This is a genomic window from Brachybacterium sp. GU-2 (assembly GCF_030866705.2).
GTDB classification, from domain to species: Bacteria; Actinomycetota; Actinomycetes; order Actinomycetales; family Dermabacteraceae; genus Brachybacterium; species Brachybacterium conglomeratum.
In genome coordinates, this window is the sequence record NZ_CP133037.2 from 1595519 (window position 1) to 1707452 (window position 111934).

The 111934-nt window shown below is 73.1% G+C and carries 105 protein-coding genes and 6 pseudogenes (2 of these 111 cut by a window edge); 39 read left to right on the top strand and 72 right to left on the bottom strand.

What is annotated here, in order from left to right; all coding sequences use genetic code 11:
• The 3 genes and pseudogenes from adh to RBL05_RS07320 all read left to right on the top strand — a co-directional run.
• Nucleotides 1-957 carry the 3' portion of an aldehyde dehydrogenase gene (adh, locus tag RBL05_RS07310; RefSeq protein ID WP_308740070.1) on the top strand. 567 nt of this gene lie to the left of the window's left edge, so 957 of the gene's 1524 nt are visible here — the last part of the coding sequence; its start codon lies beyond the left edge, outside the window; it ends in the stop codon at nt 955-957.
• Nucleotides 958-1066: 109 nt separating this feature from the next.
• Entirely contained in the window at nt 1067-2089 is a 1023-nt protein-coding gene (gene adhP / locus RBL05_RS07315) for an alcohol dehydrogenase AdhP (protein ID WP_308740069.1), read from the top strand.
• 124 nt (nt 2090-2213) lie between these two features.
• Nucleotides 2214-3224 (top strand): annotated as a pseudogene (locus tag RBL05_RS07320) (ornithine cyclodeaminase).
• A gap of 54 nt (nt 3225-3278) precedes the next feature.
• On the opposite strand, the gene RBL05_RS07325 reads toward RBL05_RS07320, so the two are convergent.
• The 9 genes and pseudogenes from RBL05_RS07325 to RBL05_RS07365 all read right to left on the bottom strand — a co-directional run bounded on the left by RBL05_RS07325 (nt 3279) and on the right by RBL05_RS07365 (nt 12655).
• On the bottom strand, nt 3279-5177 hold the full coding sequence (locus tag RBL05_RS07325) for a BCCT family transporter (RefSeq protein ID WP_263309830.1): 1899 nt from the start codon (nt 5175-5177) through the stop codon (nt 3279-3281).
• Between the two features lie 195 nt (nt 5178-5372).
• On the bottom strand, nt 5373-5498 hold the full coding sequence (locus RBL05_RS07330; protein ID WP_308740068.1) for a hypothetical protein: 126 nt from the start codon (nt 5496-5498) through the stop codon (nt 5373-5375).
• Nucleotides 5499-5520: 22 nt separating this feature from the next.
• Nucleotides 5521-6834: pseudogene (locus RBL05_RS07335) on the bottom strand (uracil-xanthine permease family protein).
• Nucleotides 6835-6868: 34 nt separating this feature from the next.
• Nucleotides 6869-8566, bottom strand: a complete 1698-nt coding sequence (locus tag RBL05_RS07340; protein WP_308740067.1) for a hypothetical protein — start codon at nt 8564-8566, stop codon at nt 6869-6871.
• Nucleotides 8567-8679: 113 nt separating this feature from the next.
• A complete protein-coding gene (locus RBL05_RS07345) occupies nt 8680-9345 on the bottom strand; it encodes a DUF6320 domain-containing protein (protein WP_263309832.1) in 666 nt (221 codons plus the stop codon).
• Entirely contained in the window at nt 9342-10802 is a 1461-nt protein-coding gene (locus RBL05_RS07350) for an alcohol acetyltransferase (protein ID WP_308740066.1), read from the bottom strand. The genes RBL05_RS07345 and RBL05_RS07350 overlap by 4 nt, the downstream gene beginning before the upstream one ends.
• Complete coding sequence (locus RBL05_RS07355) at nt 10799-11734, bottom strand: alpha/beta hydrolase (RefSeq protein WP_308740065.1); 936 nt, start codon at nt 11732-11734, stop codon at nt 10799-10801. The genes RBL05_RS07350 and RBL05_RS07355 overlap by 4 nt, the downstream gene beginning before the upstream one ends.
• Nucleotides 11735-11849: 115 nt before the next feature.
• Nucleotides 11850-12233 (bottom strand): annotated as a pseudogene (locus tag RBL05_RS07360) (flavin reductase family protein); the annotation flags it as partial.
• A gap of 2 nt (nt 12234-12235) precedes the next feature.
• Nucleotides 12236-12655, bottom strand: coding sequence for a YccF domain-containing protein (locus RBL05_RS07365; RefSeq protein ID WP_308740064.1), 420 nt, complete (start codon nt 12653-12655; stop codon nt 12236-12238).
• Between the two features lie 81 nt (nt 12656-12736).
• Between RBL05_RS07365 and argS the strand changes: the two genes are divergently transcribed.
• Both argS and RBL05_RS07375 read left to right on the top strand, forming a co-directional pair.
• On the top strand, nt 12737-14494 hold the full coding sequence (argS, locus tag RBL05_RS07370) for an arginine--tRNA ligase (RefSeq protein WP_308740063.1): 1758 nt from the start codon (nt 12737-12739) through the stop codon (nt 14492-14494).
• 133 nt (nt 14495-14627) lie between these two features.
• On the top strand, nt 14628-15335 hold the full coding sequence (locus RBL05_RS07375; protein ID WP_308740062.1) for a lysoplasmalogenase family protein: 708 nt from the start codon (nt 14628-14630) through the stop codon (nt 15333-15335).
• Between the two features lie 9 nt (nt 15336-15344).
• Here the strand turns inward: RBL05_RS07375 and RBL05_RS07380 are convergent, their stop codons facing one another.
• A complete protein-coding gene (locus RBL05_RS07380; protein ID WP_308740061.1) occupies nt 15345-16280 on the bottom strand; it encodes an alpha/beta hydrolase fold domain-containing protein in 936 nt (311 codons plus the stop codon).
• A 124-nt stretch (nt 16281-16404) separates the two neighbouring features.
• Here RBL05_RS07380 and mtnN point away from each other — a divergent pair, with 124 nt between their 5' ends.
• Nucleotides 16405-17127 (top strand): 5'-methylthioadenosine/S-adenosylhomocysteine nucleosidase, encoded by a 723-nt coding sequence (gene mtnN, locus RBL05_RS07385; RefSeq protein WP_263309839.1) that lies wholly within the window; start codon nt 16405-16407, stop codon nt 17125-17127.
• Between the two features lie 17 nt (nt 17128-17144).
• Here mtnN and RBL05_RS07390 read toward each other — a convergent pair whose 3' ends face one another.
• On the bottom strand, nt 17145-18086 hold the full coding sequence (locus RBL05_RS07390; protein ID WP_308740060.1) for an NAD(P)-dependent oxidoreductase: 942 nt from the start codon (nt 18084-18086) through the stop codon (nt 17145-17147).
• A gap of 61 nt (nt 18087-18147) precedes the next feature.
• Here RBL05_RS07390 and RBL05_RS07395 point away from each other — a divergent pair, with 61 nt between their 5' ends.
• Complete coding sequence (locus tag RBL05_RS07395; RefSeq protein ID WP_308740059.1) at nt 18148-19941, top strand: alpha/beta hydrolase; 1794 nt, start codon at nt 18148-18150, stop codon at nt 19939-19941.
• Nucleotides 19942-19953: 12 nt separating this feature from the next.
• Here RBL05_RS07395 and RBL05_RS16915 read toward each other — a convergent pair.
• Nucleotides 19954-20813: pseudogene (locus RBL05_RS16915) on the bottom strand (sulfurtransferase).
• Nucleotides 20810-22024: an endonuclease/exonuclease/phosphatase family protein gene (locus RBL05_RS07410; protein WP_308740057.1), complete on the bottom strand. Its 1215-nt coding sequence runs from the start codon at nt 22022-22024 to the stop codon at nt 20810-20812. Before RBL05_RS07410 ends, RBL05_RS16915 begins: the two are co-directional and overlap by 4 nt.
• A gap of 71 nt (nt 22025-22095) precedes the next feature.
• Between RBL05_RS07410 and RBL05_RS07415 the strand changes: the two genes are divergently transcribed.
• The gene (locus RBL05_RS07415; protein WP_308740056.1) at nt 22096-22977 is read left to right on the top strand and encodes an NAD(P)-dependent oxidoreductase; all 882 of its coding nucleotides are present in this window, start codon (nt 22096-22098) and stop codon (nt 22975-22977) included.
• Between the two features lie 39 nt (nt 22978-23016).
• Here the strand turns inward: RBL05_RS07415 and RBL05_RS07420 are convergent.
• The 4 genes and pseudogenes from RBL05_RS07420 to RBL05_RS07435 form a co-directional block, all read right to left on the bottom strand.
• Nucleotides 23017-23517: pseudogene (locus RBL05_RS07420) on the bottom strand (FAD-binding protein); the annotation flags it as partial.
• Nucleotides 23517-23837, bottom strand: a complete 321-nt coding sequence (locus tag RBL05_RS07425) for a hypothetical protein (RefSeq protein WP_263309845.1) — start codon at nt 23835-23837, stop codon at nt 23517-23519. The pseudogene RBL05_RS07420 and the gene RBL05_RS07425, both read right to left, overlap by 1 nt.
• 42 nt (nt 23838-23879) lie before the next feature.
• Entirely contained in the window at nt 23880-25217 is a 1338-nt protein-coding gene (locus tag RBL05_RS07430; RefSeq protein ID WP_263309846.1) for a TFIIB-type zinc ribbon-containing protein, read from the bottom strand.
• Between the two features lie 31 nt (nt 25218-25248).
• Nucleotides 25249-26469, bottom strand: a complete 1221-nt coding sequence (locus RBL05_RS07435; RefSeq protein WP_263309847.1) for an SPFH domain-containing protein — start codon at nt 26467-26469, stop codon at nt 25249-25251.
• A gap of 91 nt (nt 26470-26560) precedes the next feature.
• Between RBL05_RS07435 and RBL05_RS07440 the strand changes: the two genes are divergently transcribed.
• On the top strand, nt 26561-27487 hold the full coding sequence (locus RBL05_RS07440) for an arsenic resistance protein (protein ID WP_308740055.1): 927 nt from the start codon (nt 26561-26563) through the stop codon (nt 27485-27487).
• Here RBL05_RS07440 and RBL05_RS07445 read toward each other — a convergent pair.
• From RBL05_RS07445 to RBL05_RS07470, 6 genes are all read right to left on the bottom strand, one after another.
• Entirely contained in the window at nt 27477-29291 is a 1815-nt protein-coding gene (locus RBL05_RS07445) for an ABC transporter ATP-binding protein (protein WP_308740054.1), read from the bottom strand. The two genes, RBL05_RS07440 and RBL05_RS07445, sit on opposite strands and share 11 nt — an antisense overlap.
• Before the next feature lie 65 nt (nt 29292-29356).
• On the bottom strand, nt 29357-30325 hold the full coding sequence (locus RBL05_RS07450) for a Na+-dependent transporter (RefSeq protein ID WP_318604237.1): 969 nt from the start codon (nt 30323-30325) through the stop codon (nt 29357-29359).
• Between the two features lie 33 nt (nt 30326-30358).
• Nucleotides 30359-30982, bottom strand: a complete 624-nt coding sequence (locus tag RBL05_RS07455; RefSeq protein ID WP_308740052.1) for a response regulator transcription factor — start codon at nt 30980-30982, stop codon at nt 30359-30361.
• Nucleotides 30979-32139 carry a sensor histidine kinase gene (locus tag RBL05_RS07460; RefSeq protein WP_308740051.1) on the bottom strand — a complete coding sequence of 387 codons (1161 nt, stop codon included), beginning with the start codon at nt 32137-32139 and terminating at the stop codon, nt 30979-30981. Before RBL05_RS07460 ends, RBL05_RS07455 begins: the two co-directional genes overlap by 4 nt.
• A 23-nt stretch (nt 32140-32162) precedes the next feature.
• Nucleotides 32163-32939 (bottom strand): ABC transporter permease, encoded by a 777-nt coding sequence (locus RBL05_RS07465; protein ID WP_308740050.1) that lies wholly within the window; start codon nt 32937-32939, stop codon nt 32163-32165.
• A 47-nt stretch (nt 32940-32986) separates the two neighbouring features.
• The gene (locus RBL05_RS07470) at nt 32987-33910 is read right to left on the bottom strand and encodes an ABC transporter ATP-binding protein (protein ID WP_308740049.1); all 924 of its coding nucleotides are present in this window, start codon (nt 33908-33910) and stop codon (nt 32987-32989) included.
• A gap of 98 nt (nt 33911-34008) precedes the next feature.
• Here RBL05_RS07470 and RBL05_RS07475 point away from each other — a divergent pair, with 98 nt between their 5' ends.
• Nucleotides 34009-35508 carry an amidohydrolase gene (locus tag RBL05_RS07475; RefSeq protein WP_318604239.1) on the top strand — a complete coding sequence of 500 codons (1500 nt, stop codon included), beginning with the start codon at nt 34009-34011 and terminating at the stop codon, nt 35506-35508.
• 28 nt (nt 35509-35536) lie between these two features.
• On the opposite strand, the gene RBL05_RS07480 is transcribed toward RBL05_RS07475, so the two are convergent.
• The 8 genes from RBL05_RS07480 to RBL05_RS07515 all read right to left on the bottom strand — a co-directional run bounded on the left by RBL05_RS07480 (nt 35537) and on the right by RBL05_RS07515 (nt 40889).
• Nucleotides 35537-36130 (bottom strand): carbohydrate ABC transporter permease, encoded by a 594-nt coding sequence (locus tag RBL05_RS07480; protein WP_263309856.1) that lies wholly within the window; start codon nt 36128-36130, stop codon nt 35537-35539.
• 18 nt (nt 36131-36148) lie between these two features.
• The gene (locus RBL05_RS07485; protein WP_263309857.1) at nt 36149-36346 is read right to left on the bottom strand and encodes a hypothetical protein; all 198 of its coding nucleotides are present in this window, start codon (nt 36344-36346) and stop codon (nt 36149-36151) included.
• Nucleotides 36347-36394: 48 nt separating this feature from the next.
• Nucleotides 36395-36766, bottom strand: a complete 372-nt coding sequence (locus RBL05_RS07490; protein ID WP_308740047.1) for a MauE/DoxX family redox-associated membrane protein — start codon at nt 36764-36766, stop codon at nt 36395-36397.
• A complete protein-coding gene (locus RBL05_RS07495; protein ID WP_308740046.1) occupies nt 36763-37494 on the bottom strand; it encodes a VOC family protein in 732 nt (243 codons plus the stop codon). The genes RBL05_RS07490 and RBL05_RS07495 overlap by 4 nt, the downstream gene beginning before the upstream one ends.
• A 42-nt stretch (nt 37495-37536) precedes the next feature.
• Complete coding sequence (locus RBL05_RS07500) at nt 37537-38088, bottom strand: DUF1992 domain-containing protein (protein WP_308740045.1); 552 nt, start codon at nt 38086-38088, stop codon at nt 37537-37539.
• Nucleotides 38085-38537 carry an SRPBCC family protein gene (locus tag RBL05_RS07505; protein ID WP_308740044.1) on the bottom strand — a complete coding sequence of 151 codons (453 nt, stop codon included), beginning with the start codon at nt 38535-38537 and terminating at the stop codon, nt 38085-38087. The genes RBL05_RS07500 and RBL05_RS07505 overlap by 4 nt, the downstream gene beginning before the upstream one ends.
• The gene (locus tag RBL05_RS07510) at nt 38534-39754 is read right to left on the bottom strand and encodes a YncE family protein (protein ID WP_308740043.1); all 1221 of its coding nucleotides are present in this window, start codon (nt 39752-39754) and stop codon (nt 38534-38536) included. The genes RBL05_RS07505 and RBL05_RS07510 overlap by 4 nt, the downstream gene beginning before the upstream one ends.
• Nucleotides 39755-39848: 94 nt before the next feature.
• The gene (locus RBL05_RS07515; protein WP_308740042.1) at nt 39849-40889 is read right to left on the bottom strand and encodes a GNAT family N-acetyltransferase; all 1041 of its coding nucleotides are present in this window, start codon (nt 40887-40889) and stop codon (nt 39849-39851) included.
• Nucleotides 40890-41034: 145 nt separating this feature from the next.
• On the opposite strand from RBL05_RS07515, the gene RBL05_RS07520 reads away from it, so the two are divergent.
• Nucleotides 41035-42102 (top strand): MerR family transcriptional regulator, encoded by a 1068-nt coding sequence (locus RBL05_RS07520; RefSeq protein ID WP_308740041.1) that lies wholly within the window; start codon nt 41035-41037, stop codon nt 42100-42102.
• A 7-nt stretch (nt 42103-42109) separates the two neighbouring features.
• Here the strand turns inward: RBL05_RS07520 and RBL05_RS07525 are convergent, their stop codons facing one another.
• Together RBL05_RS07525 and RBL05_RS07530 are read right to left on the bottom strand one after the other, a co-directional pair.
• Nucleotides 42110-42610 carry a DUF1648 domain-containing protein gene (locus RBL05_RS07525; RefSeq protein WP_308740040.1) on the bottom strand — a complete coding sequence of 167 codons (501 nt, stop codon included), beginning with the start codon at nt 42608-42610 and terminating at the stop codon, nt 42110-42112.
• Nucleotides 42607-43773: an AAA family ATPase gene (locus RBL05_RS07530; protein ID WP_308740039.1), complete on the bottom strand. Its 1167-nt coding sequence runs from the start codon at nt 43771-43773 to the stop codon at nt 42607-42609. The genes RBL05_RS07525 and RBL05_RS07530 overlap by 4 nt, the downstream gene beginning before the upstream one ends.
• Before the next feature lie 525 nt (nt 43774-44298).
• On the opposite strand from RBL05_RS07530, the gene RBL05_RS07535 reads away from it, so the two are divergent.
• Complete coding sequence (locus tag RBL05_RS07535) at nt 44299-45963, top strand: HNH endonuclease signature motif containing protein (protein WP_308740038.1); 1665 nt, start codon at nt 44299-44301, stop codon at nt 45961-45963.
• On the opposite strand, the gene RBL05_RS07540 is transcribed toward RBL05_RS07535, so the two are convergent.
• Nucleotides 45914-46534 carry an isochorismatase family protein gene (locus RBL05_RS07540; protein ID WP_308740037.1) on the bottom strand — a complete coding sequence of 207 codons (621 nt, stop codon included), beginning with the start codon at nt 46532-46534 and terminating at the stop codon, nt 45914-45916. The genes RBL05_RS07535 and RBL05_RS07540 overlap by 50 nt on opposite strands.
• Nucleotides 46535-46605: 71 nt before the next feature.
• Here RBL05_RS07540 and RBL05_RS07545 point away from each other — a divergent pair, with 71 nt between their 5' ends.
• The gene (locus RBL05_RS07545; protein ID WP_308740036.1) at nt 46606-48663 is read left to right on the top strand and encodes an NADPH-dependent 2,4-dienoyl-CoA reductase; all 2058 of its coding nucleotides are present in this window, start codon (nt 46606-46608) and stop codon (nt 48661-48663) included.
• A 32-nt stretch (nt 48664-48695) separates the two neighbouring features.
• Nucleotides 48696-49172: a nucleoside deaminase gene (locus RBL05_RS07550; protein WP_308740035.1), complete on the top strand. Its 477-nt coding sequence runs from the start codon at nt 48696-48698 to the stop codon at nt 49170-49172.
• Here RBL05_RS07550 and RBL05_RS07555 read toward each other — a convergent pair.
• Nucleotides 49166-51040 carry a penicillin-binding transpeptidase domain-containing protein gene (locus RBL05_RS07555; protein WP_308740034.1) on the bottom strand — a complete coding sequence of 625 codons (1875 nt, stop codon included), beginning with the start codon at nt 51038-51040 and terminating at the stop codon, nt 49166-49168. The two genes, RBL05_RS07550 and RBL05_RS07555, sit on opposite strands and share 7 nt — an antisense overlap.
• A gap of 29 nt (nt 51041-51069) precedes the next feature.
• Here RBL05_RS07555 and RBL05_RS07560 point away from each other — a divergent pair, with 29 nt between their 5' ends.
• From RBL05_RS07560 to RBL05_RS07600, 9 genes are read left to right on the top strand one after another with little or no spacing between them, the layout of a single operon-like run.
• The gene (locus RBL05_RS07560; RefSeq protein ID WP_308740033.1) at nt 51070-51981 is read left to right on the top strand and encodes a PfkB family carbohydrate kinase; all 912 of its coding nucleotides are present in this window, start codon (nt 51070-51072) and stop codon (nt 51979-51981) included.
• Nucleotides 51982-52018: 37 nt separating this feature from the next.
• Nucleotides 52019-52507 (top strand): glutathione peroxidase, encoded by a 489-nt coding sequence (locus RBL05_RS07565; RefSeq protein WP_318604243.1) that lies wholly within the window; start codon nt 52019-52021, stop codon nt 52505-52507.
• Nucleotides 52508-52553: 46 nt separating this feature from the next.
• Nucleotides 52554-53699 carry an SPFH domain-containing protein gene (locus tag RBL05_RS07570; protein ID WP_308740031.1) on the top strand — a complete coding sequence of 382 codons (1146 nt, stop codon included), beginning with the start codon at nt 52554-52556 and terminating at the stop codon, nt 53697-53699.
• A gap of 30 nt (nt 53700-53729) precedes the next feature.
• On the top strand, nt 53730-54218 hold the full coding sequence (locus RBL05_RS07575; protein ID WP_308740030.1) for a hypothetical protein: 489 nt from the start codon (nt 53730-53732) through the stop codon (nt 54216-54218).
• 34 nt (nt 54219-54252) lie between these two features.
• Nucleotides 54253-55311, top strand: coding sequence for a hypothetical protein (locus RBL05_RS07580; RefSeq protein ID WP_308740029.1), 1059 nt, complete (start codon nt 54253-54255; stop codon nt 55309-55311).
• Nucleotides 55312-55335: 24 nt separating this feature from the next.
• Nucleotides 55336-56931 carry a hypothetical protein gene (locus tag RBL05_RS07585; protein ID WP_308740028.1) on the top strand — a complete coding sequence of 532 codons (1596 nt, stop codon included), beginning with the start codon at nt 55336-55338 and terminating at the stop codon, nt 56929-56931.
• The gene (locus RBL05_RS07590) at nt 56865-58010 is read left to right on the top strand and encodes a PD-(D/E)XK nuclease family protein (protein ID WP_308740027.1); all 1146 of its coding nucleotides are present in this window, start codon (nt 56865-56867) and stop codon (nt 58008-58010) included. The genes RBL05_RS07585 and RBL05_RS07590 overlap by 67 nt, the downstream gene beginning before the upstream one ends.
• The gene (locus tag RBL05_RS07595; RefSeq protein WP_308740026.1) at nt 58007-61303 is read left to right on the top strand and encodes a UvrD-helicase domain-containing protein; all 3297 of its coding nucleotides are present in this window, start codon (nt 58007-58009) and stop codon (nt 61301-61303) included. The genes RBL05_RS07590 and RBL05_RS07595 overlap by 4 nt, the downstream gene beginning before the upstream one ends.
• Complete coding sequence (locus RBL05_RS07600; RefSeq protein WP_308740025.1) at nt 61293-61943, top strand: nucleoside/nucleotide kinase family protein; 651 nt, start codon at nt 61293-61295, stop codon at nt 61941-61943. Before RBL05_RS07595 ends, RBL05_RS07600 begins: the two co-directional genes overlap by 11 nt.
• Here the strand turns inward: RBL05_RS07600 and RBL05_RS07605 are convergent.
• The 11 genes from RBL05_RS07605 to RBL05_RS07655 all read right to left on the bottom strand — a co-directional run bounded on the left by RBL05_RS07605 (nt 61930) and on the right by RBL05_RS07655 (nt 70571).
• Nucleotides 61930-62430, bottom strand: a complete 501-nt coding sequence (locus RBL05_RS07605; RefSeq protein ID WP_308740024.1) for an FBP domain-containing protein — start codon at nt 62428-62430, stop codon at nt 61930-61932. The genes RBL05_RS07600 and RBL05_RS07605 overlap by 14 nt on opposite strands.
• A 317-nt stretch (nt 62431-62747) precedes the next feature.
• Complete coding sequence (locus RBL05_RS07610; protein WP_308740023.1) at nt 62748-63446, bottom strand: urease accessory protein UreD; 699 nt, start codon at nt 63444-63446, stop codon at nt 62748-62750.
• Nucleotides 63443-64177, bottom strand: a complete 735-nt coding sequence (gene ureG, locus RBL05_RS07615; protein ID WP_270407409.1) for an urease accessory protein UreG — start codon at nt 64175-64177, stop codon at nt 63443-63445. Before ureG ends, RBL05_RS07610 begins: the two co-directional genes overlap by 4 nt.
• Nucleotides 64170-64829 (bottom strand): urease accessory protein UreF, encoded by a 660-nt coding sequence (locus RBL05_RS07620; RefSeq protein ID WP_308740022.1) that lies wholly within the window; start codon nt 64827-64829, stop codon nt 64170-64172. The genes ureG and RBL05_RS07620 overlap by 8 nt, the downstream gene beginning before the upstream one ends.
• A gap of 5 nt (nt 64830-64834) precedes the next feature.
• Nucleotides 64835-66538 (bottom strand): urease subunit alpha, encoded by a 1704-nt coding sequence (locus RBL05_RS07625; RefSeq protein WP_308740021.1) that lies wholly within the window; start codon nt 66536-66538, stop codon nt 64835-64837.
• Complete coding sequence (locus RBL05_RS07630) at nt 66538-66885, bottom strand: urease subunit beta (protein WP_270407412.1); 348 nt, start codon at nt 66883-66885, stop codon at nt 66538-66540. The genes RBL05_RS07625 and RBL05_RS07630 overlap by 1 nt, the downstream gene beginning before the upstream one ends.
• A 10-nt stretch (nt 66886-66895) precedes the next feature.
• Nucleotides 66896-67198, bottom strand: a complete 303-nt coding sequence (locus RBL05_RS07635) for an urease subunit gamma (protein ID WP_308740020.1) — start codon at nt 67196-67198, stop codon at nt 66896-66898.
• Nucleotides 67199-67204: 6 nt separating this feature from the next.
• Nucleotides 67205-68878 (bottom strand): purine-cytosine permease family protein, encoded by a 1674-nt coding sequence (locus RBL05_RS07640; protein ID WP_308740019.1) that lies wholly within the window; start codon nt 68876-68878, stop codon nt 67205-67207.
• Nucleotides 68879-69160: 282 nt separating this feature from the next.
• The gene (locus RBL05_RS07645) at nt 69161-69376 is read right to left on the bottom strand and encodes a DUF2945 domain-containing protein (RefSeq protein ID WP_270407415.1); all 216 of its coding nucleotides are present in this window, start codon (nt 69374-69376) and stop codon (nt 69161-69163) included.
• On the bottom strand, nt 69373-69930 hold the full coding sequence (locus RBL05_RS07650; RefSeq protein WP_318604247.1) for a DUF488 domain-containing protein: 558 nt from the start codon (nt 69928-69930) through the stop codon (nt 69373-69375). The genes RBL05_RS07645 and RBL05_RS07650 overlap by 4 nt, the downstream gene beginning before the upstream one ends.
• A 71-nt stretch (nt 69931-70001) precedes the next feature.
• On the bottom strand, nt 70002-70571 hold the full coding sequence (locus RBL05_RS07655; RefSeq protein WP_126984973.1) for an XRE family transcriptional regulator: 570 nt from the start codon (nt 70569-70571) through the stop codon (nt 70002-70004).
• Nucleotides 70572-70733: 162 nt separating this feature from the next.
• Here RBL05_RS07655 and RBL05_RS07660 point away from each other — a divergent pair, with 162 nt between their 5' ends.
• The gene (locus tag RBL05_RS07660; protein WP_308740018.1) at nt 70734-72005 is read left to right on the top strand and encodes an MFS transporter; all 1272 of its coding nucleotides are present in this window, start codon (nt 70734-70736) and stop codon (nt 72003-72005) included.
• Between the two features lie 16 nt (nt 72006-72021).
• The gene (locus RBL05_RS07665; RefSeq protein WP_308740017.1) at nt 72022-72483 is read left to right on the top strand and encodes a hypothetical protein; all 462 of its coding nucleotides are present in this window, start codon (nt 72022-72024) and stop codon (nt 72481-72483) included.
• A 22-nt stretch (nt 72484-72505) separates the two neighbouring features.
• Here the strand turns inward: RBL05_RS07665 and RBL05_RS07670 are convergent, their stop codons facing one another.
• The 5 genes from RBL05_RS07670 to RBL05_RS07690 all read right to left on the bottom strand — a co-directional run bounded on the left by RBL05_RS07670 (nt 72506) and on the right by RBL05_RS07690 (nt 78842).
• The gene (locus RBL05_RS07670) at nt 72506-74251 is read right to left on the bottom strand and encodes a glycoside hydrolase family 3 protein (RefSeq protein WP_308740016.1); all 1746 of its coding nucleotides are present in this window, start codon (nt 74249-74251) and stop codon (nt 72506-72508) included.
• A 35-nt stretch (nt 74252-74286) separates the two neighbouring features.
• Entirely contained in the window at nt 74287-75624 is a 1338-nt protein-coding gene (locus RBL05_RS07675) for a DUF1343 domain-containing protein (protein WP_308740015.1), read from the bottom strand.
• Between the two features lie 158 nt (nt 75625-75782).
• The gene (locus RBL05_RS07680; RefSeq protein ID WP_308740014.1) at nt 75783-77090 is read right to left on the bottom strand and encodes an alpha/beta fold hydrolase; all 1308 of its coding nucleotides are present in this window, start codon (nt 77088-77090) and stop codon (nt 75783-75785) included.
• Entirely contained in the window at nt 77080-77979 is a 900-nt protein-coding gene (locus RBL05_RS07685) for a substrate-binding domain-containing protein (protein WP_308740013.1), read from the bottom strand. The genes RBL05_RS07680 and RBL05_RS07685 overlap by 11 nt, the downstream gene beginning before the upstream one ends.
• Nucleotides 77980-78092: 113 nt before the next feature.
• On the bottom strand, nt 78093-78842 hold the full coding sequence (locus RBL05_RS07690; protein ID WP_308740012.1) for a GAP family protein: 750 nt from the start codon (nt 78840-78842) through the stop codon (nt 78093-78095).
• 102 nt (nt 78843-78944) lie between these two features.
• Between RBL05_RS07690 and RBL05_RS07695 the strand changes: the two genes are divergently transcribed.
• From RBL05_RS07695 to RBL05_RS07705, 3 genes are all read left to right on the top strand, one after another.
• Nucleotides 78945-80228 carry a sensor histidine kinase gene (locus tag RBL05_RS07695; protein ID WP_308740011.1) on the top strand — a complete coding sequence of 428 codons (1284 nt, stop codon included), beginning with the start codon at nt 78945-78947 and terminating at the stop codon, nt 80226-80228.
• Nucleotides 80225-80938: a response regulator gene (locus RBL05_RS07700; RefSeq protein WP_308740010.1), complete on the top strand. Its 714-nt coding sequence runs from the start codon at nt 80225-80227 to the stop codon at nt 80936-80938. Before RBL05_RS07695 ends, RBL05_RS07700 begins: the two co-directional genes overlap by 4 nt.
• Nucleotides 80939-81099: 161 nt before the next feature.
• Entirely contained in the window at nt 81100-82584 is a 1485-nt protein-coding gene (locus RBL05_RS07705) for a DHA2 family efflux MFS transporter permease subunit (protein WP_308740009.1), read from the top strand.
• Between the two features lie 4 nt (nt 82585-82588).
• Here the strand turns inward: RBL05_RS07705 and RBL05_RS07710 are convergent, their stop codons facing one another.
• The 8 genes and pseudogenes from RBL05_RS07710 to RBL05_RS07745 form a co-directional block, all read right to left on the bottom strand.
• The gene (locus RBL05_RS07710) at nt 82589-83359 is read right to left on the bottom strand and encodes a substrate-binding domain-containing protein (RefSeq protein ID WP_318604250.1); all 771 of its coding nucleotides are present in this window, start codon (nt 83357-83359) and stop codon (nt 82589-82591) included.
• A 137-nt stretch (nt 83360-83496) separates the two neighbouring features.
• A pseudogene (locus tag RBL05_RS07715) lies at nt 83497-83628 on the bottom strand (LacI family DNA-binding transcriptional regulator); the annotation flags it as partial.
• Nucleotides 83629-83683: 55 nt separating this feature from the next.
• Nucleotides 83684-84745 (bottom strand): ArsA family ATPase, encoded by a 1062-nt coding sequence (locus RBL05_RS07720; protein ID WP_308740007.1) that lies wholly within the window; start codon nt 84743-84745, stop codon nt 83684-83686.
• The gene (locus tag RBL05_RS07725) at nt 84736-84999 is read right to left on the bottom strand and encodes a cory-CC-star protein (protein ID WP_308740006.1); all 264 of its coding nucleotides are present in this window, start codon (nt 84997-84999) and stop codon (nt 84736-84738) included. Before RBL05_RS07725 ends, RBL05_RS07720 begins: the two co-directional genes overlap by 10 nt.
• Nucleotides 84996-86699 carry a carbon starvation protein A gene (locus tag RBL05_RS07730; protein ID WP_308740005.1) on the bottom strand — a complete coding sequence of 568 codons (1704 nt, stop codon included), beginning with the start codon at nt 86697-86699 and terminating at the stop codon, nt 84996-84998. The genes RBL05_RS07725 and RBL05_RS07730 overlap by 4 nt, the downstream gene beginning before the upstream one ends.
• 108 nt (nt 86700-86807) lie before the next feature.
• Nucleotides 86808-86948: a hypothetical protein gene (locus tag RBL05_RS07735; protein WP_259812658.1), complete on the bottom strand. Its 141-nt coding sequence runs from the start codon at nt 86946-86948 to the stop codon at nt 86808-86810.
• Nucleotides 86945-87754, bottom strand: coding sequence for a DUF6226 family protein (locus tag RBL05_RS07740; RefSeq protein WP_308740004.1), 810 nt, complete (start codon nt 87752-87754; stop codon nt 86945-86947). Before RBL05_RS07740 ends, RBL05_RS07735 begins: the two co-directional genes overlap by 4 nt.
• A gap of 42 nt (nt 87755-87796) precedes the next feature.
• Nucleotides 87797-88558, bottom strand: a complete 762-nt coding sequence (locus RBL05_RS07745; RefSeq protein WP_308740003.1) for a DUF5701 family protein — start codon at nt 88556-88558, stop codon at nt 87797-87799.
• A gap of 151 nt (nt 88559-88709) precedes the next feature.
• On the opposite strand from RBL05_RS07745, the gene RBL05_RS07750 reads away from it, so the two are divergent.
• Nucleotides 88710-89465, top strand: coding sequence for an SDR family oxidoreductase (locus RBL05_RS07750; RefSeq protein WP_308740002.1), 756 nt, complete (start codon nt 88710-88712; stop codon nt 89463-89465).
• 21 nt (nt 89466-89486) lie between these two features.
• On the opposite strand, the gene RBL05_RS07755 is transcribed toward RBL05_RS07750, so the two are convergent.
• Nucleotides 89487-90584, bottom strand: a complete 1098-nt coding sequence (locus RBL05_RS07755) for a 3-deoxy-7-phosphoheptulonate synthase (protein WP_308740001.1) — start codon at nt 90582-90584, stop codon at nt 89487-89489.
• Nucleotides 90585-90916: 332 nt separating this feature from the next.
• Between RBL05_RS07755 and RBL05_RS07760 the strand changes: the two genes are divergently transcribed.
• Entirely contained in the window at nt 90917-91126 is a 210-nt protein-coding gene (locus tag RBL05_RS07760; protein ID WP_318604252.1) for a CsbD family protein, read from the top strand.
• A 121-nt stretch (nt 91127-91247) separates the two neighbouring features.
• Here the strand turns inward: RBL05_RS07760 and RBL05_RS07765 are convergent, their stop codons facing one another.
• The 3 genes from RBL05_RS07765 to RBL05_RS07775 all read right to left on the bottom strand — a co-directional run bounded on the left by RBL05_RS07765 (nt 91248) and on the right by RBL05_RS07775 (nt 93884).
• Nucleotides 91248-92132: a hypothetical protein gene (locus RBL05_RS07765; RefSeq protein WP_308739999.1), complete on the bottom strand. Its 885-nt coding sequence runs from the start codon at nt 92130-92132 to the stop codon at nt 91248-91250.
• Between the two features lie 55 nt (nt 92133-92187).
• Nucleotides 92188-92718: a Dps family protein gene (locus RBL05_RS07770; protein ID WP_308739998.1), complete on the bottom strand. Its 531-nt coding sequence runs from the start codon at nt 92716-92718 to the stop codon at nt 92188-92190.
• A 515-nt stretch (nt 92719-93233) separates the two neighbouring features.
• Nucleotides 93234-93884: a VOC family protein gene (locus RBL05_RS07775; RefSeq protein WP_308739997.1), complete on the bottom strand. Its 651-nt coding sequence runs from the start codon at nt 93882-93884 to the stop codon at nt 93234-93236.
• A gap of 301 nt (nt 93885-94185) precedes the next feature.
• Between RBL05_RS07775 and RBL05_RS07780 the strand changes: the two genes are divergently transcribed.
• Complete coding sequence (locus tag RBL05_RS07780; protein WP_318604255.1) at nt 94186-94635, top strand: FAD-dependent oxidoreductase; 450 nt, start codon at nt 94186-94188, stop codon at nt 94633-94635.
• Complete coding sequence (locus RBL05_RS07785) at nt 94632-95597, top strand: FAD-binding oxidoreductase (RefSeq protein ID WP_318604257.1); 966 nt, start codon at nt 94632-94634, stop codon at nt 95595-95597. The genes RBL05_RS07780 and RBL05_RS07785 overlap by 4 nt, the downstream gene beginning before the upstream one ends.
• 3 nt (nt 95598-95600) lie before the next feature.
• Here the strand turns inward: RBL05_RS07785 and RBL05_RS07790 are convergent, their stop codons facing one another.
• The 5 genes from RBL05_RS07790 to RBL05_RS07810 form a co-directional block, all read right to left on the bottom strand.
• The gene (locus RBL05_RS07790) at nt 95601-97274 is read right to left on the bottom strand and encodes an ABC-ATPase domain-containing protein (RefSeq protein ID WP_308739995.1); all 1674 of its coding nucleotides are present in this window, start codon (nt 97272-97274) and stop codon (nt 95601-95603) included.
• 59 nt (nt 97275-97333) lie between these two features.
• Nucleotides 97334-97786 carry a hypothetical protein gene (locus RBL05_RS07795; RefSeq protein ID WP_308739994.1) on the bottom strand — a complete coding sequence of 151 codons (453 nt, stop codon included), beginning with the start codon at nt 97784-97786 and terminating at the stop codon, nt 97334-97336.
• Nucleotides 97787-97894: 108 nt separating this feature from the next.
• A complete protein-coding gene (locus RBL05_RS07800) occupies nt 97895-98440 on the bottom strand; it encodes a hypothetical protein (RefSeq protein ID WP_308739993.1) in 546 nt (181 codons plus the stop codon).
• A 6-nt stretch (nt 98441-98446) separates the two neighbouring features.
• Nucleotides 98447-99523, bottom strand: a complete 1077-nt coding sequence (locus RBL05_RS07805) for a helix-turn-helix domain-containing protein (RefSeq protein WP_308739992.1) — start codon at nt 99521-99523, stop codon at nt 98447-98449.
• A 70-nt stretch (nt 99524-99593) separates the two neighbouring features.
• Nucleotides 99594-99971: a PH domain-containing protein gene (locus RBL05_RS07810; protein WP_053918152.1), complete on the bottom strand. Its 378-nt coding sequence runs from the start codon at nt 99969-99971 to the stop codon at nt 99594-99596.
• A gap of 172 nt (nt 99972-100143) precedes the next feature.
• Between RBL05_RS07810 and RBL05_RS07815 the strand changes: the two genes are divergently transcribed.
• The gene (locus RBL05_RS07815; protein WP_308739991.1) at nt 100144-103647 is read left to right on the top strand and encodes an exonuclease domain-containing protein; all 3504 of its coding nucleotides are present in this window, start codon (nt 100144-100146) and stop codon (nt 103645-103647) included.
• A 329-nt stretch (nt 103648-103976) separates the two neighbouring features.
• On the opposite strand, the gene RBL05_RS07820 is transcribed toward RBL05_RS07815, so the two are convergent.
• Nucleotides 103977-104639, bottom strand: a complete 663-nt coding sequence (locus tag RBL05_RS07820; protein WP_308739990.1) for a CPBP family intramembrane glutamic endopeptidase — start codon at nt 104637-104639, stop codon at nt 103977-103979.
• Nucleotides 104640-104759: 120 nt separating this feature from the next.
• On the opposite strand from RBL05_RS07820, the gene RBL05_RS07825 reads away from it, so the two are divergent.
• Complete coding sequence (locus tag RBL05_RS07825) at nt 104760-105785, top strand: NAD(P)H-binding protein (protein WP_308739989.1); 1026 nt, start codon at nt 104760-104762, stop codon at nt 105783-105785.
• Nucleotides 105786-105817: 32 nt separating this feature from the next.
• Here RBL05_RS07825 and RBL05_RS07830 read toward each other — a convergent pair whose 3' ends face one another.
• Both RBL05_RS07830 and RBL05_RS07835 read right to left on the bottom strand, forming a co-directional pair.
• Nucleotides 105818-106129 carry a hypothetical protein gene (locus RBL05_RS07830; RefSeq protein ID WP_308739988.1) on the bottom strand — a complete coding sequence of 104 codons (312 nt, stop codon included), beginning with the start codon at nt 106127-106129 and terminating at the stop codon, nt 105818-105820.
• 28 nt (nt 106130-106157) lie between these two features.
• Complete coding sequence (locus RBL05_RS07835) at nt 106158-107567, bottom strand: MFS transporter (protein ID WP_308739987.1); 1410 nt, start codon at nt 107565-107567, stop codon at nt 106158-106160.
• 158 nt (nt 107568-107725) lie between these two features.
• On the opposite strand from RBL05_RS07835, the gene RBL05_RS07840 reads away from it, so the two are divergent.
• Nucleotides 107726-107965, top strand: coding sequence for a hypothetical protein (locus tag RBL05_RS07840; RefSeq protein ID WP_308739986.1), 240 nt, complete (start codon nt 107726-107728; stop codon nt 107963-107965).
• A gap of 33 nt (nt 107966-107998) precedes the next feature.
• Nucleotides 107999-108580 carry a hypothetical protein gene (locus tag RBL05_RS16920; protein ID WP_412523785.1) on the top strand — a complete coding sequence of 194 codons (582 nt, stop codon included), beginning with the start codon at nt 107999-108001 and terminating at the stop codon, nt 108578-108580.
• On the opposite strand, the gene RBL05_RS07845 is transcribed toward RBL05_RS16920, so the two are convergent.
• On the bottom strand, nt 108567-108824 hold the full coding sequence (locus RBL05_RS07845) for a metal-sensitive transcriptional regulator (RefSeq protein WP_010549885.1): 258 nt from the start codon (nt 108822-108824) through the stop codon (nt 108567-108569). The genes RBL05_RS16920 and RBL05_RS07845 overlap by 14 nt on opposite strands.
• 139 nt (nt 108825-108963) lie before the next feature.
• On the opposite strand from RBL05_RS07845, the gene RBL05_RS07850 reads away from it, so the two are divergent.
• The 3 genes in view from RBL05_RS07850 to RBL05_RS07860 are tightly spaced (at most 54 nt apart) and all read left to right on the top strand, a layout consistent with a single transcriptional unit that may run on beyond the window.
• Nucleotides 108964-109851 carry a sulfite exporter TauE/SafE family protein gene (locus RBL05_RS07850; RefSeq protein WP_308739985.1) on the top strand — a complete coding sequence of 296 codons (888 nt, stop codon included), beginning with the start codon at nt 108964-108966 and terminating at the stop codon, nt 109849-109851.
• A 54-nt stretch (nt 109852-109905) separates the two neighbouring features.
• Entirely contained in the window at nt 109906-111348 is a 1443-nt protein-coding gene (locus tag RBL05_RS07855; protein WP_308739984.1) for an MBL fold metallo-hydrolase, read from the top strand.
• On the top strand, nt 111345-111934 hold the 5' portion of the coding sequence (locus RBL05_RS07860; protein WP_308739983.1) for a rhodanese-like domain-containing protein. It continues 1 nt past the right edge of the window; only the first 590 of its 591 coding nucleotides appear in the window; its start codon is at nt 111345-111347; only part of the stop codon is in view: it crosses the right edge, with 2 bases visible at nt 111933-111934. Before RBL05_RS07855 ends, RBL05_RS07860 begins: the two co-directional genes overlap by 4 nt.

Genomic DNA, 111934 nt, shown 5'->3' on the forward strand with positions numbered 1-111934 from the left:
CCCGCCGAGCAGACGCCGGCATCGATCCTCGTGCTCGTCGAGCTGATCGGCGACCTGCTGCCCGACGGGGTGGTCAACATCGTCAACGGCTTCGGCGCCGAGGCCGGCAAGCCGCTCGCCTCGAACAAGCGCATCGCCAAGATCGCCTTCACCGGCGAGACCACCACGGGCCGGCTCATCATGCAGTACGCGAGCCAGAACCTCATCCCGGTCACCCTGGAGCTCGGCGGAAAGAGCCCGAACATCTTCTTCGAGGACGTCGCCTCGCAGCAGGACTCCTACTACGACAAGGCTCTCGAGGGCTTCGCGATGTTCTCCCTGAACCAGGGCGAGGTGTGCACCTGCCCCTCGCGCGCCCTGGTGCAGGAGGGCATCTTCGACTCCTTCGTCGCCGACGGCATCGCCCGCGTGGAGGCCACGAAGCAGGGCGACCCGCTGGACACCGACACCATGATCGGCGCGCAGGCCAGCAACGACCAGCTCGAGAAGATCCTGTCCTATCTCGACATCGGCAAGCAGGAGGGCGCGAAGCTGCTCACCGGCGGCGAGCGCGCCGACCTCGGCGGGGACCTCTCGGGCGGCTACTACGTCACCCCCACGGTCTTCGAGGGCGACAACTCCATGCGCATCTTCCAGGAGGAGATCTTCGGCCCGGTGCTGGCGCTGACCCGGTTCAGCGACTACGAGCAGGCGATCTCGATCGCGAACGACACCCTCTACGGGCTCGGCGCGGGCGTGTGGAGCCGCCAACAGAACACCATCTACCGCGCGGGTCGCGCGATCCAGGCCGGTCGCGTGTGGGTGAACAACTACCACTCCTACCCGGCGCACTCCGCGTTCGGCGGCTACAAGTCCTCCGGCATCGGCCGCGAGAACCACCTGATGATGCTCGACCACTATCAGCAGACCAAGAACCTCCTGGTCTCCTACTCGGAGAACAAGCTCGGCTTCTTCTGAGCCGACCCTCCCCGCAGCATCCATCCCACCATCGCAGCGGCCCCTCGACGCTCTGTCGACGGCCCGCCCTCACCCCCTGCCCGAGAACGGGCCGACCAAGGAGCACGAGATGACCACCACCATGACCGCCGCCGTCGTCCACGAGTTCGGACGGGACCTGTCCGTCGAGGAGTACACGCTGCCCGAGCCCGGCCCCGGCCAGGCTCTCGTCAAGCTGATCTCCTCAGGCGTGTGCCACACCGACCTGCACGCCGCCGAGGGCGACTGGCCCATCAAGCCGTCCCCGCCCTTCGTGCCCGGGCACGAAGGCGTGGGCACGGTCGAGAAGGTCGGCGAGGGCGTCACCGACGTGAAGGTCGGCGACCTGATCGGAAACGCCTGGCTGTGGAGCACCTGCGGCGACTGCCAGTACTGCCGCACCGGCTGGGAGACCCTCTGCGAGGAGCAGAACAACGGCGGCTACAGCGTCGACGGCTCCTTCGGGCAGTACATGCTGGTGGAGACCAGGTTCGCCGCCCGGATCCCCGAGGGCGCCGATCCCTACGAGATCGCCCCCGTGCTGTGCGCCGGGGTGACGGTGTACAAGGGTCTCAAGCGCACCGAGGTGCGGCCCGGCCAGTGGGTCGTGATCTCCGGGATCGGCGGGCTCGGCCACATCGCGGTGCAGTACGCGGTCGCGATGGGAATGCGCGTGATCGCGGTGGACATCGCCCAGGAGAAGCTCGACCTGGCCACGAAGCACGGCGCAGAGATCGTGGTGGACGCGAGCCGGGTCGACCCGGTCGAGGCGATCCAGGAGCAGGTCGGCGGCAGCCACGGCGTTCTCGTCACCGCCGTGCACCCCAAGGCCTTCGGGCAGGCGATCGGGATGACCCGCCGTGGCGGCACCATCGTGTTCAACGGCCTGCCCCCGGGCGACTTCCCCGCCCCGATCTTCGACATCGTGCTGAAGGGCCTGACGATCCGCGGCTCGATCGTCGGCACCCGCCAGGACCTCGCCGAGGCGATCGAGTTCTACGCGGCCGGGAAGATCCACCCCACCTACTCGCGCCGCTCGCTCGAGGACATCAACCAGATCATCGGCGAGATGAAGGAGGGCAAGATCGACGGCCGCGTCGTCATCGAGTACTGAGCACGCCGCCGACGGGCGGGTCGACCGGTTCCGCGCCGGTCGGCCCGCCCGTCGGCCTACGCTGGGGGTGGAGCACTCCTCGACCCCCGCGCGACGACGCGCCCCCCGACAGGAGATGAGAACGATGCCTCACCTGCTCGACGTCCCCGGCACCGTCCGCTGGATCCGCCGCGACGGCCTCGAGAACATCCTCGCGGGGATGGTGCGATACCTGGAGTCCGACCTGCTGCGCTGGGAGGATTTCTAGAAGGTCCCGCGACTGGCCAGCCACAGCCCGCACGGGGTGATCGAGCTGATGCCGACCAGCGACGGATCGCTGTACTCCTTCAAGTACGTCAACGGCCACCCGCACAACCCCGCCCGCGGGCTGCAGACCGTGACGGCCTTCGGCGTGCTCGCCCACGTCGACAACGGCTACCCGATCCTCCTCTCCGAGATGACGCTGCTGACCGCGCTGCGCACCGCCGCGACATCGGCGCTCGCCGCGCGCGAGCTCGCCCTGCCCGGCGCCCGCGTCCACGCCCTGATCGGGGCGGGCTCGCAGGCCGAGTTCCAGGCGCTCGCGATGCGGACCGTGCTCGGGATCGACCGTCTGCGCGTGCTGGACCTCGACGAGGCGGCGGTGGAGAAGGTGCGGCGCAATCTCGTCCCGCTCGGCTTCGAGATCCACGCCGCGAGCTCGATCGAGGACGTGCTCGAGGGCGCCGACGTGGTCACCACCTGCACGGCGGACAAGGCCCGGGCCGCGGTGCTGCACAGCGAGCAGGTGCGTCCCGGCATGCACCTCAACGCCATCGGCGGCGACTGCCCGGGCAAGACCGAGCTGGACCCGACGATCCTCGAGGAGGCGCGGGTGGTGGTCGAGTACGAGCCGCAGACCCGGATCGAGGGCGAGATCCAGCAGCTGTCCGCCCACGTCGAGGTCACCGAGCTGTGGCGGATCCTCGCCGGGGACGCCTCGGGCCGCACCTCCGACGCCGAGGTGACGGTGCTGGACTCCGTCGGCTTCGCGCTCGGGGACTTCTCGGCGCTGCGCTGCGCGCTGGACGCGACCGAGGGCACGGACCTGCTGGGATGGGTGGACCTCGTCGCCGACCCCGACGACCCGAAGGACCTCTTCTCCCTCGTGACATGACGACGGCCGGCGCCCTCAGCAGGGCGCCGGCCGTCGGCACGGGAGGCGGGAGGGTCAGTCCTCCGCGGGCGGAGCGCTCGGCGCGCTGGGCGCGCTCTTCCTACCCTCGACCCGCGTGCGGTGACCGCCGCGACCGATGCCGCCGCGGGTGCGGGTGAGGCGGTAGTCGATGCGGTCGTCGACCAGCGAGGCGATCTCGTCGGTCGAGGCGTGGGTGCGGCTCACCTCGTCGGTGATGTGCGCGGTGACCCGCTCCAGGCGGGCGAGGCGCTCGTGCTCGGCCAGCACCGCCCGGTCCAGGCTCAGCGCCTTCACCAGCGCCACGCACATCAGCAGCAGGATCACGCTGAACGGCAGCGCGGTCATCAGCGAGCCGGCCTGCAGGGAGGTCAGGCCGCCCGAGAGCAGCAGCGCCGCGGCGAGCAGGCCCTCCAGCAGCGCCCACAGCACGCGGGACCACATCGGCGGGTTCGGATGGCCGCCCGAGGCGAGCATGTCCACCACCAGCGAGCCGGAGTCCGAGGAGGTGATGAAGAAGACCGCGACCACGATGATGCCGAGCACCGACAGCAGCTGGGTGGCGGGGAACTGCTCGAAGATGCGGAACATCGATTCCTCGGCGGTGATGTCGCCGAGGTCGCCGGTGCCGAACCACTGGCGGAACAGGCCGTTGCCGCCCCAGATCGAGAACCAGATCATGCCCACCAGGGTGGGGACCAGCAGCACGCCGGCCACGAACTGGCGCACGGTGCGCCCCTTGGAGATGCGGGCGATGAACACGCCGACGAACGGCGCCCAGGCGATCCACCAGCCCCAGTAGAACAGGGTGTTGCCGGCGAACCAGCTCTGCGCCTCCTCGGAGCGGGTATACGCGCCGACGTCGAGGGTCAGGTGGAAGACCTCGCTGAGGTAGATGCCGAGGGACTCCACGAAGTTCTGGAAGATGAACACGGTGGGGCCGAACAGCAGCGCCGCGACGGCGAGCAGGCCCGCGAGGGTCAGGTTGCCGTTGGAGAGCCACTTGATGCCGACGCCGACGCCGGAGACCACGGAGAGGGTCGCGATGAAGGTGATCACCACGATCAGGATCACCAGGAAGTTCGTGGAGACCTCGTCGACCAGGCCGATGACCTGCATGCCGGCGGCGATCTGCTGGGCACCGAGGCCCAGCGAGGTCGCGATGCCGAAGACGGTGCCGAAGATCGCGAGCACGTCGATGACGTCGCCGATCCAGCCCTTCACCCGGTCGCCGAAGATCGGCTCGAGGGCCCAGCGGATCGAGACGGGACGGCCGCGGCGGTGCATGGCGTACGCGATCGCCAGGCCGATCACGGCGTAGGCGGCCCAGGGGTGCAGGCCCCAGTGCAGGAAGGTCTGCGCCATCGCGAGGCCCGAGGCCTCTGCGCCCTCGACGTCCCAGCCCGGCTTGGGGCTGTTCGTCGTGTAGCCGAGCGGCTCGGCGACGCCGTAGAAGACGAGCCCCACGCCCATGCCGGCGGAGAACAGCATCGCGAACCACGACATCAGCCCGAACTCGGGCTCGTCGTCGTCACGGCCGAGCCGGATCGAGCCCCACCGGGACAGCGCGACGATGATCGCGAAGGCGACGAAGATGCCGATGGCCAGCATGTAGAACCAGCCGAGGTTCGCCACGATCCAGTTCTGGGATTTCTCCATCACCGACCCGGAGGTCTCGGGGAAGACGATCGCCAGCAGCGCGACGCCGAGCACGACGACCATCGCGGGCCAGAACACGGCCGGCGCGATCGTGCCCTTGCTGATGCGCGCGCCCTGTCGGCGCAGCTTCTCGGTGATCTCGTCGTCGGAGTCGTCGGTGGCGATCTGCTGGGACCGGGGAAGATGAACGGTCCTGGGGAGCTCTTCGGGCCATGCGGAGATGTCGGAGCCCTGCGCGGGCGCCTCCGCTCCCTGGCCGTGACCTGAGCTGCTCATAGCGGTCCCTTCTTGTCGATTATCGGATTCCCACCAACTGTGCAGGATGCCCGGGGTATGGAGAGAACAGGCCGATCCGGAGTCCGAAGGTCGGACAACCGGCATCTGCGCAGTTCAGCACGCTTCCCCGCGCTGTTGCGCCGTCCGTCGCGACGGTCGGGGAACTCACATGCCCGACCCGGCGCACGTGGCGCATCACACTCGCGAGCGCCAGAGCAGCCACGCCAGGTACGGCGCCTCGATCAGCGGGACCATGAGCCCGGCGGGTACTCGGGCGAGGGCGACGAGGCCCACGAAGCCGACGACCCCGACCGCGAGCACGCTGGTGCGCTCCAGTCGCGCCTCATCGCCGGCGTCGAGCAGGCTCCCGATCCTGGTCGGCGCGCCCGTCGGCCGGGCCGCGCTCGGTGCCGGTCAGGCGGCCGATCCCGCGCATGCCGTGGAAGACGACCAGCGCCGCCACGGTCCCGAGCGCGATGCCGGTGAAGGCGAAGCCGCCGACCTCCCAGTGCAGGTCCGCGATCGCGATGACGAGGGCGACGCCGGCGGTGAGCTGGTTCTTCGGGCGGGCGAAGTCGACCTTCCCGTCGATCCACATGCGGAAGCCGACGATCGCGATCAGCCCGTAGAGCACGAAGGTCACGCCGCCGAGCACGCCCGGTGGGATGGTGTTGATCAGCGCGCCGACCTTCGGGGAGAGGGACAGGCCGATCGCCACCAGGCCTGCGACCCAGTAGGCGGCGGTGGAGTAGACGCGGGTCGCGCTCATGACGCCGATGTTCTCGCCGTAGGTGGTCGTCGGCGAGCCGCCGAAGGTGGCCGACAGCGCGGTCGCGGCGCCGTCGGCGAAGAGGGTGCGCCCCACCATGTGGTCGAGGTTCTTCCCGGTCATGGTGCCGACGCTGGTCACGTGGCCGACGTTCTCCGCCAGCAGCACCACGATCACGGGCAGGAAGATCGGCATCAGGCCGAGGTTGAACTCCGGGTGGTGGAACTCGGGCAGACCCAGCCAGGCCGCCTCCCGCACCGCGGTGAAGTCGACCTCGCCGCGGGCGAGCGCGATCAGGTAGCCGACGACCACGCCGACCAGCACGCTGATGCGTCCCAGCAGTCCGCGGAACAGGGCGGTGCACAGCAGGATCGCGATCAGGGTGAGGGTCGCGGTGACCGGGGCCTGCGAGAAGTTGTTCTAGTACGTGGTGGGCACCAGGTTCAGGCCGATCAGCGCGACGATCGAGCCCATCACCACCGGCGGCATGAGCCGGCCGATCCAGCCCGTGCCGATCCGCTGCACGAGCAGGCCCAGCAGGGCCAGCAGCACGCCGGTGACGAGCACCCCGCCGAGCGCGGCGCCCATCGAGTCGGCCTGGGTGGAGGCGGTGATCGGGGCGATGAACGCGAAGGAGGAGCCGAGATAGCTGGGCACCCGGTTCTTCGTGATCGTGAGGAACAGCAGGGTGCCGAGGCCGGAGAAGAGCAGCGTGGTCGAGGGCGGGAAGCCGGTGATGACCGGGACCAGGAAGGTCGCGCCGAACATGGCGATGACGTGCTGGGCGCCGATCCCGATCGTCAGCGGCCAGGCGAGCCGCTCCTCGGGCAGGACGATCGCGTCGGAGGCGACGGTGCGGCCGTCTCCGTGCAGGCTCCAGCGGAACATGGTTCTCCAGGGGTGGGGAGGGACGGCGGGCCGGTCAGCGGCCGGGGAAGGTCTTCCGCTCGGCGGTGGCCTCGGTGACGTCCGGGACCAGGTCGAGGAGGGAGACGCGACCGTTGTCGCGGGCGCGGAAGTCGGCGAACATGCGGGTGATGTCCGGGGCGCCGAACTCGTCCCGCACGGGGGCGGGGACCGTGAGCATGAGCGCGGTGGCGATGCCGAGCACGAGGGCGACGCCGCCGGTGGTCAGGCCCGCGCCGCTCGCGGTCGCGATCGAGCTCACGATGACGTCGAGGAAGCCGACGACGACCAGGACGAGCGAGGCGACGACCCCGCTGGCTCGGGCGCTGACCGCGGGACGGGAGAGCAGCGCGGTGCGGCCGAAGACGGAGACCAGCACGAAGCAGGCGCAGACCGCGGCGTCGACCAGGTGCAGGACGGGGCCGCCGGGGCGGGGCACGGAGGTCGCCGCGAGGGCGCCCATCAGGTGCCACAGCACCGCGGCGGAGTGCATCAGGGCGCTGAGCTCGAGGGCGCGCACCGAGTACACCAGCCAGTCGGTGCGGCGGAAGGACAGCGGCATGGAGCGCACGAAGGAGCGGGAGACCATCAGCCCCAGCGCGGCGAAGAGGAATGGCAGGTAGACGAAGCCGCGAGCGACGCTGATCGGGGCGGCGAACTGCAGCCCGAGGGTGTTGTCGGCCAGCGCCCCGACCGCGAGAGCGGCGACGACGGCGGTGGAGAAGACGTACCAGGAGCGCTCCCGGCGCAGCGCGGAGGCCAGCACCACGGCCAGCAGCAACGCGGAGATCAGCGTGTTCGCGAAGGTCATCAGCGAGAACGCCCAGCCGGTGGTGAACAGGCGGCCGACGATCATCACCAGCGCCAGCAGCAGCGCGGCGGCCGCGGCGATCCCGACCCCGAGGAGCAGCCGCCGAGCGGCGCGGCGAGCCCGCTCCTGCGGGAGATAGCCCTCGTGGGCGCGCGGCTCGATGCCGAGGATCGCGCCGAGCAGCAGCAGGGAGACGCCGACGCCGATCCCGACGGGGGGCCCGTCGGGCAGGGGGGCGAAGAGCACCGGGAGGGAGAGCACGAGGTCGGCGCCGAGCACGAGCAGGGCGATGACGAGGGCGGGGGCCATGCCCGCCACGCGCAGCGTGCGGATCGCGCGCAGCGGCGGCGCGGCGGGGATCCAGCGCAGGGCGTGGACGGCGACCAGCGCGGCGAGCGCGACGCCGATCGAGATCCGGCCCAGCAGATCCAGGACCGGGTTGTCCGCGACGGTGAAGGTGGTGGTGAGGGCGGAGGTGAGGCAGATCAGGGCGAGCACGTCGCGCAGCGCGTCGAACAGGCCCAGGTCCTTGAAGCGCTCCGGCAGCTGGAAGCCGGCGATCGGGATCTCGTCGTCCTCGGCGTTCGGGGTGGTGCCCGAGCGGGCATAGGAGACGACGCGGGGGCGGGCGAGCGGGGCGACGGTGTCGTCGTCGGTCCCGTCGGAGCCGTCCTCCTCGCCCTCCACCGCGGGGATCGCGCCGGTGACCGCGTCGGGCTCGGTGCCGGGGCGGTCTCGGTCCGGCAGCGCCGGGCCCTGCCCGCGGCGTGCCAGCAGCGGCTGGGCGTAGCGGTCGAACTCCTCGCGGCCGGGGAGGCGGTCGGTGGGGAGGCTGTGGGGGTCGTCGATGGCGAAGATCCAGTCGGCGTCCTGGTCCTCCTCCGAGCGCGGATCCCTGTCCATCGACCTTCTCTCCTGCTGTTCGTCGCCCGGACGGCCGCCCGGGCGCAAGTCTGCCCCTCGCATCCTAGGGAGCGCGGGGGCGCAGGGACCGTCGGCGCGCCGTGGGATCTTCGCTACAGGTGCAGGCGCGTGGCCAGCTCGTGCCGCACCGCGCCGCCGCGCACCGTCAGCAGCAGCACGATGGAGAGCACGCTCAGACCGCCGCAGATCGCCGAGGGGATCACGGTGCCCACCCAGCCCAGCGCCAGGAACACGATCGGGGTGAGCCCCAGCAGCACCGTCAGCCCGAGATAGACGATGTAGTCGCCCACCTGCATCCGCACCGCCCGCACCGTGATCACCAGTCCGATCAGGGAGGCGGCGCACAGGATCGGCACCACGAAGGTGAGGGACCAGGCGTCCCAGCCGGTCAGGTAGTCCCAGTACACGCAGACGCCGCCGGCGAGCGCGACGAGATAGACGATGAACTTCGCGAGGTTGCGGCGCTTGCCCACCGCGACCAGCACCACCAGCCAGGTCGCGACCACGCCCAGCCACACCGAGCGCAGCGCCCCCAGGCCCTGTTCCTCGGGACGGAACAGCAGCTGGGCGAGGAAGGACAGCGCGATCACCGCCAGCGAGGTCAGCGTGAGCACGCGCAGCACGCGGCGGCGCCGGAAGCGCAGCGGCACCGCCGGATAGGGGCTCGGCGCAGCGGTGCCCTCGAGCGTCGCCGCGCACAGGGGGCAGCGGGTCCACTCCCCCTCGACGCCGACCGCGCAGTCGGGGCATCTCCTCATCGCCCCACCTCCGCGAGCTCCGCCTCGGTGGTCCGGGACGCGGCCACGGACACCTCGATGCCGGCCTCGGTGAGGATCCGCGCGTACTCCCGCACGTGCTCCGTCTCCACGAAGGGCGAGGTGAAGGAGATCGTGAGCAGGCCGGCGTGGGAGATGGCACAGAACTGGGGCCGGGCGGCGGAGACGTGGAAGAGCATCCGGCCGACGTGCGGGGCGGCGGCCTCGGGCAGCGTCACCCGGCCCAGGTTCGAGATCGCGACGGTGAGCGAGCGGTTGTTCGCCCGGTTGGCCAGCCCCAGCAGCACGTCCTTGAGCGGGCGGGGCACGATCCGGGCCAGCGGAGCGCGCTCCACCCGGATCAGGCGGCGCAGCCTCCCCTCGAGCGCCTCCGGCCGCGCCTGGGCGCCGAAGTCCTGCTGGAGCTGCCGGGCGACCTCGCCGAGGGAGTCGCCGCCGGCGCCGTAGGTGTGGGAGACGGTGATCGTGGCGAAGAAGTTGCGTGCCGAGTCGGAGGGGAAGAACTGGCGCAGGTTCACCGGCACCGAGGCGGCGAGGGTGCGGGCGCCGCGGGCGTCCCGCTCCAGCGCGCCGGTGCGGCGGATCGCCTCGAAGAACGCGGCGGTGAGGAACATCGACATCGCCACGCCCTCCCCCTTCGCGAGGGCGAGCACGGGCGCCACGGGCATCGTCAGCTCGAGGACGCGGGTGCGGTGGTCGGGGGTGCGGGTGCCGCGCAGGCGCAGCACCCGTCGCGGCGCGGGCGGGGCCGGGTCGGGGGCGTCGGTCTCCTCTCCCGCAGGCTCCTCCGCGATCTCGGGCTCCTCCTCCCCGGCGCGCAGCATCGCGGAGGCGGCCTCGCGGCTGAACTCCTCCTCGTGCGCGGCCCGCTCCTGCTCCTCCCGCGCCCGGGCGGCGCGCTCGGCCCGTGTGCGCCGACGGAAGTGGTGGGCGAAGGAGTCGGCGGCCAGTTCGTGGACCTCCGGCTCGACCGAGCCCGCCGCGTCGGCCGTGTCCTCGGGGGCGAAGCGGCGACGGCAGTACTCCTCCAGCAGGGCGGTCAGGAACCACAGCGCCCCGGTCCCGTCGGAGAGGGCGTGGAACACCTCGAGGCTCACCCGGCGGCGATGGTGGACGACGCGGAACAGCAGGGTGCGGCGGTCGGCCTGGTAGATCGGGGCGCAGGTGTGCTCGGTCTCCGGTTCGAGGACGGGGCGGAGGTCGCTGTCCTGGAGGTAGTACCAGAACACGCCGCGGCGCAGCACTGCGTGGTAGAGCGGGAAGCGCTCGTAGGTCGCTTCAAGGGCCTCCTGCAGCAGCGCCGGGTCGACCTCGTGGTCCAGCTCGGCGGCCATGCGGAAGACCTTGGTGTCCACGTCGCTGCGGGCGGCGAGGAAGATGTTCGAGGCGTTGTCCAGGCGCACCCAGTGCCGTCGCCGGACCGGCAGGGAGAGCTTCACGGCCCCTGCTCCAGGAACTCGTCGATCACCTCGTACGCCTCCCTCAGGGGGCGCGCGAAGCGGGGCAGGGTGATCACCCCGTGCAGCGCCTCCTCGAGGCGGTGGATGCGCACCCGGTTCCCGGCCGCGGCGAGCGCCCGGCCGTAGGCCTCCCCCTCGTCGCACAGCAGGTCCAGGCCCGCGCTGAGCAGGAGGGTGTCCGGCTGTCCGGAGAGGTCCTCGGCCATCAGCGGGGCGACCAGGCGGCTGCGGCGCAGCGAGGGGTACGGGACGTACAGGTCGAGATAGTCCTGGACCTCCGTGCTGGTGAGCCGGTAGCGGTCGCCGAGCCGGCGCACGGACTCGAAGGGGGAGGTGGCGGGGTCGTGGTCGTAGTGGGTGACCGGGTAGAGCAGGATCTGGCGCGAGGGGACGCGGTGGCCGCTCTCGCGCAGCAGCAGCGAGACGGCGGCAGCGAGGTTCCCTCCCGCCGAGTCTCCGACCAGGACGATCCGGTCCGGGTCCGTCAGACCCGCCCGGCCCGGGTCCTCCAGCAGGCCGCGCGCGACGCCGTAGCAGTCCTCGAGCCCGGCGGGGAAGGGGTGCTCGGGGGCGAGGCGGTAGTCGACGGAGGCGACGTGGCAGCCGGTGAGGTCCGCCATGGTGGCGCAGGCGGGGGTGTAGCTCTCGATGTCGCCGGTGACCCAGCCGCCGCCGTGGAAGAACAGCAGCAGGTCCTCGCGGCGCCGCTCGGTCGGCGCGAACACCCGCACCGGCACGCGGTGCCCGTCGGGGGCGTCGGAGAAGGTGTCCCAGGTGGGGGTTCGGTAGCGGGCCGTCGGCAGTGCGGCCAGACGCCGCTGGAGGGTGCGGATGCGCTGGTAGTCCTCGCGGACGTCGAAGCGGCCGGCCCGGGCGACCGCGCGCAGGGCCAGGCGCAGCAGGGCGCTCACGGCCGCAGCTCCCGCTTCTCCCCGCGAAGCGGATCGCGGGGCCCGCCTCGGCACCGCCACCGCCCTGTCCCATCTCGACGACGGGACCGATCAGGAGGCGGTGAGTGGCAGCGTCGACGCCCTGCTCGATGCGCAGCGCGAAGTGGGCGAGCGCGCCGGGGAGGATCGCGTCCCCGTCGGCGGTGCGCCCCGCCTCGATCCCGGCGAGCATCCCCTGCAGCGGCGCGCCGGGGGTGCCGAAGCGGTCGGCGAGCGCCTGCTGGTCCTCGGCGAGCAGGCTCAGGCAGCAGTGGCCCGCCTCCTCCACCGCCTCCGCGGCGCGGGAGAGTCCGTACAGGGCCAGACCCATCGTCGGCGGGTCGTAGGAGATGTCGAGATAGGAGTCGACGGTGACGAGCAGGTCGTGGGGCCCCTGCCGGGTGCTGACCACGGCCAGGCCCACGGCGAGCAGGTCGCTGAGGCGGCGGTACTCGTCCTGGTCGACGCCGTGATGCGCCATGCTCACCGCGCGGTGGGGAGCATGCGGGCGCGGGCCGAGTCCGCGTCGAGGATCTCCTTGCCGAAGGGGAAGCAGGTCACGGGGATCAGCTTGAGGTTCGCCCACGCGAGCGGGATGCCGATGATGGTGACGGCCTGGGCGAGCGCGGTGACGACGTGGCCGAGCGCGAGCCACCAGCCGGCGATCACGAACCAGACCACGTTGCCGATCGTGCCGGCGGCGCCGCTGCGGCCGGTGTCGACGACCTCGCGGCCGAAGGGCCAGATCACGAAGCCCGCGATGCGGAAGGACGCGAGTCCGAACGGGATCGTGAGGACGAGGAGGCAGGCCAGGATCCCGGCGAGGAGATAGCCGAGGAAGAGCGACCAGCCGGCGGTCAGCAGCCAGATGATGTTCAGGACCAGGCTCAGGAGGGAACGCATGGGGCCAGGGTAGGCACCGCTGCTGTCCGCGGCCAGGGGGCTGTCCCCCGACCGTGCGGGAGGGCCACTACTCTGGGAGCCATGCCAGCTCCCGAGATCGCGCTGACCGAGCGCTTCCAGTCCGCCTTCGCCGCCGCCTTCGGGCCCGAGTTCGCGGACGCCGATCCGATCATCCGCCCCTCGCAGTTCGCGGACTTCCAGTGCAACGCCGCGATGGGACTGGCCAAGCGCCTCGGCCGCAAGCCCCGCGACATCGCCGCGGACATCCTCGCGGCCGTGGACCTCTCGGACATGGCGGAGACCCCGGAGATCGCCGGTCCCGGCTTCCTGAACATCCGCCTGCGCACCGACTGGGTCGCCGCGCAGGCCGCCGAGCTCGCGGCCGACGCCCGGCTCGGCGTGCCCGCTCCCGAGCACCCGGACACCGTGGTGCTCGACTACTCGGCGCCGAACGTGGCCAAGGAGATGCACGTCGGCCACCTGCGCACCACCGTCGTCGGCGACTCGATCGCCCGCACCCTCGAGAAGCTCGGCCACACCGTCGTGCGCCAGAACCACATCGGCGACTGGGGCACCCCCTTCGGGATGCTCATCGAGCACCTCCTCGAGGTGGGCGAGGACAGCGCCGAGGCGGAGCTGCTGAAGACCGACCCGAACGCCTTCTACCAGGCGGCGCGCGCGAAGTTCGACGCCTCCGAGGCCGCCGCCGACGGCGGGTCCGGCTTCGCCGCGCGAGCGCGTCGGCGCGTGGCGACCCTCCAGTCCGGAGACGCCGAGTCGCTGCGCATCTGGAGGCACCTGGTGGGGCTGTCCAAGGAGTACTTCCACCGCATCTACGAGATGCTGGACGTGACGCTGACCGACGAGGACCTCGCCGGCGAGTCGACCTACAACGACCAGCTCGAGACCACCTGCAACGATCTGGAGGCCGCCGGGATCGCCCGGATCTCCGACGGGGCGCTGTGCGTGTTCCCGGAGGGCTTCACGGGGCGCGACGAGCAGCCGCTGCCGCTGATCATCCGCAAGACCGACGGAGGCTACGGCTACGCCACCACCGATCTCACCGCGATCCGCCATCGCGTGCGGGACCTCGGGGCTGACCGCATCGCCTATGTCGTCGGCACCGCGCAGGAGCTGCACTTCCGGATGGTGTTCGCCACCGCGCGGGAGGCGGGCTGGCTGCCGGACGAGGTCGAGGCGACCCATGTGAAGATCGGCTCCGTGCTCGGTGAGGACGGCAAGATCCTGCGCACCCGCTCCGGCGCCTCGCTGCGGCTGATGGCGCTGCTGGAGGAGGCCGTGGCGAAGGCCCGCACCGTCATCGACGAGCTGCGCCCCGACCTCTCCGACCAGGAGCGCGAGCAGATCGCGCACGCGATCGGGATCGGCGGCGTGAAGTACGCAGACCTCTCCACCGCGCACGACTCGGACTACACCTTCGACCTCGACCGGATGCTGGCGCTGACCGGCAACACCGCGCCCTATCTCCAGTACGCGGTGGCCCGGATCCGCTCGATCGGCCGACGGGCCGAGACGGCCGGCGTCACCGCCGCGGACGCGCCGCTCGTCGTCAACGACGCGGAGCGGGCGCTCGCGCTGCAGCTGCTCGAGTTCGGCCCGGTCCTCGCCTCCGTCGGCGCGGAGTACGAGCCGCACCGACTGTGCGCCTATCTCTTCTCCCTCGCGCAGGCGTTCACCGCGTTCTACGACGCCTCCCCGATCCTCAAGGAGGACGACGCGGAGGTGCGCGCGGGTCGTCTCGCCCTCGCGCAGCTCGCCGAGCGGGTGCTCGTCGAGGGCCTCGACGCGCTCGGGGTGGAGGCGCCGCAGCAGATGTGAGGGCACCCCCGGCGCGGCAATTCGGACATCCCTCCCCGGTCGTGACCGAACCGTGTCCGCCGTTACCCAAACGTGCCCCAGTCCGGCGGTCGATCCCTGGTCAGAGCCAGGATCTGCTTCCTACGCTGGGACGGTGTCCACGATCCGTTCGGCCCATCGCGCCCTGTGGGGGGCCTATGCGCTCCTCGCACTGGTCCACCTCGGCGCGCTCCTGGCCGACTCGGATCTGATCGGCCGGATCACCCAGCCGATGTTCGCCCCGCTGCTCATCGCCGTGGTGCTCACCGCGGCCCCGTACCGCTCCCGCACGACGGGGCTCATGCTCGGCGCCCTGGTCTGCGCATGGATCGGAGACAGCGTGGGGCAGGTCCCCGTCGAGAGCAGCGGGATGCTCGCCGTGGTCGGCTTCCTGGGCGCGCTGATCTGCTACTCGGCCGCCCTCGTGCCGCTGTGGACCCGTTCCCGCGACCCGATGCGCATCGCGCTCGCGATCCCCTACGGCGCCGTGGTGATCGGGCTGTTCGTCGCCTGCGCGGACGGGGCCGGCTCCCTGCTGCCGATGGTGGCCGCCTATGCGGTGGCGCTGGCGACGATGGCCTTCCTCTCCGCCGGCGGCAACGGCCTGACCTGGACGGGAGGCACCCTGTTCCTGCTGTCGAGCTCGCTGCTGGGGATGGACTGGTTCCTGGCTGGCGCCGCGATCGCGTTCAGCACGGAGCTGGTGATGCTGACCTACCTGGTGGGCCACGCTCTGCTCGTGGCGGGGCTGGTGAAGGCGATGCCGCGGCACCGCTGGACCGTCGCCGCCCCCGCCTCCTCGCTCGTGATTCTCGAGGGCTGACGGGGCCGCTCAGCCCTGCCGGCCCTCCTGATCCTTCCGGCCCAGGGCGCGGCCGATCAGCTCGGACTGCTCGCGGTGCAGCCGCTCGATGTCCTCGCCCTTGCGGGGGATCAGCTGCAGACCGAGGCGGCCGCCGATCTCCCGATAGGCGACCTCCTCGCCGTTCTCCTCGAGCTGGAGACGCGCGACCCGCGCGTCGGAGGCGAAGAGGTCCTTCTGGCCGACGCTCAGGTGCAGCGGCGGCAGGCCCTCCAGGCCCCGGTTGATCGGGGAGAGGTCCGGATCGTCCAGCGGGGTGCGCCCGGCGTAGCGGCGGGCCGCATCGCGCAGCAGGCGCCGCTCGTGCACCGGATCGGACTGGTCCGTCTCGCTCATCCACGCGGCGGACAGCTCCAGGTCCAGCCAGGGCGACATCAGCACGATCGCGGCCGGGGCGGGCACCGGCGCGAGCGCCTCGGACTCCTGCTCGACCAGTCGCCGCGCGACGACCACGGCGAGCCCGCCGCCGGAGTGCTGGCCGCTGAGGACCCACGGGCCCTCGCCCAGCCGTCCGTCCGCCGCGAGCGCGGCGAGGACCGCCTCGACGTCGTCCCGGGCGACGGGGTGCTGGTGGTCTGGGGCGTTGCGGTAGTCGACCATGAGCCCGGCGCAGTCCTGCGCCTCGACCTGGCGGGAGAGCCAGGCCCAGTCGCTGGTGAAGGGGCCCGAGACGTAGGCGCCGCCGTGCAGGTGGATGATCAGGCCGTTGCCGCGGTGGTGGCGGTCCAGCCACACGGTGCGGGTGCGGCCGATCATCTCCTGCTCGATCGCATGGGACTTCAGCACGTGCGAGGGAGGCTGCGGGCTGCGGGCCTCGCGCAGCGCCTGATGGGTGAGGGCGGAGGGGATCGGGATCCTCGCGGCGGCGCGAGCCCCCGTCACCACGGCGTCTCGGATGCGACCCATCGCTTGCCCTCCTGTCCGCGGCCGCTCGGGCCGCCTCTGTGCCGGTCCGCCCAGACTAACGAACCCGCCTGGACGGTGCGGGAGCGGCACCGGCCGGGCTCCGTTCCGCCGGTACGCTTCGAGCATGCCTGAGACCTCCGCCCCCGCTCCCCTGCTGGTCCTCGTCGCGATGCCCGAGGAGGCCGCACCGCTGACCTCCCGCCTCGAGGACCCCGCCCCGGTCGAGGTCCCCTTCCCCGCCCCGGTCGCGGCCGTCCGCGGTCGTCTCGCCGGCACGGACGCGGTGGTGGTCACCACCGGCATCGGCGTCGCCGCCGCGACCGCGGCCGCGACCTGGGGGATCCTCACCCTCTCCCCCGCCCTCGTGGTCGCCGCCGGCTCCTGCGGCGGTCTCGCCGCCGACGTGGAGGTCGGCACCGTGATCGTGGGCGAGTCCTTCGCCTGGTCGATCGCGGACGCGACCGCCTTCGGCTACGCCCCCGGGCAGCTGCCCGGCGGGCCCGAGCGGATCGTGGCCGAGACGGCCTGGGCGGACCGGGCCGAGCGCGCCGCCCGCGCCGAGGCGGCCGCGGTGCGGCGCGGGCTGATGCTCGCCGGCGACGCCTTCGTCACCGCCCCGCTGGCGGACCCGATGCGGGAGCGGTTCCCCGGCGCGCTCAGCGCCGACATGGAGACCACCGCCACCGCCCGCACCGCCGGGGCGCTCGGCGTGCCCTTCGTGGCGCTGCGCGCCGTCTCGGACCTGTGCGGTCCCGCCGCCGGTCAGCAGTTCCACCTCGAGATCGACGTGGTCGCGGAGACCTCGGCCCGGGCCGTCGAGCGCCTCGCCGCCGATCTCGCCGGCTGAGGCGCCCCGGCGCGGCGTCAGCGCGCGGCCGGGTGCAGCACCTCGCCGCCCTCGACCAGGACGCGGAGGTTCGCGGCGATCCGCTCGTCGGCGCCGACGGGCCGGCCTCCCGCGCCGTGCGGGGTGATCAGCAGGCGCGGCGCCTCCCACAGCGGATCGCCCTCCGGGAGCGGCTCGGGCTCGGTGACGTCGAGAGCGGCCGCGCCGAGGGTCCCCGCCTCGAGCGCCTCGCGCAGCGCGACCTGGTCGACGGTCGCGCCGCGGCCGACGTTGACGAGGATCGCGTGGTCCGGCAGCGCGGCGAGCACCTCGCGACCCACGATCCCGGCGGTGCGCTCGGTGGCGGGCAGGATGTTCACCAGCACGTCGGTGTCCGGCAGAGCAGCGGGCACATCGGCCTCGGAGATCACCTCGACGCCGGCGCGGGTGCCGGCGCTGCGAGCGGCGCCGCGCACCTCGGCGCCGAGGCCCTGCAGCATCGGGGCGAGGGTCTGCCCGATGCTGCCGAAGCCCCAGACCAGCACGCGCGCGCCGAGCAGCGTGGTGAGCCGGCCCTCGGGGTGCAGGGGCTGCAGCCCGCCGAGCTCGCCGCTCCACACGTGCCGCGCCTGCGCCTCGCCCGCCTCGGGCAGTCGCCGCACGAGGGCGAGCAGCAGGGCGAGCGCGTGCTCGCTGACGGTCCTCGAGTGCAGGCCCGCGCCGGTGGCGACGACGACGTCGTCGGCGAAGCCGGCGGCGAGGATCCCCTCTACCCCGGCGGCGAGGGATTGCACGAGCCGCAGCTGCGGCAGGTCCGCGGCGGCGGAGGCGAGATGGCGGCGGGAGGAGCCCCAGACCACGAGCGCGGCGGCGTCGTGGTGGGCGGCGGGGATCTCGGCGCGGGCGTCGACCACGACCGCCTCCCAGCCCTCCGGCAGCGTCGGGTCCAGCGGCATGGTGTCGGGAAGCAGGATCTTCATGGCACCAGGGTACGGAGGGAGCGCATCGCGCCTGACTGGGGTCCTCCGTTAGCCTTCCCCCATGCGCTTCGGCCCCGCCTCGGCACTGTCCTCCCTGACCGGCCTCACCGGCGGCGCCGCGCGAGCGCTGCGCCGCACCACCCGCCGGGCGCGGCTCGGGGCGCGCCGCTCGGCGATCGCCGCCCCGCTGGACACCGGCGGCTTCCTCGGCGCCTCGCTGACCGCATGGATCTCGACCTCCCCGAGCCTGCTGCCCCGCACCTGGTGGATGTGGGCGGCGAACATCGGGCTGTCGGAGGTCTACGGCTACGCCACCGGCGCCCTCGCGGGCCGTGCCGTGCGCCGCGCCGGCGCCGCGATCGGCCTCGAGGTGGACATCGCCCCGGACCATCGCCGCCGCGCCCGCTGGGCGGGGGCGTGCGCCCTCGTCGGCATCACCGCCTACTCGTGGGTGCGCGGGGTGATGCGGCAGCGGGAGATCAGCCTTCTGGTCCACCAGGAGCCCAAGAACCTCGCCACGCACCTGGTCGGCACCGCGGCCGGCGCCGGGTTCTCCCTCGCCGCGCTCCTCGCCGCCCGGTCCACCGTCGCGACCGCGCGCTTCTACCGTTCACTGCTGCGCCCTTACCTGCCGGCGCGTGTGGTCGGCGTCGCCTCGCTACTGCTGACCGCCGCGACGGTCGCGGTGGTGGTGGACCGGCTGATCCGCGGGCGGGTGCTCGAGGGCATGATCGAACGGGCCGACGCCGCGAACCGGCTGATCTCCCCCGACGTGCCCCGCCCCACCTCCGCGCTGCGCTCGGGCGGGCCGGGATCGCTGGAGACCTGGCAGTCCCTCGGCGCGCCCGGCCGCAAGATCGTCTCCGCCGGCGCGGAGGCGGCCACGATCTCCCGCACCGTCGGCCGTGAGGCGGCCGAGCCGATCCGCGTGTACGCCGCGAAGTCCGGCTCCCGCACCCTCGAGGACACGGTCGAGGCGGTGATCGCGGAGCTGGACCGCACCGGCGCCTGGGACCGGGAGGTGCTGGTGCTGTTCACCGGGACCGGCACCGGCTGGCTGCAGGAGTGGTCGCTGTCCGCGATCGAGTTCCTCACCGCGGGGAACTGCGCGACCGCCTCCCTCCAGTACTCGTACTTCCCGAGCCCCCTCACCTATCTCGCCGACCGCCGCTCCCCGCAGCGCGCCGGCGCGCTGCTGGTCCAGGGCGTGCGGCGCCGGATGGCGCAGCTCCCGCCCCAGCGGCGTCCGCGCCTGTACGTGGCCGGCGAGTCGCTGGGCGCCTTCGGCGGCACCGCCGCGTTCCGCGACCTGCCCGAGCTGCTGCGCACGGTCGACGGGGCGGTGTGGACCGGCACCCCGAGCTTCACGCCGCTGTGGGAGCAGCTGACGAAGCGCGCACGGCCCGGCTCCCCCGCGGTCGCGCCGATCATCGACGACGGCCGGCACGTCCGCGTGGTCACCCGACCGCGCGACCTGGACCGCAACTACTGGGGCGGGCTGTACGTGCCGTGGGAGAGCCCGCGCGTGGTCTTCGCCCAGCATCCCTCGGACCCGGTGGTGTGGTTCGACCCCTCGCTGCTGTGGCGGGAGCCTGCGTGGCTCCAGGAGCGGGTGGGGCACGACGTCACCCCGGCGATGCGATGGTTCCCCTGGATCACCTTCTGGCAGGTCGCCTCGGACATGCCGCTGTCGATCGCGGCGCCGGGCGGGCACGGCCACTCGTACCACGAGGAGATGGTCCCGATCTGGGCGGCGGTGCTGGGCCAGGACGTGCCCGAGGAGCAGCATCCCGCGCAGCGACGCCGGCACCGCGAGATCATCGCGGCGATCCGGGAGATCAACCCGGGAGCGTGAGCCGGAAGGGGCTCAGGGGTTCGGGCCGACGACGACGGGCCGTTCGGGGTCCGTGCTCCACTGCGACCAGGAGCCGGGGAAGAGCCGCACCCGCGGGAAGCCCGCGGCCTCGAGCGCGAGCAGGTCGTGGGTGGCGGTGACGCCGGAGCCGCAGTACACGACGGTCTCGCCGTCCGCGGTGACGCCGGCCGCCTCGAAGCGCTCCCGCAGCTCCTCGGGGGAAGGAAGCGCCGCTCCGGATCGAGGTTGCCGGCATAGGGCAGGTTCACCGCGCCGGGCACATGGCCGGCGCGCGGGTCGATCGGTTCGACCTCGCCGCGGTAGCGCTCGGGGGCGCGGGCGTCGATCACGACGGCCTCCCCGGAGGCGGCGAGCTGCGCGACCTCGTCGGCGCTCACGATCCGGTCCGCGGGCCAGTCCCGCACCGGCACGTCCCCGGGCTCCGGGGTGACGGGCCCGCTCTCGAGCGGTCCGTTCCAGGCGTGCAGGCCGCCGCTGAGCACGGAGGCCTCGTGGCCGAGGGCGCGCAGCATCCACACCAGGCGGGCGGCAGGGCCGCCGTCGGTGTCGTCGTAGGCGATGATGCGGGAGTCCTCGGTGACGCCGAGACGGCGCAGGGTCGCGGCGAAGTCCGCGGGGTCGGGCAGCGGGTGCCGGCCCGCCTCGGGGCGCGCCGGGGCCGCGAGCTCGGTGCCGAGGTCGACATAGACCGCGCCGGGGAGATGCCCGGCGAGGTGGTCGTGCTCGCCCTTGCTGCCGTCGAGCGCCCAGCGCACGTCGAGCAGGACCAGGGGGCGACCCTCCTGCCCGATCTCGTCGATCAGCGCGTGCAGCGCGGCGACGTCGAGGAGCGGGGCGGAGATCGGGCTCACGCCTTCACCTGCAGGTCGACCCGCACCAGGCGGTGATCGGAGGTGGGGAAGGGGTGGCTGCCGGTCAGCTCGCTGCCCGGCTCACCCCGGCGCGGCCAGTACACGGCCGAGGAGGCGATCTGCAGCTCGCGGGCGGGCAGCACGTAGTCCACGCGGAGGTTCCCGGGGGTGGGCTCGGCGAAGTCGGCGGTGTCGTACCGCGACTCGCCGGCGTGCTCGGCGTTCGCGTCGCCCTGCAGCTCGGCCGCCTCGACGGCGCCGTCGCTGGCGGGCTTCGGGTCCTGGACGCGGGAATGGCGCAGCAGCTGCTCGATCGCACCGGGCCAGGAGTCGCCGTCGGCCGGATCGGAGTTCAAGTCGCCGAGGATGACGAAGGGGACGCTGGGCTCCAGGCCGCCGCGCGACCCGGCGTCGTCGACGATCCACTGCGAGCGACGGCCGGGCTGGAGGTAGTCCACCCACAGCCGGATCTCGTCGTGGTTGCGTCGCTGGTTGCGCTTCTCGGGGCCGTCGAAGCTCGGCGGGGTGGGGTGGGCGGCGAGGACGTGGAGGACGTCCGTGCCGATCTGCACCGGCACGTCCCAGTGCGACTTCGAGCTCAGCCGCAGCTGCGGGGAGATCTCCGGCCCGTAGAACTCGGTGGGCAGCAGGTTGTGCGGCATGTCCGCCCAGCGCAGGTTCTGGAAGGTGCGCACCTGATCGGTGAGGATCGGGTAGCGGGAGAGGACCACCATCCCGTACTGGCCGGGGAACTGGCCGAACCCCCAGGCGTCGTCCGGGCCGCCGGCGGTGCCGTCGCGGTTCAGGTCCAGGCCGGAGGGGACGCCCGTGTTCACGGGGGCGGTGAAGGCGTAGGGGTAGAAGGCGGGGCTCTGCCCGTTCTGCGGCACCTCGAGGTACTTCTCGCGGAAGAGGTCCGCGCCCCGGCCCTCGTCGTCGTGGTCGAACTCGTTGAGCAGCAGGATGTCGGGGTTGTTGATCTGGATGACCTCGGCGACCGCCCGGATCTGGGCGTCCTCGCCGGTGGCGAGGTCCTCGAGCAGCTGCCCCTCACGGCCGCGGTTCAGGGAGGCGTTGTAGGTCGCGGCGCGCAGCGTCTGGAACGCGCCGCCCCGACGCGCGGGCTCCGCCGCGGTGGCGGCGGCGGGCAGTCCGAGCCCGGCAGCGGCGGCGGCGACGAGCGCCCGGCGGCGGGAGAGGCGAGGAGTCATGATCTCCATTGTGCACGTTCCCGGGACCGGACGACAGGCCGCTGTGGACGGCCCGGTGGCACACTGGCGGCATGAGAATCGCGTTCCTGGGCACCGGCCGCATGGGCACCGAGCTGGCCCTCCATCTGCTTCCCGACCACGAGCTCACCGTCTGGAACCGCACCGCCTCCCGCACGCAGCGCCTCGCCGAGGCGGGCGCCGCGGTCGCCGGCACCGCCGTCGAGGCCGTCGCGGGCGCCGAGCTGGTCGTCACCTCGCTGTTCGGCCCCGACGCGGTGCGCGAGACGGTGATCGTCCCGTCCCTGATCCCTGACGGCGTGACCTGGGTGGACACCACCACCGTCTCCCCCGCCGACGCCGACGAGTTCGCCGCCGCGGTCCCCACCTACGTGGGTGCGCCCGTGGTCGGCACCCTGGGCCCGGCCCGGCAGGGCACGCTCGGCGTCTACGTCGGCACCCCCGACGACGCACGGCGGGAGCAGGTGCTCGAACTCGTCGCCCCCTGGGCGGATCCGGAGCGGCTGCGCGGCGTCGGCTCCGGCCGGGAGGCCGCCGTCGGGAAGCTGCTGGCGAACCTGGCGCTGGCCGTCTCCGCGCAGGGTCTGCGGGAGGCGCTCGCCCTCGGCGAGGCGACCGGCACCTCCGCGGAGGCGACCCTCGACATGCTCGGCTCCACGGGGCTCGCGTTCATCGCGGGGATGAAGGGCCCGTTCGTGCGCAAAGAGCGCAGCACCGAGGGAGGGGACTTCACCGCGGACGCCATCGCGAAGGACGCCCGGCTGATGATCGACACGGTTGACGGCGCTGCGTCCGACGGCATTGCCCGTCCCGGCAGCGACCTGCCCGCGCTGCGCGGCGCCCTGGCCTCGCTCGACGCGAAGATCGCCGCCGGCCACGGCGAGGACGACTTCTCGACGATCCTGCTCCCGGAGGCCGAGCGCACCGGCGAGTGAGGCTTCAGCGCAGGTCGGCCAGGATCCCTGCCCGGCCTGCCGGTCGAGCCGGCGCCGCGCGGGGAGTCGTCGGGCGAAGGGCTCGACGAGGCCCGGCCCCGTCCCCCAGGTGAGGTGGAAGCGCGGCACGGAGTTGCCGTGTCCCTCGGCGCGGCCGTCGCCCCGCTCGGCCCAGCCGACGACGGGGAAGAGCCGGTGCCCCATCGACCGCAGCCACTCGCGCTTCTCCCCCGCCGCGAACTGCAGGTACGCCTCCGCCCAGCGGTGCGGCCAGTGATCATCGGAGCCGTCGGGCTCCTCTAACGCGGCGGAGCCCAGCCAGTCCTGACGGGCGAGCTTGAGGGAGTCGCTGATCCCGAGGCGGCGCTGCTCGGGGCTGTCCACGAGGAACAGCCCGCCGAAGCTCCACCACGCCTGCGCGCCGAGGTCCTGCTCCCCCTCGCGCTCCAGCAGCAGCACGCGCCGCCCGACGTCGGCGATCTCGGTCGCGGCGACCAGGCCCGAGAGCCCGGCTCCGACGACGACCTCCGACCCCGCCATCACTCCACCCTGATCCGCCGGACCCGTTCGAGATGGTCGCGGCTGTTGGCGCCGGACATGGTGCGGCTCTTCTGCCGGTTGTTGCTGCCGACGCGCCGGTCGCCGGTGCGGAGATTGCCGACGGCGACGTCGGTCTTCTTCTCGAACTCGTGCCGCTTGTCCCGGTTGCGGTAATAGCGGTAGATGCCGATGTAGGTCCCCAGGAACACCGCCGGGCCCAGCAGGAAGGGGAAGGCGATCCCGGCGGCGCCGTCCCCGGAGTCGGCCAGCAGCATCGCGGCGGTCGGGTCCGCGGCGATCTCAGCGAGCAGCGGGTGCATGCGGGCCTCCTCGGGGGTGGTCGGTCGTGGTCGGCGTGCTCATCAGAAGAACATGTAGGCGAGGCCGGCGAGCGCGCCGACCACGGCGGCGACGGTGCCCGCGGCGCAGGAGGCGGCGAAGATCTTCGGATGGGAGACGGGCACGGAGCCCATCGTGGTGCCGGTGCGGCCGTTGACGGCGATGTAGTGGGTGAGCGCGCCCTCGCCCTTGGCGGAGTCGGCGTAGCTGTACAGCCACACAGGCACGTAGATCGACACCCAGCGGGTGCCGTGCACGGCCACGCCCTCCTCCTTCCAGCGCACCCCGCGGTCGTAGCGGGAGATGGTGGGGGCGGCCTTCGCCCGAGCGATCGCGAGGAACTTGTCCTCCACCTCGGCGTCGACGTCCTGGATGTTCAGGTCGCGCCGCTCGGAGGTGAAGCCCTTGAGGTAGTTCGAGTTGTAGGTGACCGCGTTCTCGGTGTCGTAGGGCTGGACGGCGTTGAGGATGTTGTTGGTCGCCTGATGGTCCTCGTCCGCGTCGAACCGGCTCGCGGACTCGACGGTGAGGTCGTCGACCAGCAGATCGAAGGCGCGCTGGACGGCGTAGACGTCCGCGTCGTAGTAGGTCTCGGTGACGTAGTCGTCCTTGCCCACGCGACGCCGGACCGTGTACTCGCGGGTGGTCACCTCGCCGGTGCCGCGCAGCACGGCGTGCATGTTCCCGTCGACCACGAGATACGGGATGTACACGCCCATCACGTTCTCGGGCACGAACTCCCGCGTGAAGCGGCCCAGCGCGAAGGTCTTGCGCTTCCCGGCGAAGGCGTCGATCCGCTCGACCGCCTCCTCGCGGGTGAGCAGGAAGGGCAGCACCGCGTCCGGCACCGCGCCGTTGGGGATCTGCGAGTTGATCGAGAGGGTCTGACGGCACCAGTGGCAGCGTGCCTGCATCTGCTGGTCGACGTTGAGGACGATCTCCGCGCCGCAGCCCTGGCACTTCAGGGTCACGGTGGTGAGGTCCTCGCGCACGTCCGCGGTGCCGGAGGCCATGGTGTGGCCGCGCAGCTCCGCGATCGAGGAGTCGAGCCCGAAGCGCTGCTCGGCGATGTCCTCGTTCCAGCTGTGGCGGCAGTACGAGCACACCAGCGCCTTCGCGGTCAGCGAGTACTGGATCTCGGTGCTGCCGCAGCGGGGGCACTTGTTCAGCCCGTCGTCACGGCCGGAGCTCGTGTCGATGATCCGCTCAGAGCTGTGGCCGGCGGCGGCCTCGGCGGCGCGCGCGACGGCCTCGTCCCCGAGCATCGGGGCGCCGGAGCCGCCGTCGTCGGTCACCGACGGCGGCTGCGGCGGGCGCGCCCACGGCGGGCCCTGCGGATCCTGCGGAGGGGGCGAGGTCATCGAGGGAGTGCTCCGGGAGTGCGGGCGCGGCTCAGAGGCCGAGCGCGGCCTTCTTCGCCGCCTCGTAGTCCTCCTCGCTGATCAGCCCCTGCTCCAGCATCTGCTTGTACTGGGCGAGCTTCGCGACGGGGTCCTCCTGCGCGGGAGCGGCCTGCTGCTGCGGGGCCTGCTGCCCCTCGGCGGGGGCCTGCTGCTGCGGGGTGCCCTGCTGGCCGGGCGGCGCCCACGGCTGGACGGGGTTGACCATCCCGCCGGCGGCGCCCATGCCCGCCCCGAACATCGCCAGTCCCGCGCCGCCGCCGTTCTCACCCGCAGCCTGCACGCCGCGCGCGGCGGCCTGGTTCATGAACGACTGCGAGCGGGCGCCGGAGAGCGCGTCGGCCTTCTGCACGTCGGCCAGCAGCTCGCGGGTACGCTGGTCGTACTCGATCGAGACGATCGCGGTCTTCACGATCGCGAGGCCGCGGTCGCTGGACCAGCGGTAGCCCTCCTCGACGGCGGCCGAGAGCGACTGGGCGAAGCCGACCGAGTCGCCCTGGATGCGGGAGATGCGGTTGCCCTTGTCGGGATCGTTCGTGTAGCGGGAGAACGCCTGGGCGAGGGAGCCGACGACCTCCTGGAACATCTGGTTGCCGGCCGCGTTGTCGGGGTCGGAGAAGTCGAACACCGGGGCGTTCGCGGAGATGAACGAGGCGGGCACGAAGTTGTGCACGAACAGCAGCGGGTCGATGATCCGCAGCGTGTAGGAGCCGCGCGTGACCGCGCCGACCTGCGCATTGAGATACGCGTCGTCCCAGTAGATCTCCGACTGGGTGCCGAAGCGGTTGTCAGGGATCTCCTTGAGGCTGACGTAGAAGGCGAGCTGCTGCGAGGAGGGGCGGCCGCCGTACTTGAAGCGCTCCCAGGAGGTGCCCACGGTCGAGGCGAGCAGGTCGTCGCCCGCGAAGACGGAGCGGGCGTCCGGGGAGGAGTCGTTGAACTCGTAGCCGCCGGCCTCGGTGATGAGGCCCGTCGCGCGGCCGTCGACCACGGTGATCAGGCCGTACCCCTGGGGCACGAGGATCTTCGAGCCGTTGGTGATGACGTTCTCGGAGCCGCGGGTGTTCGAGCCGCGGCCGGCGTTGGTGCCCTGCGGGACCGCCGGGAACAGCGCCGCCGTCTGCGGCAGCCCGTTCGGGACGGTGAGGAAGTCCTTCCACTGATCGGCGAGCATGCCGCCGACCGCGCCCTTGAATGCCTGGATGAATCCCATGTGAGCTCCTTCGTCGCCCCCGACGTTGTGATCGCGGCCATGCTACCGCCCGTCCCCGGGCGCCCGCTGGGCGCCCGGCTACAGTTCCCCCATGGACCTGCTGCCGCTGCTCGAGCGCCGACAGGTCCCCCTCTATCTCGCCGCGATCGCGGCCGGGGTCCTGCTCGGTGTCGCGGCGCCGGGCACCGCCCCTGCCCTCGAGCTCGCCGTCGAATCCGCGATCGCCGCGCTGCTGCTGGTGACCTTCCACGGCATCCCCCTCACCCGCCTGGGCGCCGCCCTCGCAGGCCCCCGCTTCCTGCTCGCGCTGCTGGCGGTGAACCTGCTCGCGGTGCCGCTGGTCGTGTGGGCTCTGACCCGCCCGCTCGCCGGCTCGCCCGATCTGCTCCTCGGCGCGCTGCTGGTGCTGCTCGCCCCGTGCATCGACTACGTCGTGGTGTTCACGGCCCTGGCCCGCGGCGCGCACGAGAAGCTCCTGGCCGCGACCCCGATGCTGATGCTGGGGCAGATCATGGCGCTGCCGGTGCTGCTCCCGCTGCTCGGAGGCGGCGCGGCGACCGCCGCGATCGACCCCGCCCCGTTCGTGCGGGCGCTCGTGCTGCTGGTGCTCCTGCCGCTGCTGGCCGCCGCGCTGCTGCAGCGCCTGGTCCCCCACCTCGACCTCGCCCCGGCGATGGTGCCGCTGATGATCCTGGTGCTGCTCGCCGTCACCGCCTCGCAGACCCCGCGGGTGCTCGGCGCGGGCGGCGCGCTGCTCGCCCTCGTGCCCGTCTACGCGGCCTTCCTCGTGCTCGCCACGGGAGCGGGCCTGCTGATCGCGCGCCTGCTGCGCCTGGACGCCCCCACCGCCACCGCCGTGACCTTCTCCGGCGCGACCCGCAACTCGCTCGTGGTGCTGCCGCTGGCACTCGCGATGCCGACCCCGCTCGCCCCCGCGGCCGTGGTCACCCAGACCCTCGTCGAGCTGATCGGGATGGTGGTGCTGGTGCGGGTGCTGCCGCGGCTGATCAGCCGGTGATGTCGAACCGTGCCAGGCGCTTGCGGTCGCCGCTGTTCTGCAGGTCCAGCAGCTGGGCGTAGATCCCGCCGGAGGCGGCGAGCTCGGCGGGGGTGCCGATCTCGTCGATCCGCCCGTCCTCGAGGGTGATGATCCGGTCCACGGCCGCGATGGTCGAGAGGCGGTGGGCGATGATCAGGGAGGTGCGGCCCTCCATCAGCTCGTCCAGGCCCTTCTGCACCTGCCGCTCCGCCTTCGTGTCCAGGGCCGAGGTCGCCTCGTCGAGCACGAGCACCGGCGCGTCCTTGAGGATCGCGCGCGCCACCGCGATGCGCTGGCGCTGCCCGCCGGAGAGCTTCAGCCCCCGCTCGCCGATCACCTGCTCGTAGCCGCCGGGGAAGCGGCGCACGAAGCCGTCGGCGTTGGCGCGGCGGGCCGCGTCGGCCACCTCCTCGTCGCTCGCGCCGGGCCGGCCGTAGGCGATGTTCTCCCGCAGGGTGCCGGAGAACAGGGAGGCGTCCTGGAAGACGACGCCGATGCGGGAGCGCAGCTCGTCCAGCGGCAGCTCGGTGCTGGTGCGTCCCACCACCTCGATCTCGCCCGCGCGCGGCTCGTACAGGCCCAGCAGCAGGTTCACGATCGTGGACTTCCCGCCGCCGGACTCGCCGACCAGCGCGACCTTCTCCCCGCGGGCGACGGAGAAGTCGATCCCGTGCAGCACGTCCTCGCCGTCCTCGTAGGCGAAGGACACGTCCCGGAAGCGGACCACCGGGGCGCCGGGCACCGGCTCGATCGCCGGCGGCGTCACGTCGTCCTCGGCCCGGGCGAGCATCGCGGCGGTGCGCGGGTCGACCTCGGTCTCCATCACGCGGAAGTAGTCCTTGGACCCGGCGATGGCGCGCTGGGAGGAGTCGATCACCCAGCTCATCGACTCCACCGGGGCCTTGGCCATGCTCATCAGCTGCACCAGCAGCACCATCTCGCCGAGTGTGAAGGCGCCCTGGACCGTGCGCACGAAGATGATCACGTAGATGCCGAAGAAGACGAGGTTCAGCACCGCGCGGCGGATCACGTCCATGCGGTGCCAGTGCGTGGACTGGGCGCGGGTGGTGGCGTCGGTGGACCAGAAGCGCCGACGGAAGTCCTCGAGCTCCGAGCGCTCGCGCACGAAGGACTTCACGACCCGGATCTGGCCGACGACCTCGGCGAAGCGGCCGGAGGCGATGTCGACCTGCTCGTTCTTCTCCCCCTCGAGCCGCTGCCACTTCACGGAGGTGAGCGAGGTCAGCCACACGTACAGCGGGAACACGATCAGCAGCAGCACGGTCAGCGGCCAGGCGTACCAGGCGCTGATCGCGAGCACCGCGACCGTGGTGATCAGCATCGACGCGAAGGAGTTCGACATCATCTTCGCGAAGTTCGTGATCTCGGTGATCGAGCGGTTCAGCCGCGCCACGATCGTGCCGGTGATCTCCCCGTCGAACCAGCGCTGGGGCAGGTGGAGGAGCTTGTCGTAGTAGCGCACCGAGAGGATCGTGCGCATCCGGTTGCTCATCACGTCGCCGAACCAACCGCCGACGTTCGAGACCACGGTGTTGAACAGCTCGGCGACCAGCACCGCGGCCGCGATCAGCACCACAGCGCGCACGGCGGCGGAGGTGGGGGTCTGCCCGCCGACGGCCCCGGCGACCGTGTCGGTCGCGTGCCCGATCAGGAAGGGGACGGCGAGCGCCGCCGCCGCGGTGAGCACCGAGCAGACGATGATCGCGATGTACAGCGGTGCGAGGGCGCGGGTGAAGCGCACGATGCGCAGGAGGGATGCCACGTCCCACCACCTTACGGAGCGGTCACGGTGCGGTCCATGAGCCGCCTCACCCGGGCGCGACGCTCTCAGCGAACCGGTCTGCTCCCACGTGCCTGTTCAGTCGTCCTTCGGTCCGACGATCCCCAGTAGCATCCCGGGCGTTGCCCGTTCCCCGCCCGGCCCCGACGGACGCAGCCGGTGGCGAGCGCATAGGGTACGAGCATCACGAAGCCGACAGCGCTGAGCAGCAGGATCGCGACGACGATCGAGCCGGTCTGCTCGCTGCCTTCGGCGCCGGTGCGCGCGACGAGCAGTGCGGCGGCGATGTTGCGCTGGCTGGTGAGGATCGCGGGTCCGTCCGGGACGGTGAGGGTGTCCCCGGCGAGATCGCCGGCGAAGCGGCCCGCCGCGAAGGCGAGGGCGACGAGACCCGCGGCGACGAGGAGCACCGGGGAGAGCAGCAGGTCCAGCACGAGGCCGGAGTTCGCGCCGAAGCCGGAGAGGAACATCAGCACCGCCGAGACCGCGGCGACGCCGCCCGCGATCCGGGCGAAGAGATCGGCGCGTCCCGGCCAGACCGCGGCGATGACGATGCCGGCGATCATCGGGGAGAGCATCGTGCCCAGCAGCAGCTGGGCGACGGACCAGCCGTGCACCTCGACGTCCCGCAGGAGGAACGGCACCACCAGCGGCATGAAGGCGATCGATCCCAGCAGCAGCACCGCCATCGGCCCCGCGGTCTCGCCGTAGGGGATGCGGGCCATCGCCCCGAGCTGCAGCACGAACGGGGCGCCGGCCGCGCACAGCGCGATGACGAACCCCTCCCCCGTGTGGTGGGGCAGCAGGCCGCCGAGCAGCCAGATGAGCAGGGTGCCGACCGCCGGGACGACGACGAAGTTCGCGCCGAGGACGGCGAGGACGGTGCGGCGGTCCCGCAGCTGGTCGCGGAAGGCGCGCAGCGGGGTGCGCAGCCCCATCGAGAGCATGGAGGCGATCGCGAAGGCGGGCACGCTGATGTCGATCAGCGCGCCGAGCAGGGCCTCGATCGCATCCACCCCGGCAGACTACGCGTCACCCGTGGCAGGGGCTCAGATCCAGCCGTTGTCCGAGGCGGTCCTCACGGCCTCTGCCCGGTTCGCGACCCCCAGCTTCCCGATCGCGGCGGAGACGTGGTTGCGCACCGTCCCCTCGGAGAGGAACAGCCGCCCGGCGATCGCGGCGGTGGTGCCGCCGACGGCCGCGGCCTGCAGCACCTCGGTCTCCTTCGCGGTCAGGGGGCTCGGGCCGACGGCGAGGGACTGCGCGGCGAGCTCGGGGTCCACCACCCGCAGCCCCTGGTGGACGCGACGGATCGCATCGACGAGCCGCTCGACGGGGGTGTCCTTGACCATGAACCCGCCGGCCCCGGCCTCCATGGTGCGGCGCAGGTAGCCGGCCCTGCCGAAGGTGGTCAGCACGATGATCCGCGGGGCGCCGTCGGTGCCCTGCAGCTGCTCGGCCACGCCGATCCCGTCGGCCGGTGCGCCGTCGGCCCCGGCCGGCATCTGGACGTCCAGCAGCAGCACGTCGGGGTGCTGCTCAGCGACGAGCTCGAGGGTCTCGGCGCAGGTCGCGGCCTCCCCCACCACCTCGAGGTCGGGCTCCAGGCGCAGCAGGGCGGCGAGGCCGCCGCGGAGGATGGCCTGGTCGTCGGCGACGGCGACGCGGATCATGCCGCCCGGTCCATGGTCGCGACGAGAGTGGTGCCGGTCTCGGAGGAGTCGACCTCGAGCCGTCCCCCGGCGAGCACGACGCGGGCCTCGAGGCCCTGCAGACCGCTGCGGGAGGCGCCGTGGGGGATGCCGATGCCGTCGTCGGCGACGGTCACCGCGTCCTCCTCGACGGTGATCCGGGCGCGCGTGGCGCGGGAGTGGCGCACGATGTTGGTGACCCCTTCGCGGATCACGTAGCCGAACAGCTCGGCGAGGTCCTCGTGCAACGGCGGCAGGGCGGTGGGGACCTCGGCCTGGATCCCGACGGTGCCGAGCACGGTGCGGGCGGAGGCGATCTCGGTCGCGGCGCGCACGGTCTGCATGCCGGAGGCGGTGGCGCGCACGTCGGCGAGCGCCTGCCTCGTCGTGGTCTCGATGTGCTCGAGCTGGGCGCGGGCGGCCCCGGGGTCGCTCTCCAGCAGGCGCCGGGCGAGCTGGGCGGAGATCGTCAGCGAGGTCAGGGAGTGGCCGACGAGGTCGTGCAGGTCCCGCCCGATCCGCTCCCGCTCCGCGGCGACGGCGAGCACGGCGTTGCGGCGGTGGGCGGCCTCGAGCTGCTCCTGCAGCACCTGCTGGCGGATGCCGTGCCCGATGCCCCAGGACATGATCGTGCCCATCACGGCGAAGCCCGCCGCGATCGGCTGGCCGGCCACGAGCGCGATCGCCATGACGGCGAGGCTCATCAGCAGCATCGAGGGCACCGCCCACCGCCAGGGCAGCAGCAGCATATGCGTCATGGCCTGGAACATCACCATGTAGAGCACGTTCAGGCCGATCGCCGGGATCAGCACCAGCAGGATCCCGGTGCACAGCGCGAACCAGATCAGGCGGACCCGCCGCGGGTACAGCGCGATCCCGGTGGTGGCGGCGAACATCGCCCCGTACAGGAGCAGCAGCGCGGTGGCGAGCACCATCGTGGGCCCGGGCGCCTGCATCCAGCCGACCACGATCGGGATCAGCACGAACATCACCGGCGGGAGGGAGAAGGCGAGCCCGCCCGACTCCCGCGCGGCCCGGAGCACGCCGCGCGGGGTGAGGGGCCGGACGGCGGCCTCCTCCCCCGGCTCGGCGGGGTCGCGGGCCCACCGCCCCCAGTCCGGGGCGTCGGGGGTGCTCATGGCGGTCATTGTGCCAGCGTCCCTCATCGCCGCTGCAGACCCACCGCCCGGGACATGCTCACCATGCACAGCGCCCCAAGCACGAGGGTCCACACCCCGATCACGACCAGGCCCGTCACCGGCAGCTCCGCCCCCTGCAGGGACCACTGGCCCAGGCTCGAGATCCAGTAGGTGGGCAGCGCGCGGCCGAGGTCCTGCATCCACTGCGGGAACATCTCCAGCGGCATCCACAGCCCGCCGAAGATCGCCATCGCCATCATGGTCACCACGCCGCCGGCCATCGCGGCGGCGCCCCGGAGCACCATGCCGAGCACGAGCCCGATGAGGATCGTGGGCAGCAGGCCCAGCCACAGCGCCACGAGGGTGAGCAGGAACCGCTCGGGCGAGGCCTCGACCCCGGTGGCGAGCCCCACGAGGCCCACGGCCGCGAGCGCGGGGACGATCACGGCGCTCGCGGCGATCACGGAGCCGATGAGGAAGGAGCGGGGCGAGAGCCCGGCGACGACCAGCTGGCGCAGGAAGCCGTTGCGCTGGTCCTCCTGGATCTGGGTGCCGGCGGTGACTGCGGCGCCGAGCCCGCCGTAGGCGGCCATGTTGATCATGATCAGCCCGCGGGCCTGTCCCTCGGCCTCGGCGCCGAACATCATCGAGAACAGCAGGTACATCCCCACCGGCAGCGCGATGGTGAACACCATGAAGGCGGCGTTCGTGAGGGTCATGGCGGTGGTGTGGGCGGCGTAGCGCAGGGTGCGGGTCGCGGCCGAGGGCGCTGCGGCGGTGCGGGGTGCGGGGGCGGTCATGGCGGGGCTCCTGTCGTGGGCAGGGCGGGCGGCGGGGTCGGCGGCGCTCATCGCGCGGCCTCGTCCTCGTGCTCGGTGATCCGCAGGAACGCCTCCTCGAGGCCCGGGGCGGACACGAGCACGTCGTGCACGTCGCCGGCGAGCGGACCGGTGAACAGCGCAGCGAGCGCGGCGTCGGAGTCCGCGCACGCGGCCCGCACCCGTCGGTCGTCGGTCTCGTCGACCTCGGCGCTGTCCACGCCGGGCAGCGCCGCGACCTGCTCCGGGGCGATCCCTCGCAGCGTGATCACCCGCCCGGCGACGACGGCGGCGATCTCGGCGCCGGTCCCGTCGGCGACGACGCGGCCGCGGTCCATGACGACCACGCGGCCCGCCTCCCGCTCGGCCTCCTCGAGGTGGTGGGTGGCGAAGACGACGGTGCGGCCGCTCGCGGCGACCCGGCGCATCTGCTGCCAGAAGGCGCGGCGGGCACTGATGTCCATGCCGACGGTCGGCTCGTCCAGCAGCAGCACCTGCGGGTCGCCGAGCAGTGCGATCGCGAAGCGGACCCGCTGGGACTGGCCGCCGGAGAGGGCGCTGATCCGCCGCGGCATGAGCTCGGCGATGTCGGCGCTGTCGACGACGTCGGCCATCGGCATCGGATGCGCCTGCAGGGAGTGGAGCATCCGCAGCATGGTGCGGACCCTCTGGTCGGGCAGCAGCGCCCCGGCCTGCAGCATCGTGCCGATCAGTCCGGTGCGGGTCGCGGTCGTGGGATCGGTGCCGAGCACGCGGACGCTGCCCTGCTCCGGGGTCGCGAGCCCCACCATCATCTCCATGGCGGTGGACTTCCCGGCGCCGTTCGGGCCGAGCAGCGCGACGATCTCGCCGGGCCGGATCTCGAGGTCGAGTCCATCGAGGGCGCGGACCTCGCCGTAGCTGCGGGTGACGCCGCGCAGGCTGAGTGCATCCGTGAGGGTGGTCGTGGTCATGGCTCCACCCTTCCCTCGCGCACCCTCCGGCCCCCAGCCCCCGCGATCACGTCCGCCCCATGACAGACGTCATAGGCACGGCGGGCTACGCTGGATCGGTGCTGATCAGACAGGTGCTCCCCTTCGATGCCGCCGTCACCTCGGACCTGCGGATCGACGACGGGGCGATCGTCGAGCTCGGTGTGTCGCTGCCGCGCCGCGCCGGCGAGGAGGTCCTCGACGCGGACGGTGCGCTCGCGATCCCGGGGCTCTGGGACCAGCACGTGCACACCGGTCAGCTCGCCCAGGCCCATGCCCGCCTCGACACCACCGGCGCCGGCAGCGTCGGAGTGCTCCTGGAGCGGGTGCGCGCCGAGCTCGCCGCGCGGCGCGAGACCGGGGCGGCGGGCGCGGCGCTGATCGGCTTCGGGCACCGCCTGGTCGACTTCGCGATCCCGCCGACGGTGCCGGCGCTCGACGAGGCGACCGGTGCGGTGCCGACGGTGCTGATCGGCGGCGACGCTGATCACGCCTGGCTGAACTCCGCCGCGCTGCGCGCCCTGGGCCTGCCGCCGCGGGACGGGATCGTCGCCGAGGAGGACTGGTTCGCGCTCGCGCCGCGCCTGCCCGAGCTGCCGGGGGTCGCCGAGTCCGTCGCGACCGGTGCGGCGATGCTGCAGCGCCAGTCCCTGCAGCGCGGGGTCGTCGGCCTGGTGGACATGGAGTGGGGCCGGCCCTGGGAGTCCTGGCCGCCTCGCAGCCCGCGGATGCGGATCCGCACCGCCGTCTATCCGGAGGAGCTCGCCGCGGCGCCGGGCCCGACGGGCACGGTGCTGGACGGCACGGGCCTGGTGACGATGGGTCCGCTGAAGGTGATTGTCGACGGGGCGCTCGGCTCCCACTCGGCGTACACCCGCGAGGCCTACACCGACGGGCACGGCTATGCCGGGCACGGCGTGCTCAGCGTCGGCCCCGAGGCGCTGCGCGACGCCCTCGCCGAGGCGAAGCGGCGCGGCTTGAGCGCCGCCGTCCACGCGATCGGGGACGCCGCCGCGCAGGTCGCCCTCGCCGCGATCGCCGAGGTGGGGATCGCGGCGCGCATAGAGCACGCCCAGATGCTCACCGACGACGACATCGACGCCATGGCCGCGCTCGGGGTGGCAGCCTCCGTGCAGCCCGCGCACCTGCTGGACGACCGGGACGCGACCGAGGCGATCTGGCCCGGCCACGGCACGCAGGCCTTCCGCCTCCGTGACCTGCGGGAGGCCGGAGTCGAGCTCGCCCTCGGCTCCGACGCGCCGGTCGCGCCGCTGGATCCGTGGCTGGCGATGGCCGCGGCCGTGCACCGCAGCGCCGACGAGCGCCCCGCCTGGCATCCCTCCCAGCAGCTCCAGCCGCGTGAGGCCCTGGCCGCCTCGACCGACGGGGTCGGGACGCTCGACGTCGGAGGCCGCGCGGACATCGTCCTCCTCGAGGAGGCGGACGAGCTCTTCGCCGACGTCCCCGTCGGCACGGACGGGCTGATGGACGAGGCCGCGGCCCGCGAGGCGGCGGCGCGGCTGCGCGCCGTCGACCCGCTCGCGACCGTGGTCGCCGGGCGCCTCGAGTCGCAGCGGTAGACGGAAGCGGCGCTCAGCCCTCCATGCCTCAGCCCTTCATACCCGAGTGGGCGAGCCCCTCGACCACCCGGCGCTGCAGCACGATGAACAGGATCATCAGCGGCAGCATCGCCATGAACGCCGCGGCCATCATCACCGGGTAGTCGGTGGTGAACTGGCCCTGCAGCGTGGACAGGCCCACGGCGAGGGTGGTGCGGACGTCGTAGGTCGCCACGATCAGCGGCCACATCAGGTCGTTCCAGGAGGCGAGCGCCGTGAGGATCGCGACCGCGCTCAGCGCCGGGCCGGACAGCGGGAACATGATCCGCCAGAAGGTCTGCCAGGGGCTCGCGCCGTCGAGCCGCGCCGCCTCCTCGAGGGAGCGCGGCATGCCCAGGTAGTGCTGGCGCATCAGGAAGGTGCCGAAGGCGCTGCTCTCGAACGAGTACAGCTCCACGAGGTTCGGCGGGTAGTTCGCCGGGTCGAAGCCCTCGAGCTCGCTGAGGTCCTGCAGCATCTCGTGGGAGGCGTAGAGCTCGAAGTTCGGGCCGTTGATCCAGAACACGTCGGGCAGGTCGTCGCCCTGCGCCTGGATGCGGAGCCGTTCGAAATACGGGCCGAACGCCGTGGTCGAGATGCTCACGCCGATGCCCGGGAAGTGCTACTGGAAGGCGTCGACGATCTCGATCATGGCCGGCTCCTGCGCCTTGTCCCAGATCCCGAAGGTGATCTCGTCCTCGGTGTCGGCGGTCGCCGGCGGTCCGAGAGCGGGATCGACCTCGGGGTCCGACGAGCATCCGGCGAGCGCCGCCGCGCCCGCCGCCCCGGCCAGGCCGGGGAAGGTTCGTCTGGAGGTCACGTGAACTCCTTTGTCCGACAGATCACACGAGCGCCAACGTCAACCCATTCACTCGGCGTTCCGCACGATGTGCAGGGCCTGCGCGATGAGCACGCCCTGCAGCGGGAGCCGCCCGTACGCGATCGCCCGACGGCGCGGCCGGGCGCGGCGCCAGTCGTACGCCATCTGCACGTTCGCGGGGAACACCGCGACGAACAGCGCCGCCGCCGCGGCTCCTCCCAGGCGCCGGGTCCGGGGCACGGCCAGGAGACCCGCGACGGCGAGCTCGGCGACGCCCGAGGCATAGGTGTAGCCGCGTGCGGGTCCCGGCAGCGCGGGCGGGACGATCGTGTCGAAAGGCTCAGGCCGGAGCATGTGCAGCGTCCCCGCACCGGCGAGCAGGGCGCCGAGGAATCCGGCGGTGCGGCGGCCGCGGTTCATGCGCCCGCTCCCACGGCCGGCAGCACGCAGAACTCGTTCCCGGAGGGGTCGCGGAACACGCGCCAGGGCAGCTCGCCCCAGTCCGGGAAGAACCCCTCTCCGCCCCGTGCGGAGATCCCGGCCGCGACGGCGTCCGGGTCGTCCTCCGGCTCGAGCCGCACGTCGAGGTGGATCGGGTTCTTGGCCCCCGGCTGCTTCGGCGCCGGCTCCGGGCACAGCTCGAGCAGGGGTCCTCGTCCCGAGGGGTGGCGCAGGGTGCGCGGCGCGATGCCCGTCGCGGGCGTCCAGCCGCTCAGCCAGGCCCAGAACTCGGCATCGCGGGCAGGGTCGGCGGAGTCCAGCGGCAGGGCCGCGATCGGCCCCGTGCCCACGTACGCCTCCCGCTCCTCCATCACGCAGAACGCGCCGCCCTCGGGGTCGGCGAGCACGATCCAGGGGGGCTCGCCCTGTCCGATGTCGAGGTCGCTCGCGCCGAGCCCGCGCAGCCGCTGCGCGACCTCCTGCTGCGCGGTGCCGCCGAGCAGGTCGAGATGGAGGCGCTGCGGGGAGTGGTTCGGCTCCGGGACCCGCGCGAAGCACAGGTCGAGGTAGGCGTCGCCGTCAATGCGCAGCCTGGTCTCGAAGATGTCGGGCGCGTCGGTGAGGGTGGTGGTGCCGAGGGCCGCCTCCCAGAAGCGGCCCAGGCGCTTCGGGTCCAGGGCGTCGATGCCGAGGTTCTCGAGGAACATCCCGCCACCCTATGGCCGCACCGGCTCACGGCGGAAGGACGATCAGGTCGGGGAAGGACCGTGCGAGCCGTGCGTCGAGGGTGAGCACTCGCACGGCCCGGACACCCGCCCACCCCGTCGCCCGAAGGGCCACCACCGCCGGCGCCGGGTCGGCGGCGCGACGTCCGGCGCGGAGGTGGCCGAGGGCACATCGTGACCCGCTGCCCGCACCTGACGCCAGCGCGCGACCGCGTCGTCCCCGTCCCACGCCGGCGCCAGCATCCGCTGGAAGGGGTTCGCGCGCCGGTCCTCGTGGACGCGCTCGGTGAAGTCCGCAGCGTACTCGCGCACGGCCTTCTCGTCGGGCAGCGCGGCGAGGGTCTCGTCGCGGCGCTCGTACTCCTTGCGCAGCAGCACCACGACGGGCAGCAGCGCCTCGGAGTCGATGTCGCCGCTGGCGATGCGCTGGTTCACCCACCAGTCGGGGTCGTGGGTGTCCGGCAGGTCCAGGGGCTTCCCGGCGCCGGGCAGGTCGTCGAAGTCGCCGCGCCGCGCGGCCGCCTCGATCGCCGACTCGATGCGGGCCACGCCCGGGTCCATCGACGGCGTGCTCACGCGCCCTCGGCGAGCTCCGCGAGGCGGTCGATCGAGGCCATGAGCTTCTCCGGCGTCATCTGCCGCGCCTTCGCGAGACGCGCCTCCTGCGAGGCGGGCAGGTCGGAGAAGTCGTAGACGTGGGTGACCAGGGTGCGCCCGTCCTCGAGCGGCTCGAGGACCCAGCCCCACTGGTGGCCGGCCGGTTGCTCGCCGTGGGGAGCGGGGCGCCAGGCGATCTCGCGCCCCTCGACGAAGGCGACGACGTGGTTGTCGCGCATCCCGCCGCCCTGGTTGGTCATCACGAACACGTCGCCGACGGCGCGGACCCGCTGGCCTGCCTCGGCGCCTGCGAGGTTGTCGTTGCCGTCCCAGCGCGGCTGCTCGGCCGGGTCGGCGATGAGGTCGAAGAGGGCGGCGGCGGGAGCGGCGACCCCGCGGGAGGCCGTGACGACGGCGTGGGCGTTCATGGCTCCATCGTGCCATCACGCGGGGCGGTGTCGTCGAAGACGTCGATCGACCCGGCATAGTTCGCGACCCACACCCGGCCGTGGGTGGGCTCGTAGGTGATGCCGATCGGGTTCTGGCCCACCTCGACGGTCTGGATCTCCTCGAGCGTCTCGGCGTCGAACTTCGTCACGGTGTTCGCGTAGTAGTTGACGACGTACAGGGCGAGCCCGTCGGGCGAGATCGCCATGGTGCGCGGCTCCCGGCCGGTGGCGACCTCGCGCAGCACCTCGCCGGTGGCGGTGTCGAGCTCGAGCAGCCGATCGTCCCCGGACTCGGTGAGGTACATGCGGGACGCGTCCGGGGAGAGCACCAGATGGCGGGGCTTGCGGCCGGTCTCGAGCACGAGCTCGCTCTCGCCGGTCTCGAGGTCCACGCGATACAGCTCGTCGGCGTACATCGCGGTGACATAGGCGGTGCGGTTGTCGGGCAGCACCACGGAGCCGCGCGGGGCGGAGTCGACGGGGATCTGCCGCACCTCCTCGCCCCGCTCGAGGTCGACGACGGAGACGCTCGAGTCGCACCAGTTCGAGACCAGCGCGACGGACCCGTCGGGCGAGAGGGAGATGAACTTCGGGACCCGTCCCACCTCGATGACCTGGTCCCATTCCTTCGTCTGGAGATCGAGGCGGTAGACGGCGCTGTTCCCGATCTCGTCGCCGGCGGCGCAGTCGTCGGTCGCGGTCTCCCCCGCCCCGGGCCCCTTGAGCGAGTACTGGGAGACGTAGGCGAACCTCCCGTCGGGCGAGAACACCGCCTCGACCGGCGCGCCCTTCGTCTCCCCGGCGCGGTCGGGGTACCCGAACTCGGCGAGGTCCACGGTGTCGGGGACCGTCGCGGCGAGCTCGAGGCTGCTCGCGTCGTACAGCGTGGAAGTGTGGTTGTACATCATGTTGTTCGCGATGACGTCCCCGGCCGGGCTCGCGACCACGGACTTCGGCGAGATGTCCCCGGTGATCCGGTCGCGGTGCACGAGCCGGGTCGTGTTCGAGGGGTCGCCGATCGGCTCCTGCACGGCCGCCTCGGCGGGAGAGGCGGCGTCATCGGGACGCAGCATCGAGGTGCCGAGCCCCGTGACCGCACCGCCGGCGAGCACGAGCGAGAGGATCGCCATCGCCACGGTGAACTGGTGCGAGCTGCGGCCGCGGCGCGGCGGCTTCCTGCGATGCTTCGCCTCCACGGCGCCCCCTTGACCGTTCTGCCCGAGTCCTCAGGCATGAACCTACGGGGCGGAACAGGGCGATGGGGTCAGGCGCGCTGGGCAGGCGTGTCGCTCAGCCCGCGCGCCTGCCCTGCATCACGACCTCGTGGAAGAGCAGCTCATACCCGAGCTTCTCGTTGACCTGGATCATCCACGGGTTCACGTGCGAGTTCCAGGTGACCAGCGAGCGCAGCTGCGGGGCGAGCTCGGCGAGGCGCCGGTGGGTGGCGACCTTGAGCCCGAGGCCCAGCCGGTGCCCGCGGTGCTCGGGCATGACCAGGGTGTTCTCCTGGTAGCCGAGGGTGCTGCCGGGCGCCTCGTGCACGTGCACCTCGGAGTTGCCGACGAACTCGCCGTCCGGCGCGACAGCCACCGCGACGATCCGGATCGTCCCCGCCTCGCGCATCCGCCGCTCGCTCACGCGGATCCGCTCGGGGGTGTACTCGGCGGGCTCGTGCTCGACCTCCTCGTCGGGCTCGTCGATCTCGAGCTGGGTGAGCAGCCGGCCGTAGGCGCTCAGGTGCTCCTCGGGGATCTCCCCGACCCACTGCTCGATCCGGTACTCGCCGCGCTTCTGTGCCGACTCGGCCTCGAGCGCGTCGAGCCGGGCGGGGTCCAGCGGCAGCGGCAGCGCCCGGCACACGGCGAGGTTCTTGCGGGTCACGCCGAGCCGGGCGGCGATCCGGTGCACGGGATGGGCGGGATCCGCCGGGTCGACGCCCGCCTCGATCTCGCCGTACGCCTCGACGAGCGTGCGGCCGGACTGCTCGATCGCGGGCAGCAGCGCCTCCTCCACCAGCGCGGTCGCGATGCCCTGCCCCCGGTGCGCGGGATGCACGGCGACGCCGACGGAGATCGACTCGAGGTTCTCCTGCTGCGGCGTGAAGGTCATCGCGCGGCCGACGAGCATCTCCCCGCCCTCGAGCGTCTCGGCGAGCGCGATCCAGCGCCGCACCGTCCAGTACGGGGTGTCCTCGAGGCCGGCGCGCAGCTGCGCGAGGCTCTCCTCCTGATGACCGCCGTAGACGTGGTCGTCCAGCGCCTGCTCGAGGGCGCGGTACTGCTCGAGCTCCAGGTCGGAGGAGGTGTCCAGGGGACGGATCGTCAGCTGCATGCGCGCAGTCCACCACGGCGCGGGACCACCGGTCGACGGAATATCCTCGAGCCTCCTTGACCCTCCCCTCGGGGCAGGGCCCAGCGTGGTCCGCGCCGGGACGGACCCGGCGCCCGGGACCGGGCGAGGCACGACGGAGGAACGCATGGACGAGAGCCTGCTGAGCATCGGGGAGCTGGCGGCGCGCAGCGGCCTGAGCCCCAAGGCGCTGCGGCTGTACGACGAGACGGGGCTGCTGGTGCCCCGCCGCGTCGACCCCTCGACCGGCTACCGCTCCTACGGAACCGACCAGGTGGGCCGCGCCCGCCTGATCGCCGCCCTGCGGGGGCTCGGGATGGGGCTCGCCCGGATCCGGGTGCTGTGCGACCTGGACGGCGCGGCCGCCGCGACGGAGCTGCGCTCCTGGTGGCGGCAGGAGGAGGCCGACGCCCTCTCCCGCGCCGTCGCCGTCCGCGACCTCGCCTCCTCGCTCGGGCAGCACCCCACGGAGGACGCCATGACCACCACGACCACCCCTGCTCGCAGCGTCTCGGCGCTGCACATCGGCCTCGAGCGCACCGCCCAGGAGGACGCGGTGCTGGTCCGGGCCCTGCCCGGCGACCGCACCCTGCTCGCGGCGGCCGACGGATTCCACGACGCCGGCGACCTCGCCGCCCGGATGCTCTCGGCGTTCGCCGGCGCGCTCGAACGGGCGCTCGCCGCTCCGTCGGCCTCCCCGCTGCCGGCCCTCGAAACCGCCTGGACCGCCGCCGAGGCGCTGGTGCCGACACAGGGTGCCGCCGGCTCGACCCTCACCGCCGGCGTGCTCGACGGCGATCGCCTGCACATCGCCCACCTCGGCGACACGCGCGCGATGCTCGTGCGCGCCGGCCGGCTCGAGCACGTCACGCAGGACCACACCCACGTGCGCTCCCTGCTCGAGGCGGGCCGGCTCTCCCCCGAGGAGGCCGCCTCCCATCCGGACCGGCGGGTGCTGAACCGGGCCCTCGCTACCGGTGCGCCGTCGGCCCCGGACCTGCTGGTCCGTCACCTGGAGCCCGGCGACCTGGTGATCGTGGCGTCCGACGGGCTGCACGCGGTGGCCGACCCGTTGGCCCTGGCCGAGGCGCTGGGAGGCGAGCAGGAGCCCGAGGCGCTCGCGCAGCACCTGATCGACTTCGCCCTCGACGCCGGCGGCCCGGACAACGTGGCCGTGGCGCTGGCCCGGGCGTGAACCGGCCTCAGCGGGCGGCCCGCACCATGCGGACGATTCCCACCGCCGACGCGCCGATCAGCCCGGCGATCCCGAGCACGAGTAGTGCACCACCACCGCCGAGGATCACCGACCACGCGATGCCGAGGTAGAGCACCTGCATCCCGAGCAGCGTCCAGACCATCAGCCGCTCACCCTCGCGATACATGGTCTGGGCGTTGCTCTCGGTGATCTCGACCGGATAGTTGAAGCCGCGCGGCCGCGTGGAGATCGCGGCGAGCGGGAGCGACAGCAGAACCATCACGCCGGCGATGACCAGCAGCGACCACTTCGGACCCCAGTCGTCGGCCTCTCCGGCGGGGCCGAAGTGGGTCGCGACGGTCTCCGGAAGGGACGGGTAGGCGATCAGCAGCCAGGCGGTGATCGCGATCGTCGCCAGCACGGAGACCCACCGCAGCACCCGTGTGACCCGCCCGGTGCGATAGGTGCGGGCGGGCCGGTCGGCCTTCGTCGTGGAGGTGCCCGTCATGCGCGCCTCCCGCGATGGGACCGTCGGACGCCGCGATCGGGTTCGACGTCGGCCCCCACCCCCTCGCGCTCCTCGTGGCGCAGCGCCTCGTCGAGATAGGGCAGCGCGTACTCGACGAAGCCGCGCCCGGCGGGGCGGATCAGGTCGTCCTCGATGAGCCGCTCGCGGTAGGTGGACTGGTTGCGCGGGTCGATGCCCATGCGTCGGGCGATGTCGCCGACGGCCGACGGACCCTCGTCCTCGAGCATCGCCCTCAGGTACTCGCGCTTGCGGGCGCTGAGGCCGCGCAGCGCCGGGCCGTGGACGTTCTTGATCATCGCGGCGACGACGGTGTCCCGCGCCCTGCGGACGTCCTCGACCTCGATCACGTCGGCGTCGCCGCTGTTCTGCCAGGCCTTGGAGCCGATGAGCTGGATCAGGTAGGGGTAGCCGCGGGAGATCTCGCCGGCGAGCACCGCGGCCTCCGGGGTGATCGACTTCGCGGTGTCGGCGACGGTCATCCGGATCGCCTCGGCGGCGGTGCCGACGTCGACGCTGCCCACCTCGAGCCGGTGCGCACGGCGCAGGAAGGTGGTGCGCTCATGGTCCAGCAGCGCATCGACCCCGGCGCGCACCCCGGCGGCGAGGAAGGCGACGGCGTGGCCGGAGCCGATGAGGTCCTGCACGTGCTGGGTGAGGGCATGGAGCTGGTCGCGATCCACGGACTGCAGCTCGTCGAGCGTGATCAGCAGCCCGCCGCCCTCGGCCTCGGCGAGCTCGGCCAGGCGGTCGAGCACGACGGCGAGCGGCTCCCCCTCCCCCTCGTAGCGCTGGACGATGTCGCGCTGGGCGGAGACGTTCATGACGCGCGCGGAGGTGAGGCGGGAGGTCTCCGCCTCGGGATCGATCTCGCGCAGCCGGGAGATGGCCTGGCCGCGCAGCTCCTCGAGCAGCGAGGTCGAGGAGGTGTGCATCCGGAGATCGGTCCAGCCGGCCTCGAGCGCGAGCTCGCGGAACTCGGTGAGCAGCACGGTCTTGCCGGCGCCGCGCTGACCGGAGATGAGGATCGCCCGCGCCTCGGGGACGTTCCCGGCCAGCGCCGCGGTGAACTCCTCGATCGCGATGTCACGGCCCGCGAGGATGATCGGCGTGAGGCCGAAGCCCGGGGTGAAGGGATTCGTCATGGAGCCATCGTGCCGTGTGTGTCGGTGTATGTACAGGGCGGCGTGGGGGCAGTCGGTCGCGCTCGGCTCGAGGGGCGGCCGACGACGATACGACGACTGGACGACGGACCACTCCTCCTCATTCATTGAAATCGCGAATTCGGCGAGGGAGTTTCGTCAGAATTCCAAGAAGAAGCCCGAGTCCACCCGCCCCCCTTTTCCCACCCCGATCTTCCACCCGCCACCAGCACGCTCGCGAGTCGGGCCATCAACTCCGCACACCGACTCCACCCGCCCCTCACCCCGCACTACAGAACATCGCCATCACCAGCAGACACGCCCTACACACAGGTCCGACAGGCGACGCCACCCATCCACACTTCCACCCCTCCAGCCCCGACCATTCCTCCCCACACCGAGGTTATCCACAAAATCTTCCCCATTCGCCTCCGGCCCTTCCGGCGGCGTGTTGTGGTGGATATGCTGGACCCATCGCGAAAGGAAGCGACTCGGGATTTTCTCGGGCGAGGGAAGGGGGTGGAGACGATGGGCGAGTTCGACGAGCTCGAGCTGGATATGCCGTCACGCGCTTCTGCCGATGGGGTGCCGCCTGCTCCGCGCTCCGACTCTGCGCGCCCTTCCCGCGTCCTCCCGCCCGCGACCGTCCCGGATCTTCCCGCGTGGCGTGCGCGTGCTCGTCGGCCGCTCACCGAGGCGCGGATCCTCGAGGAGGTCGGCGAGGGGACCGTCGAGTCCGGGCGGGTGATGGCGCTGCACCGCACCGCGCTGACCCGTGCCCGGCTGTACGCCCATCACCTGCGGCTGCTGGAGACCTTCTTCCGTGAGGACCCGGAGGTGCAGGGCCGTCCTGAGGACGCGGACATGACCGCTCTGAAGGTCGCGGCCGGACTCCGCTGCACGTACAACCAGGCCTGGAGCCAGGTGCTCGATGCGCACCGGGCGGTCGAGATCATGCCGCTCACCTTCGAGTACCTGCGCCGCGGCGATCTCACCGAGGCGATGCATCAGATGCTCCTGCGGCGGGTGCGGCGACTGACCGACGAGCAGGCCTCGCAGGTCGACGCCCACATGGCGACGATCGAGCTGCCGTCCGTCTCGCTCGACACCTTCTCCCGGCACCTCCGTCTCGCCGTCGAGCTCGCGACCGCCGGCACACTCCCCACCCCGCCCTCGCAGAGTCGGGACGTGGAGATCGTCGACGTCGACTCGACCACCGGCACCGCCTCGCTGCTGGTCACCGGCCCGATCCTGGAGATCAAGGGGCTCGCCCACCGGCTCGACGTCGCCGCCCGCGACGTGCAGCGCGCCCAGCGAGCCGCCCTCCAGGACGGCGCCGAGGGACCGCTGCCCTTCGACCTCGACGGCGACCTCGTCGAGCGCGGCGCACCGCTCTCGCTGCGTACGCTGCGCTACGCGCTCCTCGCCCACACCGTGCTGGACACCGACCCGGTGCAGGAGACGGCCTCGCCGTACAAGCTGCTGGTCACCGTGCCCGTGATGACGCTGCTCGGACGGGACGACGCCCCGGCCATGCTCGAGGGGACCACCCCGATCCCCGCCGAGCTCGCCCGGAACCTCGCGGCCGGGGAGAGCGCCTGGACCCGGTTCCTCACCGATGCGGCACGCGGCACGCATCTTCCCGTGCTGCCCGAGACCTACCGGCCCAGCGCTGCGATGCGGCTGCAGCTCCGATTGCGCCACCCGGTCTGCGCGGCACCCGGATGCACCCGCCCCACCGCGACCGCCGCGGAGGACGACCACATCCTCGAGTACGACCACGAGCACCCCGAACGCGGCGGCCCGACCTCCCTGGCGAACCTCCACCGTCTGTGCTGGCAGCACCACCAGATGAAGACCGCCGGCCTGATCGACCCGACCCGCGAGCCGGTCGACCACAGCGCGCCCGCCCGGCCGCTCACCACGCACTGGACCCTCGGCGAGGACCTGCGCACCACCACCGAGGAGGCCACCGACCTGCTCACCCCGCACACGGTCAGGCTCCTCGAGCATGCCGCGGCCGAGCACGAGCGCCTCGCCGCCGAGGCCCGCCGCCTCCACGCCGAGGAACAGGCCCGACCCCGCGCGGAACGCGTCGCCGAGGACCGGCGGGCCGCTCTCGCGAAGGCCGCCGGCCGGAAGGTCATCCCTCCCGGGAACCCGCCGCCGGATCTCGGCGATCCGCCGTTCTGACGACCTCGACCCCCGCCGCGGCCAGCCCCTCCTCGAGCTCCGCGACGCCCGAGGGATGCACGGCGGCCGTCATCTCCCGCAGCACCCGCACCGACGCGCCGGCCTCGCGCGAACCGAGTGCCGTGGCGCGCACGCAGAAGTCGTAGGCGAGGCCCACCACGTCGATCTCGCAGCCGGGGACCAGCGCCTGCACCGACTCGCCCGTGCCGACCACGGTCCCCTCGAGCACGCTGTACGACGGGACGCCGTACCCCTTGTGCACGACCTCCACCCGGTCCTCCACCGCTGCGATCGCCGGATGCAGCGCCGCACCCTCCGTGCCCGCCACGCAGTGCACGGGCCAGGTCTCCACGAAGTCCGGCGCGGCCGGCGGCACCGCGAAGTGCCCGCCGTTGTCGGTGTCCCCGCGATGCCAGTCCTGGCTGGCGAGGATCCGGTCGTAGTCCCCGCCGTGCTCGCGCACGAACTCGGCGATCCTCTCCGCGACCGCTCCGCCGCCGTCGACGCCGAGCGCACCGCCCTCGCAGAAGTCGTTCTGGACATCGACGATGATCAGCAGGCGCGTCGTCATCGGGGGCTCCTCGCAGCAGTGTGGGACCGGTTCGTTCCAGCGTACGCGGGCGAGCTGGCAGAATCGCGGGCATGTCTTCCCCTCAGCACTCCGCCGCAGCGTCGCGGTACCGATCCCTGCTCTCCCCGCTCGACCTCGGCCCCTTCCAGGTCCGCAACCGGATCGTGATGGGCTCGATGCACACGGGACTCGAGGACGACCCGGCGGACGCGAAGAAGCTCGCCGCATATCTCGGCGAGCGCGCCCGCGGCGGCGTGGGGCTGATCGTCACCGGCGGCTTCTCCCCCGACCGCAGCGGCCGACTCACCCCGCGCGGCTCTCAGGCCGACGCCCGCACCCTGCGCGCCCACGAGCTGATCACCCGCGAGGTCCACGAGGCCGACGGACGGATCGTCCTGCAGCTCCTCCACGCCGGCCGCTACGCCTTCCACCCGCTGTCCGCCTCGCCGAGCGGCGGGAAGTCGCCGCTGTCCCCGTTCCGCAGCCGTCGGCTCACCCGCAGCGGGGTGCAGAGCACCATCGACCACTTCGCCGAGGCGGCCCGTCGCGCCGTCGACGCCGGCTACGACGGCGTCGAGATCATGGGCAGCGAGGGCTACCTGCTCAACCAGTTCCTCGCCCCGGCCACGAACCATCGCCGGGACCGCTGGGGCCGCACCTCCGAGGGCCGGCGCGCGGTGCCGCTCGCGATCGCCGCCGCGGTGCGGGACGCGATCGGGGACGACGCACTGCTGAGCTACCGCATCTCCCTGCTGGACCTGGTGCCCGAGGGGCAGACCTGGACCGAGACCACCGCGCTCGCGCAGTCCCTGGTCCGCGCCGGGGTGGACGTGCTCTCCACGGGGATCGGCTGGCACGAGGCCCGAGTGCCCACCATCGTCACCTCCGTGCCGCGCGCCGCCTTCGCCGAGCAGACCCAGCACCTGCGCGAGCTGGTCGGCGTGCCCGTGGTCGCCTCGAACCGGATCCACGACCCGGGCGTCGCCGAGCAGGTGCTCGCCTCCGGGCAGGCGGACCTGATCTCGATGGCACGCCCGCTGCTGGCCGATCCGCAGCTGCCGAACAAGCTCGCGGACGGCCGCGCCGGACAGGTCGTCGCCTGCATCTCCTGCAACCAGGCGTGCCTGGACAAGGTGTTCGACGGGAAGCGGGCGAGCTGCCTGGTGAACCCGCGCGCCGCCCACGAGACCGAGCTGGTGCTGACGCCGGTGATCGAGCGCCGCATCCGGAAGGTCGCCGTCGTCGGCGCGGGTCCGGCGGGGCTCGAGGCGGCGCTGGCCGCCGCCGAGCGCGGCCACATCGTCACCCTCTACGAGGCGACGGACGAGATCGGCGGGCAGCTGCGGCTCGCGGCACGGATCCCGGGCAAGGAGGACTACGCGCAGGCGCTGCAGTCCTGGCGGATGCGGCTGGCCGCGGCGGGCGTCGGGATCCGGCTCGGGATGCGGCCGACGGCGACCGAGCTCCAGGGCTTCCACGACGTCATCGTCGCCACCGGCGTCGCGCCGCGGGAGATCGCGCTGGAACGGAGCGGCGGGCCGGAGGTGATCAGTTACGCCGATCTGCTCGAGGGCCGTGCCGAGGCCGGCGAACGCGTCGCGATCATCGGCGCGGGCGGGATCGGCGTGGACGTCGCCGAGTATCTCACCGCGCCGCGGCCCTCCCCCACCCTGGACGTCGCGCGCTGGCGGGAGCACTGGGGCGTGGTCGACGCCGACTCGACGCGGGGCGGGGTGATCACCCGTCCGCGCGAGGAGACGCGACGCGAGGTCCACCTGCTGCAGCGCAAGGAGACGCGCATCGGCGCGGGGCTGGGAAGGACCACCGGCTGGGTGCACCGCGCGGAGCTGCGCCATGCCGGCGTGATCCAGCACCGCGGCGTGACCTACGAGAGGATCGACGAGGCGGGCCTGCACATCACCGAGGACGGCGAGGCGCGGGTGCTCGACGTGGACACGGTGGTGGTGTGCGCGGGGCAGGTCAGCGTGAACGCGCTGGCCGACGAGGTGATCGCCGAGCGGCGCGGCCGGGCGCCCCGGGTGCACGTGATCGGCGGGGCCGACGTCGCCGCGGAGCTCGACGCGGAGCGGGCGATCCGCCAGGCCGTGGAGGTCGCGGCGGGGCTGTAGTCTCGGCGGTCCCGGCCCCGAGGAGGCCCGCGATGGACCATCCCGATCCCACCGAGACCCTGCAGCGCACGATCGCCCTCGCCACCGCCAACGTCGCCGACGGCGGCGGTCCGTTCGGCGCCGTGGTGCGCCTGCCGGGCGGGGAGCTGGTCGAGGGCGTGAACCGGGTGACCGCCACGAACGACCCCACCGCCCACGCCGAGGTCGCCGCGATCCGGGCGGCCTGCGCGCGCAACGGATCACCGGAGCTGCGCGGCGCGGTGCTGTACTCGAGCTGCGAGCCGTGCCCGATGTGCCTGGCCGCGGCGCTCTGGGCGCGGCTGGACCTCGTGGTGTTCGCCGCAGGCCGCGGGGACGCCGCTCGGGCCGGCTTCGACGACTCCGCCTTCTACGACTACTTCGCCCGGCCGGGCCGCCACGCCCTGCTGCCCGTCGAGCAGCACCGGCACGCCGACGCGGTCGAGCCCTTCGACGCGTGGCTCGCCCACAAGGGGCGCACCGCCTACTGACCCGCGAGCACCTCGCGAGCGATCGGACCGGCAGTGACCGAACCGTAGCTGCCGTCCTCGACGAAGGCGGCGACGACCAGGTCGCCCTGGGCGACGATCACCCAGGAGTGCAGGGCGAGCTCGCCCTCCTCGTTCGTGAACTCGGCGGTGCCGGTCTTGCCGATCACCGGCTCCCCGGGCAGGTCCGCGAAGTCGTCGAGGCTGCCGTCGGTGATCACGCCGCGCAGCATGTCCTGCATCTGCGCGGCCTCCTCCTCGGTGAGCGGGGTCGGGACCTCGGGGGCGGCCTGGTCCTCGTCGGCGAGGATGCGCGGGGTGACCGTGGAGCCGTTCTGCACCGAGGCGAGCACGGTCGCCATGGCGAGCGGGGAGGTGAGCACGCGGCCCTGGCCCATCATCGCCGCGGCGTGCTCGACGCCCTCGTCGGCCGGGTCGATCGAGCCCATGAAGGCGTCGAGCCCGGCCGGGGCCTCCTGGCCGATGCCGAGGGTGGTCGCGGCGTCGGCGAGCTCGGCCTGGGAGACGGTCTCGTGCTGCAGCAGCAGTGCGGTGTTGCAGGAGTGCGCGATCACCGAGCGCAGCGGCATGGTGCCGAACAGGGAGGGGTCCATGGAGTCGGCGTTCTTGAAGGAGCGTCCGGCGACCGAGGCGGTCTCGGGGCACTGCAGCTCGGTGTCGGGCGTGACGCCGGCGCGCAGCAGCGACAGCGCGGTGACGGTCTTGAAGGTCGAGCCGGGCGCGTACTGGCCCACGAGGCCGACGGGATAGGACTGGCCGGTCGGGCCGAGCGCCGCGGCGAGCACGTCGCCGGTGGAGGCGCTGAGCGCGATGACGGCCGCCGCGGAGTCCTCGTCGGCGATCGCGGCGGTGGCGCGGCGCTGCAGGTCGTCGTCCAGGGTGGTGCGCACCGTGGTGCCGGCGACGGGAGCGACCTCGTGGAGCGGGCGCTCCTGCTCGCCGCCGGTGGCGACGATCTCGAGGCCGGAGGTGCCGAGGATAGCGTCCTGCTCCGCGGCGAGGACGCCGCCGGTCGCGACCTGGTCGCCGGCCTGGATCTCGCCGCCGGACTTCTCGACGTCCTCCGCGGTCGCCTCGCGCAGGGAGCCGAGCACGCCGGGGGCGTAGTCCCGCTCGACGGCGAGGGGGCGCTGCTCCTCGAGGGCGTGGAAGCCGGGGACCTGGCCGGCCTTGGCGAGGTCGTACTCCCCCTCGTCGCTGACGCGGATGGTGAGGGCGGGGACGAAGGCCTCCTCGCCCGCACCGGCGACGCTCTCGGCGTAGCGGTCCGCGTCGGTGCCGAGCGCGGCGGCGAGGTCGCGGGCGGCGGAGTCGAGCTGGTCGGCGGAGAGCTGGGACTTGTCCAGGCCGAGGACCTTCACGTCGCGGGGGCCGAAGAGCTGGGTGCCGTCGCGGTCGGTGATGGTGCCGAGCTCGGGGTCGACGGCGTGCACGGCGAGCGTCTCGCCGTCCTCGAGATCGGGGCCGAGGGCCGCGGGGGTGAGCTGCGGCGCCCAGCCGTCCTCGCCCTTCGTCAGGGTGGCGGTGGTGGTGTACTCCCAGGTCCCGGCGTCGTCCGGGAGGGTCCAGGTCCAGTCGTAGGTCGCGGTGCGGGTGCCGTCCTGGGCCTCGCCGGCATCGGCGAGGGTGACCTCGGGGGTCGCTCCCGCGTCGCGGAGGGCGCCGAGCACCTCGGCATCGAGGTCGGAGCCGCCCTCGGCGAGGGTGCCGGCGAGCTGCTCGGCGGCGTCCGTGCCGTCGTCGGCGGTGGAGCGCCAGAAGGCGACGCCGCCGACCACGAGGGCGATGACCGCCAGCGCGGCGATCACGATGACGACGGGCGTGCGACGGCGGGAGGAAGCGGGGGCCATCGGGCCATGCTCCCACCTACACTCGGGCCATGTCCCGTGTGCTCCACACCGCCCAGGCCCTCGTCGACGTGATCCTGGAGGTCGACGCGCTGCCCGCACGCGGCGGGAACACCAACGCCCGCACCGAGCGGCGCTACGCCGGCGGGGCCGTGACCACGCTGCTCGCCGCGGCGCGCACCGGGGCGGAGGCGGTCCACGGGGGCGCGCACGGCACCGGCCCGAACGGGGACCTGATCCGGGAGGTGCTGGGGTCCGACGGGGTCGCGGTCTCGGACGTCCCGCGCGAGGACGCCGACACCGGGTACTGCGTGGTGCTGCTGGAGCCGTCGGCCGAGCGGACCTTCCTCACCGTGTACGGGGCGGAGCGGGAGGTGACCGCGGAGTCGTTCGCGCGGCTGGCGCCCCGGCCCGGGGACCTCGTGTGCGTCTCCGGATACAGCCTGTTCGAACCGACCCGGGAGCCGCTGCTGGAGTTCCTCGAGGGGCTCGAGGAGGGCGTCGACGTGGTGCTGGACCCGGGCGACCCCTTCGCCTCCTTCCCGCGCGCTCTGCAGGACCGGATGCTCACCCTCACCACGGTGTGGACCTCCAATGCGGACGAGGCGCGGGCGCTGACCGACCTCGACCACCTCGAGGACACGCCGCAGGCGATCCGGCGCCGGCTGCGGCCGGGCGCCGTCGTCGTGGTGCGCGACGGGGAGCGGGGCTGCCACGTCTTCCATCACGGGCGCGGCACCGCGATCCCCGCCTTCCCGCAGACGCCGCTGGACACCAACGGCGCCGGCGACACCCACACCGGGGTGCTGCTCGCGGAGCGCGCGCTCGGCGCGGACTGGGAGTCCGCGGCGACCCGTGCCAACGCCGCCGCGGCGATCGCGGTGACGCGGCGCGGGCCGCAGAGCGCGCCCGCGCGGGCGGAGGTGGACGAGTTCCTCTCCTGACCTACGATGGCGTAAGGACGGCCACGGGAAGGAGATCATGGACGACCGCACCTTCCACGACTTCTCGGCGACGAGCATCGACGGCGAGCAGGTGGACCTCGGCGCCTATCGCGGCGGCCCCGTGCTGGTGGTCAACACCGCCACCCAGTGCGCCTTCACCCCGCAGCTGCGGGGCCTGCAGGAGCTGCACGAGCGCTTCTCCCCGCTGGGCCTCAGCGTGCTGGGGTTCCCCTCGGACCAGTTCCACCAGGACCCCGGCAGCGACGAGGACACCCGGGAGACCTGCACCTCCCAGTTCTCGGTGACCTTCCCGCTGTTCGCGAAGACCGACGTGAACGGGCCGGACGCCCCGCCGATGTGGCGCTGGCTGTGCGCGCAGAGACCGGGGGTGATGAGCGGGCGGATCGCCTGGAACTTCACCAAGTTCCTCGTCTCCGCCGACGGGCACGTGGTGCGCCGCTTCGCCCCGCCGGTGCCGCCCGTCCGCATCGCCCGCAGGATCGAGGCGGAGCTGTCCCTCCGGTGAGTTGGTAGCGTGTCTCACACGTTCCTCCCACTCGAAAGGGGTCCCTGTGGAAGGCCTCGTCATCACCATCATCGTGCTCGTCGTGATTCTCGTCGTGCTCGCGATCCTCGCCGCGCTGCTGTTCGGCGGCCTGCGCACCTCTCTGATGTTCACGGTGCACACGCAGGAGGCGATCATCGTCGAGCGCTTCGGCAAGTTCCGCCGCGTCGCGCACGCCGGTCTGAACTTCAAGACGCCGTTCATCGACAGCACCACCAAGCCGGTCTCGCTGCGCGTCCAGCAGCTCGAGGTCAACATCGAGTCCAAGACCAAGGACAACGTCTTCGTGACGGTGCCCGTCGCGGTGCAGTACCGCATCCGCGAGGAGCAGGTCGTGGACGCGTACTACAAGCTGTCCAACCCCGAGGCGCAGATCCGCTCCTACGTCTTCGACACCGTCCGCTCCGCGCTGTCGGGCCTCGAGCTGGACGCGGCCTTCGAGTCGAAGGACGACATCGCCCGCAGCGTCGAGAACACCCTCTCGACCCGGATGCAGGAGTTCGGCTTCAACATCATCAACACCCTGGTCCAGGACATCTCCCCGGACTCGCGGGTGCGCGACTCGATGAACTCCATCAACGCCGCCCAGCGCGACCGGGTCGCCGCCCAGTCCCTCGCCGAGGCGGACAAGATCAAGCGCGTCACCCAGGCGGAGGCCGAGGCCGAGTCCAAGCGCCTCCAGGGTGAGGGCGTCGCCGCGCAGCGCAAGGCGATCGCGCTGGGCATCGCGGAGCAGTACGAGATGCTGCGCAAGGTCGGCATCGAGAACTCCGCCGAGCAGCTGCTGCTGATGACGCAGTACTTCGACACCATGCAGGACGTGGCCCGCAACGGCCGCTCCAACGTGCTCTACCTGCCCAGCAACCCCGGCTCCGTCGGCTCCATGGGCGAGGAGATCCGCTCGGCGATGCTGCAGTCGCAGGCCGCGGCCGAGGCGAGCAAGGATGCCGATGCCGACGACGTGAGCCGCCGTCAGCGCGCCTCCGCCGAGCAGCAGCGCCAGCGCGAGGAGGCCCGCGCCCAGCGGGCCCGCCAGGAGGCCGAGCAGAAGGCGCGCGAGGCGCAGCGGCAGGCCCAGCAGCAGGTGCCGGACGGCTACCCCGGCGGCGACGTGCCGCCGTGGGCGCACCCCGGCAGCGCGAACCAGGGCTGACGCCCCTCTCCCGGCGTGGATCGCCCTGCCGTGAGCGGTCCGCGCCGGTCGGCGCAGCTCGCCGTGCTCGATGCGCTGCTCGCCCTGGTCGTCCTCGGCATGGTGCTCGCCGTCGCGGCGATGACGGCGTTCGCCGCGGCGATCAGCATCGGCGAGATCTTCACGCCCACCCCGGACGGTGTCGAGACCATGAGGCGGGCCGAGGCCAGGACCGCGTGGCTCGGCCGCCTCACCGTGGCCGCCGGGATCCTCCTGCTCGTGGTCGATGCGCTGGTCGTCGTGCTGTCGTTGCGCCGCCTGCGCTCCGGCGACCCCGCCCGTCCCACGGCGATCCTCTCCCTCGTCGCGATCGCGACCGGATCCGTGATCCCGCTGGTGGTGCTGCTCACGAGCGCTGACAGCGTGCTGGCGCTCCTCACGCTCGTCTTCGCCCTGCCGCCGGTGCGTCTCGCACAGCTGATCGCAGGAGCGACGGCGACATCCGCCCAAGGTCGTAGCGGAGTCGAGACCGCCGGGTGATCAGCGCAGGCGCCCGCGATGATGGGCTGGGGGCATGGCCAGAACCGATGACCACGCGCCCGCCCCCGTCGACTACTCCACCGAGAAGCGCCTGGCCCGCACCGCCGGGGTGACGCTCGCATGGTGGGCGCACGGCGGGGTGCGGCTCGCCCTCGCGCTGGTGCTGATGTACTACGGCGCCGCGAAGCTCGTGTTCGGCCAGTTCGGCTTCTCCGATGCGGGAGACGCCCTGATCGCCCACGGGGAGATGAGCCCGATGGGGCTGCTGTGGCGGATGGTCGCCTTCTCTCCCGTCTTCCAGTTCCTCGCCGGCCTCGCCGAGTTCGGCGCAGGTCTCGCGCTGCTGTGGCGGCGCACGGTCGTGCTGGGCGCGCTGATCGGCGCGGCCTCGATGAGCTTCGTGCTGGTGCTGAACATCGGCTACGACGTGATGGTCAAGACCCCGTCGGCCGTGTACATCGCGATGTCGCTGCTGGTGCTGATCCCGTGGATGCCGCGCCTGTGGCGCGCGGTGCTGGGGCGCGGGGAGATCGGCGAGGCGCCGCGGCCGCGGCTGGTCCCGTGGCGGCCGGCGGAGCGGGTCGGGGCGATCGCCGTCCCCGTGCTCGCGGCCGTCATCGCGGGCCTCGTGCTGTGGGGCGTCTCGGGGATGTACCCGCCGCGGAGCGTGGACGAGTCGGTGCCGGCCGGGGTGTGGACCGTCGCCGAGGACACCGCGCAGCCTGCCGCGCAGCTCTCCGAGGACACGCGGTGGAGCCGACTCGCGCTCGGCTCGATCTCCTACGGCGGGGCGGCGCAGGCGCAGCTGCGCACGGCCGACGGGACGCTGCGCGCCGGCTCCTGGACCCGCGGCGAGGACGGCACGATCGAGCTGACGCTGAAGGACCTGCGCGAGGAGGGGCAGCCCGTGCAGGAGTACCTCGAGGACGAGGGCGAGACGCTCACGCTGAGCGTCGAGGAGCAGGCCGACGGGACGCTGCACGTCATCGGCGAGGGGCAGGACCTGGTGCTCGCCCCCGACCCCTCCGGCGAGGTGCTCTACGAGCGCGGCTTCTCCTGGGGGATCCGGCCCGACGATCCGTTCAATCGCTGAGCGTCGGCCGCCTACAGTGGCTCCATGCGTATCGAGTTCGGCTGGTCCCTGGACGGTGCGGCCTGGGCCGACGGCGGCGGGGCCGCGGGCATCGCACGGCTCGGACCGCGCGGCCTGGTGCAGCTGCTGCAGGGACGGCTGGGGCTGACCCGGCCCGCGGTCGAGCCGGCGGTGCGGGTGGCGCAGTACCTGCGGCTGCTCGAGGAGCATCCCCAGCCCTGGCCCGCGCGGTCCTTCGCGGTGGATCCGTGGAGCACCGCCGCTCAGCTGCTGCGCTGGCGGGATGCTGCGATCGAGACGGGCTGGCGGCCCGCCCGCAGCGAGGGGCCGCTGCCGGAGCGGCTCGCGACGGTGCGGGAGCTGGAGCGGGTCGCGGAGGTCGGGGTGACCGGGACGCTCGCCCCGTCGGGCGCCGACGACCTGGCCGAGGTCATCGAGCTGCTCGAGGAGGCGGGCGGCGCCTGGCCGCTCGGGATCGAGGAGGTCGCCCTCGCGGAGGAGCCGGAGGCGCTGCCGGGGATGTGGCCGCGACTGCTGGGGCTGCTGGAGGCGGCGGGGGTGCGGCTCGGTGAGCCTGCACGCACCGTCGGCGGCTTGCCGGACCTGACAGTGCTCGAGGCGCTGGACGAGTGGACCGCGGCCGACGCCGCCGCCCGGTTCCTCGCCGCGGACCCGGCCGCCGCGGTGCTCGCCTCGGCGGACACCGACGTGCTGGACCGTGCGCTGCACCGACGGGGCATGCCCGCGATCGGCGCCGTCGACCCCTCCCGCGACCGGGCCCACCACCAGGTGCTCGGCCTGTTCCTGGACGTCGCGACCGCGCCCGTGGACGTGCACCAGCTCGCGGCGCTGCTGGACCTGCGGGTGCTGCCCGGCGCCGAGGCGGAGTCGGAGCCCGTCGGGCTCGTGCCCGCCCTCGCCCGGCGCGAGCTGCTGCGCGCGCTCGGCGCCGAGCCCGGCGTCGGCGGACCTGCCTGGCGCTCGGCGCTCGCACGGATCGCGGAGGGCGACAACGAGCGTGCTCTCGAGGCCGCGCGGGTCATCGATCGGCTCGTCTCCGACCCCCTGCCCGCGGACGCGCTGCGGCCTCGCGCGATCGCGCAGCGGCTCGACTGGCTCGCGGAGCGGCTGCGAGCCGTCGGGCGTGGGGACGGGGATCTCCTGGCGAGCCTCACCCAGGTGCAGGTGCTGCAGCGGGTGCTCGGCATGCTCGCCCCCGAGGCGCCCCTCACCAGGCGCACGCTGCAGCAGGTCATCGACAGCTGCGGCGGTTCCGGTCCCTCGCCGCGCGCGGTGCGGGAGGTGTCGGATCGGCAGGTCACCACCTCTCCCGCTCAGGTGCGCGGCGGCGCCGTGCTGTGGTGGGGGCCGAGCTCCGACGACGCCCCTCGCACACAGCGCTGGGACCCGGCCGAGGTCGAGGCGCTCGCAGCGGGCGGGGGGCGCGTGCTCTCCCCGCGCAGCATGCAGCTCTGCAAGTCGATGGCGCGCTGCGGGGTCTGCGGCGGGCCGAGGAGATCGTCGTCGTGCTGCCCGGGAGGCGGCTCGAGGAGGTGCCGGGGCCGAGCGGCCTGCTCGCGCATCTCGGCGCGGGTGACCGGCTGCGGCCCGAGGAGCTGATCGAGGACGGACGGTGGACGCTCGCGGGGAGGTCGCTGGAGGTCGTGGCGCCGGCGCAGGAGGAGGAGCCCGCCGCGCCGCCGACGGAGCACCGGATCGCGCCGGCCCCGCACCTGCTGCCGCGGAAGCTGTCCTTCACCCAGGTCTCCTCGCTGCTCGCCTGCCCGCACCACTGGGCGCTCGAGTACGCGCTGGACGTGCGGCCCGCCGACGTCGCGGTGCTGCCGACGGGTGCGCGGATGATCGGCACCCTCGTCCACGCCGTGGTCGAGACGCTGGTCGAGAAGCGCTACGACCCGGGCCTCGGCGGCACCCCGCTCGACGCCCCGTCGGCCGAGGAGATCGGCGAGGTGCTGGATCGTCTGGTGCCCCAGCTCGCCTCCGAGCTCGACCTGCCCGGACGCGCGGCCGCGCGGGAGGACGTGCGCGACCGGGCCGTGCGCTCGGTCGGGGCGCTGTTCTCCGGGGCGGCGGAGGCGGGCCTGCGCATCACCGGGACCGAGACCCGCTTCGAGCTGCCGTTGACGCTGATGCTGGCCGGTGGTGAGCGGACCGTGCCCTTCGTCGGCAGCCGCGACGTCGACGCGATCGCGGCCGACGGGCGGCGCACCGTGCTGGATCTGAAGTGGTCCCGCAGCCGCAGCCGCTACGGCGACCTCTTCGACACCTCCGAGGCGATCCAGCTCGCCTCCTACGCCTGGGCCCTCGCGCAGGAGCACCCCGGCGAGCAGCCCGCCGACGTCGGCTACTTCCTGCTGCGCAGCGGCGAGTTCGTCTCCGCCGATCCGGCGCTGGACCCCCACGAGCGCGCCCCGATGGACACCGGCGAGGCCTGGCGGCGCATGCTCGCCGCCGTCACCGCACGGCTCGACGAGGTCGCCGCGGGGCGGATCCGCTGCGGCTGCCGGGAGCTGCAGGAGCGGACGGGTCTGGACGCCTCGGCGAGCTGGTCGGCGAGGTCGAGAGCGGTCACGAAGGCGCGCGCTGCCGAGCGGGAGGCCGGCGGGCTCCTCGTCGAGGAGCACTGCGGGACCAGCGAGCACGCACAGCTGTGCGGGACGACGGGAGCGATCCGATGACCTCGACCTTCACCTTGATCAACGCCTCGGCCGGCTCCGGGAAGACCCACACCCTCACCCACCAGATCGCCGACCGGATCGCCCGCGGGCTCGACCCCTCGCAGCTCATCGCGACGACCTTCACCACCAAGGCCGCCGCCGAGCTGCGCGACCGGGTGCGCCGCACCCTGCTCGAGACCGGGCAGGTCGACGCCGCCCGCGCCGTGGACAGCGCCCTGATCAGCACCGTCAACTCCGTCTCCGGGGAGCTGCTGCGGGAGTTCGCGCTCGACGCCGGCATCTCGCCCGAGGTGCAGGTGCTCGACGAGGACCGGCAGAAGGCCGCCTTCCGCGCCGCGATCGACGAGACCGCCGCGGAGGCCGGGGCCCGGGCCGCGGACCTCCTGGCCCGCACCGAGCACGACGGCGAGGAGGAGCCCGAGATCCCCTGGGGCGCCTCCCCCTCGTGGAGGGGCCATGTGCGGGACCTCGCCGGTCGGGCCCGGACGAACCTGCTCGATGCGGAGGCGCTGCGCCGCGGGGCGGAGGCGTCGTTCGAGGAGTTCCGGGCGGCGGCGCTGCCGGCGGCCGCGGAGACGGATCGGCGCGAGGCATGGCGGTCCGAGTTCGATGCTGCGGTGCGGGGGCTGTGGGCGCAGGTGCGCAGCTCCGAGGCCGGGGACGGGCCGTTCACGGAGAAGGGCGCGGGCACCGTGCGCAAGCGCCTGCAGACCCTCGACGGCCTGCTGCGGGACGTGGCGCGGCTCGAGCGGGCGCCGTGGAGCGTGTGGGCGAGGATCGCGAGGGTCGCGGAGGGCAGGGCCGGGGACCCCGATGCGAAGGGGTACGTGTACAGCAAGGACGTCGATCTCGCCCTGGTCGGGGTCGCGTCGACGATCGCCGAGGAGCTGCTGGCGAACCCGGCCCTGCAGGAGGACGTGCGCGCCCTGATCGCGCTCGTCATGGACACGGCCGCCGAGTCCCTCGAGGCGTACCAGCGCTTCAAGGACGAGCTGGGGCTGATCGACTTCATCGACCAGGAGGTGCGCACCCTCGAGCTGGTGCGCAGCAGCGGACGGGCCCGCGAGGTGATCCGCGACCGCTTCCACCTCCTGGCCGTCGACGAGTTCCAGGACACCTCCCCCGTGCAGCTCGCCCTGTTCCTCGAGCTGTCCCAGCTGATCGACGACAAGATCTGGGTGGGCGACCCGAAGCAGGCGATCTACGGCTTCCGCGACGCGGATCCCTCCCTCATGCTCGGGATCATCGAGCGGATCGAGGCCGGCACCGCCGGGCTCGGTGCTGCGGAGGTGCTGGACCTCAAGCACTCCTGGCGCTCGCAGGAGCCGGTCCTCGACCTCGTCACCGCGGTGTTCCCGCAGGTGTTCCCCGAGCTGCCGCGCGAGCGGGTGGTGACCACCGCGGCCCCGGAGGCGGTGGCGCGTCGGAGCGAGACGGGGCACCGTCCCGGGCGGCTCGAGGCCTGGGTGCCGGAGGTGCCGAAGAAGCTCACCTACCCGCAGCACGCGACCGCGATCGCCGACGGGGTGCTGGAGCTGCTGCGCGAGCCGGGTACCTCCCCCGCTGACGTCGCCGTGCTGGTCCGCTCGAACCGTCGGGCCCAGGACGTCATCGCCGCGCTCACCGAGCGGGGCATCCCCGCCTCCGGCGAGGGCCGGCCGATCCTCGCCACCCGCGAGGGACGCCTCGTCCGGGCCGCGCTCGCGGTCACCCTCGACCTCAGCGACACCCTCGCCCTCACCGAGCTGGTGGACCTGCTCCCGGACCATGCCGCGCACGGCACCTGGTTCGCGGACCTCGCCGCCCGGCCCGACCGGGAGGCGCGACGGGCGCTGTTCGACGACTGGTGGCGTGACCCGGTGCTCGACGGGCTCCGCGACCTGCGCGCGCAGTGCATCTCCCTCTCCCCCGTCGAGATGATCACCGCGCTCGTCGACGCCCTCGACCTGCCCGAGCGGATCCGCTCCTGGCCCACCCCCGACCAGCGCCTGCGCACCCTCGACGCGCTGCGCGCCGTGGCCGGGCAGTACGCGGACCGGGCCCGCGCGGACTCCGCCCCGGTCACGCTGACGGGGCTGCGGATCGCGGTGGACGCGGTGGACCGCGGCCCGGACCTCACCGGCACCCCGGACACGGTGTGGGTGGGCACGATCCACGGCGCGAAGGGCCTGGAGTGGCCGCACGTCGTGGTCATGCTCGACCACGACCCGAGCGAACGGTCGCAGACCTCGGGCGGCTTCGTGGTGCCGGCGGTGGAGCTGGATGTCTCCGCGCCGCTCGCGGGCCGGGTCCCGCGCTACTGGCCCGCGCTGCTGACCTCGCAGGCCGCGCTGCAGAAGGGGCTCTCCGCCTCCGAGCATGCGCTGCGGCGCACGGACCGGGAGCGGGAGGAGTCCGGTCGCCTGCAGTATGTCGCCCTCACCCGCGCTGCGGACGTCACCGTGCTCAGCGGCGACGGCTCGGCGCCGGTGCTGGACATGCTCGCGCCCGCGGCGCACGAGGACGCCGCGCCGCTGCTGTCCTGGACCGTCGGCGGCGACGGGATCGCGGTGCGGGGCGGCGGAGTGCTGCCCGCCGTGGTGCGGGCCCCCACCGGGATTCTCGCCGAGGGCGCGGAGCGCTTCGATGCACGGCGAAGTGCGCTCGCGGCGAGCGATCTCGTCGGCCCGCGACCGCGAGAGGCGCATGTCGCCGCCCGCCTCCAGGCCTCCGGCGTGGGCTCCGAGGGCGTCGCCGGGACGGTCTCGGAGCCGCGACGGATCGGGCGGCGCCTCGTCACCGGCGGCGGTCCGCAGTGGGAGCGCGTGGGCGAAGCGATCCACGCCTATCTCGCGATGCCGCTCGCGCACCTCGACGCGACGCAGAGAAAGGCTGCCGCATCGCGGCTCGTCGAGCGGTGGGCGGTCGTCCGGGCCGTCGAGCCGTCGCTGCTGATCGAGGCCGGGCAGGCGTGGGCGGGGTTCCTCGCCTCCGAGCTGCCCGGCGCGGAGGAGCTCACCGAGCAGCCGATCACCTGGTGGAACGAGGACGACCAGGTGATGGAGGGCTGGATCGACACGCTGCTGCGCCTGCCGGACGGACAGGTGGTGCTGGTGGACCACAAGAGCTACCCCGGCGATCACCCGGTGGAGCATGTGCGGGAGAAGTATCTGGGACAGATGGCGACCTACTCGCAGGCGCTGGCGGCCGCGGGGCTCGCGCCGGCGCGGGTGCTGATCCATCTGCCGCTGCGCGGCGAGGTGGTCGAGGTGGAGCTCGGAGCAGCTGATGGGGAGCCGGTCGATGCCCACTGAGCTGAGCGCCGAGCGGGCGGTCGACGCGGCGCGGACCCTGCTGGACGAGGCGCTGCGCAGCGGGAGCCGACGGATGCTGGGCATCGCCGGGGCGCCCGGGGCGGGCAAGTCCACCCTCGCCGCGCGGCTCGCCGAGCAGCTCGGCACGCAGGCGGTGCTGGTGCCGATGGACGGGTTCCACCTCGCCGACGTCGCCCTCGCGCGCCTGGGGCGGCTCGCGCGGAAGGGCGCGCCGGACACCTTCGACGCCGGCGGCTACGTGGCGCTGCTGCAGCGCCTGCGCACCGCCCGGCCGCAGGATGCGCCGGTATGGGCGCCGATGTTCGAGCGGGAGCTCGAGCAGCCGCTCGCCGGGGCGATCGAGGTGCGCGCCGAGGTGCCGCTGGTGGTCACCGAGGGTAACTACCTGCTGCTCGAGGACGGGCCGTTCGCGCAGGTCCGGACGATGCTCGATGCCTGCTGGTTCGTCGAGGTGCCGGAGCGGCTGCGTCACGAGCGGCTGATCGCCCGGCACGAGCGCTTCGGGAAGTCGCCGCAGGCGGCGCGGGACTGGGCGCTCGGACCGGACGAGGACAACGCCCGCCTGGTCGCGGCGACCCGCGACCGGGCGGACGTCGTGGTGGGGGTCAGCTGCGGCTGAGCACGCTACGCACGAACGCGGTGGAGCGCTCGCGCAGGCCCTCGATCTTCTGCTCGCGGTGGTAGGCGAGCAGGGCCGGGTCCTCCGAGCGGAGCTCGAAGGAGCTCGGCTCCCGGCGCACGTTGCGCGAGCAGCGGAAGTCCGCGCAGATCGCGGTGCCGACGGTGTTGCCGCGTCGGCCGGACGCGCCGGCGAGCGGGGCGACGAAGCTCGCCGCGTGCACGCCGTCGACGATGTCCTCGCACCACGCGCACAGCATCTTCTTCGCCGGCGGGTTCTCCGGGCCGCGCAGCAGCAGCACCGCCACCTCCCCGTCGAGCTCGAGGGCGACGTAGTGATGGCGCGGCTTCTTCGCGTCCTGCCAGCCGAAGTAGTCGACGCGGGAGAAGTCGACCTGGTCGAGGTCGGGGATCATCGCGCGCTTCGCCTCGCCCTTGGAGGCGTTGACGAAGGCGTCGCGGAGCTGGGATTCGGTGAGGGTGTTCATGCGGTGTCCTCGCAGAGGGCACGCCCCCATCGGAGCGTGCAGAAGTCGGGGGTGGTCGTCGCGGCGCGCTCGAGGGCGCGCGGGCTCAGACCGAGCAGGCCGCTCGGGCCGCCTCGCTCCCTGCATGCGCGGTGGGCATGCCGACTCCTCTCGATACGTGGACGGTGGTCACCGTACGCCTCCCGTCCGCCAGACGCGAGGGGATATCTGTCAGGTCACCGGGCGAGTATCACGCGCTGCTGTCCTCCGGGGTCCGGATCGTGCCGCTCGAGGGCGGGGGCGCCGCCCGGGTGTGCCTGGCCCTCCAGGCCCGGCGGTCACTGCGATGACCAGTCCTCCATCAGCGCGTCCAGCCCAGTGCTGTGGGCGTCCTGGGCGAGGGTGCGTGCGAGGGCGCCGGGCTCCTCGAGGTCGAGGACGACCGTTCCGTCGGCGGGGGCGGCCCGCGGCCGCGCGCCGAGCATCAGCACGCTGTCGAGCACCCGGTGCGGTCCCAGTACCCCGGCGACCGGGCGGGCGCCGTCGAGGTCCAGGTCCTCGAGCAGCAGGGGATCGCCGTCGGCCGTGCGGGCGTGGAGCCGGGAGCGGAGCGCCCCGCCGCGCTCCCCCGTGCGTCCGAGCACCAGGGTCTCGCGCAGACACAGCACCGCGCCGTCGGCGAGGGTGATCGTGACGGTGCGGTCCACGGCCGCTCCGTCCGCGACGACGAAGGGGTGGGAGCGCCAGACCAGTCGCGCACGGACCGAGAGGCGGATCGTCACGTCGAAGGCGCTGCGCCGTCCCTCGCCGGGGTAGGCGAGGGTGCCGCCGACGTCCTCGAGGTCGAGCGCGCACCCCTCCCCCACCTCGATCTCGACCGAGAGGCGGTCACCGCCCACGAGCATCGCGCCGCCGGCGACGAGCGCGACGTGCGCCCGGTCCGGGCCGCGGGAGACCGTGCGGGCCTGGAGCAGGCCGGGCGTCGTCGTGACCCGGACCGGGCCGTCGCCTGCGCTGGAGACGGCGATGCGGGTCATCGGGCGTGGGCGTGCTCGTGCGGGTGGTCGTGGTCGTGGGTGTGCTCCTCGCCGTCGGCGTGGAAGTGCGGGGCCATCGGGCCCGGGTCCTGGGGGACGTGGTGGCCGGCGGTGTGGGCGGCGAGGACCTCCAGCACCCAGGCGCGCAGCTGCGCGACGGTGTCCTCGCGGTGGCGGGACAGCGCCAGCACTGCGCGCCCCTCGCGTGCCTCGGTCGCATCGGCGACCATCTGCTCGACGTCGACGCCGACGTGCGGGGCCAGATCGATCTTGTTGACCACCAGCAGGTCCGCGCGGCCGATGCCGGGCCCACCCTTGCGGGCGACATCGCCGCCGCCGGCCACGTCGAGCACGAAGATCTGCGCATCCACCAGCGCCGGGGAGAACGTCGCGGTGAGGTTGTCGCCGCCGGACTCGACGAGCACCACGTCCAGCGGGTCGAAATCCGCCTCGAGCTGCTCGACGGCGGCGAGGTTGGCGGTGACGTCGTCGCGGATCGCGGTGTGGGGGCACGCGCCGGTCTCCACGGCACGGATCCGCTCGGCGTCGAGCACCCCGGCGGAGCGGAGGAAGCGGGCGTCCTCGTCGGTGTAGATGTCGTTGGTGATCACGCCCAGGCGGATCTCCTCGGCGAGCGCCCGGCAGATCGTCGCGATCAGAGAGCTCTTGCCCGTGCCGACGGGGCCGGCGATCCCGAGGCGGAGAGAGCGGTGGGGGGTGGTGTCAGGCACGGAAGAGCCTCCTCGGCAGCTGCGACTGGGCCTCCGCCCAGCCGTCGATCAGGGGTGCCCCGGCGCACGGGATGCGCGCCGGGTCGGTGAGCGCGGCGAGCTCCGCCACGCGCGGTTCCAGGTGGGCGCAGGCCGCGATCACGAGGGCGGTCGCCTCACGGGGGTCGCCGGGTTCGAGCTTCAGCAGGGCCGCCGCGACCGTCTGCGCGTCGTCGTAGGCGACCAGGCGCACGAGGTCCTCGGCGTCGAGACCCGCCTCCGCGGCGATCAGGCCCAGCACGATCGGTCGGGTCCGACGGGCACCGTCCGGCGGGACCGTGGTGGGCCACAGCCCGGCGGCGAGGCGCCGCAGCCCGTCGCCGAGGGCGAGGGTCACCTCGCGCTGCGCGCGACTGGGGGTGCGGGCGGCCCATTCCCGGTGGAGACGGTCGAAGTCGCCGCCGTGCCGGGCGAGGTGGCGGGCGACGACGGCGGTGCCCGCTTCGACGGGGACGATCGTGGCCATGCGCCCGCTCAGGTAGTCGCCGGTCGCGGCGGGGTCGAGGCCGTCGCGCAGGGCGGCCTCGAGCGCGCCGGAGCTGACGTGGGCCCCGGCGGGCAGGCGGGAGTCCGCGAGCAGCATGGCGATCGTGGTGGAGGCGAGGACGGTCATCGGGCTCAGAACATCTGGTAGAGCCGGGCGAGCGGCAGCGTGTCCGCCGGGGCGGGCTCGACCTTCTCCCCGTCGATGCTGATCTCGAAGGTGTCTGGGCGGATGTCGATGCGCGGGAGCGCGTCGTTGTTCACGAGGTCCGCCTTGGTCACCGCGCGGGTGTCGGCGACGGGCAGCAGCTCGCGGACCAGGCCCAATCGTTCGCGCAGGCCGTCCTCGACCGCGGCGGGCGCGACGAAGGAGACCGAGAGGTGCGCCCCGAGGGCATCGCCGAAGGCGGGGCGCTGCAGCACCGGCTGCGGGGTGGGGATCGAGGCGTTGGGGTCGCCGAGGGCCGCCCAGGCGATCATGCCGCCCTTGAGCACCAGCTCGGGCCGCACCCCGAAGAAGCGCGGGTCCCACAGCACGAGGTCGGCGAGCTTGCCAGGCTCCACGGAGCCGATGTGCGCGTCGACGCCGTGGGCGATCGCGGGGTTGATCGTGTACTTCGCGATGTAGCGGCGGGCACGCTCGTTGTCCGCGGGGAGGGATCCGCCGAGCGGCCCGACCCGGTGCTTCATGACGTGCGCAACCTGCCAGGTGCGCGTGATCACCTCGCCGATGCGCCCCATGGCCTGCGCGTCCGAGGAGGTGATCGACAGGGCGCCCATGTCGTGCAGGAGATCCTCGGCCGCGATCGTGGTGGCACGGATCCGCGACTCGGCGAAGGCGAGGTCCTCGGGCACCGAGGCCTTGAGGTGGTGGCACACCATGAGCATGTCCAGGTGCTCGGCGACGGTGTTCACGGTGTGCGGGAGGGTGGGGTTCGTCGAGCCGGGCAGCACGTGGGGCAGCGAGGCGATCTCGAGGATGTCCGGGGCGTGGCCGCCGCCGGCCCCCTCGATGTGGAAGGCGTGGATCGTGCGGCCGCCGATCGCGCCGATCGTCGATTCGACGAACCCGGCCTCGTTCAGGGAGTCGGAGTGCAGCGCTACCTGCAGCCCGTGCTCGTCGGCCGCGCGCAGGGCGGCGTCGATCGCAGCAGGGGTGGCGCCCCAGTCCTCGTGGACCTTGTACCCGGCGGCCCCGGCGAGCGCCTGCTCGGCGAGCGCTGGGGCGGAGACGGTGTTCCCCTTCGCCAGCAGCAGCACGTTGACCGGCAGGTGGTCCAGGCCCTGGTGCATGCGTCCCAGGTGCCAGGCGCCGGGCGTGACGGTGGTGGCGCGGGAGCCCTCCGACGGGCCCGTGCCGCCGCCGCCGATCGTGGTGATCCCGGTGGCCAGGGCCTCGTGGATCTGGGACGGGGAGAGCAGGTGGACGTGGGTGTCGAAGGCGCCTGCGGTGAGGATCCGCCCCTCCCCCGCGATCACGTCCGTCGAGGGGCCGATGTGGAGGGCGGGATGGATGCCGTCCTGCACGTCGGGGTTCCCGGCCTTGCCGAGCGCGACGATGCGACCGTCGCGCAGCCCCACGTCGGCCCGCACCACGCCCCAGTGGTCCAGCACGATCGCGTTGGTGATGACGGTGTCCGGCGCGCCGTCGGCCCGGGTGGTGACGCCCTGGCCCATCGACTCGCGGATCGACTTGCCGCCGCCGAACACTGCCTCCTCCCCGCCGACGGTGCGGTCCTGCTCGATCTCGATCCACAGATCGGTGTCGCCCAGGCGCACCTGGTCCCCGGCCGTCGGGCCGTACAGGGCGGCGTAGCGCTCCGCGCTGATCCGGGCCATCAGCGCGCACTCCCGTCGCGGATCTGCAGGCCGGGGACCCGGCCCCGCCCGCCCAGGCGCACGACCGCGACCCGTCGGGAGGCTCCCGGCTCGAAGCGCAGCGACGTGCCGGCGGCGATGTCGAGGCGGAAGCCGCGGGCGGCCTCACGGTCCATGACCAGTGCCGCGTTGGCGTCCGGAAGATGCAGGTGGGAGCCGATCTGCACGGGGCGGTCGCCGGTGTTCTCGAGGACGAGCTCGGCACGGTCCGCGGGGTCGGGGCGCTCGTTGAGGACCCTCGTCCCGGGGCGGACGCGGATCGCGCCGGGGCCGGTGGGGCCGACGAGGTCGGGGTCGTGCGGGCTCATCGGGGTCCTCTCAGGCGATGGGATGGTGGAGGGTGACGAGCTTGCGGCCGTCGGGGAAGGTGGCTTCGACCTGGACGTCGGCGAGCATGTCGGCGACGCCGTCCATGACCTGGTCGCGGCGCAGCACCTCACGTCCGGCGACCATCAGCTCCTCGACCGTCGCGCCGTCGCGGGCCCTCTCGATCACCCAGCAGGACAGCAGCGCCACCGTCTCGGGATGGTTCAGGAGCACGCCCCGCGCGAGGCGCTCACGGGCGATCATTCCGGCCGTGGCGAGCAGCAGCTTCTCCGTGTCACCGGGGGTGAAGCGCATGCGGTCTCACTCCTTCGGCAGGACGTGCTCGCCGGTGCGGTCGGTGGCCAGCGCCAGGGAGCTGACGTACTGGACCTCTCCGTCCGGTCCCGGGATCCTGGAGGCGATCATGTCCGGGCGCTCGAACTCCATGCCGGTCACCGCGCACTCGAGCGTCTCGCCCGACGGATTGCCGTCCTCGTCGTACATCGGCAGGCCGATCCCGTCGTCGGTGCGACGCAGGTAGTAGCGGCCCTGGGTGAGGATCGCCATCAGCGGTGTCGCCACCACGGCGATCCCGACGGCGAACAACGGGGAGAAGGGCTGCACGGCCTCGCCGAACGCCCCGAAGTAGATCGCGATGGAGATGCCGCCGGAGAGCACCATCGAGACCACCCCGACGGGATTCCAGTCGTGGATCATGCCCCGTCGGAACTCGGGATGCTTCGGGGAGAGCTTCAGCAGGTACTTGTTGATCGCGATGTCCGCCGCGACGACGCAGATCCAGGACATTCCGAGGTTCGCGTAGAAGGAGAGGATCCCGTTGAGGACGGAGAACATGTTCGCCTCCATCAGCACCAGGGAGATGGCGAGGTTCACGCCCAGGAACACCAGCCGGCCGGGATAGCGGCGCGTGATCCGGGTGAAGGCGTTGGTCCACGCCAGCGATCCCGAATAGGCGTTGGTGACGTTGATCTTCACCTGCGAGATGACCACCAGCACCACAGCCAGGACGAGCGCGAGCCAGGCGGGGATCAGCTGCTCGTAGGTGACGAGGAACTGCTGGACGGGCTCGTTGGCGATCTCCCGGGCCCCGGGCACGGTGGAGATCAGGTAGACGGCCAGGAACATGCCCAGGATCTGCTTGGTGGCTCCGAACAGCACCCAGCCGGGCCCGCCCAGGATCGTCGCCGTCCACCACGCGCGCCGGTTCGCCGCGGTGCGAGGGGGCATGAACCGCAGGTAGTCGATCTGCTCGGCGATCTGGACGATCAGCGACAGGCAGACGCCCGCGGCGAGCATCGCGGAGGCGAAGGAGATGCCCTCGCCCGCCTCGCCGGTGTGGGCGAAGAAGGTCTCCACCGACTCCGGATGGGAGATCACCAGGTAGATCACCGGGATCACCATCAGCACCAGCCACACGGGGGTCGTGGCGACCTGCAACCGGGCGAGCGTCTTCATGCCGTAGATGACCAGCGGGAAGATCATCACGGTGGAGATCAGGTAGCCGAGCCAGCGCGGGATCCCGAGGCCCAGGTACAGGCCCTGCGCCATGATCGCCCCCTCCAGCGCGAAGAGGATGAAGGTGAAGGACGCGAAGATCAGGTTGGTGATCACCGAGCCGTGATAGCCGAAGCCGGACCCCCGCGTGATGAGATCGAGGTCGAGGTTGTACCGAGCGGCGTAGTAGGCCAGCGGGAACCCGGTCAGGAAGATGATCCCGGCCGCGACGCCGATGCCGATCAGACCGTTCAGGGTGCCGTGGGCGAGCGCGATGTTGGCACCGATGGAGAAGTCCGCGAGATAGGCGATCCCGCCCAGCGCGCTCGTGGCGACCACGCCCGGCCCCCAGCGCCGATAGGAGCGGGGCGCGAAGCGCAGGGTGTAGTCCTCGAGGCTCTCGCGGGTCGCGGCCTGCGCGGAGGCCGCCTGCGGGTCGACCGCGGGGGTCGAGGTGCTCGGTCCGGCATCGACGCTCATGTGCTCTCCGATCTCCGCGGGACGCAGGCGAAGGGCCGCCTGCGAGGGGCATCGGCACCGTAGGAGAGCGCCGCGTCGCGCCCGGCACCCCGGGGTCCCCGTGACCGTTCCGTGACCGGTCGTCTCAGCCTGGATCAGCGGGCCCGCGTCGACTCCCGCTCGATGAGCTCCGAGCGCAGCAGCGTGTGGTCGAAGGCTCCTCCTCGGGGGCGCAGAACCCGCGCTCCACGCACTGGCCGTGCTGGGCCCGGCAGCACCGGGTCTGCGGCTCGCTGGCGGAGCTCAGCCCGCGAGGCGGCGCAGGGCCGACTCCTTGTGCGCGGCGATGTGGTCGGTCTTGTCGCTCGCGATCTCGTACTGGGGCTCGTCCTCGCTCGCGCGTCGGCGATGGCCCTTGTAGTCGAAATCTGCGGTGTGGACCTTCGTGATCGTGCCGGTGACACGGCCGGCCTCGGAGTCCCAGCTGACGTGGTCGCCGACGGCGAACTCGGTGCTCATGATTCCTCCTGTGCTTCCGGTGGATAGATCACGGTGCCGTCCTCGCGGACGATGGGTCGGGCCCCCCAGGCCCCCAGCTCGTGCTCGGCGGGGGCGGCGCCGGTGCGCAGGTGCACGACCTCCCAGCCGCGCGCGACGAGAGTGTTCGAGATCAGCAGCCGGTGGCAGCGCCAGGGCATCGGCTCCCCGCACATCACCGCCACGTGGTGCTCCGCGGCCAGAGCCTCGAGCTCCTCGAGCCCCTGCTCGTACTCGGCACTCAGGGTGTGGTCGGCGTAGTTGCGGAAACTCGTGTTCTGCCAGCCGGCGTTGAGCTGCGGGTCGACATCGCGCTGCTTCGGGCGGCGCCCGGTGAGCTCGGCCGAGCGCCGGTAGCCGATTCCCGCCCCGCCGAGCCAGCGAGTCATCTCCTCGGCATCGAACTGGGGGCTGCGGCGGGAGCCGGGCAGCTTGCGCACGTCGACCAGCTCGTCGATCTCGACGCTGCGGAGTGTCGCGAGCACGGCGTCCACGGGGCTGGTCCAGTGGCCGAGGGTCCAGATCGTGCCGGCCATCGCGCCTCCTTTCGTCTGCCCTCCATCATGCCTCGGCGCGGATCTCCAGCGGGCGCCGGTGATCCGGATGCTCAGCCCCGCCCGGGCCGCGGCAGCAGGGCGACGGAGAAGAACACGGCCGCCTGCGCGTCGCGGGCGCGGTAGCGGTAGGGGCCCGGGGAGGCGATCCGGGCGGAACCGCCGGCCTCGATCACCTGCAGCCCGTCGGCGTCGTCGATCTCGAGGGCGCCCTCGATGACGTGGTGCATGATTCCGGGCAGGGCGATGCCGGAGCCGCCCTCGTAGCAGTCCTCCCCCACCAGCTTCCACTTCCAGGTCTCGACCGACAGCGCGTCGGTGTCCACGGCGCCCAGCAGCACCGCCCAGCTGCCGGAGTCGGTGGACCAGATCTCCACGCCGTCGGGAGCGTCGTCGGCGCCGACGCCCATCAGCGCGGCGAAGGTGGTGCCGAGCCCCGCGGCGATGCGGTCGAGGATCGCGACGGAGGGGTTCGCCTGGCCGAGCTCGATCTGGGTCAGCATGCGGCGGGAGACCTCGCTGGCCTCGGCGAGCGCGCCCACGGAGAGGTCCAGCTCCTGGCGGGCGGCGCGGATCCGCTCGCCGAGCCGCTCGACCACGGCCGGGCGCATCCCACCGCTCATCGGGGCCTCCTGGTCGCTCGGGCGTTCCGTGCCCGGAAGCCTATCGCCGACCGGGGTGACGGGAACTATATTGCGCATCCCCGGCGTTGCGCACTATGTTGCGCAGTAGCGGCCGGTGCGCCCTGCCGCCCCCTCTCCCCTGCGCCCTGAAGGAGGTTCCCCATGACCGCGCTCACCCCCGCGCCCGCGACCCCCGCGATCGCCCGGCCCGAGGCCCGTCTGCTGCGCTGGTTCGGCTCGTACGGGACCTTCGCCGTGCCGCAGGCCGCCGCACCCATCGCCTTCTCCCTCATCGCCCTGCCGCTGACCGGCAGCGCCTCCGCCGGGGCCGCGATGATGCTCGCGATGACGATCGCGCAGGTCCTCGGCGCGGTCCCGCTCTCCCGGCTCGGCCGAAGCTTCGCCCCGGTCCCCTTCGTCCGCGCGCTCATCGGCCTGCGCACGCTCGCGCTGATCGCGATCGCGGTGCTCGCCGGGCTCGGCGCCCCCTTCGCCCTGGTCGTCGCGGGCGCGGCGCTCGCGGGACTCGTCAACGGCGCGGCCTACGGCACGCTGCGCGCGGTGCTGAACCACCTCGTGCCCGCCAGCCGCCTGCCCCGCTCCCTCGGCATCGCGGCCACGCTGAACGAGGTCACCTTCGTGGCCTCGCCGGTGATCGCCGCCGGCCTCGGCGGGATCTCCCCGCAGCTCGCCGCCTGGGCGATGGTGGTGCTGGGCGCGGCGCCGCTGCTCCTGCTGCCGTCGATCCCCTCGGCCACCGCGCCCGGGCCCGAGCAGCGCGGCAGCGCGCTGCGCCTGAGCCCGATGATCGTGCTGTGGCTGGTGTGCGGCGGGGCGAGCGCCGCCTCCATCGCCGCGATCGAGATCGGCGCGGTCTCCCTCGCGGTCTCCTTCGGCATGCCGGCCGCCTGGGGTGCGCTGTTCCCCGTCGCGATCTGCGTGACCTCGGTCGCCGGCGGCGTGTGGGTGAGCATCCACAACCGCGAGCCGCGCCGCCGCACCGTGCTGGTGTGGCTGGGCGTGACCGCGCTCGGCGTCGCGGTGGTGGGACTCGGTCACTCCGCCGTGGCGACCGTCATCGGCGCGCTGCTGGTCGGCGCGGTGCTCGCACCGCTGGCGACCTACTACTCCCTGGTGCTGGACCGGCTCGTCGCCCCCGAGCACCGCGCCGAGGTGTTCGCCCTGCTGCGGACCGCGAACGCGCTCGGGATCATCACCTCCTCGGCGCTGATCTCGCTGGTCTCCCTGCAGGCGACCTTCACCGTCGTGATCGCGGTGATGGCCGTGGTGCTGGCGGTGACCGGGGCCGTCTTTACCTCCGGCTGGGTGAAGGCTCGCCGCCGGCGCCTGGCGCGCGAGGCCGCCGAGGCGCGGGCGCACGGCGAGGCGGAAGCAAACATGCACATGAAAGTACCGTCCGACGGAAGTCGCTAAACAGTAGATTCTGGACATGGACTGGAACCTCATCATCGCGACCACGAGCGGTGCCGCGATCGCGATCGTCGGAACTCTTCTTCAATCGCTCGTCGCAGAGCGCTCGCGTCGAAGTGAGGTCCGCCAGCAACGGCTAGACCGTCTAGAGGAAACAGCGCGACTCAGTAGCACTGCCGTCATCGAAGCTGCCAACGCTCTTGTGGCCCAAGCAAGGTCAGATGGAACGCACCCGACGAGTTCCGACTCCGAGGAGCTGTTCGCCAAATTCCGGCATGCTTGCGATGTCGCCTCGCTGTACGTAGACACCAAGGTGCTCGCACCGCTGGATGACTACCGCTTCAAACTCGTCGTATGGGTTAATCAGGTCTTCGACACCAAGGACACGAAGTTGCGATCCCCGGAGCAAGCAGCCGCATCCGAAGCGCTGATAGAGTTTCGGAACGAGGTGCGGTCCACCCATACTCGGCCCACCCTCTGAACCTCACTCATACCGGGGCTTCTCAGCCCAGCCCGTGGCCGAGCGGGAAGGCCTCCCCCGTCCCGTCGGCCGTGGGGATCGCGACCGGCAGCTTCCCCCGCGCCTTCACCTCGCCCGCGAGCACGCCGGCGAGCGCGCGCAGGGAGGCGTCGGCGTTGCCGTAGGCCGCGAGCGAGGCGGCCACCTCCCCCACGTGCACCACATCGTAGGGATTGCGCAGGGAGGCGTGCACGACGGGCGTGCCGGTCGCGGCGAGCGCCTCGACCAGCGCGACCTGGGCGGGCGGGGTGGTGAACCCGGAGGACGAGGTGAGCACGAGGACCGCGTCGACCGCGGCGGCAGCCTCGGCGGCCTGCTCGGGCGTCGCGCCGGCGAGCGCTGTCGCGGCATGGCCCAGCGAGGTCAGCGCGTCGACCACCACCTCGAGCTTCGCCGCCGTGGCGGAGCCGGTGACCAGCACCGTCGCGCCGTCCGCGAGCGGGAGCGCGCCGTCCTGGGCGGTGATCAGGGTGATCGAGTCCGCGGCGATGCGCTCCGCGGTCGCGAAGGCGCGGGAGGTGCCGATCGCGCCCTCGGCCCGGGCGGCGTCCACGTGCACGTCGTCGAACAGGCCGCGGCGCAGCTTCTGGGCGAGGATGCGCCGCACCGACTGATCCAGCCGCTCCTCGGTGATCTCGCCGCTCGCGACCGCGTCGCGCACCCCGCCGATCGCGACGACGAGGTCCGGAGGCATGAGCATCTGGTCGGCGCCGGCGAGGATCGCCTCGACCGGGACGCGGTCGTCGTCGAACAGGGTGCGCACGCCCTCCATCGCGAGGGAGTCGGTGACGATCACGCCCTCGAAGCCGAGCTCCTCGCGCAGCAGCCCGGTGAGGATCGGGTGGGACAGGGTGGCGGGGACGCCGGAGTCGTCGAGCACGGGGACCACGATGTGCGCGGTCATGATCGAGTCGATGCCCTCCTCGATCGCGGCGACGAAGGGCGGGAGGTCAAGGGCGTCGAGCTCCTCGCGGGTATGGTCGATGACGGGCAGGCCCAGGTGGGAGTCGGTGGCGGTGTCGCCGTGGCCGGGGAAGTGTTTGGCGGCGGCGGAGCAGTCCGCGCCCTGCAGGCCCTTGATCTGGGCGGCGGCGAGGCGGGCGACGGCGGCGGGGTCCGCGCCGAGCGAGCGCACCCCGATCACGGGGTTCTGCGCCTCGACGTTCACGTCGACCACCGGGGAGAAGGCCTGGTGGAGGCCGGCGGCGCGCATCTCGGCGCCGACGATCTCCCCCGCCTTGCGGGCATGGGCGCGGGAGCCCGTCGCCCCCAGCGCCATCTGACCCGGCAGCGGGGTCGCGGGGGCCGGCAGGCGGTAGACGACGCCGCGCTCCTCGTCGGCGCTGATGATCAGCGGGATCCCACCGCTCTCGAGCGCCGCGTCCTGCGCATCGTTGGAGAGCGTCGCGACCTGCTCGATGCTCTGGAGGTTCTCGCTCCACACGAAGTAGATCAGCCCGCCCACGTGGTGGGTGCGAACGATCTCCGCGATCGTGTCCACGCCGGTGGTGGAGATGTTCGAGGCATGCGCCTGGTCGGCGCGGGAGCCGTAGCCGACGGCGACGAAGAGCTGGCCGATCTTCTGCTCGAGGCTCATGCCGGAGAGGATCTCCTCGATCCGGTCGGCGTGCCCCTTCGAGGGTGCGGCCTGGGAGGCGACGGGCAGGGCGACGGCGGCGCCGGTGCCGGCGAGGGCGGCGGTGAAGGCGCGGCGGGAGAGGGATGACATGGGGATCTCCTGGGGGTCTCGGGACGTCGGCGTGCTCAGTACAGGCGGTAGCGCTTGGTGGTGACCTCGAAGCGCCTCGCCTCGCGGCGCCAGGCCGCGACGATCGCCTCGGGGGACTCGCCGTCCTCGAGCATCGCCCGGGTGCGCTTGGTGCCGGTGAGCTTGTCGATCCAGCACACGTCGTCCTCGGTGCGGCAGTCATCGCCCTCGCGCCAGTCGACCTCCTCCACCGTGCGCAGCAGCGCGGCGATCACGTGGATGCCGGTGCGGACGGGCTCGTAGGCGGAGGCATCGGTGACGTGCAGCTGCAGGCCGCCGCAGAAGACGCCCGCGTGCTTGGAGGTGGTGGGGGTGGCGAACATCGGCCGGTAGAGCACGCCGGGCAGCTCGGCGGCGCGGAGGGTCTCGAGGAGCTGGTCGACCTGGGCCTCGGTGATGAAGGGAGCGCCGAACCAGAGGAAGGGCGTGGTCGTGCCGCGGCCCTCGGAGATGTTCAGCGACTCGATCAGCCCGGTGCCGGCGTAGACCACGGCGGTGTCCGGGGTGGGGATGTTCGGGGAGGGCAGCACCCAGGGCAGCTCCTGGACGGGCGGCTCCTCGGGGTCGTAGCCGCTCATCTCGACCACCTCGAGGGTGACCTCGCCGTTCAGGAACTCGCCGTTGAACAGGCGGGCGAGCTCCCCGACGGTGAGGCCGTGGGTCTGGGGGATCTCGCGCAGCCCCACGAAGGAGGACAGCTCCGGCTCGAGCACGAAACCCTCGATGTCGGTGCCCAGCGGGTTCGGTCGGTCCAGCACCACGAATCGCTTGCCGTTCTCGCCCGCGGCCTGCATCGCGTAGTAGAGGGTCCAGATGTAGGTGTAGAAGCGGGCGCCGATGTCCTGGATGTCGAAGACGAGCACGTCGATGTCGGCGAGCATCTCCGGGGTGGGCTTCTGGGTCGCGCCGTACAGGGAGCGGACCGGCAGGCCGGTCTTCTCGTCGATGTGGTCGCCGACGGCGCCTCCGGCGGGCTCCGCGCCGCGCACCCCGTGCTCGGGCCCGAACAGGGCGGTCATGGTGAACCCGCCGGTCCCCTGCGCCTCGACCAGGAGGTCGATCGTGGAGCGCAGCTCGCGGTCCGCGCCCGTGGGGTTCGTGATCAGGCCGACGCGCTGGTCGCGCAGGGTCTCGAGTGCGGCCGGCTCGAGGAGGTTCTCGACGCCGAGGCGGAAGTCGCCGCCCGCCTTCTTTCCGCGGGAGGGAGCGGCCTGGGCGGAGGCCGCACCGGCGAGGACGGCGCCGGCGGGGAGCGCGCCGAGGGAGGCGAGCACGCGGCGTCGTCCCGGTCGGGCCGGCTGTCCGGCGGGATGGGGCGAGGGTGCAGGGTTCACGGGGGACCTCCGTCGTCGTCGTCGGATCGTGGCGCACGGGCGCAATCAGCCACGCTACCGGGGCGTGGTGCGGGTCACAACCGATTCCGGAGGGATGGCGTCGGCAGAAACGGGACTTCGGCGGCCCCTTCCGCAGATCGGGGTCGGCGGGGCGGGAGTCAGGCGGCGCGGAGCCCCGTGGCGAGGTCGAGGAGGTGGTCGAGCACGCCCTCGCCGCTCGCGCGCAGGCCGTTGTGCTCGTACTCGCTGGTGACCCAGGTGCGCACACCGGGCAGCAGCGCGGCGGTCGCCATCGAGAACTCGCGCGGGACGTAGGCGTCGTCGTAGTAGACGGCGGCGGCGCCGGGCACCTCGGCGGTGCGCAGTGCCTGCTCGTCGTAGAGGCGGGGCCATTCGTGCTCGGCGAGCACGTCCGCGGCCTCGGCCCACACGGCGAGCTCGGGGTCCTCGGCGAACAGGTCGCGGTGGATGTGCTCGCCGGCCAGGAGCGTCGGGTCCTCCGCGACCGCGGCGGGCATGGTGCGGTCCGCGGCCCAGCGGGTGGCGACCCCGTCGGCCCAGCAGCTCTCGTGGATCACGGCGTACAGCGGGTTCCGGCCGGAGAAGGGCAGGGCCGCGGCGAGGTCGTGGGCGAAGGCCGGCGAGGCGGGGTCGAGGTCCAGCAGGAAGTGGAGGCGCTCGGCGCCCTGGGAGGCGCCGAGCAGGTGGCCGAGGCGGCGCAGGGACTCGACGCCGATGCGCCTCCCACCCGGGGCGCACAGCCGGCCCGCGGCGGCCTCGTCGGCCAGGCGGCGGAAGCGGTCGCGGTCGCCGGGGAAGCGGGCCCAGTACCTCTCGGAGCGGGCGATCATGCCCTCCCACGTCGTGGCGTAGACCTGGTCCATGTGGGGGCCGACGGTGGGGAGCCCGCCGGTGAACAGGGCCTTCTCGACGTTGCCCGCGGCGGCGGAGAGATAGCGCAGGGTGGTGAACCCGCCGAAGGACTGCCCCAGCAGCGACCAGCGAGCAAGGCCCAGGGCCTCGCGCAGCAGCTCGGCGTCCGCCACGATCGCGTCGGCGCGGAAGTGCGTCAGGTAGCGGGCCTGCTGGTCGGGGCTCGCTTCGCGCAGCGTGCGGGCGCCGGGGATCGCACCTTCGGGCAGCGGGGCGTCGGGTCCGACGGGGGTGGAGCGGCCGGTGCCGCGCTGGTCGAGCATGAGCACGCGGTGCTCGCGCAGGGCGCGGGGCAGCCAGGGCGGGGAGGCGGGGTCCAGGGGCCGCGGCGCCTCGGAGCCGGGCCCGCCCTGGAGGTAGACGAGGACGGGGAGGTCCTCGCCGCCGGGCCGCGCGACGAGGCGGGCGAAGAGCTCGATCCGGGGCCCGGCGGGGTCGGCGTGGTCCAGCGGGACGGGGAGGGTGAGGTCGGCGAGCGCGAGGCCGGGCAGGGACCAGTGGGTGCGTGCGGGGCAGGCGGTCTCAGCGGTCATCGGTGCTCCTGGAAGTCTCGTCGTCGCGGGTGGTGGTGCCGGGGAAGTACTCCCAGTCGAAGCGGTGCAGGCGGCCGGGCCGGTCGCCGCGCTCGACGGCGCGGTCCACGACCACCCCGGACAGGCGTGCGAAGACGTCGTCGACGCCGTAGTAGCTGATCGGGCCGAGCAGCTCGGCCTCGGCGGGGACGTCGCCGATGGCGATGATCTCGAGCTCCTCCGGGACCTCCACCCCTGCCCGCGCCGCGGCGAGGCGGAGCGCGACGGCCTGGTAGCCGGTGCAGCAGAGGACCGCGGAGGGGCGGTCGGGGCCGCCCAGCCAGGCCAGGGCGATCTCGAAGGTGCCGCGGGTGCCCTCCGGGGTCAGGCGCATGAGCTGCTCGGCCGGACCGTCGTCATGGGTGGCGACGGCGTCGACGAAGGCGGCGGTGCACGGCATGCTGAGCGCGCCGCCGGGCCGGGAGCGCAGATCGGGGGCGAGGAGGTGGACGCGGTCGTGGCGGGCGCGGAGGCGGGCATAGGCGTGGTGCACGGCGGGGACGGGGCTGGAGCTGACCACGTCGAAGCGCTCGGGCTCCATCTGCGCGCTGAAGGCGACGAGGCCGCTGCGGGTGCGGTCGGCGAGGCTGCGCACGCGGCGCGGACCGTCCTGCTCGAGGTCGATCGCGGTGAGCAGCGCGGCGTCGGCGTCGGCGCCGAGGAGGTGCTCGTACCAGCGCGGGTCGGTGAGGACCAGGGTCGACAGGCCCGTGCAGAGCGCGTCCTGGCGCACCTGGCTGGTGAGCTGGACACCCCACGGATCACCCAGGCTGCTGAGCGCCAGGACGACGCCGCCGCCCCGGCTCGCGGCGGCCGGGGGCGCGATGCTGTCGTCGTTCGCTGCGACCACCGGGATGCACCTCCGCACCGAACGGGCATTGCGGCCGAAATGACCACAAGGTAGTAGAATACACGCTGGTCACGGCGATGTCCCGTCCTTCGTCGCAGAGCTCTTGCGCACGGTCAGGCGATGGCTCCCCCGCTCAGCCAGCCGATCGCCGGACCGGCGGTGTTCAGCAGCAGGATCACGCCGATGATCCCCACCGTCCAGGAGAAGGCGCCGCTCGCACGGCGCACCGCCCCGTCGTGGACCCGCTCGAGGAATCGGTCGCCGCGCTCCCCCAGCAGCACCCGCGCCCCGCACAGCAGGAGGGCCGGCAGGATCATCACCGCGCAGTAGCCGACGAGCACGAGCGCCCCGCGGGGCAGGCCGATGCCCATGTCCGCGATGATCCCGAGCGCGGCGAGATAGGGGATCATCGAGGCCGCCTCGATCAGGCCCGCGCCGAGGGCGAGGGTGATCAGCGCGGAGGGCCGTCCCGAGGCGCGGCGGGCGCGGGCGGTCCAGCGCCGCGCGGACGCCTCCGGGTCCCCGCCGCGCTTGACGACGGCCTTCGGGTCGAGGCGGAAGGACCACCACAGCAGGGCCGCCCCGGCGGCGGCGAGCAGCACCATGGTCTGCGGGGCCGCGAGCAGGTGGCCGAGGCGCTCCATGAGCGGGAGCAGGCCGGCGAGCAGCGCCACGCCGAGCAGCAGGTAGAACACCCCGATCACCGCGAGGTACAGCAGCGTGCGCCCGGCGACGCGGCGGGCCCCGCCCTCCCCCACCACGAGCAGGATGAGGGGGATGACGAGGGTGCCCATCGAGGTCGAGTCGACGAGGGCGAGCACCACGAGCCCGAGCGGGCCGGCGAGGGAGGCGAGCTGGTCCATGGCTCCATCGTGCGCGGCGGTGAGCGCGCCGGTCCTCCTCCCTTGGGACGAGACCCGGCGGAGGCCCGAGGCCGGGCGGGCGCGGCCGCGTAGGCTCGCATCATGCCCGCCGACGTCCGTGCCGACGCGTCCGCCGCCCCCGACACCGCCGCCGTCGGCGCGCCACGGGTCACGGGGCGCGACCTGCTGACCGCGGGGATCTATGCGGCGCTCGTCGTCGGGCTGGCCCTCTCCGGGATCTCGAACTCGGGGTTCCTCGGCGAGGGCCCGCAGTGGTCTCGAGGCGTCTCGGTCGCGCTGCTGCTGGCGGCGTGCGCGAGCCTGTGCTGGCGACGCAGCCGCCCGCTGGTGCCCTTCGTCGTCGCCGGGCCGCTCGCGACCGCGGAGATCATCGGCGGCGGGCAGATCTCCGCCTACTTCCTGCTGTTCGAGGCGCTGTTCGTGCCCGTCATGCACGGCTCGCGGCGCGTGGCGCGCACCTGCACCGCGATCTCGATCGCCGCCGCGGCGGCCGCGATGCTCGCGGCGCTGCTCGGGGGCCTGCCGGGACCAGCGGTGTTCCTGGTGGCGATGATCTCCGGGCTGATGGTGAGCACGCCGCTGCTGTGGGGCTGGGAGGTGCGCCACCACCGGGAGGCGCGCGGTGCCGCCGAGCGGCTGGCGGGCCTCGAGCACGAGCTCGCCGAGAGCCGGGCCGCGCAGGCCGTCGAGGTGGAGCGGCGCTCGATCGCCCACGACCTGCACGACGTCATCGCCGGCCATCTCAGCGCCGTCGCCCTCCACTCCTCCCTCGCCGCCTCGCTCGAGGACCGCGAGGCGAGGGAGGGTTCCCTGGCCGCCTCCCGCGCCTCCGCTCAGGCCGCGCTGCGGGATCTGCGCTCGATGATCGGGGTGCTCGCCGACGAGGGCACCGGCACCCTGCCGAGCGCCACCCTGGACTGGCCTTCCCTCGCCGCACGGCTGCGGGCGCGGGACCCGTCGGCCCGGGTCGAGATCGCGCCCGCGCTCACCGAACCCGCCCGGGTGGGGCCCGCGGTGCAGGCCGCGGCGCTGCGGATCGGGGCGGAGGCGGTGACCAATGCGGTGCGGCACGGCCGGGCGCCGATCCGGCTCACGGCGGGGATCCAGGAGGGCGCAGTGCGGATCGAGCTGGTCAACGGCCGCGACGGTGCGGAGCCGCTGGGGGCAGGGATGGGTCGTGCGGCCCTCGCGCACCGGGCGCTCGCGGTCGGCGGGACGGCGAGCTCGGGCCCGGTCCCGGACGCGGACGGGTCCCCGGGGTGGCGAGTGGAGGCGGTGCTCCCGCTCGACGCATCGGGCGACCCGCCGGCCGAGCCGCCCCTGACCGGCACGACTCTCACCGCCACGGAGACCTCGCCGCGATGACCGATCCGTCCCCCTCCCCTGCGGCGTCCGACCGCCCCTCCTCCGCCCCGATCCGGGTGGTCGTGGCCGAGGACCATCCCGCCGTGCGCTCGGGGCTGGTCGCGCTGCTGCGCTCCGCCCCGGACATCACCGTGGTGGCCGAGGCGGCCGACGGGCCCGCCGCCCTCGAGGCCGCCCGCGCCCACCGCCCCGACGTGGTGCTCACCGACGTGCGGATGCCCGGGGCGACCGGCATCGAGATCACCCCGCGGCTGCGGGAGACCGGGGCGAGCGTGCTGGTGATCTCCGGCTTCGACCTCGACGAGTTCGTGCTCGGCGCGCTCGCGGCGGGGGCCGACGGCTATCTCGTGAAGTCCGAGGACCCGCAGCGGATCCTCGCCGCGGTGCGGGATGTGCACCGCGGCGACGCGGTGCTCTCGGCGGCCGCGACCCGCACCGTGCTCGCGGCGCTGCGGGGCCGGGAGGGCGGCGCGCCCGACGAGGCCCCGCCCGCCTCCCCGGCGCCCACCGCGCCGGAGCCCGCGCTCACCGGGCGGGAGGAGGACGTGCTGGCGCTGGTCGCGCAGGGGCTGACGAACCAGCAGATCGCCCGCGCGCTGTTCGTCGAGATCACGACCGTGAAGTCCCATCTCTCCCATGCGCTGATGAAGCTGGGCCTGGACTCCCGCGTGCAGGCGGCACTGTGGTGGCAGCAGCACCGAGGCTCCTGATCGCCCCTGCCCAGGCGCCTCCCTGTCCCTGATATCACGGTGACGAGAAGCAGGGCCGCATGGGACGATCGGTGCGGGCCCGGACCTCGTCCGCCGCCCCTCCGACGGGTGGCCTTCCGGTCCCGGCCCGCCGGACCGCACTCGACGAAAGCGCGCCAGCCATGCACGCCTCCTCCCCCACCCCGACCGGTGAGCTGCCCGCCGTGGACGCCGGCCCCTCGACCTCCGCCCCCGAGCCCGCCGCGACGACCCGGGTCACGCCGATCATCGCCGTGCTCGTCGTCTCCGCGTTCGTGATGATCCTCAACGAGACGCTGCTCTCGGTCGCGCTGCCGGTGCTGATGGAGGACCTGTCGATCACGGCCGTGACCGCGCAGTGGCTCTCCACCGGCTTCATGCTCACCATGGCCGTGGTCATCCCGACCACCGGCTTCCTCATGACGCGCCTGTCGGTGCGCTCGGTGTTCCTCCTGGCGATGTCGCTGTTCCTCGCCGGGACGGCGCTGGCCGTCCTCGCGCCGAGCTTCCCCGTGCTGCTCGGGGCGCGCGTGATCCAGGCGGCGGGCACCGCGATGGTGCTGCCGCTGCTGATGACCACCGTCCTCGCGCTCGTCCCGCTGCGCTCCCGCGGCCTGGTGATGGGGCTGGTGGGCGTGGTGATCTCGGCGGCGCCCGCGCTCGGGCCGACGATCTCCGGCGCCATCCTCGCCCGCGGCTCCTGGCATCACCTCTTCGTGATGATGCTGCCGATCATCGTGGTCGCACTGGTGATCGGGCTGCTGTTCATCCGCAACTACACCGAGCCGCGCGCGGTGCGCCTGGACGTGCTCTCCGTGGTGCTCTCCGCGATCGGCTTCGGCGGCGTGATCTACGCCCTCGCCTCGATCAGCGCGATCGTCGACGGGCATGCGCGCCTGGTGCCGCTGCTCGCCGCCGCCGCGGGCCTGCTCGCCCTCGCGGTGTTCGCCGCGCGACAGGTGCGGATGCGCGCGCGGGGCCAGGAGCCGCTGCTGGACCTGCGCCCGCTGACCGTGCGCACCTACCTGGTCTCCCTGCTGGTGATCCTGCTGTGCTTCGCGACGATGCTCGGCACCGTCGTGGCGCTGCCGCTGTACATGACCGGGGCGCTCGGCATGTCGACCCTCGCCGTGGGCCTGACGATGCTGCCCGGCGCGGCGGCCTCGGGGCTGCTGGGCCCGCTGGTCGGCGCGCTCTACGACCGGGTCGGCCCGCTGCCGCTGGTGCTGCCCGGTGCGGCGCTGATGGCGCTGGTGAGCTGGGCGTCGATGCTGCTGCTGGACGGCGACGCCACCCAGGGAATGGTCATCGCGCTGAACGTGCCGCTCGGGATCGGCATGTCCATGGTGATGACCCCGCTGATGGCGCTGTCCCTCGGTGCGCTGCCGAAGGAGCTGTACGGCCACGGCTCCGCGATCCTCAACACCCTGCAGCAGCTCGCCGGAGCGCTCGGCACCGCGGTGTTCATCGCGCTGCTGACCCTCGGCGCGGCGGTCGCGGCGGAGTCCGGGGCGGGCGCCGAGCTCGCCCAGGCCTCGGGCGCGACCTGGGCCTTCGTCGCCGGCGGCGTGATGTGCTCGATCGCCGCGCTGCTCGCGACGACGCTGCGCCGGCCGCAGGCCGCCTGACCGCTCAGGCGTCGTCGGCCGTGGTGGTGCCGGGGAAGAAGCGCCAGTCGAAGACGTGCGTGGCCCCCGACCGGTCGATGCGGTCCACTGCCCGGTCCACCAGGATCCCGGCCAGCCGCGAGAAGACGTCCTCGACGCCGTGGACGCTGATCGGGCCGAAGAACTCCGAGCTGGTGGGGATGTCGCCGATCGCGACGAACTCGAGGTCGTCGGGGACCGACAGGCCCGCCCGCTCAGCCGCGAGCTGCAGCGCCACCGCCTGGTAGCCGGTGAAGCAGACGACCGCGCACGGCCGGTCCGAGCCCGCGAGCCAGTCGAGCGCCGCGCGGTAGGTGTCGTGGCTGCCCTCGGGCACGACGTGCACGAGCGCCGCGGCGTCGTCGCCGTGGGCGCGGGCCGCCTCGAGGAAGGCGCGGGTGCGCTGATGGGCGAGGACGCCGCCGGGCCGGTCGATCTGCGGGGCGAGCAGGTGCACCCGCTCGTGCCGGGAGCGCAGCCGCGCGTAGGCGCTGCCGATGGCCGGCAGCGGCGAGGAGGAGACGACGTCGAAGCCCTCGGGCTCCATCTGCGCGCTGAAGGCCACCAGCCCCGTCTGGGTCGAGCGGGCCAGGCGCCGCATCTGCTCGGGCCCCTCGGGGACGAAGTCGATGCTGGTGACGAGGGCGGCGTCGGCGGCGGCGCCGAGGAGGTACTCGTACCAGCGCTCGTCGGCGAGGACCAGGGTGGACAGCTCGTGCGCCAGGGCCCGGTCGCGGACCCGGGTGGCGAGCTGCACGCCCAGGGGTCCTCGAGCGTGCCCAGCGCCAGCACGATCCCGCCGCCGCGGCCGGTGCGCATGGCCTGCGCGTGACGGTTGGGGACGTAGCCGAGCTGCTCCGCGGCGGCGCGCACCTTCGCCTTCGTCTCGGCGGAGCCCGCCGAGCGCAGGCCCCCGCGGCCCGAGAGCACGAAGGACGCGGTCGCGATCGAGACGCCGGCCTCGCGGGCGACGTCCGCGAGGGTCACGGGGCCGCGCGGCGGCCGGCCGCCGTCGTCACTGGTCATGCGGCGGTCCTCCTCGGCACGTCTCCTCGCGCCGTCCGGCGCGGGTCCCGCGAGTCTAGCCGCGACGCGCCCCGTGGCCGCCTGTGGCCGCGGGGTCGAGCAGCTCGGCGAACCGGGCGAGCGCCGCAGGGCCGACGACGTCCTCCTCCCCCAGCGGGACCTCCTGGCACGGCACCTCGGGCAGGGCGGTGCGGAGGGTGGCGAGATGCTCCTCCTCCACCGCGCGGCGGCGGGCGAGGAAGTCGCCGCGGTCCGCGGGCGAGCGCTTGTTCACCACGAGCGCGCCGACGTGGACGCCGCTCCGCGTGAGCTCCTCGTGCAGCTCGATCGTCTCCAGCACCGGCAGCCGCTCGGCGGCCAGCACGATCGCGAAGGAGGTGACGGCCGGGTCGGTGAGGGTCTCCCGCAGCCCCGCGAGCCGGTCACGGCGGCGCAGCAGGATCGCACGGATCTCCTCGTCCCGCTCCTCGAGCGGGTCCCGCGGCGCGGTGGAGCCGAGCACGGAGGCACCGAGGTCGCCCTCCCCTCGTCGGCGGGGCCTGCGCCGTTCCAGTCCGCGCCGTGCCGCGCCCAGCCGGGCGGACTTCTCCCTCCGGGCGAGCAGCCCGTCGGTCCAGGCGGTCATCACCTCCGGCAGCGCCATCAGGCGGGCTGTGTGGCCGCTCGGGGCGGTGTCGAGGACGACCAGATCGAACTCCTCCCGCCCCCGCTCGACCAGCTCCGTCATCCGCTCGAGCACCGCCGCCTCGTGGGTGCCCGGGGAGCGGCGGGAGAGGTCCATGTGCTTGTCGACCTCCCCGTGGAGGGTGCGGGGCATGAGCCGCTTGAGGGTGGTGGCGACGTCGCGCAGGTGCTGGTCGGTGGTCGCGTCGGGGTCGATCTCGATGCCGTGGACCGCTCCGCCGCCCTCCCCGTCGGCCAGCGGCGTGACCCGGTCGCCGATGCGCCGCTCCCACAGATGGCCGAGGTTGTGGGCGGGGTCGGTCGAGACGACGAGGACGCGCCTGCCGGAGCGGGCGGCGTCGAGGGCGACCGCCGAGGCGAGGGTCGTCTTGCCGACCCCGCCCTTCCCGCCGAGGAAGAGCACGCGGCGGGACCGCGCGAGGCTCAGCAGCATCGGTAATCCTCGAGCGGCGAGCGCTCCATCCCCATCCTGCGGTGCCAGTCGTGGAAGCCGTCGTAGAGGACCGGGAGCAGCTCGGCCGTGTAGTAGGAGGCAGGGTTGGGGACGCCGAGCATCTCGCTCATCACGAGCATGCGGAACAGGTCGTCCTCGTCCCGCTGCGCGCGGGCGAAGGTGCGCCGGTAGGGGCCGACGTAGAACTCGTGCAGCCCCTCGGCCAGGGCGCGCAGGCGGGACGAGACCGTCATCGGGCCGAGGAGTCCTCGAACGGCTCCTCGTCGGCGCCCTCGACCTCGGGCGGCTCCGTCCGCGCGCGGGTCAGCGCGATCGCGGACTCGACGATCACCCACACCGCGGCGACGAGGATGATGACGTCGAGGACCAGCAGCAGCCAGCTGCCCTCGGCCGCGTACTGACCCACCTGCACCAGCAGCGCGAACACGCTCACGAAGAGCACGAACAGCAGCGGCAGCAGGACCGGCAGCACCGGGCGGCGCTTGCGGGTGAGCATCACGGCGAGGATCGCGAGGGTCAGCGCGGCGAGGATCTGGTTGGTGGTGCCGAACAGCGGCCAGATCACCATGCCGCCGGTGCCTCCGGAACCGGCACCGAAGGCGAGGGCCAGGCACACCACGAGCACGATCGCGGTCGCGACCAAGGTGCCGAGCCGCAGGCCGAGGATCTGCCCGATCTCCTGGACGACGAAGCGCTGCAGGCGCACGCCGGTGTCCATGGTGGTGGCGGCGAAGAGCACCGCCATGGTGGCGAGGATCGTCGCGGACAGGGAGGTCGGGATGCCGAGGCCCGCGTTCAGGATGGATCCGCCGCCGGCGACGAACGCCTCCACGCCGCCCTCGTTGAAGGCGGAATAGACCGCCTCCCAGTCGGCGAGGGTGCGGAAGCCGGCGGTGGTCGCGATGATCGCGCCGAGCGCCAGCAGGCCCTCGCCCACCGCGCCGAAGTAGCCCACGAACCGTGCATCGGTCTCCTTGTCCAGCTGCTTGGAGGAGGTGCCGGAGGAGACGATGCCGTGGAAGCCGGAGATCGCGCCGCAGGCGACGGTGACGAACAGCAGCGGCATCATGCCCGGGGTCCCCTCGGGCACGGCCTGGTTGATCATCGGGGCGACGATCTCGGGGCGGAAGATCAGCACCGCGCCGTACAACAGGATCAGACCGACGAACAGCTGCAGGCCGTTGATGTAGTCGCGCGGCTGCAGCAGCACCCACACCGGCAGCATCGAGGCGATGCCCGCGTAGACGAACAGCACCAGAATCCAGAACGGCTCTGCCCCGATGCCGAGGAAGCCCTCCGGCAGCGCGAGCGGGAACCGGTCGCCGAGCAGGATCAGGCTGTACAGGGCGACCACGCCCACCACGGACACGATCGGCAGGTTCCACTTCAGGCGGTAGATCGCCTGGCCCACCAGCACCGCGACGACGAGCGCGCCCCCGGTGGGGATCACGGCCGACGGGGTGGAGACCAGCAGCCCCGAGATCACCACGGCGAAGACGGTGTTGACCATGAGCAGCAGCAGGAAGATCACCACGAGGAACAGCCGGCTGCCGCGGCGGCCGATGTACTTCGCGGCGAGGGTGCCGATGGACTGGCCGCGGTTGCGGGTCGAGGCCCACAGCGCGCCGAGGTCGTGCATGCCCGCGAAGAACACGGTGCCGAGGGTGACCCAGAGGAAGGCGGGGCCCCAGCCCCAGATCACGGCGACGGCGGGGCCGACGATCGGCGAGGCGCCGGCAACGGAGGTGAAGTGGTGGCCCCACAGCACGAACTTGTTGGTGGGGACGTAGTCGACCCCGTCCTGCAGCTCGTGGGCAGGGGTCCGGAAGCCGGCGTCGAGCCGGTACACCTTCTTGGAGAGATAGCGCGAGTACAGCAGGTAGCCGGCGATCATCATGCCGACTCCCACGATGGCGAGGACCAGGGAGTTCACGAGGAGCGTCCTTCGGGCGGGGGCGGGGAAGCGCGACCGCCGTGGTGCGGGGGCGGGGCGACCTCGGCCTCGGCTCCTCCGCGTCCTCGTCGAGCGCGTGTGCCCACTCTAGGGCAGGGGCCCGGCCGACGGGTGGAGCTCGAGCTCCGCACCGGGCAGCACGGTGCTGCGGTGCAGACGGCGGAGCCCTGCCGGCGGATTCTCGAGGGCGTCGAGGGGGACGGTGACCTCCGCTCCTCCTGCTCTCATGCGCGGTCCTCCGGCTCGAGCATCGGGTCCATCGGTCGCGGAGTCCAGTTCTCCGCCCAGGGGCCGGCGGTGAGGTGGGCGGACACGGCGGGCTGGTCGGCGCTCCATCCCGACGACGCATGGAAGGAAGTGCGCTCCCGCCGGCCGTGCGGGGAGATCTCGACCTCGTAGGAGCCGTCGACTATCGAGAGGACCGCCTCGTCCAGCTGCTCGAGCAGGTCGCGGGAGCCGGAGTCACAGGCATCGCAGCCGCAGAAGGGCAGGGTCTCGACGGGCAGCGGTGGGTCTCCGAGGGCGACGACGATGCCGGGCAGCAGCGCGTCGGCCGTGGTCAGGTCGTGATGGCCGTCCTCCTCGTCGGGGGCGGTGCGCACGAGGAGCAGGGGCAGCGCCCCGCGCCGGTGGGGGCGCAGCACCGTGGCGCGGTGGAGGGGCGGACCGGACTCGGCCCTCCAGGGCAGGGCCGCACCGTCCGCGATCTCCTCGCGCTCGGCCCAGCCCTTCGCGACGAGCACCTGGGCCCAGGCCTCGGCACGGGTGGCGAGGATCCTGTGCTTGCCGGGGTCGAGGCAGCGGCTGTACTCCTCCTCGCGCACGGGGATGTCCTCGCCGTCGGGCCCGAGGTGCGGATCCGGCCAGGGCGGGGTGTCGGCGCCGGTCACGGCGAAGGCGCGCTCCACGTCGGCGAGCAGGCCGAGCAGCTGCGGTGAGAAGGGCGGGCCGGCGTCGACCTCGCCCTCCCCGGCACTCTCCAGGAGGAAGGCGTGATGCTCCTGCCACCAGGTGGGCGTCTCGTCGTCGGTCATGAGGCGGAGGCTATCCGCGGCACCGGGCGGAGTCCACGTCTTTCAGCCGGCCGTGCGTCCGCCCGCCGAGGCGATGCCGAGCCAGGTGTGGCGGTTGTTCCACCAGCACCAGCCGAGCTTCGGCGCGTCCTTCCGCTCCTTACCGTCGCGGCCGGTGCCGCCCGAGATCCACAGCGCAGGGGTGCGGGAGTCGAGCCGGCCGCTTGCCGTGCGGATCCGGGAGCCGATCGTCATGAAGCAGTGGTTCCGCTCGAGGACCTCCGGGACCTGCAGCACCCAGAGCAGCCCCTCGGTGAGCAGCAGCGGGCTGCGGCCGGCGGCGGTGATCGCCTCGAGCGCCTCGGCCGGGGAGGCGTTCTCGAACTCGTCGCCGCGGTCCGGGGCATGGACGAGGTAGATCGGCGCCTCGGGCAGGTCGGCACCTGTGGGCGCGAAGGCGTCGACGTCGGTCATGTCCTCGACGACGAAGCCCGGCTTCTCGCCGCGCCGGATGAGCGGGGCGAGGGACGAGGGCGGGGCGAGGGCGGGGTCGATCGCGAGGAGGGCGTCGGTGCGGTCGGCGCCGGCGCGGGCCGCGGCGTCGGTCAGGGCCTCGGCGGGCAGGCCGGCGAGGGTGTGGAGGTCCAGGTCGATCAGGCGCTCGGCCTGGGCAGCGAGGGTGGGCAGGGCGGTGCGTGCGGTGATGGGGGCTCCTCGGAGGACGCGGCGGGCGGGATGAGGCGAGGAGGGGTCAACGCGGGCGTTGACGGGATTATTCCCCGCCGCGATGCTGCCGGGCAGTGGTCGGCGGGAGGCGGTGCGCACTTCTGCGCTCCCTGCGTGACCTCAGCGCCTCTGGTGGTCTGAGGTCACGCACAGGACGCCGAAGTGTGCGCGCGGGGGTTCGGTCCCCTCGACGGGCGGGGCCGGGTAGGGAAGAGTGGGCGGCAGCGCCGGGAGCGAGGAGAGGGTCAGGATGAGGATCGCGATCGCCGGCGGCACCGGCATGGTCGGACGACGCATCACCGAGGCCGCCCGCGAGCGCGGCCATGACACTGCGGTGCTGAGCCGCCGCGAGGGCGTCGACGTGCTCACCGGGCAGGGGTTGGACGCCGCGTTCGAGGGGGCCGACGTGGTCATCGACGCCCTGAACATCACCACCCAGAACGCCCGGAAGGCGACCGAGTTCTTCACCACCACCAGCAGGAACCTGCTCAAGGCGGAGCAGCGCGCCGGCGTCGGCCATCACGTGCTGCTCTCGATCGTCGGGCTGGAGGCGGCCGACGCCGCCTACTACGCGGGCAAGCTCGCCCAGGAGCGTCTGGTCGAGGCCTCCGCGCTGCCGCACACCATCGCCCGCGCCGCCCAGTTCCACGAGTTCGCCGGCCAGATCATCGCGCAGACCACCCTCGGCCCGCTGACCCTCGCCCCGCGGATGCTCTCACGGCCCGTCGCCGCCCGCGAGGTCGGGCACCACCTGGTGGATCTCGCGGAGGACGGCCCCTCCCGGCGTGCCCCGGACCTGATCGGTCCCGAGGAGGAGACCCTCACCGGCATGATCCGCCGCCAGTACGCGCACGACGGGATCTCCCGGCACGTGCTCGAGCTGCGCCTGCCCGGCACCTACTGGCGGGGACTGGCCTCCGGGGCGCTGCGCGGCGACCCCGCAACGGCCCGGATCGGCGCGACGACCTTCGAGCAGTGGCTGGATTCGGAGGACCACCGCGGCTGAGGGGCCGGGAGCCCGAGCCGCTCAGCCCCGCCGGCGGCGTGCCCCGGCGGCGAGCTCGCGCAGCGCCTCCTCGGTCGCGTCCCAGCCCATGCAGGCGTCGGTCACCGAGCGGCCGCGGACGAGCCCGATGGGGCCGGCCTCGGGGTCGAGCTTCTGCGCGCCGCCGAGCAGGTTGCTCTCGAGCATGATCCCGGCGATCGCGGCGCCGTCGGTCGCGACCTGCTCGGCCAGCAGCCCCGCGACCTCCCGCTGGCGCACGTGGTCCTTGCCGCTGTTGGCGTGGGAGGCGTCGATGATCAGGCGCTGCGGCAGTCCGGCCGCCTCCAGCCGCCTCGCGGCCTCTGCGACCTGGGCGGGGGCGAAGTTCGGTCCGTCGGCCCCGCCGCGCAGGATGAGGGAGAGGTCGGGGTTGCCGCTGGTGGCCACCAGCGCGGCCCTTCCGTCGGCGTCGATGCCGAGGAAGGACTGCGGGGCGGAGGCCGCGCCGAGCGCGTCGAGCGCGACCTGGATCCCGCCGTCGGTGCCGTTCTTGAACCCGATCGGCATCGACAGTCCCGAGGCGAGCTGGCGGTGGATCTGCGACTCGGTGGTGCGCGCCCCGATCGCGCCCCAGCTGACGAGGTCGGCGATGTACTGGAGGCTGATCGGCTCGAGGAACTCGGTCGCGGCAGGCAGGCCGAGCGCGGTGACGTCGCGGAGGAAGGAGCGGGCGGTGCGGAGCCCCGCGGCGATGTCGTGGGAGCCGTCCAGGTGCGGGTCGTTGATCAGGCCCTTCCAGCCGACGGTGGTGCGCGGCTTCTCGAAGTAGGTGCGCATCACCAGCAGCAGGTCGTCCTGCATCTCGGCGCGCAGGTCCGCGAGGCGTCGCGCGTAGTCGAGCCCCGCCTCCGGGTCGTGGATCGAGCAGGGACCGACGACGACCAGCAGGCGGTCGTCGACGCCGGTGAGCACCTCGCGGATCTGCTCCCGGTGCGCGGCGACCTGGGCGGCGGAGACGCCGGTCAGCGGCATCTCGGCGCGGAGCTCGGCGGGGGTGGGCAGCGCGGTGAAGCCCGCGACGTGGCGGTCGGGGGCGACATCGGTGTCGGCCTGGACGGGGGTGGTGGCGAGAAGGGTCATGGGTCCTGTCCTCCGGGTGGGGGCGGACCCGCTGCTGCAGAGCCCGCCGGGAATGGCGAAGGGCAGAGCGGATGCTCTGCCCTTGTCGGCTCTGGAGAGGAGTTGGCGCTATACGGCGGCCGGCCCCTCCGGAGCCGACTTCGCATAGAACTGCCAACGCTTCTGCATGGGAGGGACCCTACACGTCTCCGGCGCCCGCGCCATCCCGGGAGTCGAGGCGGAGAAGTGAGGCCGAGCCGATCGACCGGAGGGTCGGACGGAGTGCAGGGTCGGCGCGTAGGCTCGAGGCATCGCACGGGAGCCGTGCGTCCACTCGACCGAGGAGGTCCGCGATGAGCACCGACGAGAAGTTCGAGAACAGCAAGGACAAGCTGGGCGGCCAGGCCAAGGAGGGCCTCGGCAAGCTGACCGGCGACAAGGAGACCCAGGCCGAGGGCCAGGCCCAGCAGGGCAAGGCCGACGCGAAGGACAAGCTCCAGGACGCCCGCGACACCGTCAAGGGCGCGCTGGACGGCCTGGGCGGCCAGGACAAGAAGGACTGATCGCCGCCGGGCCGAGGCCCGTCTCCGTCGACGAGGGCGGCTCCACCGGGTGGGGCCGCCCTCGTCGCGCGCTCCGGCGTCACCGCCGCGAGGGCCACGAGGCGCACGGCCACGGCGACGCTCAGCCGAGGTCCTCGAGCATCTCCAGCGCGCCGTACGCCTCGACCAGCACCTCGACGGTGCCGAGATACCGGACCGCCTGCCCGTCCGGGAGCGGCTCCCGCTGCAGCAGCCCGTAGGCGGCGAGCGTGCCGAGGTCACGCTCCGCCTGCCAGTACCGGTTGATCTCGTCCATGTCCGGGTCGCCGGCGGGATCGGCCGGCACCAGGCCCTGATCGAGGGCGATGCGGATCGTCGCCGGGAGCAGCAGCCCGCCGGGCGCGACCGTGTGCAGCAGGGCGGTGAAGGTGTCCGAGCCGCCGAACAGCCCACCCTCCTCACCGCCCTGTCGAAGGCTCTCGAGGACCAGCAGCACGATCACGGCGCGGGCGAAGCGGACGAAGGCCGCCGGGTCCTCGGACCGCGCCGCCGCGGGCACCATCCCCTCTCCCGGCACGACCTCGCCGCCGCTCACGCTCAGCCACCTCCCGGCGATCAGGGAGTTCCAGGGGCCGACGATCGCCCCGATCTCGCGCATCGTCGTGGGCTCCTCGCCGTCGAGGCCAAGCTCCTCGACCAGAGCGCGGACGTCGGCCGGATCGAGCTCGCCCTCGGAGGTGAGCGGGAGCCCTTCGCCCACGTGCTCGAGCAGGGCCACTGCGCCGCGCACCAGGGGGACCCGGGCGAGCGCCTCCGCGGCGCCGACCGGATCGTCCTCGACGTCGACCGTTGGCTCGAGCTCCGCGCGGCCGAGGCCGTCCTGCGGCAGGAACCAGGGCCATCCGGTGAGCGCGGCGGCGTCGGCGGACGCGGCATCCGCGGCCTCTGGCGCCGGGGCGGCGGAGAAGACGACCGACAGGTCGTCGGGAACGGGGTGGTCGTCTCGCGAGCTGTGCGTCTCCGTCATGACGTCCATGATGACGGCGCGCCGTGCCGGAGGCGATCGCCGGGAACGCGAGGGGTCAGCGCTCCTTCGGGGTGCGGGTCTCCGCGCTGATGAACCAGGCCTGCTGCTCGAGCTTCTCGATGATCCCGTGCAGGATGTCCGCGGAGGTGGGATCCGCCTCGTCCACCTCGTCGTGGACCGAGCGCATCGTGCCCACGGCCCCCTCGATGGACGCGGTCACGAGGTCGATCGCATCGTGCGTGAGCACCTCGCCCTGGGGGAACTCGGGCAGCGTGGTCTGCTCGGCGACCACCGCCGGGCGGGCATCGGGCGCGGCGTGGGGGGCGCGCATGCGCTCGGCGACGTCGTCGGCGCTCGCCCGCGCGATGGCGACCACCTCGTCGAGGTTCAGATGCAGGTCGCGGAAGTTCGGGCCCACGATGTTCCAGTGCGCCTGCTTGCCCACCAGGTGCAGGGCCGTGAGGTCCACCAGGACGGCCTGGAGGTTCTTGGAGAGTGCGGCGGGGGCGAGGAAGCCCTGCTCGGCGTTCTCGCGTCCGGTGCGCGTGGGTCCTGCCGGATCGGGCACGGTGACGGTGTCGTTCATGGGAGGTCCTCCTTGTCGATGACCTGCGCGATCCGCGAGGGCCGCGGACCGCGATCACTGCTCGGCACGCTAGTCAGCGGCCCCGGGCGCGGCAAGATTCCGGGCCGAGCGGTCGAGGCGGCGCCCGCCGGCGGGCGCCGAAGGAGGGCCGAGATCCGGCACGGCAGGAATGACGGCGCGTCCCGATCGGGCGGGGCAGTGCCGTGCGGGCCCGGCCCAGTGCTTCCGAGTCGCGCGCCCGTGATTCCGGTGCCGCGCGCGCCTCGGCTCTTGTCCGCGGCTGCGAGCCCGGCGCCTCGCACCCTGGGCTACGAGCCCCGTTCCTCGCGCCCCGTTCCTCGCGCCCTGGCCCTCGAGCCCGGTTCCTCGCGCCCTGGTCCTCGAGCCATGGTCGAGTAGTGGCGTGTGGCGTACCAGTACGCCTATATAGGCATAGCGGTACGCCATACGCCATCACCTGACCACATGCGGCACGCACCCGCGGCGGGACGATGCCGGGGCGGCCGTGGACCGTCTCAGATCTCGATCTCGCGCCCGTCCTCGGTGCGCAGCTGCAGCACGAAGCGGGAGCCGGGGCCCTCGTGGACCGGGGCGACGCCGTCGCCGAGGTCGAGCGCGGCCAGCGCCTTCTGCAGCGGCTCGGGCCTCACCTCGATGCGCTCGAAGGAGACCAGCTCGATCGTGGGCAGGTCGGTGAGGCCGGGCTGCTCGGTGGCGCCCCAGTCGATGAGGAAGGGCACGCCGTAGTTGCGCGGGGCGCGGGCCTGCGTGAGCCGCCACTGCAGCAGCTCGCCGCCCGCCGTGGTGCGGGAGAGGTCCTCGACGGGGCCGGGATCGACGCCGGCGGCACGGGAGCGCTCGGCGACCTGGTCGATGTCCTCGGGGTGCACGGCGTAGGTGATCAGGGTGGGGCGCTTCAGCCGGTTGATGCTGAAGGTCTTCGGCAGCTCCTCCCCCTCGCGCTGCGGGTCGGGGCCGATCAGCTCGAGGTAGTGCGGGCGTCGCTCGCCGCCGACGGTGAGGGCGACCAGGGCGTTCGCGGTGCCGGTGGGGTGGCTGCCGCCGGGAGCGGGCGTGACGCCGGTGAGCTCGCGGAACCACTCGACGGTCTCGGCGAGGTCGGGGCCGGCGATGACGATGTGGTCGAGCAGGTGGGGGACGGACATGGTGCTCCTTCGTCCGGGGTGGGGCGGGTGTGCCCAGCCTGCCACCTCGTGCGGACGGGAGGAGCATCGGCCGCGTCAGCGCGGTCATAGGCGTCGACGTGCCCGGGCACCACGAGCGGGAGGCCCGTTGCCCTCCTCCTCGCCGCGCAGTACCGTCGAGATCAGCTCCACCCGCCTGCCGACGGGCGGCCCGCCCGCTGGTCAGGCACAGTCCGCGGAGGGTGCCCCGGCGGTGCGTCCCGGCACCCTTCCTTGGTCGTGGGCGGCCTGTTCGCCCACCATTCCAGGAGGTCGCCAGGCCATGACATGGAAGACGGGCGAGGATCCGATCCCGGAATCGCGCGCGGCCCTGGACCGGCTGCGCGACCGGGTCGCGGGCGAGGTCGTGGTGCCCGGCCATCCGGACTACGACGCGGCGCGGGCGGTGTGGAACGGGCGCGAGGACCGCTTCCCCTACCTGGTGGTGCGCGCCGCGACGATCGACGACGCCCTGCCCGTGCTGGAGGCGGTGCGGGAGACGGGCCTGCCGCTCGCAGTGCGCGGCGGCGGGCACTCCGTCGCAGGGCTCGGCACCGTCGACGACGGGATCGTGCTGGATCTCGGCGCGCTGCGCGAGGTCACCGTGGACCCCGCGGCCCACCTGGTCACGGCCGCGCCCGGGGCGCGGGTCGGCGATGTCGACGCCGCGACCGCACCGCACCGGCTCGCCGTGCCGCTGGGCACCGTCCCCTCCCCGGCATCGCCGGGATGACGCTCGGCGGCGGGGTGGGCTGGCTGTCGCGGAAGGCCGGGCTCAGCCTGGACCGGCTCGAGGCCGCCGACGTGCTCCTCGCCGACGGCCGACGGGTGCGCGCGAGCGAGGAGGAGCACCGGGACCTGTTCTGGGCCCTGCGCGGCGGGGGCGGGAACTTCGGCGTGGTCACCGCGTTCACCTACCGGGCCGTGCCGATGCCGGAGACGGTGCTCGGAGCGAGCCTGCACTACCGACGGGCGCAGTGGCGGCGCGCACTCGGCGCCTTCGAGCGCTGGAGCCGCGACCTGCCCGACGAGCTCGCCGCGGTGGTCTCGATCGCCTCGCCTCCTCCCGAGGACGGGCTCGGGGACGCTCCGCAGCTGGCGATCCACAGCGTCTGGATCGACGAGGACCACGCCCGCGGCGAGGCGCTGATCGGCGCGCTGCGCCGCGCGCTGCCTCCGGACCGCGAGCTCAGCGGCCCGGTCAGCTGGGAGGCCTGGCAGGGGGCGCGCAGCGAGGCGGTGCCGACGGGGGCGCGCGGGCTCTGGCGCAACGCGAGCTTCCGCAGCCTGGACGAGGAGGTGCTCGACGCTCTCGCCGCCGTCGCCGAGGCGCTGCCCGGGCCGGGCGCGAGCCTGGACCTGCACCTGCTCGGCGGGGCGTTCGCCCGCGTTCCGGAGGGGGCGACCGCCTTCCCTCACCGCGGCGGACGACTCATGGTCTCGATCCATCTCGCCTGGCAGGACCCCGGGGAGGACGCCCGCTTCCGCGCCTTCGCCGAGCGGGCCGCGGCCGAGCTCGCCCGGCTGCGGGAGCGCGGCGAGTACGTCAACTTCCGCTCCATCGAGCGGACCCGGCCCGTGCCCGAGGTGACCCGCGAGGCGTACGGGGCGGAGACCTACCGGCGCCTGCAGCGCATCAAGCAGATCTACGACCCGGGGAACATGTTCCGCCGCACCCTCAACGTGGCGCCGTAGCGGTCAAGCCAGCCGCAGCTGCCGCCACCGGTTCACCGCGGCGTGGATCTCGAGCGCGCGCGGCCGGGCGAGATGGCCGGGATGGCCGCGGTGGGGCGAGAGGGTCTCGAGGCCGCCGTTCTCGATCCGGTCGACGAGCACCTGGACCGCGTCCTCGAGCGGGAGCGGACCGTCCTCGGCGAGCAGGTCCGCGAGGCGGTCCAGGGCGTGGGCGACGGCCTGGGTCTGCGCGGGATCGAGCAGCTGGGAGACCGCGGAGAGGTCGAGGTGCTCGCGGCCGAGCCGGATCGTGTCGCGGCCGCGGGCGGAGGCGGGCTTGCGGGCGTCCGCGGGGCGGAGGGAGACCGGGTCCGGGATCCGGGGCCGCGGCGCGGTGAACACGGGGCCGGTCGCGCGCGGTGATTCGTCCGCGAGCGCGCGGGCCTCGGCGGTGACGTCGCGGGGGACGTAGGAGTCCATCGCGATCACGTGGTCGGCGACGTCGAAGAAGGCTCCGGAGCCACCCGCGACCAGAACGGTGGAGACCCCGCGCTCGGTGAGCAGGGGACGGACGCGGTCCACGAACGGGGTGATCGGTTCGCGGTCGGCGGGGATCAGCGCGCGCATCCGCGCGTCGCGGAGCATGAAGTTCGTGGCGGAGGTGTCCTCGTCGATCAGCAGCGCCGACGCGCCGGCGTCGGCCGCCTCGACGAGGGACGCGGCCTGCGAGGTGGAGCCCGAGGCGTTCGCGGTGGTGAAGGAGCGGGTGTCGGTCCCCGAGGGCAGACCGCTGATGAACGGGGAGATGTCGACGCCGGTCACGGCGCGTCCGTCCTCGGCGCGGATCGCCGCGGCATCGGCCCGGGTGATCACCCACTCGCGGCCGTCGCCCGCCACGTGCGGGTGGATGCCGCGTTCGAGGGCGCGCAGCAGCGTGGACTTGCCGTGGAAGCCGCCGCCGACGATCACGGTGACCCCCTCGGGGATACCCATGCCGCTCACCCGTCGGCCGCTGGGCAGGTCGATCTCGACGCGCAGCGAGGCCGGGCTCTCGAAGGGGATCGCGCCCTCGGTGAGCGGCAGGTCGGAGTCTCCGGAGCGGCGGGGCAGGATCGCGCCGTCGCCGACGAGGGCCACGAGACCGCGGCCGGCGAGCCGGTCGCGCAGCGCCTCCTGGTCGCGGTGGAGGGCGACATGGGCGCGCAGCGCCTCCGCGTCGTGGCGGGCGTGGAACAGGACGGCCTCGGCGATCCGGGGCAGGTCCTCGGTGAGCAGGCGCGCGGCGCGTCGGCCCTGGATGCGGCGGCCGGAGGCGGGCAGCTCGGCGGCAAGGCGCGCTTCGATCGAACCGTCGGCGACGGCGATGGTGGTGCGCTCGAGCACCTCCTGCCCCGGGGTGCCGACGTCGACCCGCTCCCCGGTGCGGGCGACGGTCTCGGCGAGCGCCCGCGCCAGGAAGTCGGTGGTCGCGACGCGCCCGTGCCGGTCGGCGAGCAGGTCCTCCGGGAAGCCCGCCGCGGCCCGGTCCACGACCAGGCGCATCAGCGAGGGCGGCGCGAAGGGGTCGGCCTGCACGTGGTCGATCACGAGCCGGCACGATCCCAGGTCGTAGCTGCCGCGCAGCTGCTTGTAGGAGCCGTAGCCACGGCCGTCGATCGAGGAGAGGAGCTGGGTGAGGCGGGCGGAGTCGGAGGTCATCGTCCGCCATGCTAGGGGTGGACGAGTGAGCGGACGAGACCGCGACGATCCGCCGGCGGTCACTTCCTGCCGGCGGAAGCGTCCTCGCCGAGCTCGGCGACATACGCGGCGAAGATGTCCTGCCGCAGCGAGTCGATCTGCTTCTTGAGCGTCTTGCGCTGTGACGCGGTGGAGCCCGGGGCGGCCAGGAGCTGCGCGGCACGGGTGGCGGCGTCGAGCTTGGCGGACCACGCGGCCGCCTGAGCGGCCTCCCGTTCGTCATCGGCCGACTCGCTCAGCAGCGCGACCTGCTCGCGCAGGGCCTCCAGCGTCGCGAGCATCGCCTCCGGCGTGGCCTTGTCGTTGCGCCGGAGCTTCGCGAGCTGCTCCTTCACGAAATCCGAGATCTCCGGGTTGTCCCTCATGGTCTGCACGACCCGGATCACGATAGGTGTGGCCGCGCTGAGGAAGGCGAGCGCCTTCTTCAGCCCGCTGCTCCTCGTGTCCACCTGTGCGAACTTCTTCGCCGCCATCGCTGCTCCCCTCGTCGAGTACTGCGTCACGATACGGCGTGCGGCCGACGGGGCCCGGAAGGCAGGCGACGAGCCGGCCGAGCGTCGGTCGGGGTCGCGAGCCCGTGGTCACAGATAGGCGGCGACGAACTGGTCCAGCGTGCGGATCTTCGACGGCGGCGTCCCGCCCGCGTCGACGAACTCCCGCCAGAGCGACGTCGCCTGATCGCTCGCGACAAGACCTCGTGTGCGGGCCAGTCGGAGCAGACGCCATGTGCCGACGCAATCGATCGGCCTCGCCCAGGACATGGCCGCGCGGTCGTCGGTCACGAACACCGCGCGAAGTCTCCGCTTCTGGATGAGCGTGATCGACTCGGCCTCGCCCAGATGCTGTTGGGGATGATCTCCCGGCGAAGCCATCTGGTGGCGCAGTTGTCGGATCGAGAGGTGTTCTCCGGGTTCGGGCAGGAGCGGCTCTCCCAGGAGGCGATACGCAGCGTCGACCAGACCGGGCAGCTCGAGCTGGTTCTCCTTCCTCACGCACTCGGTGCGGATCGACCCTGTCCAGCGGACGTTCTGCCGCAGGAGCGGTCCGAGCACAGGGATCAGTCCTGGGCGATGGAAGTTCACGAGGACCGACGTGTCGTGGAAGAACAGCAGGGGCGCGTCGGTCACGGGCGATCAGCCGATCAGCTCGGCGAGCGCGTCGTCGGAGAGCTCCTCGGCGGCTGCCGGTTCGTCCACCTCGAGGGAGGTCTCGGGGACGCCGAGCATCCACGCGAGCGTCCCCTTGCCGACAGCACCTTGCGCGATCTGGTCGAGGTGCGCCTCCTGCAGCCACGTCGGGAAGCGCCGCTCCCCTGCGTCCCGCATGCGCCTGGTGATGGGGTCGCCGATCTTCGCCCCGGTCCAGTGCCAGCGCAGCAGCTTCTGCGTGCTCCACGTCAGGACCTCGGCGACCTCGGGGGATGGGGTGAGCTCCAGCTTCTTCAACCGCCGTGACAGAGCGCCGGTGGAGATGCCCCAGGTCCAGACGAGTTCGGCGACCTCGGCGCGGCGGACGTCGTCCCAGTCGATCTGCTGCACGGTGGCGGCGGGCATCAGCAGCTCGGCGGCGAAGGCGTTCGCCTCACGCTCCTTCACATCGGCGAGCGCGGTGCCCGGGACGACGCCCTCGTGCCCGAGCGCGAGATGTCCCAGCTCATGGGCGAGCGACCAGTTCTCGTGGAACCAGTTGCCGCTCTCGGGCAGCAGAATGACCGGCCGCTCCTCGACGAGGAACGAATAGGCGGTGCTGGGGCCGTCGATCCGGACCACGTCGACCTCGATCTCCGCCAGGCGATCGACGAACGGGCGCACGAAGTCTGGATGGAGGAGACGGCGGACCTCCTCGACATCCGGCGGCAGTTCGAGTGGCGCTCGCACCGGCGAGACCTGCGCATAGGCGAGTCGTACGTCGGCGAGCAGGGTGCGGTCCTCGTCGAGCCCGGCGACGCTTCGCGCCCCGGTGTCGTGGTCGAAGGTATGGCGCGCGGCGAGCACCAGGCGATGAGGATCCGGGGTGCCGGTGATTAGCTCGTGCACGTCCGCGTCCAGCACCGACGCAACAGCGGCGAGCTCGACAGCGGCGAAGCCGCGCTGATCGCGGAGCGCACGGGACAGCGCGTCGGGAGTCATCCCGACGCGCCGGGCGAGCTCCTTCTGCTGCATGTCTGCGCCGCGCATCGCCGCGCCGACTCGGCTGCCGATCGTCGTCATGCCTCTACGGTACGCCCCGATTGGGATTATCCCAATCACGATGTGGACGAGGCCACGCGTCACATCGCACTCAGGACGAGCGCAGCACCGCGTTCGCGATCAGCAGGTCGAGCCGGCGCACGTCGATGTGCTTGCCGACGGCGATCTTGATCTGACCTGCGCGGGTCCACAGCTCGATTTCGGCGTTGAGGTCGAGGGTGCCGGCGTTCTCCGAGGACCACATGTTGATCGCGGAGTAGGGCAGCGAGTAGATCTCGACCTTCTTGCCGCGGATCCCCTGGGCGTCGCGCACGATCAGCCGCTTCGTGGTGAACACGGCCGAGTCGCGGAACGTCTTGTACGCCGCGATCGCCCGCTCCTCGGGCACGAGCAGGGCAGTGACGTCCTGCGGGATCGGGCACTCCTCGACGAAGGTCCACGACGTGATCGCCGATACCGATGCGTCCAACTTCTTCTCCTCATCTCCCCCGGCGGCGCCGGTGCGCCGCGGTGACGAGGTCGAACCTAGCGCCAGGTGGGGACGGACGAATCATCGATGGTCCCCTCGCGAACGGCTCCTCCTCTGTCCCCGCACCCTGAGATGATCGAGGGATCATCATCCCTGCCCGGAGAGGATCCTCGTGGGACTGCTCGATCGCCTCCGCGGCCGCGCCCCGGCGCCGTCCGCGACGCCGCCTCCCGCCCCGTCGGGGGCTCCTCGCTTCGCGGTGATCGACGTGGAGACGACGGGCCTGGATCCGGAGCGTGAGCGGGTCCTGGAGCTCGCGATCCTGCGGGCCGACGCGCAGGGCCGGCCGATCGACCAGTGGGTGACTCGCTTCCACCCGGGCGGCCCCGTGCGTGCCACGCACATCCACGGCATCACCGACGCGGACGTCGCCGGCGCCCCGCGCTTCGCGGATCTCGCCGTGCAGATCGGCACCGCACTGCAGGGACTGGTCCTCGTCGCACACAACGCCGAGTTCGACCTCGCCTTCCTCCGGGCGGAGTTCGCGCGGGCGTCGCTGCCGATGCCGCAGGTGTCCACCTACTGCACGCTGCAGGGCAGCACCGTCTACCTCCCCCACCTGCGTCGGCGTACGCTCGCCGAGTGCTGCGCGGCGCTCGGGGTGACGCATCAGCAGGCGCACTCCGCGCTCGGCGACGCCTATGCGGCGGCCGGGCTGCTCGAGCGGTATCTCGCGATGGACCGGCAGACGGGGTACGACGCCCCGCTGACCGCCTCGCGGGCGCTGCGTGGTGGAGCGGCGGCTCGACCGTCGGCGGCTCCTTCTCCAACGCCTTCCGCACCCGCCCCTCCCCCGACGGGCAGTGCACTGCGGCCGACGTCGTCGTCCGCGGCGATGCCGCCTCGTGCGGTGCCCGCAGCCTCAGCCGATGCGTCGGCTCCTGCACAGCTCGCCGACGAGCCGGCCCCGGACGTGAACCTCTCCCCCACCGCGATCCGGGCGTGGGCACGGGAGCAGGGCATTCCCGTCGGCGACCGTGGGCGGTTGAAGGCCGAGCTCGTGGCCAAGTACCGAGCGGCGATGGGGCTGGAGAACACTGCACCTGACACCACGGCACGGCCCGAGACGGCACCGGCGGCCGCACCAGGACCGGGTCAGATTCTGAGCCAGAATCCGCGGGAAAGTGGTTCAGAATCACGCACGACTGGCAGACGGCCAGCCCGCGCAGCCGTGTCGGGGGCGGAACCGTCCCCCGCAGAGGCGCCCGGCACGGAGCCCGCAGTCGCGTCGGCGGCGCCCGCCGCGTCGACGTCCCGGTCCGAGGCCCCCGCGCCGTCGGCCCGGGCGGCAGCCTCCGCGTCCGCTGAGACGTCCTCGGCCCCGCTGGTGATCACCGACGAGTTCGCCTCGGCGCTCGAGCACCTCCACGCCGGGCACCACCTGTTCCTCACCGGCAAGGCGGGCACCGGCAAGTCGACGCTGATCAGGCACTATCTCGAGCAGACCGATCGCTCCACGATCACGGTCGCCCCCACCGGCATCGCGGCGCTGAACGTGGACGGCTACACGATCCATCGCCTGTTCTCCTTCCCGCTCGGCGTCACCGAGGAGCAGGTGCGCGGCGGCTCCTACTACCCGGGCCGCTTCGCGAGGGCGCTGAAGGAGCTGGACACGCTGATCATCGACGAGGCGTCGATGGTGCGGGCGGACCTCTTCGATGCGCTCACCGCGGCGCTCGAGCTGTACGGCCCCCGGCCCGGCACGCCCTTCGGCGGGGTGCAGCTGGTGCTCGTCGGCGACCTGTACCAGCTGCCGCCGGTGGTGACCGATCACGAAGCGGGCTGGATCGAGGAGCGCTACGGCACCCCGTTCTTCTTCTCTGCCCGCTCCTTCGACGAGGACACGTTCCCGGTGGTGGAGCTGTCCACGGTGTTCCGCCAGCAGGGCGATGACCGGCTCGTGGGCCTGCTGAACGCGGTGCGGGAGGGGACGCTGCTGGAGGAGGCGCGGGCCGAGCTGAACCGTCGGACGGATCCCGACTTCGAGCCCGGGCTGGACGAGTTCTGGCTGACCCTCGCCACCACCAACCGGATCGTCGGCGCCCGGAACCGGCAGATGCTCGAGCGCCTGCCCGGCCCGGTGCAGTCCTTCACCGCGCAGACCAGCGGGGACACCGACGGATTCGAGAAGCCCACCGAGGAGACGCTGCGGATCGCGGTGGGCGCGCAGGTGATGCTGCTGAACAACGACCCTCTCGATCGCTGGGTCAACGGGACGCTCGGCCGGATCACCGCGATCGGCGCCGACTCCGACGGGCCCGTGGTCACCGTGCTGCTGCGCGACGGCCGCACCGAGCAGGTGCGCGAGCACACCTGGGAGATCACGCGCCCGAGCGTCGAGGGCGGTGCGCTCGTGCATCAGGTGATCGGCACGTTCACCCAGCTGCCGATGAAGCTGGCCTGGGCGATCACGATCCACAAGTCGCAGGGGCAGACCCTGGACCGGGTGGTCGTGGACCTCACCGGCGGCACCTTCGCCAACGGCCAGCTGTACGTGGCGCTGTCTCGGTGCACGAGCCTCGAGGGGCTGGTGCTGAAGCGCGAGGTGCTCCCGCGGGACCTGAAGACCGATCAGCGCGTGCGGCGCTATCTCGCCAGCGGCACGTCCGGGACCGAGACGCTCGGCGAGGCGTACCTGTCGGTGCTGACCGTGGGCACGACCGGGGACCGCTGGCGGCCGCGGCCGGTGGAGATCGCGGTGGTCACCGACGACGGCGACGAGGTCTCCACCGTCGTGAACCCCACCTCGGACCTGTTCGGGGCGCGGGACGAGTTCGGGATCACCACGCGGGACGTGCAGCTCGCGCCGCTGCTTGCGGAGGCGTGGCCGGCGCTGTCGGCGCTGCTGGCCGGGCGGGTGCCCGTCGGCGTGGACATCGACCGTCAGCTTGCCCACGTCGACTTCGAGCTCAAGCGCAACGGGATCGTCGAGCCGGTGCCGCTCGGGCTCGAGGTCCCGGGCAGTCTGCTCGGCGCCGGCGAGCGTGCCCGGTTGAACGCGCCGACAGCGCTCGAGCGGGCCCGGGCGGTGCGCGACGCGGTGCGGCGCGTGCGGGCCGCGGGAGAGGAGCTGCCCGGCAGCGGGATGGCGTTCCGGCAGGTCGTGGCGGGGCACGGCTATCTGCTCGCCCGCACGACCGGGCCGGCGGGGACCAGCGCCCCGACGGGCTTCGTCGTCGGCGGGAACCTCGGCGCGCAGGACGACGCCGCCGAGGTGCTCGCCCACCTGCTCGAGGGGACCTGGCAGCGGGTCCTCTCCCCCGATCAGGAGGTCCTCGAGCGTCTGCGAGGGGTCGAGGAGCACTTCGGGGTGCGGGTGCTGCCCGAGGGCTTCGAGGCGACCGGCCCGATCAGCGCGGCCGACGTGCTCGTGCCGGGGGCGCGGGTGTGCTTCTCCGGCACCGTCCACTCGCCCCGCCACGGGTTCCTCGAGAAGGAGGAGCTGCACGCCATCGCCGAGGCGCGCGGGCTCCGGGCCGTCCCGACCCTCACCAAGACCCGGACCGACGTGCTGGTCGTCGCCGAGGCCGGCTCGCAGTCGAGCAAGGCGAAGAACGCGGCGAGGTGGGAGAAGCCGGTGATCACGGCGGAGGAGTTCCTGGAGTGGGTGGGATGAACCGAAGCGACGAGGCGAGGCCTGACGCGGACGATACGGACGACGACGACCGTTACCTGGTCATCCGGGGACGGAGATGGCGACGCACGGACCCGGCGCTGGACGCCGACGTGGTCCGGGCGCTGAAGAGCCATCTGGGCAGAGCCCGCTCCCAGGTCGGGCGCGCCGGCCGCGACGACGACCCGGCGAGCGTCCGCTCCGCTCGAGACCGCGTCCAGCTCGCGAAGGAAGGTCTCGGAGAGCGCGGCCCCGCATGGTGGGAGCGCCCCGAGGACGAGCGCCGCCGTCAGGCCGCGGATCGACTCGCTCGGCTCGAGCGGCTGGACGCCTCAGCCCGCGATGCCGACACGGACGACGACGGCGGGGAACAGTCCCACCATGGTGAGCGTCCAGAGGGCGTGGACGAAGAGCGCCCCGGCGAGTGAGCCGGAGGTCTCGCGGGCCCACATCGCCACCGGTCCCAGCAGGAGGGCCATCACCGCGAGAGCAGGGCTGCCGGTGCACAGCGTGACGAGGGCGTACACCGCGGTGGGGACCACCCAGCGGGCCGGGCCGGTGAGCAGCCGAGGCAGCGCACCGCGGAAGAACACCTCTTCAGCGGCGCCCGCCACCAGCGCGACCGCGAGCACACCCCAGCGCCCGTCGGCCGCTGCGGCGACGGGACCGGCCACCCACGGGGCAGTGGCCGGGACACCGGCCAGGACCAGACCGCCCGCCAGCGAGGCCGCGGCCAGGCCGACGCCCGCGGCGGCCACCGCGACCTTCGGTGCGCGCCCCGGGGCCCGTCCGGCGAGATCCGAAGGTGCCAGACGCATGATCAGCAGCCCGCCGACGGTCCAGGTCAGGGCGATTCCCAGTGCCCAGCCGGTGACGGTCCCCGGCCCCCCGCCCTCGGCGCGCAGCGACGCGGCCAGGAGCGGCGCAGCCACCACGACGGCGAGGCCGGCCACCCACCACGCGCCGGGACGGGAGGCGGGACGATCGGGGCTCATGCGCCTAGCGTACGAGGCCGCTCGCCGCGCCGGGGCGAGGCGGGTCTTGCTCGAGGGCGCCGTCTCGTATAGACCTGAGGCACGGCTCGCGGCACGGGAGCACGGACACGGAGGTAGCTCATGCGCGTTCTCGTCATCGGAGCCGGGGGGTATGTGGGGAGCCGGCTGATCCCCGCGCTGCTGGAGGACGGGCACCAGGTGGTCGCCGGGGCCCGGAATCTCCACAAGCTCGACGCCTTCTGGTGGGGCGACGCCGTCGACAGGGTCGAGCTGGATGCGACCGAGGACGACTCCGTGCGTGCCGCGATCGCCGCGGACCCGTCGCTGGAGGCGGTGGTCTACCTGGTCCACGGCATGGGAGGAGAGGACTTCCGGGAGGTGGATCGCGCCGCCGCCCGGCGCGTGCGCGCCGCCGTCGACGCGTCCGAGGTGAAGGCCCTGGTCTACCTCTCGGGCATCATCCCGGACATCCCCCGCGAGGAGCTCTCCGAGCACCTGGCCTCCCGCCTCGAGGTCGAGGAGGAGCTCTCCGCGGCGCGATGCCGCTTCGTGGGCCTGCGCGCCGCAGTGGTGCTCGGCGCGGCCTCGACCAGCTTCGAGCTGATGACCCAGCTGGCCCACCGACTACCGGTCACCGTGTTCCCGGACTGGATGGACCATCTGGTCGAGCCGATCGCCGTGGTCGATGCCGTCGCCGCGATCCGGGCCGCCGTGACCGCCGAGAGCGCCCACGGCGTGTACGACATCGGCGGGGGCGAGGTCATCGCCTATCCGCAGCTCGTCCAGAAGGTCCTCGAGCTCACGGACCAGGAACGGCCCGGGTTCTCGGTCCCGGTGATGCCCCAGTCCCTGGTCACGGCGGTGGGATCGTGGCTCTCCGACATCCCCGCCCCGACGGTCACCGCGCTGATGGAGAGCCTGCGCGAGGACATGGTCGCGCGGGACGAGCGGTGGCTCTCCGAGCTGCTGCCGGACGGCCATGCGGCGCGGGTGACGATCGACGAGGCCCTGGGCCGCAGCCTGGCCGCACCGGACGTGAGCCGCAGCCCCCGGGAGCGAGATCCGCTCGCGGTCATGCCCGGCGATCCCTCCTGGGCGACCAACGGCGAGGGTCAGGAACGGGTGCTGGAGTTCAAGCAGGACTGAGCGCGGGGTCGGATCGCCCCGCGATGCTGAGATCAGCCCACGAACTGCAACACCAGGCCGAGCAGCGCCATCGCCATGCCGCCATAGCGCACGCCGGCGGCGAGGCGTCGGGCGGCGGGATCGAGCAGCTCCGCGACGCCGGTGAAGAGCATGATCCCCGCAAAGACCAGCGCGGAGCCGGACATCGTCGAGGCGTCGCGAAGCGCATCGATCGTGAGTGTCACGGTCAGCAGCAGGCCGAATGCGATCAGACAGAACACCGGGCGCCAGCCAGGGCCGGCGGCGGCAGGATTCTCGTCCGGGCGCGACATCTGCTCGGTGAGGGGTTCCGTGGGCTGCTGCATCGGTCCTCTCTCGGCGGGGCCTGCCAGGCTACGCGGCCTCGATGCCCTCCGCACCCCGGACACGGATGACCACCGGACGGCTCGCGACGATCCCGGCGAGGAGCTGCCCGGCCAGCACCACGCACAGCACGATCAGCGGCACGGCCCAGCTGTCGGCCGCGGCGTGGAGCGCGCCGATGCCGAGCGGGCCGAACCCGGCGACCAGGTACCCGAAGCCCTGCGATACCGTCGAGAGCTGGCCGGTGAGGTGCGTGGTCGGCGAGCGCCACACGATGTACGTCAGCGAGAGGCTGATCGAGGCGCCGAGGCCGAGGCCCAGCACCGTCATCCACGCCACGGCGCCGCTGGCAGGCGCGATGATCAGCCCGAGATAGGCGGCGCCGAGGAGCAGCACGGCCACGACGGGCGGCAGCCACGTCGGCCGCATCCGCGCGGCGAGGGTCGGCGCGAGCAGGGCGGCGAGCGCTGCCGGGAACGCGGAGAAGGCGATCATGCCGCCGGCGGCGGTCACGTCCATCCCGGCGTCCTGCAGGATGGTCGGCACCCAGGTCACCGTCGTGTAGTAGCTGACGCTCTGCAGCCCCATGAACCCGGTGACGGCGATGGCGGTGGGGTCGGTGAGGATCGCTCCCAGCGGCGAGCGGCCGTGGTCGACCGGGGCGTCGGCGACCGCGCTGCCGGAGCGCAGGCGTCCGGGCGAGCGGAGCAGCTGCGGCAGCCACACGAGAAGGGCCAGCCCGGCCGGGAGCGCCCAGATCGCCAGCGCGGAGCGCCAGCTGCCGCCGAGGACCGGCAGCAGCGGCGCGGTCAGCCCGGAGGCGAAGGCCGCGCCGACGAACAGCGACATCGTGTACAGGCCCATCATCAGCCCGGACCGGTGGGCGAAATCCTGCTTGATCGCCGCGGGCATCACGACGTTCCCCACCGCGATCGCGGAGCCGACGAGCACGGTGCCGGCGAACAGGGCGGTCATGCTCGGCTCGTGCCGCAGCAGGTTCCCCGCCGCGAGGACCAGCAGCACGATCCCGAGCAGTCGGTGCATGCCGAGCCGCCGGGTCAGGCCCGGAGTGAGGAACGCGAACGCCCCGAACACGAACACGGGGATCGTGGTCAGCAGGCTCACGACGGTCGCCGACAGGCCCAGCGAGGCACGGATCTCGCCGATCACCGGGCCGATCGCGGCGACGCCGATGCGCAGGTTCAGCCCGATCAGGATCAGTCCGACGCCGAGCAGCAGCAGCGCTGCGCGGCCGAGGGGCCTCTCGGCGGGCTCGCGCACCTCCGCGGGGGCGGGCGGCGCGCCGGTCGGGACGGGGAACGTCTCCGCCGCGGCGGTGTCCGTGGAGCCGGTCGTCATGGGGGCCTTGCCGATCACGAGGGGGTGGGAGGAGTGCCGGCCCCGGCGGACCGCTGCACGGCGGGGCCGGGAGTCGATCACCCGTTGCAATCTACGCCCCCTGGTTGGCGGATATGCAACCCTCCTCCGGAATCGTGCGAGCCGCGGTGTGGCACGCCGTGTTCCCGATGTTCGTCGGGAAGTGAGCCGGTCGGGGCGGGGCACGATGATCTGTCGGATCCCCGCCCTACTCTCACCCCATGATCATGATCCTCGGCGACGAGCCGCCGGAGCCGTACGACCAGCCGCGTGGCACCTGCCCCGTATGCGGGTCGGGCCAGGTGAACCACCATCCGCTCGGCGGTCCGGACCCGCGCCTCGACGAGGAGGACCCGCCGTGGGTCCACTGGCAGGGGTGCGTCCCGGTCTTCAGCGACCGGACGTGCGAGGACTGCGGTGCCGGGTGGAACGTGGAGAGCGACGAGGACGAGGAGGGCTGATCCCGGCATCCGGCTCCGGCCCGGCCGGTGGACGTGCTGATCAACAGCGCCGTCTTCGGGCTGCCGCTCGACTTCGAGCGCAACGACATCGAGGACGAGGCACGGCATCTTCGCCTCCACGTCGAGGTGCCGATGCAGCTGATGCACGCGGCGCTGCCGGGCATGCTCGAGCGCCGCTCCGGCACGATCCTGAACATCGCCTCTGCCTCCGCGGTGATGCCCCGCTCTTCCACGCCCGGCTGGGCCTGCCGCGCGGCGAGGAGGGGATCCCGGACTGGCTGTGGCTGGAGGCGCCGCGAGTGGTCGAGGAGTCGCTGCGCCATGCCGGACGCGGGAAGGCCGTCTCCGTCCCGAGTCGGCGCCACGCCGCGATCTGGACCGCCGCCCGTCTCACCCCCTCGGGCCTCATGGCACGGCTCGCCGCGCGGGGGCGATGAGCGAGGCAGCCCCCGGGGAGTGCCCGTCGGCCGCCGCTCCCCCGACGCGGCGCTCCGAGGCGATGTCGGCACCCGACAGAGCGGGAGGACGGCGAGGCGATCCCGGAGCGGCTGCCCATGGAGCTTTCAGGGGCACCGGGCGACGGCGCACTGCGCCCCGCCTCTCACGCGAGCGTGAGGAACAGCTTCTCGAGCTCCTTGCGGTCCAGGTCCTTCTCCGGGCTGGTCATGCACTGCTCCATGCCGCTGGCGATGATCGCGAAGCCGGCGCGGTCCAGCGCCTTGGAGACGGCGGAGAGCTGCGTGACGACGGCCTTGCAGTCCTTGCCCTCCTCGATCATCCGGGTGACGGCCGCGAGCTGCCCCTGGGCGCGCTTGAGGCGGTTGACCACAGGGGTCATGTCATCGGGGTTCAGGTCCATGGCGTTCTCCTCGGGTCGGTCCGCACACCCGAGAGTATACCCCCTGGGGTGTCCTGCATACCCCCTGGGGTATGTGGCAGGCTCGGCGACGGAGGCGGTCGCGCCGCGAGCCTCCGACCCACCTCTCGAAAGGCCCCTCGTGACACCCACCCTCGCGCTCACCCTGCTGCTGGCCGTGCTCATCGTAGTCTCCCTGGGGCTGCTCGGCGGCGGGGGCTCGATCCTGACGGTGCCGATCCTCGCCTACGTGGCGGACCTTCCGGCCAAGGAGGCGATCGCCGCCTCGCTCGTCGTGGTCGGCGTGACCTCAGCCGTCGGCGCCGTCAGCCACGCCCGCGCCGGCCGGGTGCGGTGGCGCACCGGGGTGACCTTTGGGGCCGCCGGGATGGCCGAGGCCTTCCTGGGCGGGCTCCTCGGCGGACACATCCCGAGCACGGTGCTGATGGTCGCGTTCGCACTGATGATGATCGCGACGTCGGTCGCGATGCTCCGGGGCCGACGGGGCGCCCCCGCGGAGGAGGGACCGAGCCGGGAGCCGTCCGCGAGCAGGATCGTGCTCGAGGGGCTCGCGGTGGGCCTGGTCACCGGGCTCGTCGGCGCGGGCGGCGGCTTCCTGGTGGTGCCCGCGCTGGCGCTGCTGGCCGGACTGCCGATGCCGGTCGCCGTGGGCACGTCGCTGGTGGTCATCGCGATGAAGTCATTCGCAGGTCTCGCCGGCTATCTCACCTCCGTCTCGCTGGACTGGGCCCTGGTGGGCGGGGTGACGCTGGCGGCCGTGCTCGGCTCCCTGCTCGGCGCGCGAGCGGCAGGCCATCTCCCCGAACGGGCGCTGCGCACGGGCTTCGGGGTGTTCGTCCTCGCCATGGGGGCTCTCGTCCTCGTGCAGGAGCTTCCGGGCGCAGCCGGCGCCGTCGTCGGCGGAGTCGTGGCGCTTCTCGCCCTGCTCGCCGCCGGATGCTGGATGCTGGTGTCGTCCTGCCCGCTGCACACCGCCCGACCCGCCTCGCATACCCCCCGGGGTACCTGATACCCTCGGGGGTATCCCGTCCGCTGTCCATCCCGCACACCCACTGGAGGAACGATGCTTCTCGAACGGATCTACGACGAGGACCTGTCCCAGGCCGGCTACTTCATCGGCTGTCAGGCGCAGAAGGAAGCGCTGGTGGTCGATCCGCGGCGCGACATCCAGGTCTACCTCGACCTCGCCGCCCACCACGGCATGACCATCACCGCCGTGGCCGAGACCCACATCCACGCCGACTTCCTCTCCGGCACCCGCGAGCTCGCCGCCGCCACCGACGCCACGGCGTACGTCTCCGGCGAGGGCGGCGAGGACTGGCAGTACGGCTTCGAGGCCGAGCGCCTGCACGACGGCGAGTCGATCCAGCTGGGCAACATCACCGTCACCGCCCGCCACACCCCGGGCCACACCCCCGAGCATCTCAGCTACCTGGTCACCGACGGCGCCTTCGCCGACGAGCCCGGCTACTTCCTCACCGGCGACTTCGTGTTCTCCGGGGACCTGGGCCGCCCGGACCTGCTGGACGAGGCCGTGGGCATGGAGGACACCCGCTTCGCCGGCGCGAAGCAGCTGTTCGCCTCCCTGAAGAGCGCGTTCCTCACCCTCCCCGATCACGTGCAGGTGTTCCCCGGCCACGGCGCCGGCTCCGCCTGCGGGAAGGCGCTGGGCGCTCTGCCCTCCACCACGGTGGGCTACGAGCGGAGGTTCGCCTGGTGGGGCCCGTTCCTGCAGAACGACGACGAGCAGGGCTTCATCGACGAGCTGCTGGACGGCCAGCCCGACGCCCACGCCTACTTCGCCCGCATGAAGCGGCAGAACACCGACGGCCCCGCCCTGCTGGGCGAGCGCCCCGCCCCGCGCGAGGTGGCGACCTTGGAGCTCTCCGGCGGCCTCGCCGACGGCTCCCTCGCCCTGGTGGACACCCGCCCCGTGGCGGAGGTCCATGCGGGCACGGTGCCCGGCGCGCTGTCGATCCCCTCCCTCGGCAAGGCCGCCACCCACATCGGCTGGGCCTTCGACCCCGAGGCCGACGACGCCCAGCTGGTGGTGCTCGCGCCCGACGCGGCCACCGCCGCCGCCTACGGCGACCACTTCGTGCGGGTGGGCGTGGACGCGCTCACCGGCTACATCCCCTCCCTGGACGGGCTGGAGCTGTCCGCCCCCGCCACCGTGGCCCCGGCGGACCTCGCCGCGCTGCGCGCGCAGGAGCCGGATGCGCACCTGCTGGACGTGCGCACGCGCACCGAGCACGCCGCCGGCACGGTGGACGACGCCGACCAGCTCTCCGCCGGCAAGGTGCTCTTCCACCCCGACGACCTGCCCGCGAAGGACGCCGGGCGCCTGATCACCTTCTGCCAGTCCGGGCTGCGCAACTCCGTGGCCGCGGCCGCTCTGCGCCGCGCCGGCTACGACGTGGTGGAGCTGCAGGGCAGCTACGCCGGCTGGTCCCGCTGGGCCGCCGCACAGCACGACCTGGGGATCACCGGAGCTGACGCCCGATGACCGCCACCCCCACCACTCGCACCGTGACCCCTGCCGAGCTCGCCCACCGCCTCAGCACGGACCCCGAGCTGATGGTGATCGACGTGCGCACCCCCGGCGAGTTCGAGACCGTCCACATCCCCGGCTCCCACAACGTGCCGCTGGACCTGCTCACCGCCCACACCGACACGCTCGCCGGCCGCATGGGCGAGCACGTGGTGCTGGTGTGCCGCTCCGGGGCCCGCGCCGGGAAGGCCTGCGAGGCGCTGCAGCAGTCCGGCCTGGAGGGCATCGACGTGCTCAACGGCGGCATCGCCGCCTACCAGGACGCCGTGGGCGGCGTGAACCGCAGCGGCGGCCGCTGGGCGATGGACCGCCAGGTGCGGATGACGGCGGGCACCCTGGTGCTCGCCGGCACCCTCGCCGGGCAGCTGGTCCACCGGCGCCTGGGCCTGGTCGCGGGCGCGATCGGCGCAGGGCTCACCTACTCGGCGCTCAGCGACACCTGCGCCATGGCCGCGGTGCTCGCCAGGATGCCGTGGAACCGCACGGCCGACTCCCCCACCGTCGAGACCGCCCTGGTGCCCGGCGGCGTCACGGCGCGCTG

Bases quoted from the DNA above. Each gene is read 5' to 3' on its own strand.
- adhP (WP_308740069.1), top strand. From the start codon at position 1,067: ATGACCACCACCATGACCGCCGCCGTCGTCCACGAGTTCGGACGGGAC.
- RBL05_RS07325 (WP_263309830.1), bottom strand. From the start codon at position 5,177: ATGAGCAGCTCAGGTCACGGCCAGGGAGCGGAGGCGCCCGCGCAGGGC.
- RBL05_RS07340 (WP_308740067.1), bottom strand. From the start codon at position 8,566: ATGGACAGGGATCCGCGCTCGGAGGAGGACCAGGACGCCGACTGGATC.
- RBL05_RS07345 (WP_263309832.1), bottom strand. From the start codon at position 9,345: ATGAGGAGATGCCCCGACTGCGCGGTCGGCGTCGAGGGGGAGTGGACC.
- RBL05_RS07365 (WP_308740064.1), bottom strand. From the start codon at position 12,655: ATGCGTTCCCTCCTGAGCCTGGTCCTGAACATCATCTGGCTGCTGACC.
- argS (WP_308740063.1), top strand. From the start codon at position 12,737: ATGCCAGCTCCCGAGATCGCGCTGACCGAGCGCTTCCAGTCCGCCTTC.
- RBL05_RS07380 (WP_308740061.1), bottom strand. From the start codon at position 16,280: ATGGGTCGCATCCGAGACGCCGTGGTGACGGGGGCTCGCGCCGCCGCG.
- mtnN (WP_263309839.1), top strand. From the start codon at position 16,405: ATGCCTGAGACCTCCGCCCCCGCTCCCCTGCTGGTCCTCGTCGCGATG.
- RBL05_RS07390 (WP_308740060.1), bottom strand. From the start codon at position 18,086: ATGAAGATCCTGCTTCCCGACACCATGCCGCTGGACCCGACGCTGCCG.
- RBL05_RS07395 (WP_308740059.1), top strand. From the start codon at position 18,148: ATGCGCTTCGGCCCCGCCTCGGCACTGTCCTCCCTGACCGGCCTCACC.
- RBL05_RS07410 (WP_308740057.1), bottom strand. From the start codon at position 22,024: ATGACTCCTCGCCTCTCCCGCCGCCGGGCGCTCGTCGCCGCCGCCGCT.
- RBL05_RS07415 (WP_308740056.1), top strand. From the start codon at position 22,096: ATGAGAATCGCGTTCCTGGGCACCGGCCGCATGGGCACCGAGCTGGCC.
- RBL05_RS07425 (WP_263309845.1), bottom strand. From the start codon at position 23,837: ATGCACCCGCTGCTCGCTGAGATCGCCGCGGACCCGACCGCCGCGATG.
- RBL05_RS07430 (WP_263309846.1), bottom strand. From the start codon at position 25,217: ATGACCTCGCCCCCTCCGCAGGATCCGCAGGGCCCGCCGTGGGCGCGC.
- RBL05_RS07435 (WP_263309847.1), bottom strand. From the start codon at position 26,469: ATGGGATTCATCCAGGCATTCAAGGGCGCGGTCGGCGGCATGCTCGCC.
- RBL05_RS07440 (WP_308740055.1), top strand. From the start codon at position 26,561: ATGGACCTGCTGCCGCTGCTCGAGCGCCGACAGGTCCCCCTCTATCTC.
- RBL05_RS07455 (WP_308740052.1), bottom strand. From the start codon at position 30,982: ATGATCCGCGTCGCCGTCGCCGACGACCAGGCCATCCTCCGCGGCGGC.
- RBL05_RS07460 (WP_308740051.1), bottom strand. From the start codon at position 32,139: ATGAGCACCCCCGACGCCCCGGACTGGGGGCGGTGGGCCCGCGACCCC.
- RBL05_RS07465 (WP_308740050.1), bottom strand. From the start codon at position 32,939: ATGACCGCCCCCGCACCCCGCACCGCCGCAGCGCCCTCGGCCGCGACC.
- RBL05_RS07470 (WP_308740049.1), bottom strand. From the start codon at position 33,910: ATGACCACGACCACCCTCACGGATGCACTCAGCCTGCGCGGCGTCACC.
- RBL05_RS07490 (WP_308740047.1), bottom strand. From the start codon at position 36,766: ATGAACCGCGGCCGCCGCACCGCCGGATTCCTCGGCGCCCTGCTCGCC.
- RBL05_RS07495 (WP_308740046.1), bottom strand. From the start codon at position 37,494: ATGTTCCTCGAGAACCTCGGCATCGACGCCCTGGACCCGAAGCGCCTG.
- RBL05_RS07505 (WP_308740044.1), bottom strand. From the start codon at position 38,537: ATGAACGCCCACGCCGTCGTCACGGCCTCCCGCGGGGTCGCCGCTCCC.
- RBL05_RS07515 (WP_308740042.1), bottom strand. From the start codon at position 40,889: ATGCAGCTGACGATCCGTCCCCTGGACACCTCCTCCGACCTGGAGCTC.
- RBL05_RS07520 (WP_308740041.1), top strand. From the start codon at position 41,035: ATGGACGAGAGCCTGCTGAGCATCGGGGAGCTGGCGGCGCGCAGCGGC.
- RBL05_RS07525 (WP_308740040.1), bottom strand. From the start codon at position 42,610: ATGACGGGCACCTCCACGACGAAGGCCGACCGGCCCGCCCGCACCTAT.
- RBL05_RS07530 (WP_308740039.1), bottom strand. From the start codon at position 43,773: ATGACGAATCCCTTCACCCCGGGCTTCGGCCTCACGCCGATCATCCTC.
- RBL05_RS07535 (WP_308740038.1), top strand. From the start codon at position 44,299: ATGGGCGAGTTCGACGAGCTCGAGCTGGATATGCCGTCACGCGCTTCT.
- RBL05_RS07540 (WP_308740037.1), bottom strand. From the start codon at position 46,534: ATGACGACGCGCCTGCTGATCATCGTCGATGTCCAGAACGACTTCTGC.
- RBL05_RS07545 (WP_308740036.1), top strand. From the start codon at position 46,606: ATGTCTTCCCCTCAGCACTCCGCCGCAGCGTCGCGGTACCGATCCCTG.
- RBL05_RS07550 (WP_308740035.1), top strand. From the start codon at position 48,696: ATGGACCATCCCGATCCCACCGAGACCCTGCAGCGCACGATCGCCCTC.
- RBL05_RS07555 (WP_308740034.1), bottom strand. From the start codon at position 51,040: ATGGCCCCCGCTTCCTCCCGCCGTCGCACGCCCGTCGTCATCGTGATC.
- RBL05_RS07560 (WP_308740033.1), top strand. From the start codon at position 51,070: ATGTCCCGTGTGCTCCACACCGCCCAGGCCCTCGTCGACGTGATCCTG.
- RBL05_RS07565 (WP_318604243.1), top strand. From the start codon at position 52,019: ATGGACGACCGCACCTTCCACGACTTCTCGGCGACGAGCATCGACGGC.
- RBL05_RS07580 (WP_308740029.1), top strand. From the start codon at position 54,253: ATGGCCAGAACCGATGACCACGCGCCCGCCCCCGTCGACTACTCCACC.
- RBL05_RS07585 (WP_308740028.1), top strand. From the start codon at position 55,336: ATGCGTATCGAGTTCGGCTGGTCCCTGGACGGTGCGGCCTGGGCCGAC.
- RBL05_RS07595 (WP_308740026.1), top strand. From the start codon at position 58,007: ATGACCTCGACCTTCACCTTGATCAACGCCTCGGCCGGCTCCGGGAAG.
- RBL05_RS07600 (WP_308740025.1), top strand. From the start codon at position 61,293: ATGCCCACTGAGCTGAGCGCCGAGCGGGCGGTCGACGCGGCGCGGACC.
- RBL05_RS07605 (WP_308740024.1), bottom strand. From the start codon at position 62,430: ATGAACACCCTCACCGAATCCCAGCTCCGCGACGCCTTCGTCAACGCC.
- RBL05_RS07610 (WP_308740023.1), bottom strand. From the start codon at position 63,446: ATGACCCGCATCGCCGTCTCCAGCGCAGGCGACGGCCCGGTCCGGGTC.
- RBL05_RS07620 (WP_308740022.1), bottom strand. From the start codon at position 64,829: ATGACCGTCCTCGCCTCCACCACGATCGCCATGCTGCTCGCGGACTCC.
- RBL05_RS07625 (WP_308740021.1), bottom strand. From the start codon at position 66,538: ATGGCCCGGATCAGCGCGGAGCGCTACGCCGCCCTGTACGGCCCGACG.
- RBL05_RS07630 (WP_270407412.1), bottom strand. From the start codon at position 66,885: ATGAGCCCGCACGACCCCGACCTCGTCGGCCCCACCGGCCCCGGCGCG.
- RBL05_RS07635 (WP_308740020.1), bottom strand. From the start codon at position 67,198: ATGCGCTTCACCCCCGGTGACACGGAGAAGCTGCTGCTCGCCACGGCC.
- RBL05_RS07640 (WP_308740019.1), bottom strand. From the start codon at position 68,878: ATGAGCGTCGATGCCGGACCGAGCACCTCGACCCCCGCGGTCGACCCG.
- RBL05_RS07645 (WP_270407415.1), bottom strand. From the start codon at position 69,376: ATGAGCACCGAGTTCGCCGTCGGCGACCACGTCAGCTGGGACTCCGAG.
- RBL05_RS07650 (WP_318604247.1), bottom strand. From the start codon at position 69,930: ATGGCCGGCACGATCTGGACCCTCGGCCACTGGACCAGCCCCGTGGAC.
- RBL05_RS07655 (WP_126984973.1), bottom strand. From the start codon at position 70,571: ATGAGCGGTGGGATGCGCCCGGCCGTGGTCGAGCGGCTCGGCGAGCGG.
- RBL05_RS07660 (WP_308740018.1), top strand. From the start codon at position 70,734: ATGACCGCGCTCACCCCCGCGCCCGCGACCCCCGCGATCGCCCGGCCC.
- RBL05_RS07665 (WP_308740017.1), top strand. From the start codon at position 72,022: ATGGACTGGAACCTCATCATCGCGACCACGAGCGGTGCCGCGATCGCG.
- RBL05_RS07670 (WP_308740016.1), bottom strand. From the start codon at position 74,251: ATGTCATCCCTCTCCCGCCGCGCCTTCACCGCCGCCCTCGCCGGCACC.
- RBL05_RS07680 (WP_308740014.1), bottom strand. From the start codon at position 77,090: ATGACCGCTGAGACCGCCTGCCCCGCACGCACCCACTGGTCCCTGCCC.
- RBL05_RS07690 (WP_308740012.1), bottom strand. From the start codon at position 78,842: ATGGACCAGCTCGCCTCCCTCGCCGGCCCGCTCGGGCTCGTGGTGCTC.
- RBL05_RS07695 (WP_308740011.1), top strand. From the start codon at position 78,945: ATGCCCGCCGACGTCCGTGCCGACGCGTCCGCCGCCCCCGACACCGCC.
- RBL05_RS07700 (WP_308740010.1), top strand. From the start codon at position 80,225: ATGACCGATCCGTCCCCCTCCCCTGCGGCGTCCGACCGCCCCTCCTCC.
- RBL05_RS07705 (WP_308740009.1), top strand. From the start codon at position 81,100: ATGCACGCCTCCTCCCCCACCCCGACCGGTGAGCTGCCCGCCGTGGAC.
- RBL05_RS07720 (WP_308740007.1), bottom strand. From the start codon at position 84,745: ATGCTGCTGAGCCTCGCGCGGTCCCGCCGCGTGCTCTTCCTCGGCGGG.
- RBL05_RS07725 (WP_308740006.1), bottom strand. From the start codon at position 84,999: ATGACGGTCTCGTCCCGCCTGCGCGCCCTGGCCGAGGGGCTGCACGAG.
- RBL05_RS07735 (WP_259812658.1), bottom strand. From the start codon at position 86,948: ATGAGAGCAGGAGGAGCGGAGGTCACCGTCCCCCTCGACGCCCTCGAG.
- RBL05_RS07740 (WP_308740004.1), bottom strand. From the start codon at position 87,754: ATGACCGACGACGAGACGCCCACCTGGTGGCAGGAGCATCACGCCTTC.
- RBL05_RS07750 (WP_308740002.1), top strand. From the start codon at position 88,710: ATGAGGATCGCGATCGCCGGCGGCACCGGCATGGTCGGACGACGCATC.
- RBL05_RS07755 (WP_308740001.1), bottom strand. From the start codon at position 90,584: ATGACCCTTCTCGCCACCACCCCCGTCCAGGCCGACACCGATGTCGCC.
- RBL05_RS07760 (WP_318604252.1), top strand. From the start codon at position 90,917: ATGAGCACCGACGAGAAGTTCGAGAACAGCAAGGACAAGCTGGGCGGC.
- RBL05_RS07765 (WP_308739999.1), bottom strand. From the start codon at position 92,132: ATGACGGAGACGCACAGCTCGCGAGACGACCACCCCGTTCCCGACGAC.
- RBL05_RS07770 (WP_308739998.1), bottom strand. From the start codon at position 92,718: ATGAACGACACCGTCACCGTGCCCGATCCGGCAGGACCCACGCGCACC.
- RBL05_RS07775 (WP_308739997.1), bottom strand. From the start codon at position 93,884: ATGTCCGTCCCCCACCTGCTCGACCACATCGTCATCGCCGGCCCCGAC.
- RBL05_RS07780 (WP_318604255.1), top strand. From the start codon at position 94,186: ATGACATGGAAGACGGGCGAGGATCCGATCCCGGAATCGCGCGCGGCC.
- RBL05_RS07785 (WP_318604257.1), top strand. From the start codon at position 94,632: ATGACGCTCGGCGGCGGGGTGGGCTGGCTGTCGCGGAAGGCCGGGCTC.
- RBL05_RS07790 (WP_308739995.1), bottom strand. From the start codon at position 97,274: ATGACCTCCGACTCCGCCCGCCTCACCCAGCTCCTCTCCTCGATCGAC.
- RBL05_RS07795 (WP_308739994.1), bottom strand. From the start codon at position 97,786: ATGGCGGCGAAGAAGTTCGCACAGGTGGACACGAGGAGCAGCGGGCTG.
- RBL05_RS07805 (WP_308739992.1), bottom strand. From the start codon at position 99,523: ATGACGACGATCGGCAGCCGAGTCGGCGCGGCGATGCGCGGCGCAGAC.
- RBL05_RS07820 (WP_308739990.1), bottom strand. From the start codon at position 104,639: ATGAGCCCCGATCGTCCCGCCTCCCGTCCCGGCGCGTGGTGGGTGGCC.
- RBL05_RS07825 (WP_308739989.1), top strand. From the start codon at position 104,760: ATGCGCGTTCTCGTCATCGGAGCCGGGGGGTATGTGGGGAGCCGGCTG.
- RBL05_RS07830 (WP_308739988.1), bottom strand. From the start codon at position 106,129: ATGCAGCAGCCCACGGAACCCCTCACCGAGCAGATGTCGCGCCCGGAC.
- RBL05_RS07840 (WP_308739986.1), top strand. From the start codon at position 107,726: ATGATCATGATCCTCGGCGACGAGCCGCCGGAGCCGTACGACCAGCCG.
- RBL05_RS07845 (WP_010549885.1), bottom strand. From the start codon at position 108,824: ATGGACCTGAACCCCGATGACATGACCCCTGTGGTCAACCGCCTCAAG.
- RBL05_RS07855 (WP_308739984.1), top strand. From the start codon at position 109,906: ATGCTTCTCGAACGGATCTACGACGAGGACCTGTCCCAGGCCGGCTAC.